Consider the following 109130-nt stretch of genomic DNA (forward strand, 5'->3'; position numbering starts at 1 on the left):
GGCCGGGTGCACGCCTCCCAGAGGTCGTCGACGTCGGTGTCGTACACGTCCTCGACGCGCACCGCGCCGCGCTCGTCGTCGAGCGCGCGCATGGTTCCGGTGGTGGTCATCTCTGCTCCTTCTTGCCTCGGGCGATCTCCGTGTGCAGGGCATCGAGCCGGTGCTCCCACAGGGCGCGGTAGCCGGCCAGCCAGGTGTCGACCTCGACCAGCGCCTCCGGGCGGAGGGTGTAGATCCGCCGCTGGGCCTCCTGCCGGGCCTCCACGAGCCCCGCCTCGCGCAGGACCCGCAGGTGCCGCGAGACGCCGGGCCGGGCGATGGGGAGGGCGTCGGCCAGCTCCCCCGCCGTGGCCGGACCTTCCCGCAGGATCTCCAGCACGGTGCGCCGGCTGAGATCGGCCAGGGCCTGCAGCACCGCGTCCATGGCTTGAACGTAGCCGGTCAGTTATGTAACCGTCAAGGTACTCAAGGCGGCCTCGTGCAGAACGGGCGCGCTGCGAGGATGGCGCCGTGACCCGTACGCCGCTGCACGCCGCCGACGCCCCCGAGCCCGTCGGCCCCTACTCCCAGGCCGTCGTCGTCGAGGGCGGGCCGGTCTACCTGTCCGGGCAGACCCCCATCGACCCGACGACGGGCCGGCTCGTCGACGGCGACCTCACGGCGCAGGTCCAGCAGGTCTTCACCAACCTCGAACGGGTGCTGGCGGCCGGCGACCTGACCTTCGCCGACGTGGTCAAGGTCAACGTGTTCCTCGTCGACATGGCCGACTTCACCGCGATGAACGCGGTCTACGCGTCGGTGTTCGACGCCCCCTACCCCGCGCGGACGACCGTCGCCGTCGCCGGGCTGCCGCTCGGCGCACGGGTGGAGATCGAGCTGGTCGCCCTCCGGGCCTGACCCGGGCCCGCACGCGTACGACCCGCCGCGAGGTCCCGCGCCGGCCCCCCGGTAGCGTCCCGGCCGTGCCCGCCGACGCCCCCACGGTCCTCGCCACCTCGGGTGGTTTCGTCGAGTCCACCCGCCTGGCCTGGGAGGTCGGTCCGCTGACCCGCCACGCGGTCGAGCTGGCCGGGGTGAGCGGCCGCGCCCCGCGCGTCTGCTTCCTCGCCACCGCCGCCGCCGAGGACCCGGCCCTGATCACGACGTTCTACGACAACGCGTGGCGCCAGGGCTGGGTCGGGAGCCACCTGGCGCTCACGTCGATGCCGAACGTGGACGACGTCCGCGCGCACCTGCTGGCCCAGGACGTCGTCTGGGTGTGGGGCGGCAGCGTCGCCGGCCTGCTCGCCATGTGGCGGCTGCACGGCCTGGACACGATCCTGCGCGAGGCCTGGCAGGGCGGCGTCGTCCTCACCGGCGTCTCGGCCGGGTCGATCTGCTGGCACGTCGGCGGGACCACGGACTCGTTCGGCCCGCCCCTCCGCCCGGTGACCAACGGTCTGGCCCTGCTCCCCTTCTCCAACGGCGTCCACTACGACAGCGAGCCGGGCCGGCGCCCCCTGTTCCAGCGGCTCGTCGGCGACGGGACCCTGCCCGCTGGCTACGCGACCGACGACGGTGCCGGCCTCCTCTACCGCGGCACGACGCTCGTCGAAGCCCTCACCGAGCGCGACGGCGTGGGCGCGTACAGGATCGAGAGCGACGGTTCCGGGGGCGCGGTCGAGACCGCCCTCGACGTTCGGCGCCTGGGCTGAGGGCGAGGAGCGCGCTCGCTCACGGCGTCAGTCCGCGCTCCGGCTCGAGAAGCGGTCCGTGCCGCAAGAAGGCCCTTCACTGCGAATGCTCTGCGGGCGGGTCTAACGAGACGTGCGCCGACCGTGGTGCACATCGCTCGATCCGATCGCTTCTGCCGCGCATCACGGACGGCTTACGGCGTGGTCGGCACATGCAGGATGCTCCCTGGTCGTGTTCCGCTCGAGACGGGTTTCCTTGCCCTGCGTCCGCCAGCTGCCCAGCACCCAACCTTGGTGTCAACCGTAGCCTCGTGTGCGTCTTCCGGTGCAGTTATTGTCTTGCTACATTGAGACAAAAGTGGTGCAAAGCAGGAGGCTGGAATGGACACTCCGATCGTCGTCATGACCTCGACCGTGGCGGCCGCCTGCGCGGTCGCGTTGTTGATCGGTCGGAGACCGAGCGCGCGGGCGTGGTACGCGCGGCGGTGGATCAGCCAGCAGGACGCACCTATCACGCCGGAAGTGGCGGACGAGGTGACCGCGGTCCAGTGGCGTACCTTCGCCGGAACGCTGGCCGGGGGGATGGTCGGCATGCTGGCCAGCATCCCGAGCAGCGTGTGGTTCGAACCGTCCGACGATGCGAGCCTGGCAGTGACTTCGGCCACCGGCATCCTGCCGTTCGCGTTGATGTGCGTCGGCGCCGGGATCGGCGGATTCCTGGCCGCGGCGCCGGACGTTCGCGGACCGGTACGGGTCGCGTCCACCCATGCGCCCCGGCTCGCCGACTCCGTCCATTGGTCCGCGCTCCTCGTGATACGTGTGCAGATGGCCCTGCTGATTGCCGCCGCTCTCGCCGCCACCCGGTACGACACCTGGACTGGGAACAGCTTCGGCCCGGTTCAACACGCCCTGCTGGTGGGCGCGATCATGGGCCTCCCCGCCGTGTGGGTCGTCGTCGAGGTCGTCGCCCGCCGCCTGGTCGCCGCCCCGCAACCGAGTCCAGACGCGATCAGCTTCTTCTGGCGTGATGCCGTCCGAGGCGACCTGCTCCGCCAGCTCTGGCGTCTGCCCGCCGCCCTCGGCTTCCTGGTGCCGCCCCTGATCTCGGAGACCCTTCCCCGCTCGTACGGCACTCCGGCCCAAGGCATCGGACCCGATGTCGTCTTTTGGATCAGCCTGACCTTCCTCGTCTTCTCCCTGCTCGCCCTGGTCCTGCTTAACGTGACCCCGAGGACGAAGCGCCGCGCCACCCTTCTGCGGGACGCCCAACTTGGGATGGCAGGCACGAAGGCGACCCTGGCCTCGATCACCCCGTCGAATGCTGGCCGGTCGGGCACGGGTCCTGCGGCGAACGAGGGCGTGCGTTCCTGATGCTGCGCGTCGACACCTCTTCCGCGGTTCCCCCGTTCGAACAACTTCGGGTCCAACTCCTCGAGCAGATCGCGTCAGGCGATCTGGCGCCCGGTACCCAGCTCCCCACCGTCCGCCGCCTGGCCGCTGACCTCGGACTCGCACCCAACACTGTCGCCCGGACCTACCGCGAACTCGAACAAGCCGGCCTCGTCCAGACCGCCCGGCGCCGCGGCACCATCGTCGCCGCCCCCCTTGGCCAGACCCGTATCGACGCCCACCACGCGGCCGAAGCCTTCGTCCGCCACATGCGAGCCCTCGGCCTCGACACCACCGACATGGTCCAACTAGTCCGACAAGCCGCGACGAGCTGAACGAACCGGCAGCGGTCAGATTCTGCTGCTGTGGATACCCGCGCATAGCCCACCAGGAGTTGATTCATCGCTCCGGTCTGGGGGCTCTCGGAACACGGTCGGCTTGCGTGCTCCGCACGACGGTCGGCTTGCGTGCTCCGCACGACGGTCGGCTTGCGTGCTCCGCACGACGGTCGCCTTGCGTGCTCCGCACGACGGTCGCCTTGCGTGCTCCAAACGACGGTCGGGCTAACGACGACTCGGGCGCCGCGAGATGACGGCGCGCCAAGCGGGCGAGCGGCGGCTCCGCGGCTCATTCAGCCGCCAGCCGCCAGCCGCCGCGTCGACGATGTCGCTCGAGGTCACTCCCACAGTTTCGTGGGCCAGCCGGAAACGAGGACTGTCCTGTGCCCGAAATCAAGAACACGCATCACCGGACCAAGCCGGGCGCGACGCCTGACGGCTAGGACAGACTGGCCTCGATCTGCGCGGCCAGGACTTCGGGTGCATTGATCCAGGCGGCTGACGGCGCATCGATCAGACGAAACCGGCCCTGCCGGGTCGGTTGCTGCTCTGCGAACCGTGCGAGCCCGGTCGACTTTCGGAACCAGACTTCTACGTCGTCGCCCCCATTGAGCCACGGCTGGTACCAGTCGAGGACCCGGCTACCGAGTCCCGAACTGTCATGCAGGTCGGAGTCGATCGGCTCTTTTCTCCGGGTGGCCTCCGCCATCGCGGTCGTCCACCGTCGCTGCTGGTCGTTCGACGCTAGGTCGCGGAACAAGCCTTCGGTTGCGTCGACTGATCGGCCTGAGGCGAACTGGGGGAGTCGCTTGGCGAAGGCGAGTGCTAGTCGCCCACTCGCTCGCGCTGCTGAGGCGACCGAGGCTGTCGAGGAGCCAGGGTTGGCGAGCAGGAACTTCTTCAGATCGGGCAGTTCCTTGACGAGGGGCCCGATATTTGGGTCGAGCATGACCAGTCCAGTTCTGGCGAACCAGCCGTGATCTGTGAAGGCGTGGACGGCTGGGCCGCAGGCACCGCCCACGGCAAGGGCAAGGTCCGTGTCGCCGGTGTCGAGTCGGCCGAGCTGCTCGTACAAGGCTGCGGCTTCGACGTCTTGGTCGTAGCTGTGAACGGGTACCGGTTCGAAGATCGTCGTGGAGATCCCGCGTTCGGCTAGTGCGGCGCGAAGGAGGTGCCACGCTGGATCGCCCAAGACGGGGTCGACTAGGAGAACTTGACTCATCAGAAGAAGCAAGTCTTAGCTGCCGCCACGGCGGACCCGCCGGCGCAGGCGATGCACGCCCAGCACTCGCTGTCGATGGCCAGCGTCGTCAAGAAGTCGAGCGGGTCGTTGACCACAATGTCGTAGCCGCAGTTGCTGCAGTGGTCCTTGCATTTGGTGGTCCGTGCCCCCACGGTGGCGACGAAGCACTTGACCCTGCTGCTTGCGCTGTCGGGGTGCACCAGGTTGGCGTGTCGTTCGAGCGTGGGAGAGGCGGCGGTGATGGCCCCGGAGCGGAAGTTGTTGGCGGCAACGACCTCGCCGTTGGGACGGGAATAGTGGAAGACGGGGTTGCGTCGGCTGAAGACCAGCGACATCGCTGCCTGGTCGGACGCGCTGTCGTCCGGCACGAGGGTAAGGGTCGCCGACCCGTCCGGTCCGCCGTGCACCAGCCCCGTCATCGACTCGTCAGCAAGCGTGATCCGGTAGGCCTTGTCGACCCTGCCGAACGAGGTAACAGCTGCGCGAGCTGAGGCAGACCGCCGGATGACAGCGTCGAGGTCTGCGCGACCAAGCACGGTCGGACGCTGACGCGGCGAAGAAGCGAGCGCGGGCTGAGAACCCACCACTGCAGCGACCGCGCCAGCAGCCAACCCCAGCAGAGCGTCCCTACGCGAGATGTGCAATCCACGGTCGCGACGTGCCGAGGTCTCGCGCTGCAGCATGGACGGCCACTCCCGCCAGCGGCGGACTCCGAGCATCTGAGCCATCTGCCACCGCAGACCCCAACCCTGCCATGTTCGGTCAGGGCCGTTGGGCTGTCGCCGTACGAGCGTCGGTGCCGATCCGTCCCAGTAGTCGGCCAGACCCCATCGGGCTGCGTCGGACCCGGAGACCACCTGAAGCTGAGGGAGGCTACTCAGGTCGGCGCCTATCTCGACGCACGCGCCGCAGCCGCCGTCGACCAGCAGGAAGAACTGCACCATCAGGACACCTCCTGACGAGGACCAGTTCGTCTGTTGCCCAGGCGATGTCTTGAATAGTCTGCCTAACAGTCAGGCGCGTCAAGAGCGCCTCAAAGGTGCTTCGCACGAGGGTCGGCATGCGTACTCCGCACGACGGTCGGGCTACGTGCGGTACGACGCCGGCTCATCTGGGGTCGAGCGGATTGGGAGCACCACCCTTCAGTCCTCCTTCGGCAGCTGCACCACGCGGTCCTCCAGCCCGTCGAGCGTCGCCAGCGTGAGAGTCACCCCGCCCTTCGCCAGACCGGCCCGCGGCCACGAAGTGATAAGCGTGACGCGCCCGTCAGAGGGCAATACATCGACCGCAACGCGGAACTCGCTGGTGTACTCGTCCTCCCCACCGCTGGCTGACTGCTCGAAGGGGTAGACGACGGCTTTTCGTCCGTCGATCTCGATGGTCAGGTCAAGCTCAGAACCACCCCTACCGAGCCACGAACCCTCACACCGACGCGTGCCCCGATCGTCCGGCTCTTCAAGAGACTGGCGCCCTGCGGCCTCAGCCTGAACGCCGACGGCGCGAAGGACCAGGTCCAGCTCCAGCCCGCCAGGGCGAGCGAAGATGCAGCGCACCGCGACCGCACTGCCGGGCGAGCGAGCGACGACTGCTGGACCGTGAACGACTGCTCCTAGAACCGTTGGGTCTCGCTCTTGCGGCCATCGCTCGAGTCCCACGGCGGGAAGGTACCCCGCGGTTACGCCGACCGGCGACAGGCCTGCTCCGACTCTCCATGCCGAAGAGCCGGGGAGCCGTCACCGCCCTGAGGTCGGTCGCGGCCGTCGCCGCCGCGCTGCACATCCCCGACCTCGTCGCCCGCAGGGCCACCGAGGACCGCGGCGGCGCCTGGCAGCTGCCGCCCGATCCCCAACGCACCGCCACGAGCACCGCGCCTCGGCGGCTCGGGGAGGGAGCGGCCTGACGACCGGTCGTCCCGGTGGACGCTCGGCACGCTCGCAGCCCCGCCGGGCAACAGGGGGTCTGCCACTCCTAGGAAGACGAGGGGCCTTCCTGCTGCGGGTGCCCGGACCGACGCTGGTCAGGTACCCATCAGCACGAGGAGAGAAGACGCATGAACATCGAAGGACGCACCGTCCTGGTCGTCGGCGGGACGTCGGGGATCGGGCTCGGGCTGGCCCGACGCTTCGCGGCCGCGGGGAGCACGGTCGTCGTGGGGGGCCGCCGGTCGGTGACTCTCGAGGGCCTCGACTCGCTCGAGGTCGACGTCACCGACGCGGGCTCCGTCCTGCGCGCCCGCGACGAGGTGCTCGCGAAGCACCCCGACCTCGACGTCGTGGTGACGATGTCGGGCGTCATGCTCCCGGAGGACCTCCGCGACCCCGTGCACTTCGCGCAGGCGCAGACCACGATCGAGGTCAACCTGCTGGGCACCATCCGGGTCGTCGACGCCTTCACGCCGCACCTCCTCGCCCGGGGCGGCGGCGACATCATCACGGTCACCTCCGGCATCGCGTTCCTGCCCTTCCCCCTGATGCCCACGTACGGCGCCTCGAAGGCCGGGGTGCACGCCTACACCGTGGCGCTCCGGGAGCACCTCCGTGGCACCGGCGTCGGCGTCACCGAGCTCGTCCCGCCCGCGGTCGCCACCGCCGGGCAGGAGCTCCTGAACCCGGCGGCGCTGCCGCTCGAGGGCTACCTCGACGAGGTCGTCGACCTCATCAGCGCCGACCCGACGCCGGACGAGGTCGTGGTCCGGGCCGCCCAGCGGCTGCGGTGGGCCGAGCGCGACGGCACGTACGCCGACCTCCTCGAGCAGCGCTCACGCTCGCTCGGCTCGCTGCGCGCGGGCTGAGCGCCAGGGCTGCCGGCGGGAGCCGGACCCTGACCGTCAGTCGAGGCGGCTGCGGAGCCGCCGTACGCGGAGGAGCGCCTCGAGGAACGCCCGCGCGTCGAGCCGGCGGTGCAGCAGAGCGTCCTTGAGGGCCGCCGCCACCGCGTCGCCCTGGGCGACGTCGCGGGAGGAGCACAGCAGGACGTCCATGCCGGCCTTCGCGGCGAGGACCGCGACCTCCGCGTCCGAGCCGAACGCGTCGAGGGACCCCGCCTCGAGCGCGTCGGTGATGGTCACCCCGCGGAACCCCAGCCGTCCGCGGAGCTCGTCCTTGATCACCCGGCGGGACAGCCCCGCGGGGCGCTTCGCGTCGAGCGCGGGGTAGATCGCCCACGACGCCATCACGAGGTCGATGCCCGCGCGGATCGACGGGACGAAGGCCGCCTCGTCGACGGTCCGCAGCTCCTTGAGACTCTGCGAGAGCGTCACCGCGGTGAGGTCGGTGTTCGCGCCGGCGGGTGCCGCTCCCAGCCCGGGGAAGTGCTTGGCCGTCGCGGCGATCCCCGCGGCCTGCTGCGCGGTGGCGAAGCGCATCCCGAGGTCGCCGGCGACCGTCGGGTCCGAGGAGAACGACCGGCCGAACTGGTCGTCGAAGTTGCCCTCCTCCCGGTAGACGTCGACCACGGGGGCGAGGTTGAGGTTCATCCCGGCGGCCTTGAGCCCGGCGGCGGCGCCGACCCCGGCCGCGGTGGCGGCGGCCTTCGCGTCCGGCTGCTGGCCGATCTCCTTCGCGGTGAGGAACGGCTCCTGGTCCTTGAGGCGGCGCACCACGCCGCCCTCCTGGTCGGTCATCAGCAGCAGGGGCGACCGCACCCGGCTCTGGGCGTGCGCGTGCCGGAGCTGGGCGACGACGCCGGCGATCTGCGTCGTGGAGGTGATGTTCTCGCCGAAGAAGATGATCCCGCCGACGCGCCCGGCACGGATCAGCCGGAGCAGCGACGCCGGGGGCGTGAGGCCGGGGTACGAGTAGACGACGAGCTGCCCGACGAGCTGGTCGAGCACCATCCCCGGGAACGCCGGTGACGCGAAGCGGGACGCGGCGGAGGCGGGAGCCGTCGCCACGCCGGCGAGCACCGCGCCGGCCGCCAGCGCTCCTCCCCCGGCGAGGGCGGCGCGTCGGGTGATGCGGTCGTCGGTCATGTTCGCCTCCAGGTCCTGGCGCTCCGTCGACGCCAGGTGACGACATTCCATTGCCCGCCTAAGCATGTCAAGCGTTCTCGCCGCCTCGCTGGTCGGCTTTCCGGCCCAGCCACGGTCGAGGACGGCGGTGGACGCGAGGGCTGGACGTCGTTCCCGCCGCCAGGGTCAGAAGCTCCCGGACCCGCCCGTCATCCCGCCGCCGCTGCCCGACGAGTCGGTGAACGTCGTCGTCGCGGCGGACCCGCCCCCGCCGAACCCACCGGCGCCGAAGGGGTCCGTGGCGGGCTGGGCGGACGGGTTCGGCGCCGCCGTCGCGGCGATCAGGTTGCCCAGCACGTACGGCGACAGGGTGGGGTCGTAGCCCGCGGACCCGCCCAGCAGCGACCGCTTCGACCGGTCGGACATGCCGCGCCCGACCGTACGGGCCGCCTCCTCGGCGAAGGTCCGGATCCGACGGTTCAACGCCCGCGCCTCGACCACGCCGTCCGTCGGACGGACCACCCCGGCGCGCACCGCCTGGTCGAGCGCGGAGGCGCTGGACTCCAGCGCGCCGGCCTCCGTCCGGACCTCGGTCAGCCGTCGTTCCGGCCGGTCCCCGGCCAGGGCGTCGACGCTGCTCACGAACGCGGCGAGCGGGGCCACGACGAGGCGGTCGAGCTCGGCGCCCCAGCGCTGCTCCCACCCGGGCTCGCGCGCCCAGAACCGCGCGTCGTCCACCCACGCCGTCAGCGTCCGCCCGGGCTCGAGCAGCGCCGCCAGCCGGGTGCGCGTCCCCGGGTCGACCCGCTGCGCCCGGGTCGGTCCGTCGGCGGCGAGCGCCTCGAGCGTGGTGACCGCCTCGGCCGGGTCGTACGTCCACGCCGCCCGGCCCGTCCGGTCCCGGGGCTGCTCGGGGTAGCCGGTCATCTGGACCTGCTCGGTGGCGTCGCGCCACTGCCGCAGCGCGTCGGCGACCGCGGCCGGCTCCGGGGTCCACGCCAGCAACGCCGCACGCCGCCGACGCCGCCGGACCACGGCAACCGCCGCGGCCGGGACGCCGATCAGGGCGCCCAGCACCGCGAGGCCGCCGAGGATCGGCCCTGCCTGCACCGACGAACCCGTGCCGGTGGAGGTCGGCTCGTCGTCGGGATAGGCGGGTTCGGGGTCCTGCTCGTCGGGGTCGCTGCTGCCCGTGCCCCCGCCGGCCGCCGTGACGGCCAGCGCCTTCTTGGCGCCGCGGACCACCACGGCGTCCCAGCGTCCGGCCCGGGCGTCCGGGCGGACGGCGTTCACGACGTCCTCGACCCCGTCGGCGTCGAGGTCGACGTCGTCGCCGGCGTACACCCCGACCTGGCGCACGTCCGGCGAGACGGCGATCAGGATCAGGCCGTCGCGCAGCCCGCCGCCGTCGGGGTCGAGGACGGCCGCGTCGTCGTGGTCCTCCAGGTAGGTCAGCACGTCGTCGTCGTAGCCGTCCTTGGACACGTCCGCGTCGTCGCCGGTGGTGAGGACCGCGACGTGGACCCCGGCCCCGTTGCGCAGCGCGTTGATGTCGTGGACGACCTGCTTGTCGTCGAGGATGCGGCCGTCGTCGAGGATCAACGACGCGCGGGTCGTCGGTGCCGCGGCGGTGGCGGTGCCGGCCGTGGCGGCCGGTACGGCGACGAGCAGGGCGACCGCGAAGAGGAGACCCACGGCACGGCGACCCAGAGACATCCGACGCTCCTCGACGGGACGGTGCGGCCCGAGGTCTCGGACGCTAGCAGTGTCGGCGTGCAGCCACGAGCCGACGCGACGTCGCACGTCGCCGGCAGCGCGGGTGCGTCGAAGACCCCGTCACGCTCGGTCGTCGGGTTCCGGGGGACCGCCCTCACCGTCCGCCGCGTTCGCCGCGTCCGACGCCTCGTCGTAGGCGGCGGACCGGTCCGCGTGGTCGGGGCCGATCATGATCCCGCTCTGCTGCCGCTGGAAGCAGTACAGGTCGATCATCAGGGGCCCCGGGTGCCACAGGCAGGCGGGTTCGGTGGCCGTCCCCCACTCCTCCAGCGGAGGCCCGAGCCGCCGGCTGACGTAGTCACGCACCGCCGCGTAGCCAGCGCGCGCCCGCTCGCCGTTCTCGACCGGCTCGTCGTACGCGAAGAGCGTCAGGCCGAGGAACTCGCCCCGGAATGTCGTCGCGGTCCCGCCCAGCCCCTCCGCCAGGTCCGAGGCGAACCAGCGCCGCTCCGCCCCGGGGACGCTGTCGTCGGACCGCGGGCTCTCGACGTCGTGCAGGCCGAGCTCGTCGAAGAAGACGAGCCGCTCCTCCTCGGTCGTGGGCCACGCGAGCTCGGTCATCCTCACGACCAGGCTCGCCAGGTCCGCGGCGGACGGCTCCAGGTCGACCGTCGGCCCGTCGTCGCGTGCGTCGCCCGACGGCTCGGCACGAGGCTCGGGAGGCACTCAGCCCTCGAGGACGGCGAGCAGGGACCGTACGCGGGGGCTCGTGAACACGTCCTCGAGCAGCACGGGGCGGCCGTCGGCGTCGGTCAGCGGAACCCGCCAGTTCGGGTACTCGTTCGTGGTCCCCGGCTGGTTCTGGGCGCGCCGGTCCCCCACCGCATCGGTGAGCGCGACGTTCAGCAGGCGGGCGGGGGTCAGCGTCAGGTAGCGGTGCAGCGCCTCGACCGTCTCCTGCACGCCGGCCCCCGGAGCCAGCACGCCGGACGCCCGGAGGCGGTCGAGCCAGGCGTCGCGCTCGGCCTCGTCGAGCGCGAGCTCCTCCTCGAAGGGCCGGGTCAGCACGCCCAGCCGCTCCCGCAGCCGGACGTGGTCGCCCACGAGGTAGGCCGTCGTCGGCGGCAGGTCATGGGTGGTGACCGAGGCCAGGCAGTACTCACGCCAGAGCTCGGGCGCGAGCGGCGCGCGGTCGGCGTCGAGGTCGTACTCGAACCACAGGATCGAGGTGCCGAGGATCCCCCGCTCGGCGAGGTCGTGGCGCACCCACGGCTCCACCGTCCCCAGGTCCTCGCCGACCACGAGCGCGCCGGCCCGGTGCGCCTCGAGCGCGAGGATGCCGACCATCGCCTCGTGGTCGTAGCGCAGGTAGGTGCCCGCCAGCGGACCCGCGCCCTTGGGGATCCACCACAGCCGGAACAGCCCGATGACGTGGTCGACCCGGATGCCGCCCGCGTGCCGCAGGATCGTCGACACCATCGCCCGGTAGGGGGCGTACGCGGTCTCGGCGAGCCGGTCCGGGCGCCACGGCGGCTGGCTCCAGTCCTGGCCGTTCTGGTTGTAGGGGTCCGGCGGCGCGCCGACCGTGATGCCCTGGGCGTACGTGTCCTGCAGGCTCCAGGCGTCGGCGCCGCGCGGGTTCACGCCCACGGCCAGGTCGTGGAGGACCCCGAGGCGCATCCCGGCGCGCAGCGCGGCCGACTGGGTGGCGTCGAGCTGCTCGTCGAGCGCCCACTGCAGCCAGCACTCGAAGGCCACCTCGTCGGGGTGCGCGTCGACCCACGCCTGCACCTCGGGCGACGTCGGGTGCCGCAGCCCCGCGGGCCAGGTCAGGTAGTCGGGGCCGAGCTCGGTGGCGACGGCCGACCAGGTGGCGAAGTTCGCAAGACCCTCGCCCTCGCGCTCGCGGTAGGCGTCGAAGGCCGCCTGCCGCCCGGCCGTCCGGGGCACGGCGAAGAGCGCCTGCAGCGCCGCCCGCTTGGCGGTCCAGGTGGTGTCGCGGTCGATGACGTCCCGCCCGGCGAGCGCCTTGCCGAGGTCCCGCCCGAGCCCGGCGATGGTCGCCCGGACGGCGTCCGGCGCGGTCGCGTGCTCGGGGATGCGCTCGACGCGCAGGTAGATCGGGTTCGCGAAGCGGCGCGACGTCGGGAGGTAGGGCGACGGCTCGAGCGGCGGCACGGGCTCCGCGGCGTGCAGCGGGTTCACCAGGACGTAGTCGGCGCCGGTCTCCGCGGCCGACCAGACGGCCAGGTCCTCGAGGTCGACGAGGTCGCCGACGCCCCACGAGTGCTCGGAGCGGACGCTGTAGAGCTGCGTCGCGACGCCCCAGCCGCGGTGGTCGCCGAGCGAGGCCGGCATCCCGAGCCACGCCGGCGTGACAATCAGTTCCATGGCGTCCTCGTGCACCACCCCGGCCCCGTCCGTGCTCCGCGCGCGCAGCGTGTGATAGCCGAGCGGCAGCGCGTCCGGGACCTCGAAGGTCGCCTCCCCCACCGGGCCGCCGCCGGGGTACGGGCCGTCCACGTCGCGCGGCGGGCTCCAGTTCTCGAGCTGGCGCAGGTGCTCCCACACGCCGCCGGTCTCGAGGTCGATCCAGACCTCCAGCCCGTCACCGTGCCGGACGTGCACGTTCAGGTAGGCGGTCCGGCCCGAGCGCAGCGCGAGGCAGGGCGGGAGCATGCGCGTCCACGGCTCCTGCTCCTTGACCCCGAGCGCCTCGTACGCGGCCTCGGGCGTGCTCGCGTCGACGTCGAGCGCCGCGAGGACCGCTCGCACCGTGCTGGCCGGGACCACCACGTGGCGGCCCTGCCAGTCCCAGTAGTCGGTGGCGATCCCGTACGCGTCCGCCAACGCCTTGAGGGCCGGGTCGAGGGTGTCGGACTCGCTCATGGGCGACCATCATGCCGTCCACCGCAGGGGTGGCTCGGTGTGCGTCCGGGGGACGCGTCAGCGCAGGCCCCGGGCCTCCCGCGAGGCCGCCCGGGCCCCGAAGATGTCGCCGCCGCGGAGGCGGGCGCCCGACAGGTCCTCCAGCGCCGTGCGGAGCCGGGCCCCGTACGCGCCCGGGTCCGTCGCGTGGCGACCGCGGAGCACGACGACGAGCGCCTCGGCCGCCGCGCGCACCTCACGACGACCACCGTTCGCGCGGGCGTCGCGCAGGGCCTGTTCCGCGCGCTCGAGGTCGTCGGGAGCGGTGGGTTGGGGCTCGGGTTCGGGTTCGGGTTCCGGGGTTGGCTGGGGTTCCGGGGTCGGCTCGGGCTCGGGCGCCGGCTCGGGCTCAGGGGTCGGCTCGGGCTCGGGTGCCGGCTCGGGCTCGGCGACCGGTGCCGGCTCGGTCGCGGCCTCGGGCCTGCCGGTGGGCTCCGGCGCCCCGGAGGATGCGGGCTCGGGGGACGTCGGCGCGTCGGCCTCGTCGAGGAGAGCGCGCTCGGCCAGGAGGCGGTCGCGTTCCGGTTCCTCGGCCGCGTCGAGCTCGTCCAGTCGGGCGTCGATCTCGGCGCGCCGCACGGCACGTTCCTCGCGCTCGCGAGCGTCGACCTCCGCCTGGTGCTCCCGGAGGCGTTCTTCGCGGCGCCGTTTGCGCTCCGCCTGCTCGGCCTCCTCGGCCTCGTGGCGCCGGGCCTCCTCGCGCTCGGCCTCCGCGGCCTCCGCCGAGGCACGGGCCGCCGCCTCCGCCAGGGCCGCCTGCTGGGCGCGAGCGTCCTCGGCCGCGCGCTCCTCCGCCTCGTGACGCGCCTGCTCGGCACGCTCGGACTCCTGCCGACGGGCCTCCGCGCGCTCCTGCTCGAGCCAGGTGGGGACGGCGGGTGCCGGTCCGCCGGCGGCGACGAGCGGGGCCCCGTACGCACGCTCCGGGTCGAGCGGTGACCAGGTCACGGCGTCGCCGCGGCCCACCACGCCGCGGGCCTGGTCCTCCGGCACCTGGCCGGTCGCGCCGGTCGCCTCGGCCTGGGCGGCGGAGGCGGCCTCCTCGAGGCCCTCGGCGCGCAGCGTCTCGGCCAGCGCGGCCTGGACGACGGCGCGCACCGCCGGTCCGGCGGCCTCGCCCTCGCCGGCCAGCAGCCCCCGCAGCGGCCCGGCCGGGACCGGTCGGCCCACGGCCAGCGACGTCCGCGCGAGCACCGCGGCCGCGAGGAGCCGGGGCCCGACCGCCACCGCGCGGTCGGCCGCCGCGGTCTGCGCCTGGCCCGCGGTGTCGTACGCCTCCTCGACCCGCTCGGCCCGCAGCAGGTCCGCCGCGAGGTCGGTCAGGGCCGCGGCGAGCGCGCCCCGGAACGTCTCCGAGCGGGCGGCGAGGGCCTGCAGCCGGCCGACGAGGAACCGGCGGTTCGTGAGCGCGAGGTCCAGCTCCCCCACCGCGCCGAGCCGGTCGGCGAGGTCGCGGTAGAGACCCGGCAGCGGTTCGCCGAGGCGCTCGGCCAGGGCCGGTGCGAGGCGCGCGGGATCGGTCAGGCGGTCGCCGACGACCCCCTCGTACGCCTCCTTGGCCGCGTGCAGGAAGCCGAGCGACTGCTCCGTGCGGTTGGCGGCCCAGCGGGTGTCGGAGGCGAGCCGGTCGAGGTCGACCAGGCCGAACCCGACCTCCGCGGGCGGCGGGCCATCGACGGCGAGGGCCGCGTCGGCGTAGGCGTTGGCCGTCGCGACGTCCCCGCCGGCCAGCGCGACCCGGGCGGCCACGGCGAGGGCGCGGCGGCCGGTCTCGCCGGACAGCGCCACCGTCGTCCCCGCCTCCGCGACCTGGCTGCGGATCCCGTCCCAGGACTCGAGCGTCGCGCCGGCGGCGTCGACGAGGCCGACGGCGGACTGCAACGTCGCGAGCTGGACGAGGGCGGTGCCGCAGCGCACGGCGTCGGGCGCGCTGCTGTAGGGACCGATCGGACCGGTCGACAGCAGCAGGTCCGCGGAACGCTTGACCGCCTCCTGCGCGTCGGCGCCGGCCGCCGCGTACGCGTGCCCGTCGAGCCGGTGCGCGACGAGGGCGTTCAGGGCGTCGACGAGCTCGGGCAGCCGGCTGGCGTCGGTGCTGAGCCAGCCGCGGAGGCGCTGCACCTGCGAGGCGAGCGCCTTCCCGGCCTGGGCGTACGCGTCCTTGGGCTGCTGGGTGGACTTCGGCTGGCGTGCGGGCATCGTCCGCCTAGTCCACCACGCGAGGGGCGCTCAGGCCCACGGCTGCCGCTCGACGCGGATGACCTCCCCGGTCGCGACGGCCTGCTCGATGGCCATCCCGACCGCGTGGTCCTGACAGGCCTCGCGCAGCGGGTAGGGCCCGTCGCCGCCGTCGCGGACCCAGGCGCCGGTGCGGTCGAGGAGCACCGCGACGCCGAGGTCGTCGTCGGTCAGCCGGCCGCCTTGGAAGGCGTTGCGCCAGACCACGCGGCCCTCGAAGGTGAGGTGCGTGAGGTCGAGGCCCTGGTAGTCCATGCCGACGCCGGTCGTCACGCGCTGCAGCGACGACGTGACCGGCGTGGTCGCGTCGGCGAGGTGCACGACGGTGGTGTCGGCGATCTCGCCGGCCGAACCGCGGACGAGCAGGTGGTCGGGTCGCAGCGGGTTCCACCACTGGTTGTCGGTGAAGTCGTAGCGCCCGAGGCGGCCGTCGCCGAAGTCGAGCCAGGCCAGCAGGTTCGCGGCCAGGTGCGGCTCCTCGTCGTAGGTCCACCCGGCCGGGGTGAGGGGGTTCACGAGGGTCCCGGGGTAGGAGCGGCCGACGACCTCGACGGGTGCGTCGGCGCCGACCCGCAGGTAGGAGCGCATCATCGCGACCGCGTGGTAGAGGTGCGTGGAGGAGACGAGGACCGAGCTCGGGGTGCCGATCACGCCCTCGTCCACGAGGGCCAGACGGGCCGCGTCGAGGGGCATCAGCGCGTACTGCTCGGCCACCTGCACCAGCCCGGACGCGCCGACGTCGGCCCACAGGGCGTGCAGGCCCGCGAGGTCCGGGGCCGGCGGGGTCTCGGTCAGGACCGGGATCCCGCGGGCCACGAGCGTGCGGACCAGGTCCGGGGTCACCGGCCACGGGACGCTCAGGACGACGAAGTCGGGCCGCTCAGCCGCCAGCGCCTCATCCAGGTCGGCGTGGACCGCAACACCCCAGTCGCGCCGGGCCCGTTCCTGCGAGGCCTCGGAGTGGGCCACGATTCCGGTGACGCCGAAGCGGTCGGGCAGCATGGCGGCGAGCCGCAGGTACGGTTCCGCGCGCCAGCCCGTCCCCACGACGAGGTAGGTCGTGCGCACCGGCGGTTCGCGCCGTTTGCTGGTGATGGCGGTGGGCAGCGGGGCGGGTGCGGGGTGCATGGTCCCGAGTCTTCCCGCTCGATCCGTGCACCGAGGGGGCGCCTGGGCTCCGGCGGCACGCTCAGGTCGGCAGCCCCGACGCGATCCCGGTGCACGGATCGAGCGCTGGGAGGATGAGCCCGTGCGCGTCGTCCTCGTCTCCGACACCCATGCGCCGCGCTTCTGGAAGGGCCTGCCGCCGGCCGTCGCCGCGCACCTCGCCGGCGCGGACCTGATCCTGCACGCGGGTGACGTGTGCGTCCCCTCCGTGCTCGATGAGCTGGCGGCGTACGCGCCGGTGGTCGTGGTGCAGGGCAACAACGACGGCGCTGAGGTCGCGGCGTGGGGCGCCGAGGAGACGTGGCAGGGCGAGCTCGACGGCCTGCGGGTCGCGATGATCCACGACGCCGGGCCGAAGCAGGGCCGGACGGGTCGGATGCACCGGCGGTTCCCGGAGGCGGAGCTCGTCGTGTTCGGGCACTCGCACATCCCGCTCGACGAGTCCGAGACCTGGTCCGAGGGGACGAGCGTCCGGATCGTCAACCCCGGCTCCCCCACCGACAAGCGGCGTCAGCCGTTCCGCACCCTCGGCCTCCTGGACGTCACCGCCGGACGCATCGAGCGCTTGGAGATCGTCCCGCTCCCCTGACCCGGACAGGCGCCGAACCCCATCCCTCCTGACGCCGCAGCCTGACGCCTGCGGCCCGACTTCTCTGACCAGTGGTCAGTCGGGCGCCGCAACACGCCGCTGCCGGCTTGCGAAGTGACCACTGGTCGCCCAGGGCCCGGGGAGCAGGGGGCGCGGAGCAGGGGGCGTGGCGGGCCTCAGTCCAGGTCGTACGCGCGACGGGCGTTGTCGCGGCCGACCAGGGTGGCGACGCGGCGGGCGTCGTCGACCGACCAGTCGCCGGCCTCGACCCAGCCGCCGAGGACCTGCGCCATCGCGTTGCGCCACAGCCGGGCGCCGAGGTGGTGCAGCTCCGCGGGCCCGGCGGCGTCGGAGGAGTAGAGCACCTGACGGAACGGTGCGAGCTCGAGCGAACGGGCGACGACGCCCGGCGCGCGGGCACCCAGGAAGTGGGTGGCCAGGCCGACGTCGAGGTGCACCTCGGGGAAGGCCTGCGCGAGGTAGCCGGCGTGGCGCTCGTACGGGTAGCAGTGCAGCAGCATCACGGGCACGCCGCGCACCTCGGGGCGGCGCAGCAGGTCGGTCAGGAGCAGCGGGTCGACCGAGGCGAGGTCGAGGTCCCGGTCGCCGAACCCGACGTGCAGCTGCAGCGGCCGCCGCGTGCGCAAGGCGGCGTACAGGCCGGAGACGACCAGCGTCGGGTCGTCGAGCCGCGGTGCGGCGCCGTCCTCGAGGCCGGCCTGCCACCGCCGAGCGGCCTCGGCGACGGCCTCCGGCGCGGGCGGGGCGAGGTCGACGGCGAAGCCGCAGCGGTAGGCGATCACCGACTTGAACCCGACGCACCGCCTGGCGGCGTCCTCGACCCGGGCCGCGAAGGCGTCGGCCCAGTCCGCCGGGTCGTCCAGCGTCGGCAGCAGCTCCTCGGCCAGCGTCTCGAGGCGGACGATCTCGCGACCCGTGCCGCCGCCCAGCGCCGCGAGCCCGGCCGGCGACGACAGGTCCCGGCTCCAGCCGGTGTCGACGAGCCAGTCGGAGACGTTCGTGCCGTCGAGCAGGCGGCGGGCGACCTCGGTCTCCCCCAGCTCCGCGCGGCGCCGCAGGTAGGTCTCGGGGGCCGGGTGCGGCTCGAGATCGAGCAGCGGGGCGCACCAGCGCCGCACCGCGAACCCGAGCTGGGTGTCCCAGGCCGAGGACGGGTCGGCGAGCGGAGCGGTGTCGGCCTCGTTGAAGGCGTTGGCGAGACGGGCCGCGTCCGCGTCCTCGGTCCACACGCCGTGCACGTGGTGGTCGACGAGCGCGAGCTGCTCGAGGTGCTCGGCGAGCCCGTGGACGCCGCCCGGCGGGGTCACGCCGACCACACCAGCCGCAGCCGGGCGGCGACCTCGACGACGTCCGCGTCCCCGAACGTCCGCAGCTCGAGGCGCCGGACGGCCACCGTGGTGTCGACCACCGGGTCGCCGAGCAGCCGACGCGCCAGGTCGGAGCGGTCGAGCGCGTCGACGACGGTCCCGGGGTCGGACGGCAGCAGGACGAGCCCGGCGCCGGCGCGGTCGGCCTCGGCCACCGTGCTCGGGTCGGTCGTGACCTCGGCCGGCAGGTCCGCGCCGCGCTCGATGCCGTCGAGCGCGAGCGCGAGCACCGCGGCGGAGGCGAGGTAGACGCAGGCCGACGGGTCGACGACCTTGACCTCGACGTTCGCGCCGTACGGGTTGCCGGGCGTCGCGGCGAGGTAGCGGACGGCGGCCTCGCGGTTCTCGGTGCCCCAGCAGCGGAACGCGCCGGACCAGCCGCCGGGGACCAGCCGGGTGCCGGAGAGGACGGAACCGCCCAGGAGGGCCTGGACGTCGCCGAGGCCGTCGACGAGCCCGCCGAGGGCGGCGCCTCCGTCCGCCGTGAGGCCGTGCGGGCCCGTGCCGCCGGAGAAGATCGGCGCGCCGTCGCGGGTCAGGGACAGGTGCTGGTGGGCGCCGCTGCCGACGGTCCCCGGGAACGGGGCCGGGGAGAAGGACGCACGGACGCCGTGGCGGCGTGCGACCTGGCCGATCACGACGCGGACGAGGGTCGCGCGGTCCGCGGCGCGGACCGGGCTCGCCGGCGGCAGGGACAGCTCTAGCTGCTGGCGGCCGTACTCGGCGTGCACCTGCTCGAGCGGCACCCCGGCCGCCGCGCAGGCGGCGACGAGGTCGTCGACGAACGCGGCGTGGTCGAGCAGCCCGCTCACCCCGTACGGGACCCACGAGCCCGCCTCCAGCGGCGACCCGTCCGGATGCACGAGGACGAGCTCGAGCTCGTGGCCGACGAGCGCCTCCAGCCCGGCGTGGGCCAGGCGCTCCTCGACCCGACGCAGGGCGGTGCGCGGGCACGTCGGCACCGGTTCGCCCTCCTGAGTCACGATGTCGACCGGGCCCCAGGCCAGGCCGTCACCGAGCACGGCGACGGCGGCGGGGTCGATCCGGAGCCGCCGGTCGCCGACCGCGCTGACCGAGCCGGTGAAGGCGATGCCGCCGTCGACGGTGAACACGTCCCAGACCGGCGCCGAGCCCAAGCCGGCCCCCGCGAACGCGTCGAGGCGTTCCACCGGGACCGACTTGGCCAGCACGAGCCCGGAGGCGTTGACCATGGTCCCGACGACCGTCCGGACGCCGGCGGCGGCGAGCGCCGCGGCCACGTCGGTGAGGGCCGGGTCAGACAACGGGGACCTCCACGAAGATCATGTCCGTCACCCTAGAGCGGCGGGTGCACCTCAGAGCCAGCGGACGTCCGTGCTCGCGAACGTCAGCTCGGAACAGCCGTCCGTCGTCGAAGTCCCCTGAGCGAGACGGACGACCACCGCACTGCCGTCCATGCGCAGGTGCTCCCCACGGAGCCAGAGCTCGAACGGGAAGACCGTGGCGTCGTCGAAGGTGAGCTCCGTCAGCACCGGCGCCTTCTCGACGATCCGGCGCGCCCGACCGCCGGCGTCCACCGTCGTCACGTCGAGCCAGCCGGGAAGGCCCGGTCAGACCAGCCGACCGCGGTCGCCCGCACGATCAGGGCCGTCACCCGTCTGCCGCGCTCAGCCCCGGCGCGCCGGGACCTGAACGGACGCGTCGATGTCGGCGCTGCCCGCCGCGAGCTGGCCGCAGGCGCCGTCGATCTCGCGGCCGCGGGTGTCGCGCACCGTGACGGGGACGCCGCGGGCCTGGAGGCGACGGACGAACTCGTCCTCGTCGCGACGGCGCGAGGCCGTCCACCGCGAGCCCGGGGTCGGGTTCAGCGGGATGAGGTTCACGTGCACCCAGCCCCACGTGCCGCGCCGCCGCAGCACCTTGGCGAGCTGCTCGGCCCGCTGCGGCTGGTCGTTCACGTCGCGGATGAGGATGTACTCGATCGAGACGCGGCGCTTGGTCGTCTTCGCGTACTCCCAGGCGGCGTCCACGACCTCGTCGACGTTCCAGCGGGTGTTCACGGGGACGAGCTCGTCGCGCAGCTCGTCGTCCGGCGCGTGCAGGGACAGCGCGAGCGTGACCGGGATGCCCTCGGTCGCGAGCTCGTGGATGCGCGGGACCAGCCCCACCGTCGAGACGGTGATGCCGCGCGCGCTCATGCCGAGCCCGTCGGGGTTGGGCGTCGTCAGCTGGCGGAGCGCACCGGAGACGGCCTTGTAGTTGGCCAGCGGCTCGCCCATGCCCATGAACACGACGTTGCTGACCCGCGGCGTACGGCCCGCCTCCGCGTCGGCGAGCGTGCCCTGCGCGAGCTTGCGCGCGCCGTCGACGACCTGCTCGACGATCTCAGCGGTGCTCATGTTGCGCTGCAGCCCGCCCTGGCCCGTGGCGCAGAAGGGGCAGGCCATGCCGCAGCCGGCCTGGCTCGAGACGCACATCGTCACGCGGTCCGGGTAGCGCATGAGCACGCTCTCCACGAGCGCGCCGTCGTGCAGCTTCCACAGCGACTTGACCGTGTCGCCGTCGTCGCAGGTCAGCTCGCGCACGGGCGTCAGCAGCGGCGGCATGAACGTCGACGCCAGCTCGCCGCGGACGGCGACGGGCAGGTCGGTCCACGTGTCGGGGTCGTCGCGCAGGCCCTCGAAGTAGTGCGCCGAGAGCTGGCGGGCGCGGTAGGCCCGGTGACCGGCGGCCTCCATCGCGCCGCGTCGCTGCGCGGGGTCGAGGTCGGCCCAGTGCACCGGCGGCTTGCCGCGGCGCGGAGCCGTGAACACCAGGGGCAGGGTCGAACGGTCCGGCGGCTGCACGTACTCCGGGATCGTGACGTCGGACGCGTCGGTGCCCGGCGCGGTGGCGTCGGGCGTACGAGCGGGCGTGCGGGCCTCGGAGCTGGACAGGTCGGGGGATCCTGTGACGCTCACGTCAGCCTCCAGGGACGAGGATGTACATGATGAGCCAGGCTACCGGGGCCGCCACAAGGAGGCTGTCGAGCCGGTCCATGACCCCGCCGTGCCCCGGCAGGAACGAGCTCATGTCCTTGATGCCGAGGTCGCGCTTGATCATCGACTCGATCAGGTCGCCGCAGGTGCCGACCGCCACGAGCGCCACCCCGATCAGGACGCCGATCCACACGTGGACGTGCAGGCCGAGCACCGCGGTGCAGATCCCGGCCACGATGCCGAAGACGAGCGAGCCCGCGAGCCCCTCCCAGGACTTCTTGGGGCTGATGTTCGGCGCCATCGGGTGCTTGCCCATCAGGACGCCGAAGACGTAGCCGCCGGTGTCGCTCATCACGACGACGAGGATGAACATGACGAGGCGGGCCCCGCCGTTCTCCCCCGCGAGCATGAGCGCCGTGAACGAGCCCAGCAGCGGCACGTAGCAGATGATGAACAGGCTGGCCGCGGCGTCCTTCACGTAGCCGTGGGCGCCTCCCGGCATGCGCCAGACCAGTGCGGCGAGCACGGTGAGCGCGAGGGCGCCGAGCAGCACGCTGGTCGTCGAGAAGACGACCGGGCGCTGGATGCCCGCGAGGTACGACCCGATCGCGATGCCGACCGTCCCGACCATGATCGGGATGATCGCCGCGTTCATGCCCTGGCGCTTCAGCGCGGCGTGCAGCTCGCGGGAGCCCAGCACGAGCGCCACGGCGACGAGCAGGACGAAGGCCGGCTTGAAGAACAGCAGGCTGAGCACGACGTACGCGCCGAGCCCGACCCCGATGCCGATGGCCTTCGGCAGGTCGCGGCCCGCACGGTTCGTCTTGATCGCGGTCGCGCCCGTGCTCACCGGGGTCGTCCTGGGGGTCGCCCCGGCAGGGTCGGTCGCCTCAGGCTGCGAGGCGGGGTCGGCGCTCATGCGCGAGGAAGGACGGTCGCTCAGACGTCGAGCAGCTCGGCTTCCTTGTGCTTGAGGACGTCGTCGACCTGGTCGACGTACTTCTTCGTCGCGGTGTCCAGCGCCTTCTCGGCGCGGGCCACCTCGTCCTCACCGGCCTCCTTGTCCTTGACCATCTTGTCGAGGGCGTCCTTGGCCGTGCGGCGCGAGCCGCGGATGGAGATCCGCGCGTCCTCGGCCTTGCTGCGGGCGAGCTTGATGTACTCCTTGCGCCGCTGCTCGGTCAGCTCGGGCAGGACCAGCCGGATCGAGTTGCCGTCGTTCGACGGGTTCACGCCGAGGTCGGACTCGCGGATGGCCTTCTCGATCGCCGGCAGCGAGCCGCGGTCGTACGGCGTCACGAGGACCATGCGGGCCTCGGGCACCTGGAAGCTGGCGAGCTGCTGGAGCGGGGTGTAGGAGCCGTAGTACTCGGCGGTGATCTTCGCGAACATCGCCGGGTGCGCCCGTCCGGTGCGGATGGCGGCGAACTCCTCCTTGGCGTACTCGACGGCCAGCTCCATGTTGGTGTCGGCGTCAGCCAGGATCTCGGCGGCGGTCACGGGTGGACTCCTTCGTACGGTCGTGCGCGTGGTGCTTGCGGATCCGGGCGCGGAGCTCCGGAGACGGTCCGGGTGCGCGTGCGGCGGGACGCCTCAGGCGTGGACGGACGTGCCGATCTTCTCACCCGACACCACGGCCACGATGCTGCCGGGGTTGTCGAGCCCGAAGAAGACCATCGGCAGCTTGTAGTCGCGGGCCATGCTGATGGCCGTCGCGTCGGCGACCTTGAGGTCCTTCGCGAGGTACTCGTCGTAGGTGAGCTCGTGGAACTTGACCGCCGTCGGGTCGCGGTGCGGGTCGGCGGAGTAGACGCCGTCGACGCCCTGCTTGCCCATCAGCAGCACGTCCGCGCCGACCTCGAGCGCGCGCTGGGCGGCGACCGTGTCAGTGGAGAAGTACGGCATCCCGGACCCGGCGCCGAAGATGACGACGCGGCCCTTCTCGAGGTGCCGCTCGGCGCGGCGCGGGATGTACGGCTCGGCGATCTGGCCCATGGTGATGGCGGTCTGCACCCGGGTCTGCACGCCCTCCTTCTCGAGGAAGTCCTGCAGCGCGAGGCAGTTCATGACGGTGCCGAGCATGCCCATGTAGTCGGCGCGGTCGCGGTCCATGCCGCTCTGCTGGAGCTCGGCGCCGCGGAAGAAGTTGCCGCCGCCGACGACGACCGCGACCTGGGTCCCGGCCTTGACGACCTCGGCGATCTGCGAAGCGAGCCCCTGCACGACGATCGGGTCGACCCCGACGCTGCCGCCGCCGAACACCTCGCCCGAGAGCTTGAGCATCACGCGTGCGTACGGTCCGGTCATCGGTGCCTCCTGGGTCGTGCTGGTGGTCGCCTGCTGGTGCTGACGTGCCCTGCGGCCCGCGAGCGCGGGCCTCGGCACGTCGACGTGCCCCTGGACGTGCCCTGAGCCTGCCGGAAGGACTCCGACAGGCTCAGGACGTGGTGCTCTCGGCTCAGGAGCCGGCGGCCTCGAAGCGGACGAACCGCTTGACCTTGACGCCGGCGGCCTCGAGCTGCTTGCCCACCGAGGTCTTGCCGTCGGTGACCGACGGCTGGTCGAGGAGGGCGACGTCCTTGAAGTAGGAGTTCACCCGGCCCTCGACGATGCGGGGGACGGCCTGCTCGGGCTTGCCCTCCTCCTTGGCCTGGGCCTCGGCGATGCGCCGCTCGTTCTCGACGAGGTCGGCGGGCACCTCGTCCCGGCTGAGGTAGGTCGGACGCATGGCGGCGATCTGCATCGCCACCGCGCGGGCGGCCGTCTCGTCGGCGCCGTCGTACTCGACGAGCACGCCGACCTGGGGCGGCAGGTCCGAGGCGCGACGGTGCAGGTAGACGACGGTCTTGCCGTCGAAGTACGCCGCGTTGCTCACCTCGAGCTTCTCGCCGATCTTGACGGCGAGGGCCTCGACGGCCTCGCCGACCGTCTGGCCGGACGGCAGCGCGGCGGCGTTGGCCGCCTCGACACCGGCGGCCTGGCTGGCGGCCACGGCCTTGACCGCGTCCGCGGCCAGGTCTTGGAACTCCTGGTTCTTGGCCACGAAGTCGGTCTCGGCCCCGAGCTGGAGCAGAGCGCCGTTCTCGTACGCCACGAGCCCGTTGTGCGCGGAACGCTCGGCGCCCCGCTTGGCCGCCTTGGCCTGGCCGTTGACCCGCAGGATCTCGACGGCGTTCTCGTAGTCGCCCTCGGCCTCGGTCAGGGCCTTCTTGCAGTCCATCATCCCGGCGCCGGTGGCGTCGCGGAGCTTCTTCACGTCAGCAGCAGAAATCGTCGCCATGCGGCGGTCCGTCCTTCGTCTTCGTCGTTCGGTCGTGCGGGGAGGTGGTGCGGGAGCGTCCGGCTCAGACGGCCGGGGCGGACTGGTCAGCCGCGTCGGGCTGCCACTCGCGCTCCTCGGTCACCTTGGCGTCGGCCTCGGCCTCGGCCTCGACGGCGGCCGGGCCGGGCTGCTCGTCACCGGGCACCGGGGCGGCGTCAGCGGCCGGCTCGGCGTCGGGGACGGACTCGGCCGGCTCCTGCGAGGCACCCAGGAGCTCGCGCTCCCAGTCGGGCATGGGCTCGACCTCGGCCTCGGCGCCGGTCTGCGAGCCGCCGGAGCGGGACACGAGGCCCTCGGCGACGGCGTCGGCCAGCACGCGGGTGAGCAGCGAGACGGAGCGGATCGCGTCGTCGTTGCCCGGGATCGCGAAGTCGACCTCGTCGGGGTCGCAGTTGGTGTCGAGGATGCCGATCACCGGGATGCGCAGCTTGCGCGCCTCGTCGACGGCGAGGTGCTCCTTCTTGGTGTCGACGATCCACACGGCCTGCGGGGTCTTGCCCATGTCCCGGATGCCGCCGAGGGTCTTCTCGAGCTTGTCCTTCTCGCGGCGCAGCCCGAGGAGCTCCTTCTTCGTCAGGCCCGAGGCCGCGACGTCGTCGAAGTCCATGACCTCGAGCTCCTTGAGGCGCTGGATGCGCTTCACGATGGTCCCGAAGTTGGTGAGCATGCCACCGAGCCAGCGGTGGTTCACGTAGGGCATCCCGACGCGCGTCGCCTGCTCGGCGATGGCCTCCTGGGCCTGCTTCTTCGTGCCGATGAAGAGGACCTGGCCGCCGCGGCCGACGGTGTCCTTGACGAACGCGTACGCGCGGTCGATGTAGGTCAGCGACTGCTGCAGGTCGATGATGTAGATGCCGTTGCGCTCGGTGAAGATGAAGCGCTTCATCTTGGGGTTCCAGCGACGGGTCTGGTGCCCGAAGTGGACGCCGCTCTCGAGGAGCTGGCGAGTGGTGACGACGGCCATGGCCGTTTCCTCTCCTTGCCGGCGCACGGGAGCGCCGACGTACGGTTGCCGAGCGTCGAGCTCTTCGACGCTCCCTGGTGCTCTCGACGGCCACCTGCCTGGCCGGAGCCAGGACCGTGGTGCCGCCCGGTCACGAGGTGACCGGAGGAGGGCACGCGAAGTCAGGCCCAGGTGGGCCTGCTGGTGCCAGAGTACCCGCCCTCCCCCACCCCTGCGAATCCGTGAACGGCCGTTCGTCCACAGGCCGTACGCCTGCGGCGAGGTTGTCCACAGGTGCCCCTCGACGGGCGGCACGGCCGCCCTGCGGACGACCATGATCCGGCCGTGACGCACAGCAGGCAGGAGGCCCGGGGGTGGTCCGGGCGACGCTCCGGGGCGCGGGTCGTGGTGGTGGTCGTCGGGGTGCTCGCGGTGCTGCTCGGCCTCCTGGGCCCGGGCGCGACGAGCCGGGCCGAGGCGGCGCCGGACGGTTCCGGGGACGCCCCGCTGCCCACGACGGGCGGGTGGCCGCTCGACGGGACGCCGACGGTCGAGCACGCCTTCGACCCGCCCGACCAGCCGTGGCTGGCCGGGCACCGCGGCGTCGACCTCGAGGCACGACCCGGCCAGCGGGTGCTGTCCCCCGCCGACGGCCGGGTGGTGTTCGTCGGGCGGGTCGGCGGCAAGCCGGTCGTGGTCGTCGACCACGGCGGGGTCCGCTCGACGTTCGAGCCCGTGGAGGCGTCGGTCCGGGTCGGCCAGCGGGTTCGTCAGGGGCAAGCGCTCGGGCGGGTCGGTCACGAGGCGCACTGCCAGGACCGCTGCCTGCACTGGGGGCTGAAGCGCGGCAAGGCCTACCTCGACCCGCTCGTGCTGGTGCAGGGACCGGCGTCGGCCGGTTCCGCGGGCACCCTGCGCCTCGTCCCGTCCTCGCGTCGGGCGGTGGTGGTCGCGGAGGCCCTCGCCCGGGAGGTGGCCCGCCGGGCGGTCGAGGCGGCGGCGACCGGCGGGACGGGGTTCGTGGGCGGCCCCTCCCTGCCCTCGTTGCCGGCCGGACCCGTCGGTGCGCTCGGTCCGCTCGGGCCGGCGGGCAGCCACGGCTTCGTCCACCCGGTCCCGGGCGCGGTGACCTCCCGCTTCGGGCGCCGCTTCCACCCCGTCCTGCACGTGTGGAAGCTGCACGACGGGACCGACTTCGGCGCCGCCTGCGGTACGCCGATCCGCGCCGCGTACGCCGGCCGCGTCTCGCGCCGGATCTCGAGCGTGGGCTACGGCAACCGGCTGTTCGTCGACCACGGGCAGGTCGACGGTCACCACGTCGTCACCGCCTACAACCACGCGGTCCGCTACGTCGTGGGCCCGGGCGCGCACGTCAGCCGCGGCCAGGTCGTCGGCTACGTGGGCCGCACCGGCTTCGCCACCGGGTGCCACCTGCACCTGATGGTCTGGCTCGACGACCGCATGGTCGACCCGATGACGTGGCTGTGACGGCGGCCGCCCGGTCGCGGGTGCGCGCCTCCGCACCTCGCCGCCGGCGTGTCTGGTGCGGGAGCGCGCAGCCGGCGCGGTCAGGCGCGGGGGTGGGCCTGGAGGTAGGCGGAGCGCAACCGCTCGTCCGTGACGTGGGTGTAGATCTGCGTGGTCGCGAGCGAGGCGTGGCCGAGGATCTCCTGGACGGAGCGCAGGTCGGCCCCGCCCTCGAGGAGATGGGTGGCCATCGCGTGCCGCAGGCCGTGCGGGCCGAGGTCGGGCGCACCGTCGACCATGCGCAGGGCGCGGTGCACGATCCGCCGCACCACCCGCGGGTCGATGCGTCCGCCCCGCTCCCCGACGAACAGCGCGTCGCCGGACGCGGGGACGGCCAGGCGCGGCCGGCCGCGGCCGAGCCAGGCATCCACGGCCACCAGCGCGGGCCGGCCGACCGGGACCGAGCGTTCCTTGGCGCCCTTGCCGAAGACGCGGAGCACGCCGCGGTCGCGGTCCACGTCGCCGGTACCGAGCCCGCACAGCTCGGCGACCCGGACCCCGGTCGCGTAGAGGACCTCGAGCATGGCGACGTCCCGCAGGCCGACGGGGCCGTCGTCCTCGCGCGCGACGGCGAGGGCGTCCCGCAGCAGCTGGTCGGCCTCGGCCTGGCTGAGGGTGGCGGGCAGGCGCCGGTGCGGCCGGGGCGAGCGGAGGGCGGCGGAGGGGTCCCGGACGAGGCGCCCGCTCTGCTCGGCCCAGCGGAAGAAGCCGTGGACGGCGGCCGAGCGGCGCTGCATCGTGGTCCGGGCGCGACCGGCCGCCTGCTGGGCGGCGAGCCAGGCCCGCAGGTCGCGCAGGTCCACGTCGGCGAGGTCGACCACGCCACGGCCGACGAGGTGGTCGAGCAGGCCGAGGAGGTCGGTGCGGTAGGCCCGCAGGGTGTGGGCCGACAGCCCGCGCCGCAGCCGGAGCTCGCGCAGGTAGTCCTCGAGCGGGTCGAGGAGCGCGGCGGGCAGCGGGTCGGGCGCGATCGGGTCGTCGCCCGGAGCGCTCAGCGCCTCCGCGCCGACCTCTGCACCCGCCTCCACGTCCACCCCGTCACTGTGGGCGCGGAGGTCGGCCTGGGCAAGGCGCCACCCCGCTCGCCGGGCCGGGCGTGGTACGGCTGGTCCGTGAGCCGGCCGACGAGAACGCGTGCGACGCCGCTGCCCGGGCGGGTGGTCGTCGGGGGCTACAGCCTCGGGCCGGACGGCGACGGGCCGGAGGCGGGCACGGGGCTGCGGGTGCTGGACCTCGTACGCGGTCCCGGGACCGGCGGGACGGACGGGCCGGCGTACGTCGCGGTCGGGCACGCGGCCCTGGCCTCCCCCACCTGGGCGGTGCCGCACCCGCACCGGCCGTGGCTGGTGAGCGTGGGCGAGACGAACCCCTCGGAGGTGGTCTGCACCCGGTTGGAGCCGGACGGCACCCTCACCGTCCTCGGGCGGGCGACGACCGGGGGCAACGGCGGCTGCCACCTGGCGCTCACGGCGGACGGGCGGCGGGCGGTCGTGGCGCACTACGGCAGCGGCACGGTGGAGAGCTTCGCGCTCGACGACGACGGCCGCGTCAGCGGTCCGCTCGACCGGTTCACCTCCCGGGCGCCGCTCGGGCCCGACCCCGAGCGGCAGGACGGGCCGCACGCCCACCAGGTCGTCCTCGACCCCGGCCGGGCCGACGAGCTCCTCGTCTGCGACCTCGGCACCGACCGGGTCCACCGGCTCCGGCTCGCGGCCGACGGCCGGCTCTCCGAGGCGGCGCCCGCGCTGGTGCTGCCCCCGGGCTTCGGACCTCGGCACCTGGTGGTGGCGGGAGACGTCCTGGTCGTGGTCGGCGAGCTGGCCGCGGAGCTCTGGGTCGGCCTGCGGGACGAGGACGGCTGGCGCCCGTCGCAGACGGTCCCCACCACCCGGCGGAGGGCGACCGGGCGGGACGGAAGCACGGTCCCGGCCGAGCCCTCCGCCCTGCGTCTCGCCGGCGACCGCGTGGTGGTCGCCACCCGCGGACCCGACACGGTGGGCGTCTTCGCCCTCGACCGCGGGCGCGGCACGGTGGAGCCGCTCGGCGAGGTGTCGTGCGGCGGGCGGCACCCGCGGGACCTCGTCGTCGCCGACGGGCTGGTCTGGGTGGCCGACCAGGAGTCCGACGAGGTGGTCGTGCTCGACCTGGAGGCGGCCGCGTCGGGCCGGGAGGTCGCGCCCGTGCTGCGGTTCGCGGCGCCCAGGCCCGCCTGCCTCGTCCTTCTCGCGGACAGCGACGGCACATGACCGACCCGGCGGAGGGGGCTAATCTGCCCGCCGTGGACGACGATCTCACGACGGGCGGCCGGGTGCTGCCGATCACCCGCTGGGGCACCCCGGTGATGCACGCGACGGTGAAGCCGGTCGAGCAGTTCGACGACGAGCTGCGCACCCTCGTGCGCGACATGTTCGCGACCATGGAGGCCGCGTCCGGCGTCGGCCTCGCGGCCAACCAGGTCGGCCGCGACCTCGCCGTCTTCGTCTACGACTGCCCCGACGACGCGGAGGTCCGCCATGTCGGCGTCGTCTGCAACCCCGTCGTCGAGCTGCCGGAGGGCAAGGAGCGCAACCTCGACGCCGCGGACGAGGGCTGCCTGTCCTACCCGGGCGCGTACGAGACGCTCGCGCGCCCCGACCATGCGATCTGCCGCGGGCAGGACGTCGACGGCTCCCCCGTCGAGATCCACGGCGACGGGCTGCTGGCGCGCTGCCTGCAGCACGAGACGGACCACCTCAACGGGATCGTGTTCGGCGACCGGCTGTCCGGGCGAGCCCGCAAGAAGCTGCGCGTCCAGCACGACGACCTCGCCCCCCGCTACCCCGCCGACTGGCCGGTCTCGCCCCGCCTCGGCCCGGCGCCCGAGGACGAGGACGACGACGAGGACGCCGAGCTCTAGCCGGCGTCGCGGCGCGAAGGCGTCGGCAGCTGCCGGCCCGTCCGAAGAGCGCGGGCACGAGGCACACCGTTGGCCTCGAGGCACACCGTGCACGGTGTGCCTCGACAGAGAAGGTGTGCTCCGACCACGACGGTGTGCGTCGGCGAAGGGTGTGCCTCCGCGAGGCGGGTCCCGGACACCCGAGGCCGGCCCACCTGCCGCAGGGCAGCTAGCTCGCGCTGCGCGGGGCCAGGGCGTAGCAGGCGATGGCGGCTGCGGCGGCCACGTTGAGCGAGTCGATGCCCGCCCGCATGGGGATCCGCGCCCGGACCGTGGCGCTCGAGGCCCAGTGGTCGGACAGGCCCGCGCCCTCGGTGCCCATCAGCACCGCGACCTTGCCGCCGACGAGCCGCGCGGCCACCCGGTCCAGGTCCTCGCTGTCGTCGGCCAGCGTCAGAGCGACGGTGGTGAACCCGGCGTCGGCCAGCAGGCCCGGCGCCTCCCGCCAGCCCGGCAGCCGGGTCCAGGGCAGGGAGAAGACGGCACCCATGCTGACCTTCACGGCCCGGCGGTAGAGCGGGTCGGCGCAGCGGGGGGACAGCAGCGCGCCCTGCCAGCCGAGCCCGGCGGCGCTGCGCAGGACCGCACCGACGTTCGTGTGGTCGACCACGTCCTCCAGCACGACCACGCGGTCGAGGGCCAGCAGGTCCGCCAGCGGCGGCAGGTCACCCCGGTGCAGCGACGCCAGCGCGCCCCGGTGCACGTGGAACCCGGTGACCTGCTCGGCCACGGCCTCGTCCACGACGTAGACCGGCACGTCGGGCCACCGCGCCAGCACGTCAGCCAGGCCCGGCAGCCACCGCGGCGCCAGCAGGAACGAGCGCGGCCGGTGGCCGGCCTCGACCGCCCGCCGGATGACCTTCTCGCCCTCCGCGATGAACAGCCCGCGCTCGGACTCGAGGCTGCGTCGCAGCGACGACTCGCGGAGCCGGACGTAGTCGCCGAGCCTCGGGTCGTCGGGCCCCACCTCCACCTGCACCCCGTCATCCTGCCCGGTCCGCGACGACCCGCCGTCCGATGGGCCGACGCCGACAAGCCTGCAGCCTTGCTCAGGATCGGAGCAAGGCTCTAGGCTTGTCGTATGCCCTACGTGCTGACGGTGGACCAGCACGGCTCGCAGCGCACGGCGGACGCCGTGGACGCGGCCGTCGCCACGCTCGCGACGACGCCGACGCTCCTGGGCTTCCGCCGCACGGTGGGCGACGAGTTCCAGGGGCTGCTCGACGACCCGGTGTCGGTGCTCGCTGCCATCCTCTCCCTCATGCGGACGCAGCGGTGGCACGTGGGCCTGGGCGTCGGTCCGGTGGACCGACCCCTCCCCTCCGACGGTGACCCGACCCGGGCCCGCGGGCCGGCGTTCGTCGCGGCCCGCGCGGCCGTCGAGCGCGCCAAGGCCGACCCCCACCACCTCGGCGTCGTCGCACCCGGGGCGGACGAGGAGGCCGCGGACGCGAAGGCGGTCCTGGACCTGCTCGACACCGTCCGGCTGGGCCGTACGGACGCCGGCTGGGAGGTCGTCGACCTGGTCGGGGCCGGGCTCACGCAGGCCGCCGCGGCCGAGCGGCTCGAGGTCAGCCGGCAGGCGGTCCAGCAGCGCCTGCGGGCCGCCGGCTGGGCCGTCGAGGAGGCGGTGCGCCCGACCCTCGTCCGGCTGCTCGCCCGCACCGAGGCGGCCGCGCGATGAGCGGTCTCACGGTGGTCGGCGTCGTCGTCTGGTTCGTGCTGGGGCTCGTGGGCGTCCTGACGGGGTGGCGCGGGCTGCCGGCCGGCGCCACGCGCGCTCGGCTCGTCGTGGCCCTGGTCGGCGCGGTCCTCGGAACCGGCGCGGTCGCCCTCTTCGGGGCGTTCGGCGACGGCGCCTCCGGTCCGCTGGCCTGGTCGGCGGTCGGGGCGGGCGTCCTGGCCGCGGGAGCGCTCGGCCTTGTGGTCGTGCGCTGCGTCCTCGCCCTGGCCGCCGGCTCGGTGTCGACGCCGTCCCGCGTCCGGGCGACGGTGCTGCGCGGTGGGGCCTGGATCGGCGTGCTGGAGCGGCTGGCCCTCCTCGGGACGCTGCTCGCCGGCTTCCCGGCGGGCCTGGTCGCGGTCGTCGCCGTCAAGGCCTTCGCCCGCTACCCCGAGCTCAAGACGGCGCAGGCCACGGGCGCGATCGAGCGCTTCATTATCGGGACGTTCGCCTCGCTCGGCTGGGCGGCCCTGTGCACGGGCGTGGTCGAGGTGCTGCTCCGCGGCGCCTCCTGAACCGCCGTCCTAGGGTGAGGCCGTGCCCGCACCCACCCTCGGAACGTTGCCCTGGCGCCCCGCCCTCGAGCAGCTCGACCTCGTCGCGGCGCCGACCGCCGACACCCTCCGCAACGCCGACCCCGGCTGGGCGGCCGACTGCTTCGTGGCCGCCATCGACGAGGACCTGGCCGACACGGCCGCCTTCTGCGCGGCGTACGAGGTGCCGCTCGAGGCCTCGGCCAACTGCGTCGTGGTGAGCGGGCGGCGCGCCGAGACCACGACGCTGGCCGCGTGCCTGGTCCTGGCCACCGACCGTGCTGACGTCAACAAGGCCGTACGCCACCAGCTGGGGGTCCGCAAGATCTCCTTCGCGCCCATGGCCGAGGCCACGGAACGCTCGCAGATGGCGTACGGCGGCATCACCCCGGTCGGGCTGCCGTCGGAGTGGCCCGTCCTCGTGGACGACGCGGTCGTGGACCAGCCGTGGGTCGTCGTCGGCAGCGGCACCCGCGGCAGCAAGCTCCTGCTGCCGGGCGCCCGGCTGGCCCAGCTGCCCGGGGTGCACGTGATGCTGCTGCGCCAGGTCGGCTGAACCTCAGCGCAGCAGGTTGACGATCGCGGCCACGCCGACCGCGACGATCACCACGCGATAGACCGTGGGCGGCAGCCGCCGCCCGACCTTGGCGCCCAGCTGGGCGCCGAGCACCGCGCCGATCCCGATGGCGATCGCGACCGGCCAGTCGACGTCGCTGACGAGGATGAAGACGATCCCGGCGACGCCGTTGACCAGCATCGCCAGCACGTTCTTGAGGGCGTTGATCCGCGGCAGCGGCTCGTCGAGCCCGATGCCCAGGAGCCCGAGCAGCAGCACGCCCTGCGCCGCCCCGAAGTAGCCGCCGTAGACGCCCGTGCCGAGCACCCCGGCCCCGAGCCACAGCGGACCGCCGGGAGGACCGGCGACCGGGACCCCCGCGCGCTCACGCCGGGCCGCGACCCGGCGGGATAGCGCCGGCTGCAGCAGGACCAGCAGGCAGCCGATCCCGATCAGCACCGGCACGATCGCGGCGAAGGCCGAGGCCGGCAGGACGAGGAGCAGGATCGCGCCGGCGACGCCCCCGACCAGCGAGAGCGGCCCGAGCCGCAGGATCCGGGCGCGCTGGCCGGCGAGCTCCGGCCGCATCGCCCAGGCCCCGGCGAACGAGCCCGGCGCGAGCCCGATCGTGTTCGACACGTTGGCGACGACGGGCGGCACGCCGAGGGCGAGCAGGACGGGGAAGGTGATGAGGGTGCCGGAGCCGACGACCGTGTTGATGAACCCCGCCCAGACCCCGGCGAGGCCGACCAGGAGGAGGTCGGGCCAGGTCACCGCTGCACGCTAGCCGACCGTCGCGCCTGCCCGGACACGTCTGCGCCGCCCGGACAGGAGCCCGGACGGCGCAGAGGGTGGAGTGTGGAGAGGGACTAGCGGGGCTGACCCTCGGCCGCCTGCTCGACGCTGTCCGGCGACGTGGAGGCACCGGTCCCGACCGCGGCCTCGTACCCGGTGGGCGCGGTCGCGTTCTCCCGCCCGTCGGTGACCGCCGGCGTGCCGCCGGTCGGGCTGCCGCTGCTGTTCGACGTGGCGTGCGCCCGGACGCCGGGGCGCTCGAGCTCCGCCGCGGCGGCGATCGCCTCGGCGACGGTCCGGCGCGACGCCTCCTCGTCCTCGCGGGACTGCTGCTCGATCTCCGCCTGGACGTCGATCTTCGCCGGAGCGGTGAAGGTGCCGCTGGCCGCGGCCGGGATGCCGTTGCCCTGCGCGCCGGCGCCGCCACCCATGGCCTGGTTGACGACCCCGCCGAGGCCCTTGAGGGCGTCGTTCAGCTCGCTGGGGACGATCCACATCTTGTTCGCGTCGCCCTTCGCCAGCTGCGGCAGCATCTGCAGGTACTGGTACGACAGCAGCGCCTGGTCCGGCTGGCCGGCGTGGATCGCGTTGAACACGGTCCCGATGGCCTGCGCCTCACCCTCGGCCCGCAGCATCTGGGCCTGCCGGTCGGCCTGGGCGCGGAGCACCGCAGCCTCGCGGTCACCCTGCGCCCGCAGGATCGCGGACTCCTTCTCACCGCCGGCGGAGAGGATGTTCGACTGGCGCTGGCCCTCGGCGATGAGGATCGCGGCGCGCTTGTCGCGCTCGGCGCGCGCACCCTTCTCCATGGCGTCGCGGATCGTGGGCGGCGGCTCGATGGCCCGCAGCTCGACGCGGTTGACCTTGATCCCCCACTTGCCGGTCGCCTCGTCGAGGACGACACGCAGCTTCTGGTTGATCTCCTCGCGGCTGGTCAGGGTCTGCTCGAGGTCGAGCCCGCCGATGATGTTGCGGAGCGTGGTCTGGGTCAGCTGCTCGATCGCCTTGACGTAGTCCTGCGCCTCGTACGCGGCGCGCTCCGGGTCGACGATCTGGAAGTAGATGACCGAGTCGATCCCGACCATAAGGTTGTCCTCGGTGATCACGCCCTGCGGCGGGAACGGGATGACGTTCTCGCGCATGTCGAGGTTGTAGCGCACCTTGTCGAGCACGGGGATGAGCAGGTGCGGGCCGGGCTCGAGGGTCCGGTTGAAGCGACCGAGCCGCTCGACCATCCCGACCCGTTGCTGGCGGATCACGCGGATGGAGCTGGCGAGGATGAAGATCACCGCCAACGCGATGACGAGGGCGACGATCAGGGAAGTGCTGTCCACGGTCTGATTCCTCCTGGGACGAAAGATGTCCTGGAGTCCAGTGTGCCCCGAGCGGTGTCACGCGCCCCCGGAGCGGGGGCCGGTCAGGCCGGTCGGACGAGTCAGGCGATCTCGCCGTACTTGGGGTAGACCACCGCGATCGGTCCGTCGATCTCGTAGACCTCGATCTCGGTGCCCTGCTCGATGATCACGTCGGACGCGTAGGTGCGCGCCGACCAGGTCTGCCCGTCCACCTTGATCTCGCCGCTGCCGCGGTCGATCTGCGTCGTGGCCATCCCGCTGCTGCCGACCATCTTGTCGGTCGACGACCGGTAGCCGGGCGTCGCGCGGACCTTGGCCAGCACGCTCGGGCGCAGGAAGATCAACATCCCGGCGCTGACGCCGGCGCCGACGAGGATCTGCAGCACCCACAGGTCGGGGGCGATCGCGGCCGTACCGGCGGCGGCGAGGGCACCGACCGCGAGCATGATCAGCACGAGGTCGAGCGACACGACCTCCGCGACGGCGAGCAGCAGCGCCAGGCTCAGCCACAGGGCCCAGCCGTGGTCGCCGAGCCAGTCCGTCAGGTTCACCGTGCGCCTCCTGCTCCTGCGTGGACCTCCATGGTGCCAGCCGGGCCGAGCGCGGGCGGGTGCGACGCGTTCAGAGGGCCCGCGCCGACCATCGGCCGCCGCGCGACGTGAGCTCGACCTCGAGGTCGAAGGTCTCCCCCAGCCGCTGCGCGGTCAGCGTCGTCCCGACGGGCCCGGCGGCGACGACACGGCCCTGCTTCAGCAGCAGCACGTGCGTGACCCCGACCGGGATCTCCTCGACGTGGTGCGTGACCAGGACGGAGGCGGGGGCGTACGGGTCCGACGCGAGCGTGCCGAGCGTGCGCAGCAGGGTCTCGCGCCCGGTCAGGTCGAGCCCGGCGGACGGCTCGTCGAGCAGCAGGAGCTCGGGGTCGGTCATCAGCGCGCGGGCGATCTGGACGCGCTTGCGCTCGCCCTCGCTGAGCGTGCCGAACGTCCGGTCGGCCAGGTTGCTGATCGACAGCGAGGCCAGCAGCTCGTCGGCCCGCTCATGGTCGAGCTCGTCGTAGTCCTCGCGCCAACGACCCACGACCGCGTACGAGGCGGAGACCACGACGTCGTGCACCCGTTCGGAGCGCGGGATCCGCTCGGCGAGGGCGGCTGAGGTCAGCCCGATGCGCGGGCGGAGCTCGAAGACGTCGACGGTGCCCAGCACCTCGTCCAGCAGGCCGACGACGCCCGTGGTCGGGTGGATCTGCGCCGCGAGCAGCTGCAGGAGCGTGGTCTTGCCCGCACCGTTCGGCCCCAGGACGACCCAGCGGTCGCTCTCGTCGACGGTCCAGTTGATGTCGTCCAGCAGGACCGCGCCTCCCCGGACGACCCCAACCCCGGCAAGATCGACGACTGCAGCCACGTCGCGACCCTACCGGTCGGCAGATGTGCACAGAGTCGAGCGCTTTCCTTACCGGTCGGAACGCCCGCCCCCGGCTCCGCCGCCCGCGTACGGTGTGGGGCGTGGACGCCCCCCTGCCACCGGGATGCCGTGTGTCGCTACGGCTCGTCGTCAACCTCAACGCCGCCCTGCACTCGCAGCTCGCGGCCGAGCGCGCGGCCGCCGAGGTCATCGGTCCCGACGTCGCGCACCACCTCGTCGACCCCGACGGTCTGCTCGGTCTGGACCCGTTCCGGGCGACCGAGCTCGACGAGGGCTTCGGCCGGCTGCTCGAGGCCGAGCCCGACCGCTGGCTGCTCGCGCTGCCCGTGCCCGGCGCGCTCGGGCCGCTGCGGGGTCCGGTCGACCTCAACACCGCGGCCCTGGCCGCCGGCGAGGCCGCCGTCGCCGCGAGCGGTGGCATCGCCCTCGTCCCGCAGCGCGTCGGCCAGGCCGTCCAGTGGCGCGTGCACGCCGCCGCGCGGCCGTTCGCGCCGCCGACGCTCTACGAGGCCGAGCGCGAGCTCAGCGAGGCGGTGCTGCGGGCCGCGACGACGCTGACCCACCTCGACGTGGCGTCCGGCGCCCGGCCGCGCCTCGACCACGGCCCGGCGCTGGCCCCCGGCTACCCGCCGCGGGCCCGGCTCGCCGCCGACCGGGCCGCCCGGCTGCTCGCCGCGATCGACGAGGCCCTGACGAATGACGGGGCCGCGATCACCCTGCACGAGGCCGAGGTGCGCTCCCGCGAGCTGCGGGTCGTCCGCACCGCGGCCGGCCAGGCCCTCTGCGCCGCCGCCGGCTGGCCCGAGGTCTAGCGCCGGCTCACGGCCGTACGGCGAGCACCGCGTAGTCGCGCGGGCCACGCAGCGCCCGGACCACGAGCGCCTCGACCGGGGTCGGCGGACCCGCTTCCGGGTCGAGCGGCGAGTCGTCCGGGTGGAGCTTGCGGACCTCGACGTCGCTGAACCCGCTGGCCCCGACGAGGAATGACGTCAGCGCGGGCGGCATCGGCGACCGGTGCGTCGGGTCGAGGTAGAAGTTGCAGGCGCCCATCGTGAGGTTCGTCGGGTCGGGCGTCTCCAGCAGCAGGCGCCCGCCCGGCCGCAGGGCGTGCCGGGCCGCCTCGAACAGCGCCAGCAGCGTCTCCGTGCCGAGGTGCTCGACCAGGTGGAAGGCCGTCACGAGGTCCAGCGAACCCTCCTCGAGCCCGGCGAGGTACGCCACCGCGTCGGCCTGGACGACGTCGAGGCCGCCCTCCCGCCCGGCGGCGACGAAGTCCGCGTTCGCGTCGACGCCGCGCGCCGCGATCCCCTCGTCGCGGAGCAGCGTCAGCCACTCCGCCCGCCCGCAGCCCACGTCGAGGACCCGGGGTCCCGGCTCCTCCGCCCGGAGCACGAGACCGACGTCGACCAGGTAGGGCCGCAGCTTGGCGGTCACCTCGGCCCGCGACCCCCGGAACCGGTCGGCGAACTGCGCGTAGACCGCGGCGAACCGGGGGCCGGTGTCGTCCTCCCGGCCGCCCTCCCGGGCCGCCGCCTCCGCGCGGAGCGTGCCGACCTCCGCCTCGAGCTCGCGGACCCGGTCGGCGAGCGCGCGCACCTGCGCCTCGATCCCGTCCACGGGGCTCACGCGCCGCTCTCCGCGGTCGTCGCGTCGCCGCCGGTGGGTGCTCCCGCCACGTCCCGCGGTCCGTCCGGCTCGTCCCCGTCGTGCGGGATCTCCCGGAGCACGCGGGCCGGGACGCCGCCCACGATCGTGTACGGCGCGACGTCGCCCAGCACCACGGCCCCGACCGCGACCACGGCGTTCGCGCCGATCCGGCACGGCCCGACGAGGGTGGCGCCGCTGGACACCCAGACGCCCTCCTCGACGACGACGTCGTTGCCGGTCTTGGGGACGGCGGTCTGGCGCGCGGCTCCGAAGACCCGCCAGTCGTGCGTGCCCGTGAGCACGGACACGCCGTGGCCGAAGAACGCCCACTCCCCGACCGTGATCTCGCCCGAGGACAGGTTGAACAGGGCGTCGTTCACCACGGCCGTCTCCGCGACGTGGAGCTTGGCCGGGTCGCCGTACACCCGGGGCGTGAAGAGCGACCGGTCCTCCGTCGGGAGGTGCCCGTCCCCGCCGGCCTGCTCGTCGTCGGTCCGACCGTCCTGCGCCTGACCGGCCTCGCCGGACCAGGCCGTCAGGCCCGACCCGACGCGGGCGGCGGCCCTCCGCAGACCCGCCAGCAGCTCCTCGGCCACGCCCATCGCCCCGCTCCTCCCGCCGTCCGGAGCACGCACTCTGCCAGCGGGCGGTCGCGGACCCGCAGGGGCGTTCAGGCGGACGCCGGCCGGACGGCGCGGAGCGCGGAGGTCAGTGGCACCCGTACGAGCGCTCGTTCAGCCGGACGACAGGTCCGCCGGCTGGGTCAGCCTGTGGGGACGCCGACCCGGCCGGCCTCCAGCGACGCGCGGAGCCGGGCGAGGAAGGCACCGGCGGCCACGAGGTCGTCCGGCGACGACGCGTCGCCGAGGAGGGCGGCGAGCTCCCGGGTGAAGGTCACGTCGGCCTCTCCTGCGAGCCGGGCACCCTCCGTGGTCAGCTCGATCAGCGAGCTGCGCCGGTCGGCCGGGTTGGGTGTGCGCCGCACCCAGCCGCTGCGCTCGAGCCGGTCGAGGCTCTTGCTCGTCGCGCCGATCCCGATCGCGAAGGTCTCCGCGATGTCCGCGACCCGCGTCCCCGGGTGGGCACGGAGGTGGCGCAGCAGCTCGAACTGCGACGTGACGATGCCGTGGGCCTGCCGCAATCGGTCGTTGAGGTGGTTGTAGAGCCGGGTCTCGGTACGCACGAGGTCGTCGAAGACCTGCGCGAGCGCCGACCCGCCCCCCGATTTACATGCCACGGCATATGCTGTCTGGGAATCCATCCACGAGGAGACCTTCTCATGACCCAGCAGCAGCGCGTCGCCCTCGACGCCCGGTTCCGTCAGCCGCAGCCCGCCGTCCCGCCCACCCTCGAGGAGCTGCGCGACGGGTTCGCGGGGCTGATGGCGTCGCTCGGGGTCCCGAGCGGCTTCCGCGCGGACCCGACCACGCTCGGCCCGCGGCCCGCCCTGCACGTGCAGCCCGAGGAGGGTGGCCGTCCGGGCACGCTCCTCTACTTCCACGGCGGCTCGTACGTCATGGGGTCGCCCACGACGGCGCTCACCCTCACCGCGAACCTCGTGGTGCGGACGGGCGTCAGCGCGTTCTCGGTCGACTACCGGTTGGCGCCCGAGCACCCCTACCCCGCCGGGCCCGACGACGCGCTCGCGGCCTACCGCGCGCTGCTGGACGACGGCGTCGACCCCGCGACCGTCGTGCTGGCCGGCGACTCGGCCGGCGGCGGTCTCTCGGTGGCCACGTGCCTGGCCGCGCGGCGGGCCGGGCTGCCGACGCCCGCGGCGGTCGTCGCCTTCTCCGCGGGCCTGGACCTGACCCGCACGGGCCGGAGCATGACGACCAAGGCCGCGCTCGACCCGTTCTTCACCCGCGAGGGCTTCGACCAGACCGCGGCGCTCTACCTCGCCGGGCAGGACCCGGCCACGGAGCTGCTCAGCCCAGCCACGCTCGCCGACCTCACGGACTTCCCGCCGCTGCTGCTGCAGGTGGGCACGAACGAGATGCTGCTCGACGACTCGACGCGGCTGGCCGCGCGGGCGGTCGAGGCCGGCGTCGACGTGACGCTCGACGTCGTCGCGGGCGTGCCGCACGTCTTCCAGGCCTTCACCGGCCTGCTCGACGAGGCCGGTCAGGCGCTGGACCGGGCGGCGCTGTTCATCACCCAGCACCTGCCCGCGCCGGGCGCCTGACCCCACCCGGCCGTGGGCGAGGTCGGACGCCGACCGTCAGGAACCGGTGGAGTGCAGCCCGCCGTCGACGTGGATCATCTCGCCGGTGGTGCTGGGGAAGAAGTCGCTCAGGAGGGCGACGACGGCCCTGGCCGTCGGCTCCGGGTCGCGCGGGTCCCAGCCGAGGGGGGCCCGCGAGCCCCACACCGTGTTGAATTCGTCTGCCCCGCCGATGGCCTTCTTGGCCAGGGTCTCCAGCGGGCCGGCCGCGACCAGGTTCACCCGGACGCCCTCCGGGCCGAGGTAGCGGGCGAGGTAGCGGCTGGTGCTCTCCAGCGCGGACTTCGAGACGCCCATCCAGTCGTAGACCGGCCAGGACACGGTCGCGTCGAAGGTCAGCCCGACCACGGAGGCCGGGTTGGCCAGGACGGGCTTGCAGGCCATGGTCAGCGAGGTGAGCGAGTAGGCCGAGACCTGCAGCGCCTTGGCCACGTCGTCCCAGGGCGTGCTGAGGAACTTGCCGCCGAGCGCGGTCTCGGGGTTCGCGTACGCGAGCGAGTGCACGAGCCCGTCGAGGGAGTCCGTGTGCTCCCGCAGCTGGTCGGCGAGACCGGCGAGGTGCTCCTCGTTGGTCACGTCGACCTCGAGCAGCACCGGCTCCGGGTCGAGCTTGCGGATCACCCGCCTGGTCAGGCTCATCGCCCGGCCGAAGTTGGAGACGATGACCGTCGCGCCCTGCTCCTGCGCCACCCGCGCCACGGAGAACGCGATGGAGGTGTCGAGGGTGACGCCGGCCACCAAGATCGTCTTGCCGTCGAGGATGCCCATGAGGGTCGATCCTGCCCTACGGTCCCCGTCCGGGCAGAACGCTCCCGGCCGCCGGGCACCTACGCGGTCCGTCGAGCCGACGCGTACGCCCTCCAGGTCGGCACACCCTGGCTTCCGAGGCACACCGTCCTCACGGGGGCACACCGTGCAGGGTGTGCCTCGGCGAGAAAGGTGTGCCTCCGTCAGGACGGTGTGCCTCCGTCAGGACGGTGTGCCTCCGTCAGGACGGTGTGCCGCGGGAGCGGACCTAGTGGCCCATCCCGAGGCCACCGTCGACGGGGATGACGGCGCCGGTGACGTACGCGCCGCCCGGCCCGGCAAGGAACGCGACGGCCGCGGCGACGTCCTCGCTCCGGCCCATCCGGCCGAGCGGGATCTGGGCCTTGTAGCCCGCCACGGTCTTCTCGTCGAGGACGGCGGTCATGTCGGTCTCGACGAAGCCCGGGGCGACCACGTTCGCGGTGATGCCGCGGCCGCCGAGCTCGCGGGCGAGCGAGCGGGCCATGCCGACCAGGCCGGCCTTGGAGGTCGCGTAGTTCACCTGGCCCGCCGAACCGAGCTGCCCGACCACGGACGAGATCAGCACGATGCGGCCGGAACGCGCCCGGACCATCGGCCGGGCGGCCCGGCGCACGACGTGGAAGGTGCCGGTCAGGTTCGTCTCGATGACCGCGTCCCAGTCGTCCTCGCTCATCCGCATGATCAGCGTGTCGCGGGTGATGCCGGCGTTCGCGACCAGCACCTCGACCGGCCCCAGCTGGGACTCCACCGCGGCGAAGGCGGCGTCCACCTGCTCGGTGTCGGTGATGTCGCACTGCACGCCGAGGATCCCCGGGGGCACGTCGCCGCTGCGGTGGGTGGCCGCGACGCGGTAGCCCTCCGCCGCCAGGCGCTGGGCGATCACGCGGCCGATGCCGCGGTTGCCGCCCGTGACCAGGGCGACCCGACCCGGCTCGGGGGCGGGAGTCTCGGGCGCGGAGCTCTGGGCGGCGGGGTCCTCCGCGGCAGGGGTCTCGGGAGCGGCGTCGTCAGGAGCAGCGTTCGTCACGGCTGCACGGTAACGGTTGGGCCTCGACCCCGGCTGCCGGGAACTCTTCGCTGCGGCCCGAAACCGCGGGGCCCCCGCGGACGTAATGTCTGGGTATGGTCATCCCCGCGGGCGCGACGAACATCACGGACGCCCGCCCCGGGACGAGCGCGGAGATGTCCCAGCGGGTCCGGCGCTACACGATCACGATGGCCTTCCGCACCGTCTGCTTCCTGGTCGCGGTGATCTTCGCCCACGGGTGGCTGCAGTGGGTCCTCTTCGCCGGGGCCCTCTTCCTGCCCTACATGGCCGTGCTGCTGGCCAACCAGGCGAACACCAAGGGCCTCAGGAAGGTCGTCCGTCGGGGCGCCCCCGACGACGCCAAGCAGCTGACGGCAGGACCGGCCACGACGTACGTCGAGGGCGAGGTCATCGTGGACGACCAGGGCCGCGTGCACGAGCCCGTTGCGGACCGTCGCAAATACTGGGCGGCGTGAGCCTCTCGAACACCGCCCTGCCGCCCGTCGACCTGGTCTGCTCCGCCCGCGGCTGCACCGCGGCCGCGACGACGGACGTGCGGTGGAACAACGTCAAGATCCACACGCCGGAACGGCGTAAGCACTGGCTGGCGTGCGACGAGCACACCCCGACGCTCAGCGACTACCTGTCGGCGCGCGGGATGCTGCGCGAGGTCGTCCCCCTCGGCGACGAGGCGCCCGGCCCCGACTAGCGGTCAGCCGCCGATCGCCGACATCGGCCGGTCCGGCTGGAGGAAGCTCGGGTCGTCGATGCCGTGGCCGGGCTGCTTGCCCGCGACCGCCGTGACCCACGCGTCGGCGATCGTCGCGTCGTCGGCCCCGCCGCGCAGCAGCACGCGCAGGTCGGACTCCTCGCGCGCGAAGAGGCAGGTCCGGATCTGACCGTCGGCCGTGAGGCGGACGCGGTCGCAGGACCCGCAGAACGGCTGCGTGACCGAGGCGATCACGCCGACGGTCTGGTCGGTCCCGACCACACGGAACAGCTCGGCGGGCGCGCTCCCCCGGGCGGCGGCGTGGGCCGGGTCGACGACGAGGGAGAACTCGGTCCGCAGCCGCGCCAGCGTCTCGGCCGCGGTGACCATCTCCGTACGCCGCCAGCCGTGCTGCGCGTCCAGGGGCATCTGCTCGATGAACCGCAGCTGCACGCCCTCCTCGAGCGCCCAGCGCAGCATCGACGGCGCCTCGTGGTCGTTGACGCCGCGCATGAGGACGGCGTTGATCTTGACCGGGTCCAGCCCGGCGGCGCGGGCGGCGCGGACGCCTGCCAGCACGTCGGCGTGCCGACGGCGGCGGGTGAGCGTGGCGAACGTCTCCGGGTCCAGCGTGTCGAGCGAGACGTTGATGCGGTCCAGCCCGGCGTCCTTGAGCCCCTGGGCCCGCGAGGCGAGCCCGATGCCGTTCGTCGTGAGGGCGAGCACCGGGGCCGGGTCGAGCGCGGCCAGGCGGGCCACCAGGCCCTCCAGGCCCTTGCGCAGCAGCGGCTCGCCGCCGGTGAGCCGCACGGTGGTGATCCCGAGCCGCTCCGCGCCGATCCGGACCAGCCGGACGATCTCGTCGTCGTCGAGCAGCTCGTCGCGCGCCATCCAGTCCAGGCCCTCGGCGGGCATGCAGTAGGTGCAGCGCAGGTTGCAGCGGTCGGTGAGGGACAGCCGCAGGTCGGCCGCGACCCGCCCGTACGCGTCCGCGAGCCGACGCTGCGCGTCCGTGCCGGGGCGGGTCGTACGCAGGCCGGGCAGGCCGAGCAGGACGGTCACGCGGCCGAGTCTAGGCCGCGGTGACCATCCTGCTCGGGCATGCTCCGAGCCTCAGGAGGGGTCGTTGGGCGACTCGGCCTCGTCGATGGTCGTCTCGCTGACGACCTCGGGCGCTGGCCGGTTGGCCAGCTCGTTGCGGCGGGCGACGATGACCGCCGCCGCGGCGCCGACGGCACCCACGTACGCGACGGCCCGCATCCACGGCTTGTCGAGCACGTGGCCGGTGACCGCGTCGAGGGAGTAACGGCCGGCACCGGTGAGGGTGAGGGCCGTGCCGACCGCGGCGTACGCCAGCGGCAGCTCGGGCCCGCCGTCGGCGGCGTAGAACTTCTCGAAGCCGTGGAACGACGACGCGACGACCATGTTGCCGGTCAGCGCGGCGCCGGCCGGGCCGGTGCCGAGGCCGAGGGCGACCGCGAGGCCGCCGCCCATCTCGGCGACGCCGGCGAGCGTCGCGTTCCGCTTGCCGGGCGTGAAGCCGACCGACTCGAAGAAGCCGCCCGTCCCCTCGATGCCGTAGCCGCCGAACCAGCCCAGCAGCTTCTGGGCGCCGTGCGAGGCCGCAGCCGCGCCGAAGCCGAGGCGCAGGGCCAGCAGGCCCAGGTCGGTGCTCTTGCTCATGGTGTGCTCCTGTTCCGTGCCGCCAGCGGCGGCGCTGAGGGTCGTCCGACGACGCAGCACAGGGTCGTCGGGCGTGGGCCGAACGCTACGGCGTGCGGCGGGCGCCCGCGGCGCGGTCCGCCGATCGGCCCCGGAGGGACCGGGACCGGCGCAGACGTCCGGAGCGCACGCCGGCCCCGGTCCGACAGGACCGGGGCCGGCGCAGGGACCGCGTGGGTCAGGACGGCAGCTGGGCCGAGCCCGAGCGCACGCCGAGCAGGTGCTCCAGCGCCAGGCGCTGGATGCGCGCGAAGCCGTAGCCCCGGGTGCGACCCGCCTCGAGGTCGTAGTCCTCGAACGTCGACCGGTCGTCCAGCAGGTCCTGGTAGGTCTCGCCCTCGTTCAGGGTGGGCTCGGCCAGGGCGTAGACGCCGGACGCCTCCAGGGCCTCCTGGACCTCCGGGTCGGCGCGGAAGGACTGCGAGCGCTCCTTCAGCGAGAGGTAGAGCTCCATGTTGGCCAGCGCCGACTCCCAGACGCCCTCGATGCTCTCGGTGCGCAGCGGCTTGTAGTCGAAGTGCCGGTCGCCGTCGTACGTCGGGCCGCCGTTGGGGCCGCCGTTCTCCAGCAGGTCGACGGTCGAGAACGCCTGCAGCAGGTCGCCGTAGCCGAAGACCATGTCCTGGTCGTAGCGCGGGCCCTTCTGGCCGTTCAGGTCGATGTGGAAGAGCTTGCCCGCCCACAGGGCCTGCGCGATGCCGTGCGTGTAGTTGAGGCTGGCCATCTGCTCGTGGCCGGTCTCGGGGTTGATGCCGATCATGTCGGCGTGCTCGCACTCGTTGATGAAGGCGAGCGCGTGCCCGATCGACGGCAGCAGGATGTCGCCGCGGGGCTCGTTCGGCTTGGGCTCGATGGCGAACCGCATGCCGTAGCCCTTGTCGATCGAGTACTGCGCGAGCATGTCGATGCCCTCGCGGTAGCGGTCGAGCGCGCTGCGGACGTCCTTGGCGAAGTCGACCTCGGACCCCTCGCGCCCGCCCCAGAAGACGTAGATCTCCGCGCCGAGCTCGGCGGCGAGGTCCATGTTCCGCATGACCTTGCGGAGCGCGTACCGGCGCACCGCGCGGTCGTTGCTGGTGAAGCCGCCGTCCTTGAAGACCGGGTCGCCGAAGAGGTTGGTCGTCACCATCGGGACGGCCAGGCCGGTCTCGGCGAGCGCGGCCTTGAACTCGCTGATGATCGTGTCGCGCTCGGCGCTGGTGCTGCCCGGCGGCACCAGGTCGTCGTCGTGGAAGGTGATGCCGTACGCGCCCAGCTCGGCGAGCTTGTGCACGGCCTCCACCCCCGCCATGACCGGGCGGGTCGCCTCGCCGAAGAGGTCACGGGCCTGCCAGCCGACGGTCCACAGACCGAAGCTGAACTTGTCCTCGCGGGTGGGAACGGGAGCCATCTGCTTTTCTCCTGGAGTGGTTGAGGGGTGGTGCTGGTCGGTGGGGGCGACGGGCGCCGGGGTGGGTGCAGGCCAGCCTGTCACCACACCTGCGTGCGCTGGGAGCCGCCCTTCAGCGTGAGGAGCGGGCCGGCGGCGTAGCGCTGGCCGGCGTCCTTGGCCTGGCCCACGAGGTCGGCGTCGATGACCGCCGGGCGGCCGTCGGGGTCGTCGAAGTCCGCGTCGACGAACCGCACGGGCGGCAGGTCGGCCCCGGAGACGGCGACGACCGTCGTGTCGCCGAAGCCCTCCGGCAGGCGGGTCTCGAGGTGGACCGCGTCGCCCTCGGTGACGACCCGCACGCTGACGTCGCCCTCGAGCACGACGGCACCCTGCTCGGCCGCGTACGGCTCCGCGCCGCCGAGGTAGACGTTGTCGTGGATGTAGACGGGCTGCGGGACCGTGAACCGCTCGTGGTCGCCCTTCGTCGGGTCCCCGATCAGCACCCGGTACTCCTCCATCGAGGAGGGGTGGCCGTCGTAGCCCGCGGTGCCGTGGTGCGCGCTGCCCGGGAACCGGAAGTCCGTCCCGTAGGCGGCCGCCGTGTCGCCGCCGAGGAAGACGTTGCCGACGAAGCGGTCGTCGCCGCCCATGATCGCGGCGTAGCCGGCGACCTGCGTGCTGTGCGGCACGTGGTACGGCGTCGGCCGCTCCAGCACCGGCGAGAGCCACACGGTCCCGACGACGAGGTTGTTGACGTACGCGCCGCCCTGGCTGAACGACTCGAGCGAGACGGGCGAGGCGAAGAGGTTGTGGTCGACGAGGTACGGGCCGTGGCTCACCTCGACGAACAGGTCGCGCTTGTTGTCGTGGTAGACGTTCCGCGACACCCGGGTGCCCTGCGTCTGCCAGTCCAGCCAGGTGCCGAGCGAGCAGTCGTGGATGTGGTTGTGCCGGATGACGACGTCGAGCGCGGCGTGCAGCTTGATGCCGCCGATCTCGTAGCCGTAGAACTCGCGCTTGATCGCGATGTTGTAGATGTGGTTGTCCTCGATGGTGGAGAACACGCACCCGAGGTGGCCGACGATGCCGTTCTGGCCGCAGTCGAAGATCGTGTTGCGCCGGATCACGTGCGAGCCGATGTGCTCGCGGTCCCACCCGGTCTGCGCGGCGGTGAAGACGGACTCCAGCTGGTACTGGTAGCCCGGCTTGTCGCCGCGGACCGTGGCGAAGTTGTGCCCGGTCGAGGCCTCCTTGCCGATGGAGATCGCCGAGCACTTGGCGTCGTGGATGACGTTGTCCTCGATGACCCAGCCCTTGGCCCAGTTCGGCCCGATCAGGCCGGGCTGGTCGGCCGTCGGCGGGGCCCACGGGGTCGCGGCCTGGCAGAGCTCGAAGCCGCGGACGGTGATGTAGTCGACGTGGTGCTCGCGCGGGTAGAAGACCGAGCGGCGCACGTTGACCTCGACCAGCTCGGCGTTCGGGTCGGCGTCGCCGAAGTTCGCCCAGACCGTCGTGCTCTCGTCGCCCACCTCGGCGAACCACACCAGCTGCGTCTGGTCGGGGTCGCGCACGTGGTCGGGCGTCTTGGTCCAGTCGTCGTGGACCTCGGTGCGCCGCGGCGGGTCGGCCAGCTCGGCGCGCGAGGTGACCTCGTAGAAGCTGAGGCCGTTCAGGTAGACGTCGCCCAGGTGCTTCTTGGGCGTGCTCGGGTCGGCGTAGACGATCCAGTCGCCGTCCACCTCCTCGGCGAACGGGTTGAAGTCGCCGAACAGGCTGTTGGGCACGTCGACGGTCCAGACCGACCCGTCCTCGCGCCGCCAGCCGGTGACCTGCTCGGAGCCCTTGATCACGACGTGCTCGCCGGGGGCGGCGGCGTAGGTGATCCGGCGGTGGTCGCTGAGCCCGGAGAAGCGGGGGCTGACCCACTCGCGGTAGACGCCGGCGTGCACGAGGACGGTGTCCCCGGGCTGCGCGACCTGGGCCGCCGCGTCGATGCTCGCGAACGGGTGCTGCTCGGACCCGTCGGGGGTCTCGTCGGACCCGTCGCTCCTGACGTGCAGCTCCACAGGCATCTCGTACGACCTTTCGCGTTGTTCCCGTGAGTGGGGGTTCCCGGGGTGGGGTTCTCGTAGTGGGGTTCTCGTGGTGACGATGGTGGTGCAGGGGGTGGACGGGCCCGTCGGGGGGCCCACCCCGGTTCCGGGTGGGGGCGCGGCGGGGCCGCGCCGCACGACCGCGGGAGCGTGGGTCTTCCCGGTCCCGGGGAGGCGTCCCCCGGGACCGGGAAGCGGGGGTTACTTGCTGAAGCCGGCGGTCAGACCGCTCATCAGCTGGCGGCGGCCGAGGACGTACAGCACGATCACCGGCAGCGACACCATGACGACCGAGGCCAGGATGGCCGGCACGTTGACGCTGTACTGGCCCTGGAACGTCCACAGACCGAGCGTGATCAGGCGCTTCTCCGGGCTCTGGGTGAGCACCAGCGGCAGCAGGAACCCGTTCCAGATGCCGAGCCCGTTGTAGATGGTCACGGTGACCAGGGCCGGCTTCGTGAGCGGGAACGCCAGGTGCCACAGGGTCTGCCAGTCGCTCGCCCCGTCGGTGCGCATCGACTCGAACAGCTCCCGCGGGACGTCGCGGATGAAGTTCGAGATGACCAGCACCGACAGCGGGATGGCGAACGCGATGGACGGCAGGATGATCGCCCAGAGGGTGTCGTAGAGACCCAGCCGGATGATGATCAGGTAGACGGGGATGATCGTCGCCTGCAGCGGGATGGCCAGCCCCATGAGCAGCAGCGAGTTGATGCCCTTGAGCACCCACCCGCTCCCGCGCACGATGGCGAACGAGGCCAGGAACGAGATCAGCACGGCCGGCACGATGGCGCCGACGGTGACGAGCACGCTGTTGAGGAAGTAGCGCGGGAAGTCCGACTCGACGACGAGGGCGTAGTTGGCCAGCGTCGGCGCGGTCGGCGGCGCCATCGGGTTGGTCGTGAAGTAGACGCTCTGGTCCTTGAAGCTGGTGATGATGATCCAGTAGATCGGGACCAGCACGATCAGCAGCCAGACGTAGCTGAGCAGCCCGCCCACGTAGTTCTTGTGGACGGTCCCCCGCATCTGGGTCCCGCGGTCCGGGGCCTTGCCGCCCGACGCCTTCCGGCCGCTCGTCACGCGGTCACCCGCGGTGGTCACGGTCGCCATGTCAGGCCCCTTCCAGCTGGCTGTCCGTGGAGCTGCCGCCGAGGCGGCGCAGCACCAGGGCGAGCACCAGGCCGACGAGCACCAGGATGCAGGCGATGGCGCTGGCCGGGCCCATGAGCCCGGAGTTGAAGCCCCGGATGTACATGTCGAGGGCGAGCACGCGGGTCGCGTCGCCCGGTCCGCCCGCCGTCAGCACGTAGATCAGGTCGAAGAAGGTCAGGGACCCCACGACCATCAGCGTGGACGAGGTGATGACGGTGTACTTCAGCTGCGGCAGCGTGATCGAGAGGAACTGCCGCACCCGGCTGGCCCCGTCGAGCAGCGCCGCCTCGTACATCGACACCGGGATCTGCCGCACCGCGCCCTGGTAGATCAGCGCGTGGAACGGGATGAACTGCCACGAGACCACGAAGATGATCACGGCGAGGGCCAGCCGGGGCCGACCCAGCCAGTCCTGCGTCAGCAGCTCCAGGTGCAGGCCCGCCCCCAGCCCGAAGTTCGGGTCGAGCAGCGCCTTGTACGTGATCGCGAGCGCCGCCGAGCTCAGCAGGAGCGGGATGAAGTACAGCACCGCGAGGACCTCGCGGTAGCGCTGGTGTCCGGCCAGGAACGTCCCGAGCAGGATGCTCATCGGCGTCTGGGCGGCCCAGCTCAGCGCCATCACCAGGAAGGTCACCCACAACGCGTGCGGCAGACCCGGGTCGGTGAGGACGGCCTTCCAGCTGGTGAAGCCGGAGGGCGTGATCGTGCCGATGCCGTCCCAGGTGGTGAAGGACAGGAGCAGCACGCCGAGCAGGGGGATCACCCCGAACGCGACGAAGAACAGCAGGGCGGGCAGGGCCATCCAGGTGAACGAACGCTCCTTGATGCCCCTGCCGCCTTCCGTCGGGCTCGTGGCCGGCGCCGACGTCACGGCCGCCGGAGCCAGCGTGGTCACGACCCGATGACCTTGTTCATGTTGTCGATCCACTGCTGCGGCGTGATCGAGAGCTGGAAGAGCTTCGCGATGTTGTCCAGCAGCGTCTCGGCGGCGGCCGCGGGGAGGGCCTGGTCCCACGACTGCGCGAAGGACTTGGCGTTGCTCGCGGTGTCGTAGATGAAGTTCAGGAACGGGGCGTCCGCGCCGGAGAACGAGGCGTTGGAGCCCTTGACGATCGCGACGCTGCCGTTGTCGGCCCACGCCTTGATCTCGGTGTCGTCGAGGACGGTGGTGGAGAAGTACTTCTTCGCCGTCGTCTTCTCCGCGTCGGTCGCCTTGGAGGAGATCGAGTAGTACTGCGCAGGGTTGCCGACGGAGTTGCTCGGGTCGCCCTTGCCGCCCTCGACCGGCGGGAAGTTCATGTAGCCCAGGCTGCCGCTGCTGACGAAGTCGCCGCCGTCCTTCTTCATGGTCCCGTAGGTCCACGCGCCGTGCACCATCATCGCGGCCTTGCCGGTGTAGAGCAGGGCGAGGTCGGCGTTCGAGTCGGCGGTGATCGAGGAGAAGCCCTTGATGAAGCCGTTGGCCTTCACCAGGTCCTGGATCTTGGTCAGCATGTCGACGACCGCCGGGTCGGACCAGGCGCCGGCCTTGCCGGAGAACGCGTTCTGGAAGACCTCGGGACCGGCGATGCGGTCGAGCAGGAACTCGAGCCACATCATGTTCGTCCAGCGGGACTGGCCGCCGAGCGAGAACGGCGCGATGCCGGCCTCGTTGAACTTCGGCACCAGGGCCATGATCTCGCCCCACGACGCCGGGGGCTGGGCGCCGATCTTGTCGAAGGCGCGCTTGTTGTAGTAGAAGACGATCGGCGTGACCGTCTCGGCCGGCATGGCGTAGATCTTGCCGTCGACCGTGGCCGCCTCGAAGGCGGACGGGAAGAGCTTGTCCTTCAGCGCCGCGTTCTCGGAGAAGAACGACGTGAGGTCCTCGACCTGGTCGTTCTTCACGTACTCGCGGAGGCCGCCGCCGCCCCAGCCCCAGATGATCGTCGGACCCTGGCCGGCGCCGATGGCGGTCTTGATCTTGGTCTTGTACGCGTCGTTCTGGAACTCCGTGTACTTGATCTCCGTGCCGGCGTTGGCGCCGTTGAAGCGCTTGACCGACTCTTCGCGGACGGCCTGCTGCGGCTGGCCGCTGAGGAACCAGTAGCTGGCGCCGGAACCGGCGGCGCCGCCACCGGCCGCCGCGCTGCCCCCGGCTCCGGGCTGGGTCGGCTGCGTGCCGCCGCCGCAGGCCGCGAGGGTGCCGACCGCCGTGGCGCTGATGCCGGCCAGGCCGGCCAGCTTGAGGAAGCCGCGGCGCGAGGTGGTGCTGGGATCCACTTTGATCTCCTGTGTGAGTGCGGCAGAGCCGCGACGGGAAACGCGAACCGAACGAAAGATCACCGAGATGTTTCGCCAGAAACTACTGGTTGTAACGTAAAGACGGCGAAAGGACCTGTCAAGGCCTTACGGCGTGCCGTACGAACTCGATCCGGTACCGATCGTGGGAACGGTGCCAAGGTCGCGCGAGACCCGACCATACGCTCCCGGGCCACGAGCTGTCGGTGATGCCCCGCGGTCGGTCCGCGTCAGCGCGCCCCCTTCCCGTTCCGGGCCCGAACCCGATACTGTTACCGAAACTTTTCGGGTTCGGAGGTGTGGGATGGCAGGTCGCGCGACCCTGGCGGACGTGGCGAGCGCCGTCGGCGTCTCCGTGGCCACCGTCTCGAAGGTCCTCAACGACCACGCCGACGTCGCCCCCGGCACCCGCCGACGGGTCCAGCAGCAGCTGCGGGACTCCTCCTACCGCGTGACCGGCAACGGCCGGCGCCGCTCACGGCTCGAGGGGACCGTCGAGGTCGAGTTCCCCAGCCTGGAGAACCCGTACGTGGTCTCCGTGCTCGACGGCATCATGGACGCGGCCCGCGCGGAGTACCTCGACGTCGCGATCGGCCCCCAGGTGCGCGACAACACCGCGGCCTTCGAGCCCCAGACCCTGCGCAGGTCCAGCCGGATCGGGGCCATCTTCATCACGGTCGACGCGGCGGCCGCGCCCGTGGCCACGCTGATCGAGGACGGCTTCCCCACCGTCGTGGTCGACCCGGTGCGCCGGGCCGGCTCGTGCGTGAGCATCGGCGCCACCAACTTCAGCGGCGGCCTCAGCGCCACCGAGCACCTCCTCGGCCTCGGCCACCGCCGGATCGCGCACGCCGCGGGGCCGCGGCAGGTCGACTGCAGCCAGGCGCGGCTGGCGGGCTACCTCTCCGCGCTGAGCGAGGCCGGGCTGCGGTCCGACGACGACCTCATCGTCTCCTCGCCCTTCACGTACGCCGGCGGCCGCGCCTCGGCCGCGCACCTGCTGGACCTGCCCGACCGGCCGACCGCGATCTTCGCCGCGGGCGACGAGATCGCGCTGGGCATCATGGAGGAGGCGCGGTTGCGCTCCATCCGGGTGCCGGAGGACCTGAGCATCGTGGGGTTCGACGACACCTACCTGGCGAGCCGGTCGGCACCGCCGCTCACCACGGTCGCCCAGCCGCTGGTGGAGATGGGCCGACTCGCGGTGCGCTCGCTCAGCCAGCTGATCAACGGGAACTTCCAGGGCACGTCGCACCTCGAGATGGCCACCCACCTCGTGCTGCGGAAGTCCACCGCCCCCGTCCCCACGGGCCGGGTCAGGCCAGGCCGGGACTGAGGTCGGGCACGGGCACGACGCCCTGCGCGACGCGGGTCTCGCGCCGCCGCTCGCCCTCGGGCGTCCGCCAGGCCATCGTGTAGCTCAGCGTGCAGGCGAGACGCTGCGGGGCCGGTTCACGGTCGCGACCCAGCCCCGCCGCGGCGGCCGCCTCGGTCAGCCAGCGCTCCAGGTCGGCGAACCGGGCGGTGAAGCACGCCCCCGTCCCGACGAAGCGCACGGCCTGGTCGACGGAGGCCTCGGCCCCGGAGCTCGCGGTAAGAGTGGCCGACAGCCGCACCTCGCGGGCCGGGACCTCGTCGCTGGTGTTCTGCACGAGCATGACGCCGGGCTCGGCCCACTGCAGGCGCCAGCCCGAGGGGTCCGGCGGCACGGGCACGGCGGACTCCGCCACTGCGAGGGCCGCGGCCGCGACGTCCAGCTCCCGGCGCTGCCGGCGCCCACGACGGACGATCAGCGTCACGAAGGCCAGCGTCTTCACGCACACCACGCCGCCCACGACCAGCAGGAGGGTGGCGGTGCTCACGCGGCGATGCTACGGAGGTTCGACCGGCCCGGGGCCGTTTAAGGCTGAACAGCTTGCTGCGGCGGACGTCGGTGCCGTTGACCAGCGACGCGCTGAGCGGTCCGTGCGCCGTGCGGCCTCAGCCGACCGGGACGCTGCCCACGCTCGCCAGGTCGATCCGCCCGGCGTGGCTGTAGACGTTCATGCTGTCGCCGCGGACGAAGGCGACCAGGGTGAGGCCGGCCTCCTCGGCCAGCTCGACGGCCAGCGAGCTCGGCGCGGAGACCGCCACCAGCAGCTCGGCACCGGCGAGGACGGCCTTCTGCGTCAGCTCGTACGAGGCCCGGCTCGACACGACGAGGGTGCACCCGGTGAGCGGGAGCCGTCCCTCGCGGAGGGCCCACCCGATGACCTTGTCGAGCGCGTTGTGCCGCCCGACGTCCTCGCGCACGCAGACGAGGTCGCCGTCGGTGTCGATCAGGCCGGCCGCGTGCAGCCCGCCGGTCTTGTCGAAGGCCCGCTGGTGCTCGCGCAGCCGGTTCGGCGCCTGGAGCACACGCTCGACCGGCAGCGGCTCGCGCCACGTGGTCGGGTGGCGGCGAGAGGTGACGACCTGGTCGATGGAGGTGCTGCCGCACAGGCCGCACGCGCTGTTCACGAGGACCTGGCGCAGCGGGCCTGTCGGCGCCGCACCCGGCACGAGGCTCACGTCGAGGACGTTGTAGGTCTGCAGGCCCTCCGCGTCGGTCCCCGCGCAGTAGCGCGCGAGCACGACGTCGGAGGCCTGCGTGATGACGCCCTCGCCGTGCAGCAGCCCGTGCACGAGGTCGATGTCGTCGCCCGGCGTCCGCATCGTCACGAGGAAGGCGGAGCCGTCCAGCCGCACCTCGAGCGGCTCCTCCACGGCGAGCGTGTCGCTGCGGCGCACGACGCGGCCGTCGGCACCGGCGCGGACCTTGACCACCGGCCGGGTCCGGGTGAGACGTCCCATGGGGCCATCCTGGCACCGGCAGCCAACGACCGACCGGGAGGACGAAGCACCCCATGGACCTTGCGCAGAGCACCACCGACTGGCTGAGGAGGCTGGCCGACGAGCTCGAGGCCGGAGACGTCGCCCTCGACGACGCCGCGGTCACCGAGCTCCTCGACCTCACCCGCGAGGCCGCGCACGGGCTCGAGCGGGTGGCCGGACCGCTCACCACCTTCCTCGTGGGCGTCGCGGTCGGCCGGGGCGCCGGGCTGCCGGAGGCGGTCGGGACGGCGACCGCGCTGCTCGACGAACCCGCCCCCCGCGGCGACGGCGGCTAGCCTGGGAGCGTGCGCCGCCTCTGGGTCCGCTGGGCCCTGCTCATCGCCTTCGTGGCGGTGCTGGGGACCGCCTTCGTCAACCTCGGCGAGTGGCAGCTCGAGCGCCTGCACTCCCGCCGGGACCGCAACGTCTCGACCGTGGCGAACGAGCAGCAGCCCGTACGCCCGTGGACCGACGTCTTCACGAAGACGATCACCGACGCCGACCAGTGGCAGCGGGTCAGCGCGACCGGGACCTTCGACTCCGGGCACCAGTACGTGCTGCGCTACCGCAGCACCGGCGACACCGACGGCTACGAGGTCGTCACGCCGCTGCGGACCGACGCCGGGACCGTGCTGGTCGACCGGGGCATCGTGTCGGTGACCAACGGCGCGCCCATCCCCTCCGTCGCCCCCGCGCCCCCGAGCGGGGTCGTCACGGTGGTCGGTCACGTCCGCCGCGACGAGGAGGGCAAGCGCTCCGCCCGGGTGCCGGTGAACGGCTCGATGCGGCTGATCGACTCGCAGGCCATCGCGGCGACGCTGCCCTACCCCGTCGCCGACGGCTACATCGGCCTGCTGACCGTCGACCCGCCGCAGGACGGGGGCTTCTCCCCCATCGACCTGCCCGAGATCTCCGACGGCCCGCACTTCTGGTACGCGGTCCAGTGGTTCATGTTCGCGGGCATCGGGCTGGCCGGGATCGTCGTCTTCATCCGCGGCGACATCCGCGAGCGGCGCACCGGCCAGCGCAAGACGCCGAAGCCGAAGAAGCCGGTCGACGACGACCGTCCCGCGCTGACGCCGAGCGGGCGCTGATGGACCTCGGGCTCCACGACCGCGTCTTCGTGGTCACCGCCGCCAGCGGTGGCCTCGGCCGGGCCACGGCCGAGCAGCTGGTCGCCGAGGGCGCCCGCGTCGTGCTCGTCGCGCGCCGGGCGGAGGTCCTGGCCGAGGTCGTCGCCGGGCTGGGCCCGGAGCACGCGGTCGCGGTGACCGCCGACCTGACCGACCCTGCGACCGCCGACCTCGCCTGCCTCGTCGCCATCCGGGCCTTCGGACGGCTGGACGGGGCGCTGGTCAGCGTGGGCGGGCCGCCGCCCGGCACCGTCCTCGGCACCTCCGACGAGCAGTGGACGACCGCGTTCGAGCGGGTCTTCCGCCCGGCGCTGCGGGTCTCGCGCGCCGTGGTCGCCCACGCGACCGTCCCCGACCTGGCCCTCGGCTGGGTGCTCTCGACCTCGGTGCTCTCGCCGCTGCCCGGGCTCGCCACGTCCAACGGCCTCCGGCCCGGGCTCGGGATGCTCGTCAAGCAGCTGGCCGACGAGCTCGGTCCCACCGGTGGCCGCGTGGTCGGGCTCATGCCCGGCCGGGTCGAGACCGACCGGGTCCGCGAGCTCGACGCCCTCGACGCCGACCCGGCCGCCGGACGGGCCGCGCGCGAGGCCGCCATCCCGCTGCGGCGCTACGGCACCCCGGAGGAGTTCGCCCGGGTCGCCACCTTCGCGCTCTCGCCCGCCGCGTCGTACCTCACCGGGTGCGTCCTGCCGGTCGAGGGCGGCGCCCTGCGCGCCCTGTGAGCCTCGCCGACGTCACGGACCTGCTGGCCTGCCCGACCTGCGCGGACCGCGAGCTCCCCGACACCCCGCTCGTCCCGGACGGCTCGACCCTGCGCTGCCCGCGCGGGCACGCGTACGACGTCGCCCGGCAGGGGCACGTGAACCTGCTCGGCCGGGCGGTCCCGCGCAACGCCGACTCCCCCGCGATGGTGGCCGCGCGCGAGCGGTTCCTCGGCAGCGGCGCGTACGACGACGTCGCCGACGCCCTCGCCACCGCGGCGGCGCGGACGGGCGCGGACGCACCGGCGGTGCTGGACGTCGGGGCGGGCCCGGGCTGGTACCTCGACCGCGTGCTGGCCCGCCTGGACGACGAGGGGCGGACCGGGCGGGGCGTCGCGCTCGACGTCTCCCCCGCCGCCGCCCGTCGGGCCGCCCGCAGCCCCTGGTCGGTGGGAGCGGTCGTCGCCGACGCCTGGGAACGCCTGCCGGTCCGCTCCGACGCCGTGGACCTGGCGCTCAGCGTGTTCGCGCCGCGTCAGCCCGCGGAGCTCGCGCGCGTCCTCGTGCCCGGCGGCACGGCGCTCGTGGTGAGCCCGCTGCCCGAGCACCTGGCGTCCCTGCGGGAGGCCTGGGGGCTGCTCGACGTGGAGCCGGGCAAGCAGGAACGGCTGGCGGCGACGTTCTCCGAGCACCTGCAGCCGGTCGACGAGATCGACGTGCGCCGGACGGTCCGGGTCGACCGCGCGACGGTCGAGGACCTCGTGGCCATGGGGCCGAACGCCTTCCACCACCACCACCAGCAGCCCGACGACGCGGGCGGCCACGCCGACGCGCCGGACGTCATCGAGGTCGCGGTGCGCCTCGGCGTCTGGCGGCGCCCGGACTAGCCCTTCTTGCCCTTCTTGCCGGACTTCTTGGGCTCGGCCTTCTTCTTCGCCTTGTCGTCCTTGCCGTCCTTGGCGTCCTTCACGGCCTTGCCCGCCTTGGCGGTCTTGTCGGCCACCTTGTCCTTCGCGGCCTTGGCCTTCGTCCGGACGGCCGACGCCGCGGGCTGGTCGGCCGCGGGTGACGACGCCTGGTCGTCGAGCTTCTCCGCCGCACCGCGACGCGGTCCACGGGTGGCACCGCCCCGCCCGCGCAGCGTCGCGCCCGACTCCTTCAGCACGCCGTGCACGAAGCCGTAGGAACGACCCGTGTCCTGGGCGATGGAGCGGATGCTCTCCCCGCCGGCGTAGCGCTCGCCGAAGGCCGCGCCCAGCGAGGAGCGTTGGTCCCCGGTGATGCGGGCACCCTTCGTCAGTCCCGAACCGCTCTCGTTCGCCCCGTCCGGCATGCCCGCTCCCGTGGTCTGGACGCCCCGGGCCGGGCCCCCGCCGTCGGGGCTGTGCTCAGACGTCGCGCTCCATGATCAAAACCGATCGCGCAACATGATGGCACCAGCCCGGGACCCCCGTCCCGCGGGGGTTCGGCGGGTGCGGGGACGGGTCTGCGGGGTCGAGCGCTAGGCGAGCGAGATCAGGTCGGCGTACTCCGGGCTCCAGAGGTCCTCAGTGCCGTCCGGCAGCAGCAGGACGCGGTCGGGGTCGAGCGCGTCGACCGCGCCCTCGTCGTGCGTGACGAGGACGACCGCGCCGGCGTACGTCTTGATCGCGGCGAGCACCTCCGCGCGCGAGGCCGGGTCCAGGTTGTTCGTCGGCTCGTCGAGGAGCAGCACGTTCGCGCTGGAGACGACCAGGGCCGCGAGCGCGAGCCGCGTCTTCTCCCCGCCCGAGAGGACGGCGGCGGGCTTGTCGACGTCGTCGCCGCTGAAGAGGAACGAGCCCAGGACCTTGCGGACGTCGGTGTCGTTGAGGTCCGGCGCGGCGGTCTTCATGTTCTCCAGCACGCTGCGCCGGGTGTCCAGCGTCTCGTGCTCCTGGGCGTAGTAGCCCAGCCGCAGGCCGTGGCCGGGCAGGACGTTGCCGGTGTCGGACTGCTCGACCCCGGCCAGGATCCGCAGCAGCGTGGTCTTGCCCGCGCCGTTGAGGCCGAGGATGACGACCTGCGAGCCCTTGTCGATCGCCAGGTCGACGCCGGTGAAGATCTCGAGCGAGCCGTACGTCTTGGAGAGGCCCTCGGCCATGAGCGGCGTCTTGCCGCACGCGGCCGGTTCCGGGAACCGGATCTTGGCCACCTTGTCCTGCACGCGCTCGCCCTCGATGCCCGCCCGCAGCTTCTCGGCGCGCTTGGCCATGTTCTGCGCGGCGGTCGCCTTGGTGGCCTTCGCGCGCATCTTGTCGGCCTGCAGCATCAGGGTGTCGGCCTTGCGCTCGGCGTTCTGCCGCTCGCGGCGCCGGCGCTTCTCGTCGGTCTCGCGCTGCTGGAGGTAGCGCTTCCAGCCCATCGCGTAGACGTCGATCTCGGAGCGGTTCGCGTCGAGGTGGAAGACCTTGTTGACGGTCGCCTCGAGCAGGCCGACGTCGTGGCTGATCACGAGCAGGCCGCCGTTGTGGCCGGCGAGGTAGGTGCGCAGCCAGGAGATCGAGTCGGCGTCGAGGTGGTTCGTGGGCTCGTCGAGCAGCATGGTCTCGGCGCCCGAGAAGAGGATCCGCGCCAGCTCGACGCGGCGGCGCTGGCCGCCGGAGAGGGTGCGCAGCGGCTGGTCGAGCACGCGCTGCGGCAGGCCCAGGTTCGCCGAGATGCGGGCCGCCTCGGCCTCGGCGGCGTAGCCCCCGCCGGCCGTGAGCTCGGCCTCGGCGCGCGCGTACGCGGCCATCGCGCGGTCGCGCTCGGCCTCGTCCTCGCTGGCCATGGCCATGCCGGCCTTCTCGAGGCGGAGCAGCGCGGTGTCGAGGCCGCGGGCCGAGAGGATGCGGTTGCGGGCGAGGACCTCGGGGTCCCCGGTGCGGGGGTCCTGCGCGAGGTAGCCGATGTCGCCGGTGCGGGTCACGGACCCGGCGGCGGGAGCCGCCTCGCCGGAGAGGATCTTGGTGAGCGTCGTCTTGCCGGCCCCGTTGCGCCCGACCAGGCCGACCTTGTCCCCGGGGGCGATCTGGAACGACGCGCCGTCGATCAGCAGCCGCGCGCCCGCGCGCACCTGGAGATCCTTCGCGACCAGCATGTCTGTCCTGCCCTGCCTTCTTCTTGCCGTGTGCCAGCCAGGTGCAGCGTCGCGGGGCGGCTCGTTGTTCCCGCGCGAGGCGCGCCGGAAGGGGCAGCCGCGCGCGGATCGTGGGCACGCCCACGGCTGCAGGGCCTCATCCTAGTGGCCAGGTCGGACGCGGACGAGCATCGAGGGACGGGCTGCACCCGGCCCTGCTCCCTCGACGGCCCGGTCCTCGTGCCGTGCCCACGGGGGCGGGCGAGGAGGCAGGCTCGCCGACGAGGGGGTTTGCTGGGGGCATGCGCATCTTCTTCACCGGCGGCAGCGGCAAGGCGGGTCATCACGTCGCCCCGTACCTCGCCTCCCAGGGCCACCAGGTCACCAACGCCGACCTCACCCCGCTGGGCCACCCCGACGTCACCGACCTCCACGTCGACCTGACCGACACCGGCCAGGTGTACTCGGCGTTGGCGGGCATGCCGACCATGGCCTCGCTGGACGGCCCGGCCCCCGAGGTGGGCAGGGCGTCGGCGTACGACGCCGTCGTCCACTTCGCCGCGATCCCCCGGATCCTGCTGGCCCCGGACGCCACGACGTTCGCGAGCAACGTCGTGGCGCAGTACAACGTCCTGGAGGCCGCGACCCGGCTCGGCATCCGCAAGGTGGTCTTCGCCTCCTCCGAGACCACCTACGGGGTCTGCTTCGCCCAGGGGAAGCGCAAGCCGCTGTACGTGCCCGTCGACGAGGACCACCCCGTGGTGCCCGAGGACTCCTACGCCATGTCGAAGGTGGCGGGAGAGGTGGTCGCGCGCTCGTTCCACGCCCGCACCGGCGCGGACGTCTACGGCCTGCGGATCAACAACGTCATCGAGCCCGACGAGTACGCCGGGATGTTCCCGCCCTTCCTGGCGGACCCGTCGCTGCGCCGGCGCAACCTCTTCGCCTACATCGACACCCGCGACCTGGGCCAGCTGACCCTCCGCGCCCTCGAGACCGACGGGCTCGGCTTCGAGATCTTCAACGTCGCCAACGCCGACATGTCGGTCGCCGCGACCACGCAGGAGATCATCGACACCTTCTACGCCGGGGTCGAGGTGCGCCGGGAGATGGGCCGGGACGAGACCTTCTACAGCATCGACAAGGCCCGGGACCTCCTCGGCTACGCGCCCCAGCACTCCTGGCGCGACGTGCTGGAGGACCCCCGCCGCGAGGCCTGAGCGTCGGAGCCCGGGGCCGGGTCGCGCCGGCCTCGCGCGCCTCGTCGGGCTCCGTCGGGGTGGCCGCCGCCCGGGCGGAGGTGTCCGTCGCCGCCAGGAGCGACACGCGACGAGGGTCCTGCTCCTAGGGTGGTCGGTGGTATTCAGCAGCGGCGGAGGCGGACACATGAGCGACATCCAGGACCCGGGCACCGGGACGGGCACCGAGCGGGTCAAGCGGGGCATGGCGGACATGCTCAAGGGCGGCGTGATCATGGACGTCGTCACCGCCGAGCAGGCGAAGATCGCCGAGGACGCCGGCGCGGTCGCCGTCATGGCGCTCGAGCGCGTGCCCGCCGACATCCGCGCCCAGGGCGGCGTGGCCCGGATGAGCGACCCGGACATGATCGAGTCGATCATCGGCTCCGTCTCCATCCCCGTCATGGCCAAGGCCCGGATCGGGCACTTCGTCGAGGCGCAGGTCCTGCAGTCCCTCGGCGTCGACTACATCGACGAGTCCGAGGTGCTGACCCCGGCCGACTACGCCCACCACATCGACAAGTGGGCCTTCACCGCCCCCTTCGTCTGCGGCGCGACGAACCTCGGCGAGGCCCTGCGCCGCATCACCGAGGGCGCGGCGATGATCCGGTCCAAGGGCGAGGCCGGCACCGGCGACGTCTCCAACGCGACCACGCACATGCGCACCATCCGCGGCGAGATCCGCCGGCTGACCAGCCTCTCCCCCGACGAGCTCTACGTCGCGGCCAAGGAGCTCGCGGCCCCGTACGACCTCGTGGTCGAGGTGGCGCGCACCGGCAAGCTCCCCGTCGTGCTCTTCACCGCCGGCGGCATCGCCACGCCCGCCGACGCGGCGATGATGATGCAGCTCGGTGCCGAGGGCGTGTTCGTCGGCTCCGGCATCTTCAAGTCGGGCAACCCGGCGCAGCGCGCGGCGGCCATCGTCGCCGCGACCACGTTCCACGACGACCCCGGCATGATCGCCAAGGTCTCGCGCGGGCTCGGCGAGGCGATGGTCGGCATCAACGTCGACGACATCCCCGAGCCGCACCGCCTCGCGACCCGCGGCTGGTGACCCCGACGGTCGGCGTCCTCGCCCTCCAGGGGGACGTGGTCGACCACCGCCGGGCGCTGGAGGCGGTCGGCGCCCGGACGCGGACCGTGCGGCGGCCCGAGGAGCTCGTCGGGCTCGACGGCATCGTCCTGCCCGGCGGGGAGTCGAGCACCATCGACCGGCTCTCGCGCCGCTTCGGCGTGCGCGAGCCGCTGGTCGCGGCGCTGCGGGCCGGGCTGCCCGCGTACGGGTCCTGCGCGGGGATGATCATGCTCGCCGACGAGATCGTCGACGGGCTGCCCGACCAGCAGACGTTCGGCGGGCTGGACGTCACGGTGCGCCGCAACGCCTTCGGCCGCCAGGTCGACTCCTTCGAGACCGACCTCGACCTGATCGGCGTCGACGGGACCCTGCACGCGGTGTTCATCCGCGCGCCCTGGGTCGAGCGGGTCGGCGCGGACGTCGAGGTGCTGGCGAGCGCGGCCGGCCACCCGGTGGCCGTGCGGCAGGGAGCCCTGCTCGCCACGTCCTTCCACCCGGAGGCCACGGCCGACACCCGCGTGCACGCGCTGTTCGCCGCCGGCCTCTGAGCCCGGCACCGCCTCGACAGCACGACGGGGATGATCCGGCACCTCAGCGGTGCCGAACCATCCCCGTTCTCCGGAGGAGGTCGGCTCAGACCAGCGTGTAGCCGCCGTCCATGAGCAGCTCGCTGCCGCAGAAGTAGCCGGCCTCGTCGGAGAGCAGGAAGGCGACCGTGGCGGCCACGTCCTCCGGCGCCCCCATGCGGCCCTGCGGGGTGTGCGCGTACCACTGCTCGAACTGGTGGGTCTTGCGCGCGAGCAGCTCGGTCCCGATGTAGCCGGGCGCCACCGCGTTGACGCGGACGCCGCGACCCGCCCACTCCGCCGCCAGCGACCGGACGAGGGCCGAGACGCCGGCCTTTGACGCGTTGTAGGCGCACTGGCGCTGCGGCGTGTTCACCGTGTGGTTGCCGCTCATCGAGCTGATGGCGACGCACGACCCGGAACCCTGCTCGAGCATCCGGCGCCCGGCGCTGGTGAGCGTGTGGAAGACGCCGACCAGGTTCACGGCGAGCACGCCGCTGAACTGCTGCGAGCTCATCGTCTCCGCCGCCACATCGTCCTCGACGATCCCCGCCCCGGCCACGACGCCGTCGACCCGGCCCTCGTCGTGCAGGATCCGGTCGAAGGCCGCCTCCACGGAACCCGCGTCCGTCACGTCGACGGCCAGCCCGTACGGCCCGGCGGGTGCGGCGAGGTCGAGCCCGTAGACGGTCGCGCCGTCGGCGCGCAGCCGGTCGCAGACCGCGCGCCCGATCCCGCCGGCCGCGCCGGTGACGGCGACGACCCGGCCCTGCTGAGCGGTGCTCACCCGTACCTCCTCAGTGCCGGGTCTGACGACGGCGGACGCGGACGGCGTCCACGACGACGGCGAGGAAGATCATCACGCCGCCGGCCATCGAGACGTAGTAGGCGTTGATGTTCGTCAGCTGCAGCCCCACCTGGACGATCGTGAGCAGCAGGACGCCACCGAGCATCCCGAGCACGCGGCCCCGGCCACCCGTCAGCGAGACGCCGCCGATGACGGGCGCGGCGACGGCGTAGAGGAGCAGGTCTGCGCCCATCGTGGAGTTGACCCCGGAGAGGTACGAGGTCGCCAGCCACCCGGCCGCGCCGGCCAGCAGGCCGCCGAGGGTGAAGCTGCCGATGACGAGTCGGTCGGTGTTGATGCCCGCGGCGTACGCGGCCGTGCGGTTGCCGCCCGTCGCGTAGAGCTTGCGGCCCCACGGCGTGCGGTAGAGCACGACGGCGATGACCACGAACAGCACCACGAGCGCGACCGGCATGATCGGCCAGCCCAGCACCGTGCCCTGGCCGATGAAGGTGTACGAGGTGTCGGAGATGGTGATCGTGCGGCCCTTCGTCACCGCGAGCACCGCGCCGCCGAGGACCAGGCCCATGGCCAGGGTCTCGATGAGCGAGGTCATCCGCAGCTTGGCGATGCAGAACCCGTTGATCAGGCCGATCAGCGCGCCGACGGCGAGCACGGCGAGGATCGCGACGAAGCCGGGGACGCCGTGCTCCATCAGCGTCGCGCCGATCGCGCCGCTGAAGCCGAGGATGCCGACGACGGACAGGTCGATCTCGCCGAGCAGCATCGCCAGGGCGATGGCCACCGCGAGGAACCCGAGGGTCGTGGTCTGGACGAGGACGTTCTGGAAGTTCGCGATGCTCAGGAAGAACGGGTTGAGCGCGGTCGCGAGGAGGATGAAGACGACGAGCAGCAGCCAGACGATGTTGTCGAGCAGGAGGTCGGCCCAGCGGACCCGGGCCCGCGGGGTCCTGCTGGGCGTCTCGGCTCCCGGTGCGGGAGCGGTCTGAAGGGTGGTCACGGTGCTCTCCTGATGGAGTCGGAGCGGGGTGCGGGGCGGCCCGCCGGGGCCGACGGGGCTGGTCGAGGCGGGCGGGTGCGGGTCACGCGTCGGCGAGCTCGCTCTGGTGGTGCAGCCGGGCGAGGATCGCGTCGGCGCTGATCTCGGCCCCGACGAGCTCGCCGGTGACCTTGCCGTCGGTGAAGGCCACGACCCGGTCGACCATGCGGACCATCTCGTCGGTGTCGTAGGCGAGCAGGATCACGGCGAGGCCGGAGTCGGTCAGCTCGTCGATCAGACGGTGCACCTCCTCCTTCGTCGACACGTCGACGCCGAGGGTGGGCTCGTCGAGGATGAGGACCACGGGCTCCCGGGCGAGGAGCCGGCCGAGGATGATCTTCTGCTGGTTGCCGCCCGACAGCTCCTCGATCGGCTGGTCGGGACCGGCCACCCGGAAGTGCATCCGGGAGTGGTACTTGTCGTAGGTCCGGGTGACCTCGGCCTCCGACAGGAGACCGCCGCGGGAGGGCCAGTTGCCCATCCGGAGGCTCTCCCGCACCGACATCGGGCCGACGATGCCCTCGCCGTGCCGGTCGTTGGTCAGGTAGGCCATGCCGCTGTCCAGGGCGCCGCGGACGTCGCCCAGCCGGAGCTCGCGCCCGTCGAGCACGACCGACCCGGACTGCACCGGGCGGAGCCCGGCCACCGCCCGCGCCGACTCCTGCGCACCCGAACCGGGCAGGCCGACGAAGCCGACGATCTCCCCGGCCCCGACGCTGAAGGACAGCGGACCGACGCCCTCCGTGACCAGGTCGGTCACGACGAGGCGCTCCTGCTCCGCCGTGCGCGGGCGGCGGACGAACTCGTCCACCGCGGTGCCGACGACGAGCTCGGAGATCTCCGCCGAGCCCATCGTCCGGGGGTCCGCCCCGTCGGCGACGACGTGACCGTCGCGCAGCACCGTGGCCCGGTTGCAGATCGCCTGGATCTCGTTGTTGAAGTGCGAGATGAAGACGAACGTCTGGCCGCCGGCATTGAGCGAGCGCACCCAGTCGAAGAGCGACGAGCGCTCCTCCTGGCTGAGCGCGGTGGTCGGCTCGTCGAGCATGACCAGCGCGCTCTCCCCCACCAGCGTGCGCACGATGCCGAGCCGGCGCTGGTCCGGCGCGCTCAACGAGCCCGCCGGCTGGTCCACCGGGAACGGCACGTCGTAGCGGTCCAGCAGCTCACGGGCCCGGGCGTTCATCGCCCGCCGGTCCACGAACGGCCCGCGACGCGGGTAGTCGGGCAGCAGGAGGTTCTCCGCCACCGACAGGTCCGCCACCACCTCGGCGTGCTGGCTGAGCAGGTGGATGCCCAGCTCGCGGCGCCGGACGAGCGGGAGGTGCGTGATGTCCTCGCCCCGGAACAGGATCTGTCCCGCGGTGGGCCGCTCGGAGCCGGCGATGAGCTTGACCAGGGTCGACTTGCCCGCCCCGTTCTTGCCCAGGAAGCCGTGGATCGAGCCCTCCTCGACCGTGATGTCGGTCGGGTGCAGAGCCGTGAACCGGCCGTAGACCTTGCTGAGCCCCCGGGTCTCCAGCAGGGGTGCGCCTGGGTCCGTCACTGCTTGAGGCCCCACTTCTGCACCACGACGTTGCCCCACTGGCGGGGGTCGTCCACGTTCGACGAGTCGATGTAGAAGGGCGGGATCACGCAGCTCGGGCCCTGCGGGGTCGACATGACCGGCGCCTTCTCCCAGTAGTAGGCCGCGTTCGCGTACTCGCCCATCGGGATGGCGCCGCCGGTGGCGGTGTACTTCGTGAGCATCTCGACGCAGATCTCCCCGTACGCGACCGGGTCCTGGCTCACCTCGGCGTCGAGCAGGCCGTCCTTGATCCACTGCAGCGACTGCGGCTCGCCGTCGATGGAGGTCAGGAAGACGTGGTTCGGGTCGTCCTTGGGGAGGGCCTTGTTCTTGCTGCGCAGCGCGGTGATGATGCCGCGCGTGATCGAGTCGCTGGGGGCGTGCGCCGCGTCGAGGTCGGGGAACTCGGCGAGCGTGGCACCCGCGACGCTGACGGCCGTGGCCTCGTCACCCTCGGTCGGGCGGGAGATGACCTTGATGCCGGGGTACTTCGCCATGACGCCCTCGAAGCCCTCCTTGCGGGCCCGCCAGGCGGACGAGGACAGGGCGCCGTAGCCGTTGAGCACGGTGCCCTTCTCGCTGCCGTACTTCTTCTTCAGCAGCTCGACGATCTTCTCCGCGGCCATCTCGCCGCCGCGCTTGTTGTCGAACGCGATGGTGAAGTCGACCTCGCCCTTGGTCAGCGGGGTGTCGATGATGCCGACCGGCACCTTCTGGTTCTTGGCCTTCTGCGCCAGCGGCGCGAGACCCTCGGAGTCGATCGGGTCAGCGATCAGGAAGGCCGGCTTGGAGATCAGCAGCGAGTTCCAGTTGTCGAACTGGGTGCTCGAGTCGAACTTCGCGTCCGTGGTCTTGAAGGTGTGGCCGAGCTCCTCGCTCTTGCGCTTCACCGCCTCGTTCTGCACGACGAAGAAGAAGTAGTTCATCCCCTTGTTGCAGTAGGCGCCGGTGCCGCCGCCGGCACCGCCGCTCGCGGCCCCGGCCGGTCCGGCCTGCGTGGTGCCGCAGCCGGCGAGGGCCGCGGTGAGGCCGAGGGCCCCGAGACCGAACGTGCGTCGGTTGAAGACGGGGTTGGGCGATGTCGTCATTGGTCATGCCTCCGAGGTGGGGATGGTGGGTGCGGTCCGAGGCGCCGGGGCGAGCCCGGCGTCGGTGGTCGTGAGGGTGGTGCGGGGGGTGACGGTGGAGCTCATCTCGCGGATGCTCGGCGGGACGGCGCCGTCGGTGGGGGTCTGCCACTTGCGCAGCAGCCGCCGCAGGTGCTCCTCGGCCGCCTTGCGGGCGCCGTAGGTGTCGCGCCGACGGAGGTTCTGGAGGATCTCCTCGTGCTCCTCGAGCGTCCGGTGCGGGTTCGAGGGGTAACCGGCCCGGTGCTGGTAGTGCGTGCGGAGAAAGCTGTTGATCGGCCGGCAGACGAGGTCGAAGAACGGGTTGCCGCTCGCCTGCGCGAGCGCCTCGTGGAAGTTCATGTCCGCGTCGAGGAAGGCCTCGGCGTCGACGGAGCCGTCGGTGGCGATCGCGGCCGCGCCGTGGGTGATCGAGCCGGCGAGCCGGTCGAGGTCCTCCGTCGTGGCGGAGGCGGCGGCGGCCGTGGTGACCTGCAGCTCGAGCGCCAGGCGGAGCTCCAGCAGGTTGCCGAACGTGCCGTCGCTGGCCAGCATCAGGATCGAGAACTGCTCGGCGATGCGCGCCCCGTCGAAGGCGGCGACGACCATGCCGCGACCGGGCGCGACGGTGACCAGCCCGCGCTGCTCCAGCAGCTTCGCCGCCTCGCGCACCACGGTGCGGCTCACGGAGTAGCGCTCCATGAGCTCCACCTCGGTCGCCAGTCGTACGTTCGGCACGAGGCCGCCGCGGAGGATCTCGGTCTGCAGCTCGTCCGCGATCCGCTCGGACAGCCGACCCGGACCGTCTCGCCATTGAGTCATGAGCCGAACGTACGATGATTAAACTCGCCTCGCAACCCTCAGTTTTCAACTACTCGTGGTTTTGAGCCTGAGAGCCGTCGTCGCCACCGACCTTGACCCCGGTTGACCGACGCGAACGTACGACGTTAGGTTCGGTGACGTGCTGCCGGACCTGCGGCGCACGACCCGTTCGACCCCACAGCTCGACACACAGGAGGCATCGGTGCCACGCCTGAGCCCCGCGGCGACAGCCGTCCCCACCCCGTACGCCGACCCGGAGCGCGCGTCATGACGCGGTTCGTCGTGACCGACCACGCCTTCGTCGACGTCACCCACGAGCGAGCGGCCGCCGAGCAGGTCGGCGCCGAGCTCGCCGTGCACCAGTGCACCGGGGCCGACGAGACCACCGAGGCCGTGCGCGGCGCCGACGTCGCCTTCGTGAACTTCGCGCCGATGGGCGCCGAGCAGCTGGCGGCGCTGGCGCCCGGGGCGACGGTGATCCGCTACGGCGTGGGCTACGACAACGTCGACGTCGAGGCGGCGACCCGGCTCGGCGTGCACGTGGCGAACGTCCCCGACTACGGCGTCGACACCGTCGCCGACCACGCGGCGGCGCTGATGCTGTCCCTGCTGCGCCGCATCCCCTTCTACGACGCCGGCATCCGGGCCCGCACGTGGGTGCTGCCCGGCGACGCCGGACCGGTCCCCTCGTTCACGAGCACCACCGTCGGGCTGCTGGGCGCCGGCCGGATCGCCTGCTCGCTGGCCGACCGCCTGCGGCCCTTCGGCTTCCGCCTGATCGCCCACGACCCGTACGCCGACGCGGACGTCGTGGCGGCCCACGGGCTGACGCTCGTCGACCTCGACACCCTGCTGGCCGAGTCGCACGGGATCTCGCTGCACGTCCCGGTCACGCCCGCCACCCACCGCCTCGTCGACGCCGGCCTGCTGGCGCGCGTCCGCCCCGGCTGCGTGCTCGTCAACACGTCGCGGGGTGCGCTCGTCGACGAGGCGGCGCTCGCCGAGGCCCTCGCCGAGGGACGGGTCGGTGGGGCCGGGCTGGACGTCTTCGACCCCGAGCCCCTGGCCGCCGACTCCCCCCTGCGGACGACCCCCAACGTCCTGTTCTCCCCCCACGCCGCGTTCTACTCGGAGTCGTCGCTGGACAACCTGCAGCGCCTGGCGGCCGAGGAGGCCGTGCGGGCGGCGCTCGGCCAGCCGCTGCGGTGCAGCGTCAACCCCGACGTCGACCCCGACCCGAAGGAGCAGAAGTGACCGCCCTGACCGTGCCGACCGACATGCCCGAGCCGCGCAACCTCGTCGCCGGACGCTGGGTGCCCGGTGGCGACCCGACCGTCGCCGTCGTGAACCCGGCCGACGGACAGGTCCTCACGACCATCCCCGACACCTCCGAGGCCGGCGTCGACGAGGCCGTCCGCGCGGCGCGGGCCGCCCTGCCCGCCTGGCGCTCGACCACGCCCTTCCAGCGCGCGGCCGTCCTGCACCGGCTGGCCGCCGCCGTCCGCGACGACCTCGAGGAGCTCGCCCGCCTGGTCACGCTGGAGATGGGCAAGCCGATCGGCGAGTCGCGCGGCGAGACCGCCAAGCTCGCCGACGCCTTCGACTACTACGCCGAGGAGGGCGTCCGCGTCTACGGCGAGACCATCCCGAACGAGCAGGCCGGGGTGACGAGCATCGTCCGGTACGAGCCGGTCGGCGTGGTCGGGGCGATCACGCCCTGGAACTACCCGCTCGAGCTCATCGGTTGGAAGCTGGCCGCCGCGCTCGCCGCCGGCTGCACGATCGTCGTCAAGCCCTCCGAGTACACGCCCTCGAGCGCCGTACGGCTGTTCGCGCTGCTGCAGGGCGCCGGCGTGCCCGACGGCGTCGCGAACCTGGTGCTCGGCGCCGGGACCGCGGGCCGCGCGCTCGCCTCGCACCCCGACCTGGACAAGCTCGCCTTCACCGGCTCCGAGGCGACGGGCGCCGCCATCACGCGGTCGCTGGCCAAGGCGATCCCGACCTCGATGGAGCTCGGCGGTTCCTGCCCCCAGATCGTCACCGCCAGCGCCGACGTCGACGACGCGGTCGCCGGGTGCCTGCGGCGCGGGTTCCGCAACGCCGGGCAGATCTGCATCGCGATCAACCGCGTCTACGTGCACCGCGACGTGCACGCGGAGTACGTGGACAAGCTCACCGCCGGCGTCGCCGCCCTGAAGGTCGGGCCCGGCCTCGACAACCCCGACGTGGGCCCCGTGACCAACGCCGAGATCCGCGACCGCTGCGCCGCCCACGTGGAGGACGCGGTGGCGCGCGGCGCCCGGGTCCGGACCGGCGGCACCAGCCAGGCCGACCGGGCCGGCACGTGGGTCACGCCGACCGTCGTCGACGACGTCCCCCACGACAGCCTGATCGTGCAGGAGGAGACCTTCGGCCCGGTGGTCGGCGTCGTCCCCTACGACACGTCGGAGGAGGCGGTCGCGCTGGCCAACGGGACCGACGCCGGGCTCGCCGCCTACCTGTACGCCCGCGACCTCGGCGAGGTGTTCTCGATCGGCCACGCGCTGGAGTTCGGCAACGTGGCGGTGAACAACCCCGACGCCGGCATCATGAACGCCCCCTACGGCGGCCGCAAGGGCTCGGGCCACGGCTCCGAGCACGGGCGTGAGGGGCTGCACGCCTACCTCCAGATCAAGCACCTGCGCATCCGGTACGGCAAGTGACCGGTCACTGGCTGGGCGTGGACCTCGGCACGTCCGGGGTCAAGGTCGTCGCCGTCGACGAGTCCGGCGCCGTCGTCGCGAGCCACACGTCCTCCTACCCCCTCCAGACCCCGCGACCGGGCTGGACCGAGCAGCGCCCCGAGGACTGGTGGGACGCCACGCTCGAGGCGGTCCGCGCCGTCGGCGAGCGCGTCGACGGTGACGTGGTGGGCATCGGGCTGTCCGGGCAGATGCACGGCATGGTCGCCCTCGACGCCCACGACGAGGTGCTGCGCCCCGCGATCCTGTGGAACGACAACCGCAACGCGGCCGAGTGCGACCTGCTGCTGGACCGGGTCGGCGGGCTCGACGGGCTCCTCGGCCTGACGAACAACGCCTCGCTGCCCGGCTACACGATCGGCAAGATCCTCTGGCTGCGCGAGCACGAGCCCGAGCTGTTCGCGCGGACCGAGGTCGTGCTGAACCCGAAGGACCACCTCCGCTGGCGCCTGACCGGCGAGCGCGCGACCGACGTCTCGGACGCCTCGGGCTTCGGCGCCCTCGACGTGCGGAACCGCCGCTGGAGCTCCGACCTCATGGCCGCCCTCGAGCTGCCCGAGTCGCTGCTGCCGCCGGTCGTCGAGTCGGACACGCCCGTCGGGCGCCTGACCGCGGAGGCCGCCGCGCTGACCGGGCTGCCGGTCGGGACCCCCGTGGTCGCCGGCGGCGGTGACTCGGTCCTGCAGACCACGTCGATGGGCATCGTGTCCCCCGGGACGCTGGGCATCACGCTGGGCACGGCCGGCATCCTCGGCGCCGCGATCGAGCACTGCCCCGACAACGCCCACGGCCGCCTGCAGATCTCCTGCGGCAACGAGGCGGGCCGCTGGCACGTCATGGGCGTCGCGCTCTCCGCGGGCGGGGCGCTGCAGTGGTGGACCGACGCGATCCGGGCGCTGGTCCCGGACGCGAGCAACGCCACCGTCACCGCGCTCGCGACCCGCTCGCCCGTCGGCGCCCGCGGCGTCCGCTTCCTGCCCTACCTGGTCGGCGAGCGCGCCCCGCACGTCGACCCCGACGCCCGCGCCACCTTCGTGGGCGTCGACCTCGGTCACGACCTGACCGACCTCTCGCGGGCCGTCCTCGAGGGCGCGCTGCTCAACCTGCGCGAGATCCGCGACATCATGGCCGACGTCGGCGTACCCACCGACGACGTCCGCGTCTCCGGCGGCGCCTCGGCCTACCCGCTGTGGCGCCAGACGCTCGCCGACGTGCTCGGCACCCCGGTGCACCAGGTGACCAACGGGGAGCAGGGGGCGGCGTACGGTGCTGCTCTGCTCGCCGGGGTCGGCGGCGGCCGGTGGGCGAACCTGTCCGAGGCGCTCGGGAGCGTCGTGGTCACCGACCGCGTGCAGCCCGACCCCGACTCCGTCGCCGTCCACGACGCCTCCTACGACGACTTCCGCCGGATCTACCCGGCCCAGACCGTGATGAGGAACCTGTGACCGGCTACCGCACCGTCGTCTTCGACCTCGACGGCACGCTCGTCGACTCCACCGTCGACATCGCCCGCGCGCTGAACCTCGCGCTCGTGCCCGCCGGCGGGCGCGCCCTGCTGCCGGCGGAGGTCGCCCCGATGCTCGGGGACGGCGTCGCCCTCCTGGTCTCGCGGGCCGCGGCGCTGTCGGGCCTGCCCGAGACCGACCTCGGTGCCCTCGCGCGGCACTACCTCGCGGAGTACCGGCAGCGTCCCGTCGTGGACTCGACGCTGTTCGCCGGCGTGGCCGACACCCTCGCCTTCCTGGCCGACGCCGGGGTCCCGATGGCCGTCTGCACCAACAAGCCCGAGACGATCGCCCGGGAGGTCCTGGTCGGCCTGGACGTGGCGCACCACTTCCCCGTCGTCGTCGGCGGCGACCGCATCGAGCGGAGCAAGCCCCACCCCGACCACCTCTGGCTGGCCGTGGACGAGCTCGGCGCCGACCGTACGACGTCGGTCCTCGTCGGCGACTCCCCCGTGGACGAGCAGTGCGCGGGGGCCGCGTCCGTCGCCTTCCTGGCCGTGCCGTGGGCACCCGCCACCGTGACCGGGAACCGCCTGAGCTCGTTCGACGCCCTCACCGGCCTCGTCGCCGCCCGACCCCTCCCCACCCCGTAGGAGCCCGCACCATGACCACCCCCACGATCGACACGCGCAACGACCAGGACCGCGCCAAGCTCGCCGCCGGCCGCTTCGCCGCCGACAAGTACTGCTTCGACGGCGCCAGGCTCGGCCTGGGCTCGGGCACGACGTCCCACTACTTCGTCCGCGCGCTCGCGGAGAAGGTCCGCGACGGCCTGCAGGTCGTCGGCGTGCCGACGTCGAACGGGACGCGCGACCTCGCCCTCGAGCTGGGCATCACCCTGGTCGACCTGGACGACATCGACCAGCTCGACGTCTGCATCGACGGGCCCGACGAGATCGACCCCGACGGCTCGATGATCAAGGGCGGCGGCGCCTGCCTGCTCTGGGAGAAGCTCGTCGCCCGGACGAGCGCCAGGATGGTCGTCGTGGCCGACCACACCAAGGCGGTGCAGACGCTGGGCCGGTTCCCCCTGCCCGTGGAGATCGTGCAGTTCTCGTGGGGCACCACGTCCAAGGCGGTGCGGGCGCTGCTGGGCGAGCACGGCTACCCGGCCGACCTGGCCATCGTGCGGCGCGAGCGCGACGGCGCCCCCGTCGTGACCGACAACGGCAACTTCATCATCGACGTGCAGCTCGACACCGCGCGCGACGTGGCCGAGCTGACGGTCCAGCTGAACGAGATCCCGGGCGTCGTCGAGAACGGCTTCTTCGTCGGCATCGCCGACGAGGTCGTCTTCGGCTGGCCGGACGGCTCGGCCCAGGCCTACGCGTTCCCGCTCGACCTCCCGCTCCAGCAGCCCGCGCGCTGACCCGACCGCCACACCTCCAGACCGCAGACCGAGGAAGGACACGAACGCGATGAGCTTCGTCCCCCTGAACGACGTGCTCGCCGACGCCCTGGCGGGCGGCTACGGCGTGCCCGCCTTCAACATCGTCAACGACCTGAGCGCCGAGGCGGTGCTCGAGGCGGCCGCGGAGGAGCGCTCGCCGGTCATCCTGCAGACCTCGGTCAAGACGGTGCGGATGTACGGCCGCAAGAAGCTCTACACGATCCTCGCCGGGCTGGCCGAGGACGCGTCGGTGCCGGTCGTGCTGCACCTCGACCACTGCCCCGAGCGCGAGGTCATCTCCGACTGCCTGCAGGGCGGGTGGACCTCGGTGCTGTTCGACGCCCACGAGCTCGACGGCGCCGAGAACCTGCGCCAGACCATCGAGGTCGTCGCCGAGGCCCGGGCCGTCGGGGCGAGCGTCGAGGGCGAGATCGAGGGCATCCAGGGCGTCGAGGACGGGATCGGCTCCGACGAGGCGTCGGCGATGCAGTCCCTCGAGGTGTCGGTCGACTTCGTCGAGCGCACCGGGGTCGACTGCTTCGCGCCCGCCATCGGCAACGCGCACGGCCAGTACAGGTCGGCGCCGGTGCTCGACCACCAGAAGGTCAGCGACCTGCTCGCGGCCACGGGCGTACCGATGGCCCTGCACGGCGGGACCGGCCTGTCGGCCGAGCAGTTCCAGGACCTCGTCGCGCGCGGCTGCGCCAAGGTCAACATCTCGACCGCGCTCAAGGAGGTCTTCCTGCGCTCGAGCCTCGCGTCGCTGCAGCGGTCCGAGGAGAGCGGCAAGTGGGACCCGATCACGTTCTTCCGCGACCAGAAGGAGGCCGTGACCACGATGGCCCGCGACCACATGCGCATCTTCGGCAGCGTCGGGCGGGTCCGATGAGCGCCCTGGTCTTCGACTGCGACGGCGTGCTGGCCGACACCGAGCGCTACGGGCACCTGCCCGCCTTCAACCTCACCTTCGAGCACTTCGGCCTCCCCGTGCGCTGGGACGTCGACGAGTACGCCCGGCGCCTGCGGATCGGCGGCGGCAAGGAGCGGATGGCGAGCCTGTTCAACGACCCCGGCTTCGCCGACGCCGCAGACATCGGCGACGACGAGGAGCTCCGCCGCGACCGGCTGGGCGAGTGGCACCGCTACAAGTCCGCCGCGTTCCAGGAGCTGGTCCGCAACGGGCAGCTCCCCGCGCGGCCCGGCATCGCGCGGCTGATCCCGGCCGCGCTGGAGGCGGGCTGGACGGTCGCCGTCGCTTCCACGTCGGCCGAGGCGTCGGTGCGCGCGGTGCTCGAGCACGCGGTCGGCCCCGAGGTCGCGGCCCGCGTCCCGGTCTTCGCCGGCGACGTCGTGCCGGCCAAGAAGCCCGACCCCGCCATCTACGACCTCGCGGTGTCCGAGCTCGGCCTCGACCGTGACGACACGCTGGTCGTGGAGGACTCCCGCAACGGCCTGCTCGCCGCGACCGGGGCCGGGCTGCCTTGCCTGGTCACGGTGAACGGCTACACCCGGGACGAGGACTTCAGCGAGGCCCTCCTCGTGGTCTCCGAGCTGGGCGACCCGGGCCGCGACCCGGTCGAGGTCCTCGCGAACCGCGGGCCGGCCGCGCCGGGGGCGTACCTGACCCTGGACGACCTGTCCGCCTGCCTGGGTGCCGGGGCGGGGGCCCACCGATGAACGAGCTCCTCACCGGCGTGATCGTCCCCTCCGTCACGCCGTTCGACGACGAGGGCGACCTCCGCCTCGACTGGCTCGAGCACAACCTGCGCCGCTGGAGCACGACCGACGTCCGCGGCGTCATGGTCCTCGGCACGAACGGCGAGTTCCGCTCGGTCGACGACGACGAGGCCCGCGCCGTCGTGGCCACCGCCGCCGCGGAGCGCGGGGACAAGACCCTGATCGTCGGCGCCGGGCGGGAGTCGACGCGGCTCACCGTGCGGTTCGTCGACAGCATCGCCGAGCACGCCGACCGCGTCGACTACGTCTCCGTGCTGCCCCCGCACTACTTCAAGGGCGCGATGACCGGCGAGGCGCTGCGGGACCACTACCTCGCGGTGGCCGACGCGAGCCCGATCCCCGTCCTGCTCTACGTGGCCCCGAGCTACGCCAACGGCGTGCTCATCCCGCCGGCCGTCGTGGCCACGCTCGCCGACCACCCGAACATCGCCGGGATCAAGGACACCTCGAACGACCAGATCACGTCCTACCTGCTGGCCGCGGGCGGTCGCGACGACTTCTCCGTCCTGGCCGGGACGATGAACACGATCATGACCGGCCTGCTGTTCGGCTCGCCGGGCGGCGTCGTGTCCGCCGCGAACTTCTTCCCCGACGAGTGCGCCGCCGTCGTGCGGCTCGCGGCCGACGGGAAGCAGGCCGAGTCGATCACCGCGTACGCGGACCTGCAGCGGTTGATCAAGCTCACCGGCGGGCGCCGCGGGGTGGCCAGCCTCAAGGCCACGATGAACCTGCTCGGCTACCGCGCGGGCATCCCCCGCGCCCCCGTCCGGCCGCTCGGCGACGACGAGATCCGCGCGGTGCGCGAGGCGCTCGTCGCCCACGGGAAGCTCGGCGACGGGGACGGGAGCGAGGAGTGAAGGCGCTGTCGATCGACTTCGGCACGTCCTCGGTCAAGGTCGCCGTCGTCGACGCGGACGCCCTGGAGATCATCGCGACGGCGAGCGCCCCGTACCCGAACCTGCTGCTGCCCGGCGAGAAGAACGAGATCGACCCCGACGAGCTGTGGGCCGGCTGCTACCGGGCCTGCCAGGCGCTCGACCCGGCGCTGCGGGCGGAGGTCGAGCTGCTCTGCTACGACACGTTCTCGCCGTCACCGGTCTTCGTGAAGAGCGACGGCACCCTCGCCTACCCGAACATCATCACGCACCTCGACCGTCGCAGCCGGGCCCAGAGCGCCTTCATCGACGAGGTCGTGGGCAATAAGCGCTTCCTCGACGTCGCGGGGATCCTGCCCTTCGCCGGGGGCGCCGGGGCGATGACGTTCATCTGGTTCCGTCAGAACGCACCCGAGTACCTCGACCAGGCGCACCGGATCGGGCACCTGCCCACGTACGTGCACCACCGGCTCACCGGCGAGTGGACGGCCGACCTCGTGAACGCCTCCATGACGGGGCTCTACGAGACCACCACGCAGGGCACCTGGTCCGACGAGCTGCTGACCGCCTTCGGCATCGACCGCGGGCTCCTGTGCGACATCGTCGACCCCGGCACGCCGGTCGGCACGCTCAAGGCGGACGAGGCCGAGCGCCTCGGCGTCCGGGCCGGCATCACGGTCGCCGTGGGCACCAACGACATGGCGGCCGCCCAGTGCGGTGCGGGCAACGTCGAGGCGGGCGGCACCATGAACACCGCCGGGTCGAGCGACATGGTCAGCGTCCTCACCGACCGCCCCGTCACGAACCCGGGCTACTACCTCCGCAACGCCGCGCTGCCGGGCCTGTGGCAGATCTACGCCACCACGGCGGGCGGGTTCGCGCTCGAGTGGTTCTGGTCGCAGTTCTGCCGGGACCTGAGCCGGGAGACGTTCTACGAGGAGCTGGTGCCCGCGGCGCTCGAGGCCTGGCCCGAGGACGGCGAGGTCACCTTCGCCCCCTACCTCACCGGCGACCGCCAGTCGCTGGAGAAGCGCACGGCCACGTGGTCGGGCCTGACGCTGGCCACCACCCGCGAGGAGATGCTGGCCGCGGTGCTGAAGAGCATGAACCGGGTCCTGGCCGGCACGCTGCGCCAGGCGTCGGAGGTGGTCGAGCTCAAGCCGGTGGTCAAGCTGACCGGCGGGATGTCGGACGAGCACTACCTCGCGCTCAAGAAGCGCGAGATGCCCGGCTTCGACTTCGAGGTCGTGGACAACTGCCCCATCCTCGGCAACGTCTGGCTCGCCCGTCGCGGGCTCGCGCTCGGCTGACCCGGGAGACGCGAACGGGGTCGCGCGGCCTGCGCCGCGCGACCCCGTGTACCAGCGTCAGTCCTTGACGGCGTCCTTGGCCTTCTCGGTCTCCATGCGCGCCTCGCCCATGACCTGGTCCTTCTGGCCCTGGGCCGTCAGCTCGGCGTCGTCGGTGTGCTTCCCGACGGCCTCCTCGGCCTTGCCGGCCACCTGCTGGACGGCGTCCTTGGCCTTGTCTCCGATCGACATCTGCACTCCTTCGTTGGATCGTCTCTGAGATCCCGACCCTAGCCAGGGGGTCCTCATCGGCGCGCGGCGCCCGCTCCGGCCCGGAGCCGGGGCGGACGCCCGGTCGTCAGCCCGCCTGCGCGGTCAGTGCGGCGACCTGCTCGTCCAGCCAGGGGTAGAGCTCCTCGCCCCGGGTGTTCAGGCGGGACTTCAGCTCCCGGGTGACGGCGTCGGCCAGGACCTCCAGCGAGCCGTCGGAGACCGCGTCGTACGCCTGCGCGACGACGCTCGCCGGGGTGACCTTGGGGACCTCCCAGCCCGCCGTCATCGGGGTGTCGATCATGCCGACGAGCAGGCCGACGACGTGCGTCCCCTGCCCGCGCAGCTGGGCCCGCAGCGCGTTCGTCGCCGACCACATGGCGGCCTTCGAGGCGGCGTAGCCGGTCGGGATGCTGACCCAGGCGGCGGACGAGAGGATGTTGATCAGGGTGCCGCCTCCGTTCGCGGCGAGCACCGGGGCGAAGGCGTTGCTGACCCGCAGCGTGCCGAAGAAGTTGGTCTCGAAGATCCGGCGCAGCTCGTCCTCCGGTCCCGAGATCGAGTCGCCGGCCGGGGCGATGGCGGCGTTGTTGATCAGCAGGTCGACGTCGGCCGCGACGGCTGCGGCCCGGGCCGGAGCCTCGGGGTCGTTCAGGTCGAGGTCGAGGGACACGACCCGCGCGTCCTCCCAGTCCCGCGTCGAGCGCGCGGCGGCGTAGACCTTCGCCGCACCCCGCTCCAGGGCCTGCGCGACGAACTGCTCGCCGAGCCCGCCGTTGGCTCCCGTGACCAGGACGTGGCGACCTTCGAGTGATGGCATCTAGACTCCTCAGTAAGTGGGGAACTCCCCCGGAAACAGTATGTGGGGATGCTCCCCGGTTATCAAGGAGGGTCGTCGATGTCCGCCGTGACCCCGACCACGCGACCGCTGCGGGCCGACGCCCGTCGCAACCGGGACGCGATCCTGCACGCGGCCCGCGAGGCGTTCGAGGCGGACGGGGTCCTGACGCCGCTCGACGCCGTCGCCACCCGCGCCGGGGTGGGCAACGCCACGCTCTACCGGAACTTCCCCACCCGCGACGACCTGCTGGCCGAGGTCATGCAGGTGAGCCTGGTGGCGGCGTTCGCCGAGGCCGACGAGCTGGCCCGCGCGCTGCCGCCGCGGGAGGCGCTGACCGAGTGGCTCGTCCGCCTCGCCTGGCAGCTCCGGATCTGGCACGACCTGCCCTACTGCCTGGCCAACGCCCACGCCGGGAACGACTCCCCCGTCAGCACGACCTGCAACCCCGTGCACCTGCGGCTCGACGCGTTCCTCGACGCGGCCCGGGCGGCCGGCGACCTGCACGCCGACGTCGACGGCGCGGCGGTCTACGAGCTCGTCCTGGCGATCTCGTGGGCCACCGACCGCTTCCACGACGACCAGGCCGCCGCCCGGCGTCGCGTCGAGCTGGCGACCGCGGGGCTGTTCGCCGTCTCCTAGGAGACGCGGCCGAGCGCGACGAGGCCGAGCAGCAGGGCGCCGAGCGTCTCGTTGTCCGTGATCTCGCCCCGGCCCACCATGGCCACGACCTCGGCCACGGGCACCGCGCGCACCGTCTCGATCCCCTCGGTCTCGAGCTCGGCGCCCCCGACGAGGGTCAGCCCGGTGGCCAGGAACACCCGCCCGGGAGCGGCCGCGACCCCGTTCAGCGACTGCACCTCACCGAGCGCACGCCACTGAGCGGCCTCGTAGCCGCTCTCCTCGCGCAGCTCGCGCCGGGCGGCGACGAGCAGGTCCTCGCCGTCGCTGCCGCCGGACGGGACCTCGATGCTCGACCGCCCCGTGGTGTAGCGGTGCAGCGTCACGAGGAGGATCTCGTCGTCGTCGGTCACGGCCACCACGAAGACGGCTGGGCTGCGGACCTCGACGACCCCGTAGATCCCGCGCGTGCCGTCGGGCCGGCGCACCTGGTCCTCACGGACCCGGATCCAGGCGTTCTCGTAGACGGCACGGCTCTCGGAGGTCGACCACACGGCTACATCCTCGGCGGTACGGCGCGTTCCGCCCGAACGCCCCCTGAGCCTGTCGAAGGGCCACGAAGTGGTCCGCCCTGCCGCAGCCGACCTCTGACGAGGCCCTTCGACAGGCTCAGGGGGCGTGGCGGGGCTCAGGGTCGTGATCCCGGAGCTCGGCCCGGCGCCAGCCGCGGACGCTGTTGAGGAACCACAGCTCGCCGCCGCGGGCCAGCGCCTCCCGCACCCCGGCGACCGTGAGGACGCGCTCGCGCAGCCTGCCGTCGCGGAGGGCGAGCTCGCGTTCGACGCCGGGCAGCAGGCCGCACGACACCGGCGGCGTCCACCACGCGTCGCCGTCGCGGAGCGCGACGCTGCCGATGGTGGTCTCGGTGAGCTCGCCGCGGCTGTTCCACAGCAGCGCGTCGTCGGCCCCGCGCGCGGCCGCGGACGCGCGGTGCGGCGCGTACGGCTTCCGCCACGTCGTCTTGTGGGCGAGGAACACGTCCTGCTCGTCCACCGGGGCGGCGGCGAGGACGAGGGTCAGCGGCCCGTCCGGGTCGAGCGGGAGGGGCTCGACCGACGCCTCGGCGACACCGCGCTCCCCGACCGTCAGCCGGACCCGCCAGCGGCCGTCGGGGTGCATGCGCAGGACCTCGTCGAGCGCGTCCCGGGCGCCGGCCAGCGGGTCCGCCCGGGCGAAGTAGGCGGCCGACGCGGCGAGCCGGTGCAGGTGCTCGTCGAGCGCCCACCACGCGCCGTCCTCGAGCCGCAGCGTCTCCAGCAGGTCGAAGTCCGGCCTCGCCGGGGCGGTGAGGACCGCCGCCTTGGCCAGCAGCTCGTCGTGCTCCCCCGCCGCCGTCGAGTCGACCGTGACCCCGCTGCCGACCGCGTACGTCGCCGTCCGCGCCGTCGTATCGGCCACGAGCGTGCGGATCGCGACGCTGAAGGTCGCGTCCCCGCCCGGTGCGACCACGCCGACGGCTCCGCAGTAGAGGCCGCGCGCGTGCGGCTCCAGCCGGCTGATCAAGCCCATGGTCGACACCTTGGGCGCCCCCGTCACCGACCCGCACGGGAAGAGCGCGCCGAAGAGGTCCGTCAGCCCGGTCGTCGGCGGGACCTCCGCGGTCACCGTCGACGTCAGCTGCCAGACCGTCGGGTAGCGCTCCGGGACGCACAGCGCCGGGACGTCGACGCTGCCCGCCCGGGCGAGCCGACCAAGATCGTTCCGCAGCAGATCGGTGATCATGACATTCTCGGCGCGGTCCTTCCCGCTGGCCAGCAGGCCCGCGAGCCGCTCGTCGTCCTCCGCACCCGACCGCCCGCGCCGGGCCGTCCCCTTCATCGGCCGCGTGGTGATCATGGTCCCGCGCCGGGCGAAGAACAGCTCCGGGGACACCGAGAGCACGTGGTGCCGCCCGAGATCGAGGTAGGCGCCGAACGCGTCCCCCTGCGCGACCAGCAGCCGCTCGTACCGACCCAGGTCGTCGGCCCCGTCGTCCCACGCGGCCGTCAGCGGCAGGGTGAGGTTCGTCTGGTAGGTCTCGCCCCGCCGGACCGCCGCCTGCACGGTGTCGAACGCGACCTCGTACGCCTCGCGCCCCACGGACGCCCGCCAGGGTCCGGGGATCGTGATGTCGCCGGACGCGGGTGCCGGCCGGTCGAGCGGAGCCGCGTGCAGCCCGAACCACACCAGGGGCAGGTCGTCCTCGCGACGCCTCCCCGGCACGGTGAACGCCGCGTCGAACGCGGGCGCCGCGTCGTACGTGACGAACCCGGTGGCCCACAGCCCGTCCGCGCAGGCGGCGTCGACCTCGCGCAGCGCCGGCAGCACCTGCTCGACCGTGGTCGCGACGACCGTGCGCACCGGTTCGCCGAACCACAGCACCCCGCCTCCCGCCCGCGCCTCGCCGGGGTGGAAGTCGCAGCGCAGCACACGCCGATGCTCCCAGGGCGGCGGCGTCGTCCGCGCCGCTCGCGCGTCGGCGGAAGACGGGCCGCGCTCAGCCCCGCGGCACCGCCCCCAGGAGCAACATCCGGATCGCCGTCCGGAGGGAGTCCTCCAGGTCGAGGTGCAGGACGGCCAGGGCGGGCTCGAGCGCGTACGCGGCGCGCACCCCGGCAGGCGGCGCGCTGAACGGCGCGAGCGCGCCCGCCAGGACCACGACGTGGAAGATCAACCGCTCGGCGTCGGCGCCCAGCTCGGGCAGGTGCCGCCGCAGCAGGTCCGCCGCGACCGTCAGCCGAGCGAGGGTGACGCGCTTGTGCCGCACCACGACCTCGACGGAGACGTTGTGCTCCAGGACGCCGCCCTGGGTCCCGGCCAGGTCGCACAGCGCCCGACGGCCGGCCAGCGTCCGGGCGAGGACGTCGGCCAGGCGCTCCGCCCGCTCGGGCACGGCCCGGCCCGCGTCGACGTCGTCCGCGAGGGCGTCCGACACCTCGACGAGCCACTCCTCCAGGAACGTGTCGAAGAGGTCGAGCAGCACCCCCTCGCGGGAGTCGAAGTAGCGCAGCACGTTCGACTTGGCGAGCCCGACCCGGCGGCTCAGCTCGTTGAGGGTCACGTCCGTGACCGGCATCTCCTCGAGCATCGCGGCGGCCGCGTCCAGGATCGTCCGGCGCCGGACCTCGCGCTGCTCCTCGCTGCGGGCCCGCTGGAACGTCACCGCGGCAGCGTAGCACCGTGCAGACCGGCGGTCTCTTGACAGCAGACCGACGGTCTCTTACTGTCGGGAACAAGAGACCGACGGTCTCTACAGACGAGGAGACACGAGATGACGCAGTGGACCGAGCAGGACGTCCCCGACCAGCAGGGCCGCATGGCGGTCGTCACCGGGGCCAACACCGGCCTCGGCTACGACACGGCCCGGGCGCTCGCCGAGCACGGCGCCTCGGTGGTGCTGGCGGTGCGGGACGTCGCCAAGGGTCGGGCCGCCGCCGAGCGGATGGGCGGCGACGTCACCGTGCAGGAGCTGGACCTGTCCTCGCTCGCGTCGGTGCGCGAGGCGGCCTCCGCCCTCGCCACCACGCACCCCCGCATCGACCTGCAGATCAACAACGCGGGCGTCATGTACACGCCGAAGGAGACGACCCGCGACGGCTTCGAGCGCCAGCTCGGCACCAACCACCTCGGCCACTTCGCGTTCACGGGGCTGCTCCTCGACCGGCTCCTCCCCGTGCCGGGGTCGCGCGTCGTCACGGTCAGCAGCGTCGGCCACCGCATCCGGGCGGCGATCCACTTCGACGACCTGGGCTGGGAGCGTTCGTACTCGCGCGTCGCCGCGTACGGGCAGTCCAAGCTGGCGAACCTGATGTTCACCTACGAGCTGCAGCGCCGGCTCGCCACGCGGGCGACGACGGTTGCGGTCGCCGCGCACCCGGGCGTCTCCGACACCGAGCTCGGCCGGAACTCCCCGGCCCCGGTCCGCACCCTGCTGGAGCGGCTCGGCCCGCTCGTCCTGCAGCCCGCGGCGATGGGCGCGCTCCCCACCCTGCGCGCGGCCACCGACCCCGCGGTCCTCGGCGGCCAGTACTACGGCCCGGACGGTCGCGGCGAGGCGCGCGGCTACCCGAAGGTCGTCACGTCCAGCCCCGCGTCGTACGACCTGGCGGTCCAGCAGCGGCTGTGGTCGGTGTCCGAGGACCTGACGGGCGTCGCGTTCCCGGTCTGACCGTCGGGCAGGCCCGCTCCGACCTCGAGCGGGACGAGCGACGTCAGCCCAGCGACCCGACGAGCAGCAGGCGGTGCGCCATCGCGTCCAGGACCCGGTGCTCGTCGGGGTCGAGGCCGAGGGCGGCGTCGCTGTTCGCGTGCCGGATCCGTTCGTGGACCTCGCCCAGCGCGACGAGGCCGGCCTCGGAGAGGTGCACCGGGTTGCGCTGGCCGCGCCCGCGCAGGGTCGGCCGCTCGATCAGGCCCAGCTCCTCGAGGCGCTGCAGCTGGTGCTGCATCGACTGCGGGCGCATGAGCACGGCCTCGGCGAGCGCGGCCTGGGTGAGGGCCGGGCGGGCGCTGAGCTGCGCCAGGATCCCGTACTGCTGGGGCGTGAGGCCGTGGGGCCGGAGGGCGTCGGTGAGCAGGTGCTCGAGGTGACGCCCGAGGCGGATGAGGGTCCAGGTCGTCATCGCCTCGATGTCGGCCTCGGTGACGACCGGACGCGCTTGATCCCCCATGGCACGATCGTACGTATAAATCAGAAATCTGATACTTTGGCTGGTCCCGTCCTCGTCACGGGAGCCACCGGCGACGTGGGCGGGGAGGTCGTCCGGCTGCTCGTCGCCGCGGGGACCGAGGTGCACGCGCTGCACCGCCGGCCGGAGCAGGCGTCGGCGCTGGCCGAGCTGGGCGCCGAGCCCGTCCTCGGCCGCCTGGACGACGCGTCCGACCTGCGACGGCTGATGAGCGGGGTCGACCGGCTGTTCCTGCTCACGCCGCCGATCGCGCAGCAGGTCGACCTCGAGCGCACCGTGATCACGGCCGCCCAGACCACGCACCTCCGGCACGTCGTCCGCATCTCCGCCGGCGACTCGAACCCGCGCAGCCCGGTGCCGTGGGCCCGGGCGCACGCCTGGGGCGACCGCCGCCTCGCCGCCACCGACCTCGACTGGACCTCGGTGCGGCCGTCGGCGTTCATGCAGAACCTCGTCGGGCAGGCCGAGGTGATCCGCCGCGGCCTGCTGCCCCACACCGCTGGCGGCGGGGGCGTCGGCTGGATCGACACCCGGGACGTGGCGGCCGTCGCCGCCCGCGTCCTGCTCGACGGGCCGGAGGCCCACCGTCGCGCGACCTACTTCCTGACCGGCCCCGAGTCGCTGACGTTCGCCGACGTCGCCGCACGTCTCACCGCGGGTCTCGGTCGCCGGGTCCGCGCCGTCGCGCTGCCGAAGCCGGCGTACGTGGCGCTGCTCCGCGCCGCCGGCCTGGACGCCTTCATGGCGCACGGCCTCGGCGCGCAGTTCGCGGACGTCGTGCGGCACAACGTCGACATCGACACCACGTGGGACGTGGAGCGGCTCACCGGGAACGCGCCGCGATCGATGGCCGGGTGGGTCGAGGAGCACCACGACCTGTTCTGACGCCCCGGGCGGGCGGTCGGCCTAGTCGGCCGGACGGCCCCGCCGGTCCGCGTTGGCCCGCCGGTCCAGCAGCGTCGCGAACCAGGGGTGCCCGCTCGTCTCGAGCCGGTGCTCGTAACCGTCGTCGGGCGCGGTCTCGACCAGGTGCAGGACCCCCCAGAGGACGCCGTAGACGGTGTCGTCGTCAGGACGTCCGAGGAGCGCGAGCAACGCGTCCCGCTCGGGGACGCTCAGCGGCGGGGCCACGGCGGCGACGTCGGCGGCGAAGCGGTCGATCACGTCCTCCTGCCAGAGCTCGTCGTCCTCCGACGGGAGCGGCGCCCAGGACGCGAGCCGGCGCACCTCGGGGCGTACGCCGTCGGCGGAGCCTCCCGCCGGCCCGCGGTCCCCGGTCATCCGCGCTCGGCCAGGGCTCGCGCCCGAGCCTCCGGGACCCCGAGGAGGAGCAGGCTCGTCGTCGTCACGGCCGGGGCGCCGAGCGGCGCGCCGGACAGGTCGCCGTCCGCCACCGCGAACACGACCGACCACGCCACCTGGCTGAGGACGGCGGCGGGCAGGTGCCGCCCGAAGGCGCCGCTCTCCTGGCCCCGCGCGACCAGCTCGGCGAGCGCCGTCTCGACCGGGCCCAGGAGGGCGTGGATGTCCTCGCCGAGCTCGCCCCGCCGGAGCACCACCAGCACCCGGTAGCGGTGCACCAGCGGCCACAGACGGGCGACGAAGTCGGCCCACGCCTCGTCGGCCGCCTTGTCGACGACGGCCTCCTCGGCGAGGACCGCGGCCATCTCGTCGACGGCGCGCCGCGTGAGGGCCAGCACCAGGTCGGACCGGGTCGGGAAGTGGCCGTAGACGGTGCGCCGGACCACGCCGGCGGCCGTGGCGACCTCGCCCATGCCGACGTCCGGCGAGCGCCCGAGCACCTCGGTCGCCACGTCGAGGATCCGCTCCCGCGTGCCCGTCACGTCGTCCCCCCGGTGAACCTCGCTCGCACCGGTCCAGGATTGCACAACGGTGTGCAACCATAGCTCTTGCACACCCGTGTGCAATCACCACCTCCCGACCCGGGACCGAGCAGGAGACGCCATGACCGCACCCCTCCACCCCCCGACCGACCTCCGCCCCTTCCGCGTGGCGGTCCCGGACGCCGAGCTGGACGACCTCCGGCAGCGGCTCGCGCGGACCCGCTGGCCGGACCCGGAGACGGTCCCCGACTGGTCGCAGGGCGTCCGCCTGGAGAACGTCCGGTCGCTCGTCGCCCACTGGGAGCAGGAGTACGACTGGCGCCGCTTCGAGGCCGCGCTGAACGCCTTCCCGCAGTTCCTGACCACGATCGACGGGCTCGACGTCCACTTCCTCCACGTCCGGTCCCCGCACTCCGGCGCCCTGCCCCTGCTCCTGACCCACGGGTGGCCGAGCTCGGTCGCGGACTTCGTGGCGCTCGTCGAACCGCTCACCGACCCCGTCGCCCACGGCGGTGACGCGGGGGACGCCTTCGACGTCGTCATCCCCTCGCTGCCCGGGTTCGGGTTCTCCGGCAAGCCGACCGGGACCGGCTGGGACGTCGACCGCATCGCCCGGGCCTGGGTGGAGCTCATGCGTCGGCTCGGCTACGCCCGGTGGACGGCCCACGGCGGCGACTGGGGTGCCGCCGTCACCACCACGATCGGCGCCGCGCTCCCGGAAGGCCTCCTCGGGATCCACCTGAGCACGCCGTACGCCTTCCCGGCCCAGATTCCCGACGCACTCACCCCCGAGGAGCGCCACGCGGTCGAGGGCCTCGCCCTCTACGCCGGGCCGCTCGGCGGGTCCAACCACCTGCAGGGCACGAAGCCGCAGACCGTCGGCTTCGCCCTCGCGGACTCCCCCGTCGGCCAGGCGGCCTGGATCTACGAGAAGTTCCAGTCCAAGACGGACAACGACGGGCTCGCCGAGGACGCCATCGGGGTCGACGCCATCCTCGACGGGATCTCGCTCGCCTGGTTCACCAACAGCGCCGCCTCGTCCGCCCGCATCTACTGGGAGAACCGGTCGGCCACCATGGCCGGGCCGCGGCTCACCCTGCCCGTGGCGGTGACGGTCTTCCCGCGCGACATCCCCCGGCTGCCACGCACCTGGATCGAGGACGCCTACAGCGACCTGATCCACTACGGCGAGGCCGAGCGCGGTGGGCACTTCGCGGCGCTCGAGCAGCCCGGGATCCTCGTCGAGGAGCTCCGGACCGGCCTGCGGAGCCTCCGCGGCTGAGCCCTCGGCCGAGCGTCCGGCTAGGTGGTCCCGGCGTCTGGCTGCGCGGCCACCCGCCGGGCGACGACGAGGGTGACGGCGAAGTGCAGGGCGAAGACGGTGCTGGAACCCACCTGGACCGCAGCGAGGACGGCGGGCTCGTCGGCGACGTAGAACACCACCCGGACCACGAGGTTCGCCGTGGCCAGCAGCACAGCGACCAGCGTGCTGATCACGTACGTCCGCCGGAGGCCGGGGTGTCGCTGCCAGTGGCGCGGCCCGCCGGACAGCGGGTTGACGATCACGCCCATCAGCGGCCGTCGAACCACCAGGGAGACCAGGTAGGCCAGGACGAAGAGCGCGGGGACGACCGTCGTGGGCAGGAAGAACCCGCGCGCCTCGCCGACGAGGGCGGCGACCGCCGCGCAGACCCCCGCCACCAGCAGGCCGGCGACCGCGGCGCCCGGCGACTCCCGGCGGGCGAGCCGCACCCCGCAGGCCAGCAGGGCCGTGACCCCGACGGCGACGAAGGCCGGGCCGAGACCGGCCGCCGCGTCCGTCGCGACGAAGGCCACGGTCGGCGCCGCTGCCGCCACCAGCCCGACCGGCCCACCGACGCGGTCGAGCGTCCGGTCGGCGGCCATCCGGACCGCCGAGTGGTCGGGCGGGTCGGGCAGGCCGAGCACGTCCCGCGCGACGGCGCTCCACCCGTCGGTCCGGTCGTCCCGCACGAGGGCTCCTCGGCCCGGTCCCGCGTCCGTCTTCGTCATCGCCCCGGCCGCTCAGGCGCCGACGAAGGCGGTGGACGTGAGCCGCTCGGAGACGTCCCAGACGCGCCGGGCCTCCTCGGTGCTGCGCAGCGGCGGGTAGAGCTTCTGCTCGGCCGGCGCTCCACCGAGGTTGCCGAGCCCGCTCGGTCCGTAGAAGGCCCCACCGCGGGCGGCGGGGTCGGTCGCGGCCATCAGGGCGGGCAGCCCGGCCGTCTCGACCGTGCCGAGCAGGATCCCGCGCCGCGATAGCGCTCGGATGACCCGACGTCCGGGGGTCTCCTGCGTGCGGCCGAGCTCGGGGCGCGCGGCGAGCAGGTTGGTCGGCGCGACGCCGGGGTGCGCGAGGTTGCTGGTGATGCCCCAGCCGTGGGCCCGGCTGCGGCGGTCCAGCTCGAGGCCGAACAGCCCGAACGCGACCTTCGACTGGCTGTACGCGCGCATGCCGTCGTACGAGCGCTCCGAGTTGAGGTCGTCCCAGTGGATGCGGCCGCTGCGCGCGGCGACGCTGAGCTGGGAGGTGACGCGCGCGCTGCCGGCGCGCAGCAGCGGCAGCAGGTGGGCGACGAGGGCGAAGTGGCCGAGGTGGTTGGAGCCGAGCTGGAGCTCGAACCCGTCGGCCGTCACCTGGCGGTCGGGCGGGGTCATGACCCCGGCGTTGTTGATCAGCAGGTGGATCGGGCGGCCCTCGCGGACCAGGGTCTCGCCGAGGGCGGCGACGGAGGCGAGGGACGCGAGGTCGAGGTCGCGGAGGGACACGTCCGCGAGGGGCGCGACCTGCCGGATCGTGGTGATCGCCGCCTCCCCCTTGCCACGGTTGCGGACGGGCATGACCACCTCGGCGCCGGCGGCGGCCAGGCGTGCGGCGATGCGCAGGCCCATCCCGTCGCTGGCTCCGGTGACCACGGCGCGGCGGCCGCTCAGGTCGGGGACGGTGAGGTCGAGGTTCTTGCGGGGCATGGCGGCACTCCTGCTCGTCGGTCGGTCACACCACCGTCGCGGCCCACGCGGACGCCGTGAAGGACCCGTCGATCCACTGATCGGCAAGGCCAGGCTGCGGGCGGCGCGAAGCAAGAGGGGGATCGGCAGGCCGTGGCTCCGCCCGGGTGCGGGAGGTACACAGGACCCGTACGACCGACGAAGGAGACGCTGTGATGATCGACCGGGTCGGGCTCGCCGCCTTCCTGCGGCGACGACGGGAGTCGCTGCAGCCCGAGGACGTCGGCCTCCCGCGTGGCCAGCGCCGCCGCACGACCGGGCTGCGGCGCGAGGAGGTGGCGACCCTGTGCCACATGTCGACCGACTACTACTCACGGATCGAGCGGGAGCGGGGTCCGCAGCCCTCGGAGCAGATGATCGCGTCCATCGCGCAGGGCCTCCACCTCTCCCTCGACGAGCGCGACCACCTGTTCCGCCTCGCCGGTCACCAGCCCCCGGCGCGTGGAGCGGCGAGCGAGCACGTCAGCCCCGGGCTGCTGCGCATCCTCGACCGGCTCGACGACACCCCCGCCGAGGTCGTCACCGAGCTCGGCGAGACCCTGCGCCAGACGCCCCTCGGCGTCGCGCTGACCGGTGACCTCACCCGCTACACCGGGCCCGCCCGCAGCCTCGGCTACCGGTGGTTCACGGACCCGGAGACCCGTGCGCGGTACGCGACCCAGGACCACGCGCTCCTCGGTCGCCTCTTCGCCTCCGGGCTCCGCAGCCTGACGGCGCTCCGCGGACCCGGCTCGCGCGCCGCCCACCTGGCCGAGCTGCTCCTCCCGCAGAGCGAGGAGTTCCGGACGCTGTGGGAGTCCCACGAGGTCGGCGTGCGGCCCCACGAGGTCAAGCACTTCGTCCATCCCGAGCTCGGCACGCTGGAGCTGAGCTGCCAGTCGCTGCTCGATCCCGACCAGTCCCACCGCCTGCTCGTCTACACCGCCGCCCCCGGGAGCGAGAGCCACGAGAAGCTCCAGCTCCTCTCCGTGATCGGGAGCCAGGCGCTGGTCTGACCCCGGCCGTCCGCCGGACCGCGTCACCGCAGCGCCAGGACGGCGACCTCCTGGTCGCCGCTCGTCTCCCCCGTCGCCCGGAACCCCAGCCGGCGGTAGAAGGGTTCCGGCGAGCCCTCGCCCCGGTGGTAGGTCACGAAGCAGGCGTCCGAGCCACGGGCGCGGAGCTCGTCGCAGACGGCGAGCACGGCGAAGCGCCCGTAGCCCCGACCCTGGTGGGCGCGGTCCACGTTGAGGCGCCACACCCCGCTGCGGAGGTCCGTCGGGTCGTCCTCCCACGCAGAGTCCACGAACGCCATCACGAACGCGACCGCCACCCCGTCGTCGACGACCAGGCGCGGCCAGGCGATGTCCGGGTGCACGAACGCCTCGGCCAGCGACGTGACGACCGCGCGGACGAGGTGCTCCTGCTCGGGCGCCACCCGGATCGCGAGCGCGTCGTCGAGGTTGGCCGGCGTGACGGGCTCGAGCGTGATCATCGGGACGACCCCGGAACCCGTCGGACCTGGTCCCGCAGCAGCGCGAGCCGGCTCGCCACGCGCCCGGCCAGCGGGGTGGGCAGGTCCCCCACCGGGAACCACGCCACCTGCTCGCTCTCGTCGCTCACCCGGGGCTGCTCGTCCGTGGTGGTCAGCGCGGCGAAGCCGACGTCCCAGTGCGTACGGCACGCCCCGAACGCCGCGCCCAGCTCGTGACGATCGAGGTCGAGGACGCCCGGGACCAGGCGGAGACCGGCCAGACCGGACTCCTCCCGCGCCTCTCGCAGGGCCGCCTCGGGGATCGAGCCGTCCGTGGCCTCGACGTGCCCGCCGGTCTGCACCCAGAAGCGTCCCTTGCGGTGGAAGCACAGCAACGTGCGCTCGAGGTCCGCCGAGAAGACGAAGCAGCTGGCCGTCAGGTGGTCGGGCCCGCCTCCCCGGCGCAGGGCCTCGACGCCCCGGCTGCTGACGAGATCCAGGTACTCCCGGCGCAGCTGCGCCAGCCCCGGCGTCGGTGCGGGCCAGCCCTCCAGCTCGCGGACCAGGTCGGCGGCGACGGCTTCCGAGGACACGCCTCAGGCTAAGGGAGGTGGGGGCCCGGCCTCCTCGACGCCGGCTGCTCGCACCCGCCGTGCAGGAGGACCATGAGGCGCACCGCGTACGCAGCGGACGAGACCACGGCACCGTCCGCGACCGGGACGAGAGGACGACGTTGAGGCTGCACCACGTCCAGGTCGCCTGCGCGCGGGGCGGCGAGGACGACGCGCGCCGCTTCTACGCCGACGGGCTCGGGATGACCGAGGTCGAGAAGCCCAACGACCTGAAGGCGAGAGGCGGTGCCTGGTTCCGCTCGCTCGGCGACGACGGGACGGTGCTCGCCGAGGTCCACGTCGGGGTGGAGGAGCCGTTCTCGCCCGCGCTCAAGGCGCACCCGGCGTTGCAGCTCGACAGCGTCGCCGAGCTGGAAGAGGTGGCCGAGCGGCTCGCGCGCCTCGGCTTCCCGACCGACTGGTCCCAGCGGCACACCTTCCCCGGCAACGAGCGGTGCCACACCGCCGACGGGCAGGGGAACCGGGTCGAGCTGCTCGCGCCGGTGAGGCCCGGCGGACCCACGCCCTAGCGGCGCAGGCCGTCGAGCACGAGGGTGACCGCGCCGTCGGCGTCGGCGCGCGAGCCGGGCTGACCGCAGGCCGTGCTGACGCCCTGCAGGACCATGAGCACGGCGCCGGCGCTCACGTCGTCGCGGACGGTGCCCTCGTCGACGCCGGCGGCCAGCAGCTCGGTGATGACCTGCTCGAGCTCACGTCCGCCGTCGGCGAGCGTGTCGGGCTGGGCGCTCATGAGGTTCGCGAGCGTGCGGGCGAGGCCCTGGTGGCCGTGCAGGTGGGCGACGAAGCCGCGGAGGAAGGTGGCCAGCGCCTCCGCCGCCGGGAGCGTCGTCCGGAGCGTGCGGCCGCGCTCGCACAGGCCCGCGAGCTCCTCGCGGTAGACCGCCTCGGCGAGCGCCGCTCGGTTGGGGAAGTGCCGGTAGAGCGTGCCCGTGCCCACGCCGGCGAGCCGGGCGAAGTCGTCGAACCGCAGGTCGAAGCACCCCTCGGCGAACAGCTCGCGCGCCTTCGCGAGCAGCGCGTCACGGTTGCGCCGGGCGTCCGCGCGCAACGGCTTCGTGGTCGTCACCGGCGTCCTCCTTTGACAAGCGGAACTCGTCTCCATATCGTCGAAGTGGAGACGGTTTCCGATTCTAGGGGAGCTGCGGCGGACGACGCGAGGTGGGCGGATGAAGGTCCTGATGTTCGGCAGGGGCGTCATCGCCGTGGCGTACGGGTGGGCGCTGGAGCAGGCCGGGCACCAGGTCGAGTTCTACGTGCGTCCCGGCCGGGCGGCGGAGTACGGGCCGACGATCGACCTCGAGCTGCTCGACGCGCGGCGCCGGGTGCTCGGGCGGCGGGTCACCGCCACGTGGCCGGTGCGCTACCGCGAGACCCTGGAGCCGGACCACGACGTCGACCTGATCGTGGTCAGCGTCCAGCACTACAGCCTCGCCGAGGCGATGGCCTTCCTCGGGCCCCGGGTCGGGCGCGCGACCGTGCTCGTGTTCAACAACCTGTGGGTCGAACCGGCGGCCGCCGTCGAGGCCCTCCCCGCCGACCAGGTGGCGTGGGGCTTCCCGGGGGCCGGTGGAGGGTTCGACGACGACGGCGTCCTGCACGCCACCCTACTCCCCCTCGTCTTCTTCGGCACCCTCGGCGGACCGCCCTCCGACCGCGTACGAGCCGTGCGTGCCGTGTTCCGTGGGGCGGGGTTCCGGATCCGGGAGACCACCGACTTCCGCGGCTGGCTCTTCCTCCACTTCCTGCAGAACGCCGGCCTGCACACGCAGAGCCTGCGCCTCGGTTCGCTGACCGCGCTGGCCGGGAACCGGCGCGCCGTGCGCGAGTCGATCCTGGCCACCCGCGAGCTCCTGCCCCTCGCCGAGGCCCGTGGCGTCGACCTGTGGCGGCACCGGGGCGACCTCCTGCCGTTCACGGCGCCGTCGTGGCTGACCGCTCCGGCGATGAGCTGGCTCTTCGGTCACTTCCCGCCGATGCGGACGGTGATGGAGGCGCACGCCAACCCCGAGGAGCTGCGCGCGGTCTGCCGCGACACCCTGGCCGAGGCCCGTCGCCTGGGCGTGGCGGTGCCGCGGCTGGAAGCGGCCGAGCCGTTCTTCGCCGCCGAGCAGGTCGGCTGACCGCACGCTCCACCCGGTCGGCCGGCGCATCAGCCTGAGCTCGCGGCCCGGAGGCGGTCGGCCAGCGCAGCCACGGCGTCGCGGAGCGGGGGCGGGCCTTCGACCCTGACGTCGACGACGAACGCGGCGACGACGCCGGCGAGGCCGGTCCACGACCACGAGCCGAGGGTGATCCGGACCCGACCGGGCTCTGACGCCTCGACGACCGCGTCGGGCGGCAGGTAGGGCGCCAGGGTCGTCGCACCCTCGTCGGACACGGTCACCGACCCGACGCAGGGCCAGGCGTCGTCGGCCTCCGACCCCTTGAACCTCGCGGCGACGAACGCCGCCGGGTCTCCGCCCGGGACCGCCCGCGGCACGAACCGCACCCCCGTACGCGACCTCGGAGCTATCCGGTCGGCGCGGTAGGTGCGCCAGTCGTCCCGCTCCGGGTCCCAGGCCAGCAGGTACCACCGGCCGTGGTGGGCCACCACCGCGTACGGCTCGACCCGCCGGGGCGGACGGTCGTCGCCGTCGGGCCGGTAGTCGAACCGCAGCAGCTCGCGGCGCTGCACGCTCTCGCTCAGCGCCACCAGGACGTCCGGGTCGACCCTCACCTCACCCGCCGTCGTGACCGCGCCGACGGCGTCCACCCGGTGCCTCAGGCGTGCCGGCAGGACGTGACGGACGGTCGCCAGGGCCCGCGCCGCCGAGTCCGCGATGTCGGCCCCGGACGCCGGCGCGACCGCGAGGGCGAGAGCGATCGCGACGGCCTGGTCGTCGTCGAAGAGCAGCGGCGGCAGGTCGGAGCCGGCCGCCAGCCGGTAGCCGCCGGCGGGGCCCCGGAGCGCGTCGACGCGGTAGCCGAGCTCACGGAGGCGGTCGACGTCCCGCCGGATCGTCCGCGGGCTGACCTCGAGACGTTCGGCGAGCTGGTCGCCGGGCCAGTCGCGGTGCACCTGCAGCAGGGAGAGCAGCGTGAGCATGCGGGAGGAGGGGCCGGGCACGTCCTCCATCTTCATCGCAGTAGCGGTCACGATCTGACCGGAACCACCGCAACACTCGAGCCGAGGCCGCCGCAGGAGCGGCCCGACCGAGGAGAGACCATGACCATCGAGACCACCACCCACCTGAACTTCGACGGCGACGCCCGGGCGGCGCTCGACTTCTACGCGGCCGTCTTCGGCGGTACGGCGACGGCCGTGACGTACGGCCAGATGGGCGCCTCCGACGACCCGGCCTGGGCCGACAAGATCGTCTTCGGCCAGGTGGCGACCGAGGCGGGCCTGCGGGTCATGGCCTTCGACGTGTGGCCCGGCCAGCCGTACGACCAGGGGACGAACGCGTTCTACGTCTACGTGCACGGCACCGACGCCGACGAGGTCACCCGCTACTGGGACGGCCTGTCCGAGCGCGCCGAGGTCCGTCAGCCCCTCGGGCCGTCCGCCTGGGCCCCGCTCGCCGGGCAGCTCCGGGACCGGTTCGGCGTCGTCTGGGCGCTCGACGTCGCCGCGCCGACCAGCTGAGGCTCGCGCCCGGGACCGGCTGCTAGTCGCTTCGCCACTCCAGGGGCTGACCGTCCCGTCCGGCCCGCTCGACCGACCGACGCAGGTCGGCCCGGTCCTTCCGCGCAGCATCTGCCATCGCGTGGAAGGCCGCGGCTGCCGCGTGGTTGCGCGGGCGGGCCGGACCCGCGGACGCGGCGGCGGGACTCCCCGAGGTCGTGCTCGACCTCGACGTCGTCGGCTATCCCCTGCCGGCCGGTCTGCTGGCTGGAGGCGTACGGGCTGAGCCCGAGCCGGGGCTCGGCCGGAGGTGGCGAGGGTGGGTTAACGTGCCCCTCGACGTCCCTCTCGCCCGCTGGAGAACCGTGCGCGCACGACGCTTCCACCTGCCGGCCGTGCTCGCGCCGGCGGCTGCCGATCATCCTCCGGCGCACGGGGCGAGCGAGGAGCGGCCAGGAGAACGAACCCGCCACGTCGTCCGCCGACCACGTCGTCGTCCGGCCGAAGTCGAAGGCCTGCAGGAGCTGCGCGGCCCCGGTCGAGGTCGACGAGCACGGTGGCGGCAAGGGGCGCGCGCGACGAGGACGGCGACGTCATCACCTTCACGCGCGAAGCGGAGACGTCCGCGAAGAACACGCAGCTCGACCGCGAGAAGGACGGCATCTCCTGCAAGAAGGGGTAGGCCGGAACGACCCGTCGGGCGGTCGCGGATGAGGGTGCCGATGTTCCAGGTGGACGCGTTCGCGGCACGACGGTTCACCGGGAACCCGGCCGCCGTCGTGGTGCTGGACCACTTCCTCGACGACGCCGTGATGCAGGCCGTGGCCGCGGAGAACAACCTCGCCGAGACCGCCTTCGTGGTGGCCGACGGCCACCGGTACCGGCTGCGGTGGTTCACCCCGGTGGTCGAGGTGGCGTTGTGCGGGCACGCGACGCTGGCCGCGGGCGCGGTCGTGGCCGAGCGGCTCGAGCCCGGGCGGGAGAGCGTCGTCTTCGACACGACCAGCGGTGCGCTGGTGGTCCACCGGCGTGGCAGCGGCTACGAGATCGACCTGCCGGTCCGGACGGTCTCGGCGGTCCCGACCCCGGCCGCGCTGTCGGCCGCGCTCGGCCTCGCGCCGCTGGAGACCGCGACCGACGGCGGGAACTACATCGCCCGGCTGCCGACGGCCCGGGACGTCCGGGAGCTCGAGCCCGACCTCGCGGCCGTCGCTCGCCTGGATCGGACCGGCGTGGTCGTCACCGCCGTCGGCGACGGCCCGTACGACTTCGTCAGCCGCTACTTCGCGCCCCGCAAGGGCATCCCCGAGGACCCGGTGACGGGGGGCGCACACTGCGCGCTGGTGCCCTTCTGGTCGGCACGCACCGGCCGGGAGACGTTCGTGGCGCACCAGGCGTCGCACCGCGGAGGCGACCTGACCTGCCGGCTCGTCGGCGACCGCGTGGTGCTGGGCGGCTCGTGCGTGTTCTACCTCGAGGGCCACATCGACCTCTAGGTTCCTAGGCGGTCTGTCGCGGCCTCACGAGGATCGGGTCAGCGACGACCTCGAAGAGGTGGTCGGTGCAGTCCGCGAGCGCCGACTGGTCGCTCAGCCACGCGAGCGCACCGGCCAGGGCGAAGAGGTCAGCCCCGTCGACGTCCGTCCGTGCCGATCCGGCCTCCTGTGCCCGCACGAGGAGACGTGCACCCGACGCCCGCATGGCGACGCAGGAGGAGCGGTGGTCAGCTCCGCGACCTCGCCCGCCTGCTCGACGACGGGACGCTCAAGATCGCGATCGACAGCACGTTCCCGCTGGAGCACGCGGCGGACGCGCATGTGCGAGCCGCGCGCGGTCACATCCAGGGCAAGATCGTGCTCACGGTCGCGTGAGCGCTCGGCGAAGCTGCGCCGCCATTCAGAGCCAGGTGACTCCGCCGGACGGGTAGTTCGCGGTAAGACTTCCCACGTGGATGTTGAGACGACGACGCTGACCGGCGAGCTCACCCTTGGACACGTCCTGACCGCCGCAGGGCTTGCCGCATCCGATGTCGTAGCGCTGCGACACACCTACACCGATACCGGTCTCAGCAGTCCGGAGGCCCTCACGGCGGCCACCGTGCTGGAGTACACGCGATGGCAGCCCGCGAAGAACAAGCTCGGGGCACACCCTCCGCGACTGTGGCTGGTATTCATGGCCGACGGCAAGCGACGCTCGCGCCTCTTCACGACGTATGCCAACCACGGCGAGGTACCCGCTGAACGGGCAGACGAGACGCGCTTGTTCGACCTTCGGCCGACCCCGACGCTCTCGGCGCTTGCAGGTCGACTTGTCGTGGAGTGGTCTAGAGATGCCGTGAACTGGGCCAAGCCCGGATCAAGCGCTGCGACATTCCCGGTCGTCGAGATCGCAGATCCAGGACGCGTTCCTTTTCCTGGCTTCGACCGCGTCCGCCTCTCGTACGCGGAGATTCAGCTGCTGATCACGGACTCCCGCTACTCAGACTGGCGCACAGCGCTCGAGTCAGTGCAGGGCATCTACCTGATTGCAGACAAGACCAACGGAAAGCTTTACGTCGGCAAGGCTGACGGCCAGGAGCGAATGCTCGGACGGTGGTCCTCCTACGCGCGCGACGGTCATGGCGGCAACGTTGCTCTGCGGGCCCTCGCCGACCTGGATCCCTCCCACGCCAGGCACTTCCAGTTCAGCATCTTGCGGGTCTTCGGACCCAGCGTCCCTGGCGCAGAGGTAGACGAAGCCGAGTCGCACTTCAAGGAGGCACTGCTGACTCGCCAGTACGGATTGAACCGGAACTAGTGAAGCCTGTTCGACCTCCAGCGGGTGGACTCGCGGTCCGACCATTGCCGGAGTGCCTAAGCACGACACACGGTCCACTTACGAGGACGTTGACACGAGCATGACGGCCAAGATCGCCGCCACCACGCCATCAACAGCGAGGGGCACCATGCCGACCCGGTACGCAGGAATCGGATCGAGCCGGTAGAACACGAGGTAGCAGGCCAGCCCGACCAGCGTCGCGAGCGCTACGGCGACGATCCAGCCCACGGCCGCAGGGGCCGTCAGCACCTCAGCCGTACGCAGCGTGACGCCGGCGGCGAGCTGCATGGTCGCCCAGACGACGATCAGCGGGAGCTCCGTCGTGACGGGCCGGTGGGCGACCGTCGAGGTGAGGTACAGCAGCAGCGCGCCGACCAGCGCTCCCCCGACGACCGTCGCCCCCAGCGCCAGCCAGGAGGCTCTCGGAAGAAGGAGCGCGATGCCGACGGCCAGCAGAGCCAGACCGCCGACGCCGCCGAGCACCGCTCCCCCGAGGAAGTACCCGCCGCCCGGTGACGTACGCCCCGACGGCCTGTACGTGGTCGTCCACCAGACGAGGTAGCTGACGCTGCAGACGACGAGAAGGATCTCGCCGATCACCATCAGCAGTGGACCACCCCCTGCTGCTCTCCAGCTGCCCACCCGTTCACCCTAGAACTCCGGCCGCGGCGTCGGGAGCTCGGAGCGCTGCGCCAGGGCGAACGCTGGTCGTTGCGAGCGAGTGCGAGAGTCGGCGTGTGGTGATCGCGCCGGAGGTGCTGTGCCCGCCGCTGGCGGCCACGTGACCCGTGACCCTGGCGACGAGCGGCCGGCGGAGGTCCTGGACGACGTGGCGCGGGCGGTCGGGGCCGAGGCCACGCTCGGCGGTCGGCTGGCCGGGGGCATCAACGACGGTGCCCTGCGCGTACGGCTGGCGGGACGAGGAGACGCCGTGCTCAAGGCGGTCGCCCGGGACCGCCCCGACCAGCTGGACGAGACCCTGCGCGCCCAGCGCATCGTCGAACGCATGCGCAGCCGGGGGTACCCGACGCCGGCATGGCTCGGGGTCGGGGCCACGTCCACGCACGTGTGGCACCTGATGGACCTCGTCGACGCGGCTCCCGTACGCGAGCTGACCCCCGCCGTCGTCGAGCAGCTGATGGAGATCGTCGAGCTCCAGTCCGGCCGGGCCTCCGAGCCCTACGACCACTCGGCGTACGCCTGGAAGGTCGCCACCGGTCGGGAGCCGTCCGTGGCCGGGCTCTCGAGCCATCCGACCGCGGTGTCGACGCTGGTCCAGCGCCTGCCGCTCGTGCCCGCGGGTGCGCCGTCGCCGCTGCCGAGGGCGTCGGACATGGTCCACGCCGACCTCAACCCCAGCAACGTCCTGGTTCGCGGCGGAGCGGTGGTGGCGGTGGTGGACATCGAGAACGCGGGCAGCGGGACGCGCGCGACCGACCTGACCACCCTGCAGTGGCACACCTTCCAGGACTCGCTGGCTGGAGTTCGCCAACGTCTCTGGACGAGGATCCTCGAGCTGGTCGGTTGGGAAGGTGCGGCGGTCCTGGCCACGACCCAGATCCTGCTCCAGCTCGAGTGGCCGATCCGTCTCGGGCGCCGCAAAGAGCTCGACGACGCGCTCGAGCGGAGCCATCGCACCGTCGACGAGCTGGAGGAGCTTCGCTAGGTCAGCGCCATGATCAGCTGTTCGTGACGGCGCACGAGTCGGGTGCTACCCGTTCCCCTGATCGGTGATCGTCCACGGGTCCGAGGCCGTGCTCCGCTCGAGCCAGTAGGTCCAGCCGTTCGGCCCGTCGTCGAAGGAGAAGTCGGAGCCGGTGAGCCCGGTGTAGTCGAGCGTGACCTCCACCCGGTAGTAGCTGTGGCCGGCCTTCGGGAACGTCCCGCTCAGGTCGGACTCGGAGGCGACGCGGCTCTGGGTGATCTGCAGGTCTCGCATCGTGCCCATCGCCCGGAACCGGGAGAACGCCGACCGGTCGGAGGGGTAGATCGCGGCCATGGTGGCGAAGTCTCGGTGGTCGTACGCCTCGGTGTAGGTGCGCACGACCTCCTCGGGCGATGCCGCCGCGGTGGGAAGAGGGACGGACCTGGTCTGCAGGTTCAGCCGGAAGCCGAGGCCGTAGCCAGCGGCGAGCGTCACGGACAGGACGACGGCCACCACGAGACCGACGACGAGCCGGCGACGTGACGCGGAGCGCTGCGTCGAGCCGGCAGCTGCGAGGACCATCTCCCGATCCTCGTCCATCCGAGGATCCGCGCCGCGGAGGACAGCGCGTGCCCGGGACGACGGGATGTCGCAGCAGACGTCCGAACGCGTCGGAGGCCCACCGCGGCCGGACCCCGACGGACCGACACTTAGCGTCACCGGTGGAGCGACTCAGGGGCCCGCCGCGACCACCTGGCGAACCTCGTCGAGCTCCATCCGGTACGGGCCCACGCCGGTCAGGACCCAGGTCGCCCCGGCGTCGGCCCAGGCGGCGGGGTCGCCGTCGGCGGGGACCTGGACCACCAGCTCGATCGGCTCCTCGGAACCCGCCGCCTCCCGGGCCGCGTCGATCGCCGTACGCGCCTCGGCGACGTCGGCGGGCGAGTCGAGGCCGATGACGAAGTAGCCGTCGAAGCGGGCCGCGCGGCGCTGCGGGGCCTTGTTCGGCCAGCGCCCGCCGATCCAGATCGGGATCCCGCCGGGCCGGGTGGCCGTCGGCAGGTACGTCACGCCGGCCGCGCGGTGGTGCGGGCCGTCGTGGTCGACCAGCTCGCCGGACAGCAGCGAGGTCAGGACCTCGAGGCCCTCGTCGAGCATCGCGGCGCGGACCTTGGGCTCGACCACCTCGCCGAACGCCGACAGCTCACCGCCCCGGCCGTTGCGGCCACCGCCGTCGTCACCCAGGCCGAAGCCGAGGATCAGGCGGCCGCCGGAGAGTCGGTCGAGCGTGGCCGCCTGGCGCGCCAGCACCTGCGGCCGGCGGCGGGACAGCGGCGTGACCGCGGTCCCGAGCTGGATCCGCGAGGTCGTCATCGCCGCGGCGGCGAGGCAGATCCAGGGGTCGGCGATCTCGACCACGGGGTCGGCGTAGAGCAGGTGGTCCCAGATGAAGATCCCGTCCCAGCCCGCCTCCTCGGCCTGCGCGGCCAGCTCCGCGAACACCCGCGGGTCGGCCAGCGGGTCGAACGCCGGGACGAACAGCCCCCGCCTGCTCATCGCGACACCCCCACGACGCCGGCCGGCCCCGGGCCGGAGCCCGACGAGCTGTCGAGCGGCAGCCCGGCGGCCTCACGCGCCAGCCCGAGGGCGGACGCGACGGCGAGCGCGGAGGCCGACGCCAGGTGGATCGGCTCGGCCTCCTCGCGCAGGACGGCCCCGACGTGCCGCAGGGCGGCGGTGAAGGAGTGCGCGTCGACCGTCGGGCTCTCGACGACCGGTGCGGAACCCGAGGCCCGCACCTCGATCTGCGCCCCCGGCTGCGGGTGCCACGGGTTGTCGACCCGGACGAGGCCCTCGGTGCCGAGCAGCAGCGCGGTGGTCTCGGGCTGCCTGCGGAAGCCGCACGTCAGCATCAGGCGGCGACCGTCGGCGTACGTGAGGACGCCGGCGGCCTCGACCTCGACCTCGGCACCCAGCTCGGCGGCGACCTGGGCCTCCGCGACGGGCTGGCCGAAGAGCTCGTGGGCGAGCCGCATCGGGTAGCAGCCGACGTCGGCGAGCGCGCCGCCGAACATCGGTGCGGAGAGCCGGATGTTCTCGGGGCGGGTGACCGGGAAGTGGAACGACGCGACGATCTCGCGCAGCTCGCCGATCGCGCCGGAGCCGATCAGCTCGACGAGACGGAGGTGCTGGGCCTGGAACGGGAAGACGAACGACTCCCACAGCAGCCCGCCGGTGGTCCGGGCGACGTCGAGCAGCGCGCGCGTGGCGGTCGGGTTGGTCGTCAGCGGCTTCTCGCAGAGCACGGCCTTGCCGGCCTCGAGCGCCGCGGCCGCCCACTCGGCGTGCAACGGGTTGGGCAGGGGGACGTACACGGCGTCGACGTCGGGGTCCTCGAGCACGGCCTGGTAGCCGTCGGCGGCGCGCGCGACCCCGTGGTCACGGGCGAAGGCCTCCGTACGGTCCCGGTCGCGTCCGCCGACGACCACGGCCACGTCACCGGACTCGGCGAGGGCGGGCAGCAGCTGGGCGCGGGCGATGTTCGCGGTGCCGAGGATCCCCCAGCGGACGGGCTCGCGCGCGCTCACGCCTGCACGCCGTCGGCGTCGGCGAGCACATGGCCCGGGACCTTGTCGCGGTCGGTGACGTAGTGGGCGTAGATGGCCTTCTCGATCTGTCGGGCCGTGCCGGAGCGCAGGGCTTCGCGGACGGGTTCGTGGCGGGCGCGGACGCCCTTGAGGGCCAGGTGCTGGCGGTCGATGGAGGCGCGCATCAGCGCGCCGATCTGGCCGTTCACGGTGGACCAGAGCTCGACCGCACGGCGGCGGCCGGAGGCGTTGACGATCAGGCCGTGGAAGTGCACGTCGGCCTCGACGATCGCCTGCAGGTCGCCCTCCTGCGCGGCGACGTCCATCCGCTCGAGGGCCTCGGCCAGCGCTTCGTCGAGACCGGTCTTCTCCTCCTTGGTCAGCGCCTTGGCGATGCCCGCCTCGAGCACGTAGCGCGCGAAGCAGACGTCGTCGGCGTCCTCCGTGCTCATCCGGGTCACGACGGTCTGGCGCCGCGGGGAGATCTCGATGAGCCCCTCGGCCGAGAGACCGCGCATGGCCTCGCGGACGGTCGCCCGGCTGACGCCCAGGTCGGCGGCGATCGTCGCCTCCACCAGGCGCGCGCCGGCGGGGAGCTCGTTGTTGAGGATCTGGCGACGCAGCGCGTTGCGCACCGCCTCCGGCAGCGACTCGTGCTCGAGCACGGCGCGCACCCCCTGCCTCAGTGACGCCTCGGCGAGCGTCTGCGGGCTCATCCTGCCCTGCCCGCGGGGGTCGGCACCGGTGCGGCGAGCGCCTCCTCCGTCAGGCCGACGTGACCCTGCGCGTCGGGCACCGCGCGCAGCAGGTGCGCGGGCCCGCAGAGCAGCGGCACGAGGCCCGGGCCGTGACCCGGCATCGGGCTGTCGCCGTGCACGACGACCCCGACCGTCACGTGCCCGCGGCGGTAGCCCATGTTGTGCCGGACGTCGAGGTTGCTGACGGCCAGCAGGTCACCGAGGCGGAGCACCGCGAGCAGCGGGTCGTCCTTCGCGAAGGCCAGGTCGACGTCCCACTGCTGCGCCGGACGGCCGATGCCGTTGCCGGCCAGCCGGCTGGGGACGACCCCGCGGACCCCGACGTCGACGCCGTCGGCACCCACCCGGATGCCGAGCGCGGGGGCGAGCCACGGGTCGAGGTTCATCAGCGCCACCTCGTCGGGCAGGCCCTCGAGCCGGGCGCCCTGACCGTGCGCCCGGACGGCGATCCCGTCGCCGGGCCGCAGCCGGGCGAGGTCGTCGGCCGGGAGCCAGACGAGCACGCGCCCGTCCTCGCCCCGGATCCCGAACACCCGCCCCCGGGCCCCCGCCGCCGCACCGGACCGCACGACGACGGGGTTGCCGACGCAGGCGTACGCCGTGAGGCCGTGGCGGGCGGCCTGGTCGGGGTGGCCGACGCTGACGCCGGGGGCGACGTGGTCGCCGACGGCGGCGGTGACGAGGTCGCCGAGCGCGACGTCGAGGACGATGCCGCCGTCACCGACGGGGACGTACGGGTGGCCGTCGACGTCGATCCGGTAGGGCGTGCTGCCCATCGCGGGCGCCTCGGCGACGCCGGACAGGTTGACCGCGACGCTCCTCATGCCGCCACCTCCTCTTGCGTAGGGCCGCCCACGTAGGCGGCGAGGTTGGCGTCCGGGTCGAGGACGACGTGGAAGGCCTCGGCCGGTCCGCTGAACAGCGAGGTCGGGCCGGGGCCGTGCCCGAAGAGGGCGCACTGACCGGTGGAGATCGTGCCGATGGTGACCCAGCCGGGGCGGTGACCGCGGCCCCAGCTGTGGTCGGTGTCCCGCATGACGACGAGGTCGCCGATCCGCAGGCCCTCGAGCCCGAGCGAGAGCGTCTCGTCGAGCCCGGCGTAGGCGCCCATCAGGTCGGTGTTGGCGTACTCCGACGACATGCCGCCGCCGGCGCCCGCCGCGTCCGCCGGCACGTCCACCGCGACGTGGACCTCGAGCCGGCCGTCGGCGGTGGTGCCGCCCGGCAGCGCTTCGAGGACGCGGGGGTCGAGGTTCTTGACCCGGATCTGCGGGTGCGCCGCGAGGGCGAGGCCCTGGCCGCGCGCCCGCACGGTGACCTGGTCGCCGACCGTCGCCCCCTCGAGCACCGCGTCCGCGGCGTCGACGAGCACGTACGCGTGCTGGCCGATCGCCACGCCGCTGCCGCCCGCCGACGCCCCGGAGACGAGGGTGACCTCGTTGCCGACGCAGGTCAGGTACTGCAGGGCGAAGTTCGCGGCCGGGTCGGCGTGCCGTACGGACAGCCCGGGCTCGAGGTGGTCGCTCGCCCAGCCCGTGGCCGGTTCGCCCAGGTGCCCGGCGAGGGTGACGCCACCCATGCCGGGCAGCAGGAACGGCGAACCGTCCCCGTCGACCCGGTAGGCGTGGCGGTCGGCGGTCGCCGGCCACACCTCGCCGGCCAGCAGCTGGGTGACCAGCCGGGCGGCGTTGCTCTCGACCTTCACGCGGTCTCCTCCTCGAGGTCCTGGGTGGTGGCGGCAGCGGCGGAGCCGAAGCGGAAGCCCCGGACCCGGACGGCCGGCGCGCTCACCGACCCGTTCCACACGTTGGCCAGCGGCTGCGCGAGCACGTCGGCCCCGATCGCGTCGACGCGCGAGAGCACGCCGAAGACCGACTCCGTGAACCGTGCGGGCCGCACCGGTGTGCTGAGGCGCCCGTCCTCGATGAGGAAGCAGGCGTCCCGGCTGCCGCCGGTCAGCGTCGTGGCAGCCGGGTCGACGACCCGGAGGTACCAGAGGCGCTCCACGTAGACGCCGCGCTCGACGCCGGCGACCAGCTCCTCGACGCTCGCGGTGCCCGGCGCCATGGTCAGGCTGGCCGGTGCCGGGTGCGGCGTCTCCTCGCGGGCGATGTGCGCGTGCCCGGTCATGGGCAGGCCCGCGCGGGAGGCGCTGGCCCGGTCCGTGACCGCGTCCGCGACGACCCCGTGGTCGAGCAGCGGCACGCGGCTCGCGTCGGTGCCCTCGGGATCGAACGGGAACGGCAGCCCCCGGACGGCCTGCGGGTCGTCGGCCACGTCGACCGTCGCGGGCGCGACGCGTTCCCCACGACGGCGGGCCACGGCCCCGACCCCGTCGGCGACGGCGTCGCCGGTGAAGCCGTACGCGTGGAAGCCCTCCAGCAGCTCGCCGGTCGCGAGCGGTCCGAGGACGACGTCGTACGTGCCGTCGGTCAGGTCGATGCGGCCGCGCGCCCGGCCGGCCTGCTCGACCGTGCGCGCCACCACGGCGTCGAGGTCGAGCACGTCGAGCCGGCGGTCGAGGTCGACCCAGTGCGAGGTGCCGTCGTCGATGCGGACCGTGAACGACCCGTACGCCTCGGTCGCCGCCGCGTAGCGCTCGACGCCGTCGGCGTCGACCACGGCGAGCTCGGTGACCGCACGGCCGAGCATCCCGAAGGCCTCGCCGCCGGCCGTCCGGGACGCACCCATCAGGGCACGGACGGCGTCGACGCGCTCGGGCGTGCCCCAGGCCGCGGTGCGCGCGTCCCAGAGGACCTCGGGCGCCAGGCTGGGCACGGACCGCGCGGCCAGGGGAGCCGGCAGCGCGGGCAGCGGTCCGGCGGCGCGGGCCAGCGCGGCCGCCCGTCCGGCGGCACGTCGACCGGCGTCGGCGGCGCCGGCCAGGTCGGTGGTCGCGACGCGGGCCGACCGGCCCTCGACCACGGCCCGGACCATCAGCTGGCGCTCGTGCACGTCCTGCGGCTGGTGGACCCGGTCGACGGCGAAGCGGGTGTAGCCGCCCGCCCGGCCCGACAGGAAGGCCTCGGCCTCGTCGGCGCCGGCGGCCCTGGCCGCGCGCACCGCCTCGGCGCAGGCCGCGACGGCGCGGTCGGCCCCGACCGCGGGCTCGGCCTGGTCGGTGCTGGTGATCAGGGAAGAGGTCGTCGTCATCGGGCCACCCCCGTCGAGATCCCACGGAACAGCGACGGCGAGGCGCCGTGCCCGAGGAACCCCCACTGCTTGGGCTCCCCCTTGCCGCACGGCATGCCGTACGCCCTGAACTCCTCCGGCCCGGCGACCGCCTCGAGCGAGCCCCAGAACTGCGGGGTGAGGCCGCCGTACGAGAAGCCGCGCAGCAGCCGGCCACGCTTGCCGTTCTTGACCTCCCAGGCCGCCTCGGTGCCGAACTGGAACGCCATCCGCCGGTCGTCGATCGACCAGGTGCGGTTGTCGTCGGCGTAGTAGCCGTCGCCCATCCGGTCGAGGAGCTCGTCCAGCGAGCCCTCCCCCGGCTCCAGGTAGACGTTGGTGGCGAAGCAGACCGGCAGCCAGGCCCAGCCGTCCGCCCGGGCGGCGCCCGTGGTCTCTCCGCCGTGGCGCGCGACCGCGTCGCGGCTGGACAGCACGTCGCGCAGGACGCCGTTCTCGATCAGGGCGTGCCGCGTGGCGGGTGTGCCCTCGTCGTCGAAGGCGAAGCTGCCGCGGGTGCCGGGCACGGTCGGGTCGGCCACGACGTTCATGGCCGGCGAGCCGTAGCGCAGGGTCCCGATGTCGTCGGGCTGGACCCAGGAGCGGCCCGCGAAGTTCGTCTCGTCGCCGAGGATCCGGTCCAGCTCGAGCGCGTGCCCGACCGACTCGTGGATCTGCAGCGCGAGCTGGGCCGGGCCGATGACCACGTCGGCGGTCCCGCCGGGGGCCTGCGGCGCGCCGAGCAGCGCGACCGCCTCCTCCCCCACCCGGGTGGCCTCGTCCTCGAGCCCGAGGCCGAGGACGTACTCCCAGCCGGCGGCGGCGGTGTTGCCGTGGAACGAGTTCGGGAAGCTGCGCCGCTGCGCGCCGCGCTCGTCGGCCGCGACGGCGAGCAGCATCGCGCCGGTCTCCACGAGGTGCTGCGCCTGCCGCGACCCCTCGGAGTCGGCGTAGTGCTTGTGCTGGCGCTTGGCGTTGAGCCCGGCCGTCACCGAGCGCACGAGGCCCGGCGCCGACGCGGCGCGGACGATCCGCTGGAGCAGGTCGTGGCGCTCGCCGGCCGACACCTCGAACGGGTCGACGTCGACCGGGACCGACCAGGTGCCGCTCGTCGGCTCGCGCGGGGCGAGCGCGACCGGAGCGGTCCCGGCCGCGGCGGCCGCGGCGGCCACCGCCCGACGGGCCACGGCCTGCGCGGTGCCGGGGCCGTCGAGCGAGGCGGAGGCGAAGCCCCACACCCCGTCGCGCAGCACCCGGACCCCGAGCCCGGCGTTGTGCTCCCGGCGCTCGTCGAGCTCGCCGCGGAGGTCGGTGTAGAGCCGCTCCTCCTCGGCCTCGACGAGCCGGACGTCGGCGAAGGTCACGCCCTCGCCGGTCGCCGCCGCGAGCGCCTCCTCGAGCACCGCCCGGGCCGTGGTGCCGTCCAGCCCGCCCCAGGCGTGCGCGTCGGCGGACGTCACGCGCTCCGTCGTGGTGCTCACGCGGTCTTCAGCGGGAAGTCGACCCACGCGCGCTGACGGTGCGACGCCTCGAAGGCGTTGATCGTGTGCTGCACGAGGGCGCCCTGGCGGAAGTCGCCCTGGTTCTCCGGGCCGCCGGACAGGATCTCGGTGGCGAAGTCGGAGACGAGGTTGGAGTAGAAGAGGAACGGCCACGCCTCGAGCGAGGTGCCGCCGGTCGGGAAGAAGCGTTCGGGGATCTCCCGCTCGACGAACTCGACGGCGTCCTTGCTGGCCGTCTTGATCGTCTGGCAGATGCCGTTCTCCTCGACGAGCCGGACGATGATCGCGCCCTCGGAGCCGTAGATGCGGACCTCGATGCCCGGGAAGTTGCCGACGGTGACGAAGGAGGACTGCACCGACGCCAGGCCGCCGCCCTCGAACTCGGCGAGGAACATGTCGCCGTCGTCGATGTTCATGCGCTCCATGCGGCCCGTGTCGCGGACCATGCGGTGCGGGACGAAGTTGCGCATCGTGCCCACGACCGAGGTCAGGGGCGTGCCCATCCACCAGTGCATGATGTCGATGACCGGCGCGCCGTACCCCTCGATCGAGGCGACCTGGATGTGGTCGGGGTCGCTGGCGTCGTTCTGCTGGCGCAGCGGGTTCTGCGGGTCGAGCCACTGGCTGTTCTGCTCGTACGCATTGAGCATGTACGGCGTGCCGACGAAGCCCTCGCGGATCAGCTCGGCGGCGTACATGGTGGCCGGCGCGTAGCGGAACGTGAAGCCCAGCTTGGTCTTCAGCCCCTTGCTCGCGGCGAGGTCGGCGGCCCGCACGACCTCGTGGTAGTCGTGGTTGACCGGCTTCTCGCACAGCACGTGCTTGCCGGCCTCGAGCGCCGCCATGGTCACCTCGAAGTGCATCGCGTCGCCGGTGACGACGTCGATCACGTCGATGTCGGGGTCCTCGACGAGCTCGCGGTAGTCGTCGGTCACCCGCGCGACGCCGAACTGGTCGCCGGCGGCCTTGACCAGGTCGCCGTCCACGTCGGCGAGGCCGATCACGCGGCAGCGCGGGTCGCGCTGCCAGCCGGGGATGTGCGAGCGGACGGCCCAGCGGCCGGTCCCGACGACGCCGACGTTGAGGGTCTGCTTGCCCTGGTCAGCGCTGGGTGAGGTCATCGTTGTTCTCCTTGGTGCTCGGGGTGCTCGGGGTGGTCGTGGTGGCTGCGACGAGCTCGTCGGCCCGTCGACAGCGGCTCTGGTGGGATGCGGTTCCTGGCGCGGGGCCGCCGGCCGGGCCGATCGCGAGCAGCTCGGTGTCCCACTCGTCGCAGGCCGGCTCGTGCAGCTCGCACCGGGCGGCGAAGCGGCAGGTCGGGCCGAGCCCGACCAGCGGGGGCGGCGCGCCGGGGATGACGCGGAGCGGCTCGTCGCGGGCGACCGCGCCGGGCAGCGCGCCGATGAGGGCACGCGTGTACGGGTGGCGCGGGCTGGAGAGCAGCGTCGCGGTGTCGGCGAGCTCGACGACCTGGCCCGCGTACATGACGGCGACGCGGTCGCAGACCTGCGACACCACCGACAGGTCGTGGCTGACCAGGACGAGGCTGGTGCCGAGGTCGCGCTGGAGCGACAGCAGCAGCCCGAGGATCTGGTCCTGGATCAGGACGTCGAGCGCGGTGGTCGGCTCGTCGGCGACGAGCAGGGCGGGGTTCTGCGCGATGGCGATCGCGATGAGCGTGCGCTGCAGCATCCCCCCGCTGAACTGGTGCGGGAAGGCGTCCAGCCGCCGTTCGGGGGCCGGCAGGCCGACCTGGCGGAGCAGCTCGATGACGCGCTCGCGGCGGGCCGCCTTCCCGTGCACCGTGTCCCCCAGCGCCTCCGCGACCTGGTCGCCGATGCGGCGGACCGGGTCGAGGGAGGTCATCGGGTTCTGCGGGATCATCGCGACGTGCCGGCCCCAGAGGCGCCGCAGCCGCTTCGGCGGCAGGACGGTGATGTCCTCCACGCCGATGCTGGGGTAGGCGACCGTGCCCGACACCTCCGTGCGCGGCGTGGGCCGGAGCCCCAGCAGCGCCCGGCACGTCACGCTCTTGCCGGAGCCGGTCTCCCCGACCACGCCGAGCACCTCGCCCTGCCGCAGGGTCAGCGTGACCCCGTCGGCGGCGTGCACCTGGCCGGCGGCCGTGGGGATGCTGATCCGCAGGTCGCTGACCTGCAGCAGCACGTCTCCGCGCTCGCGGGGGTCGGCCGGGGCGGGCACGACCTCCTCGGCGTCGGGCACGCCGACCCGCTCGCCCAGGAGCGGCGCGGACTCCATCGGGGTCCCCGCGCTCACTGCTCGGCCCTCAGGACGTCGGCGAGCCCGTCGCCGAGGAGGCTGAAGGCCACCCCGAGGACGACCAGCGCGATGCCGGGCACCAGCGACAGCTGCCAGTTGGACAAGATGTAGGCCTGTCCCTCCGA

At 73.4% G+C, this 109130-nt stretch carries 120 protein-coding genes and 1 pseudogene (2 of these 121 only partly in view); 47 read left to right on the forward strand and 74 right to left on the reverse strand.

Going from position 1 to position 109130, the window contains the following annotated elements; all coding sequences use genetic code 11:
* On the reverse strand, positions 1 to 110 hold the 5' portion of the coding sequence (locus ABD665_RS06885) for an SRPBCC domain-containing protein (RefSeq protein WP_204911637.1). Its footprint begins 400 nt before the window's first position; 110 of the gene's 510 nt are visible here — the first part of the coding sequence; its start codon is at positions 108 to 110; its stop codon lies beyond the left edge, outside the window.
* On the reverse strand, positions 107 to 424 hold the full coding sequence (locus ABD665_RS06890; RefSeq protein ID WP_204911636.1) for a metalloregulator ArsR/SmtB family transcription factor: 318 nt from the start codon (positions 422 to 424) through the stop codon (positions 107 to 109). Before ABD665_RS06890 ends, ABD665_RS06885 begins: the two co-directional genes overlap by 4 nt.
* A gap of 86 nt (positions 425 to 510) precedes the next feature.
* On the opposite strand from ABD665_RS06890, the gene ABD665_RS06895 reads away from it, so the two are divergent.
* From ABD665_RS06895 to ABD665_RS06910, 4 genes are all read left to right on the forward strand, one after another.
* Positions 511 to 897 (forward strand): Rid family detoxifying hydrolase, encoded by a 387-nt coding sequence (locus ABD665_RS06895; protein WP_204911635.1) that lies wholly within the window; start codon positions 511 to 513, stop codon positions 895 to 897.
* Between the two features lie 65 nt (positions 898 to 962).
* The gene (locus ABD665_RS06900; protein ID WP_204911634.1) at positions 963 to 1694 is read left to right on the forward strand and encodes a Type 1 glutamine amidotransferase-like domain-containing protein; all 732 of its coding nucleotides are present in this window, start codon (positions 963 to 965) and stop codon (positions 1692 to 1694) included.
* A gap of 360 nt (positions 1695 to 2054) precedes the next feature.
* Entirely contained in the window at positions 2055 to 3044 is a 990-nt protein-coding gene (locus ABD665_RS06905; RefSeq protein WP_204911633.1) for a hypothetical protein, read from the forward strand.
* Positions 3044 to 3397: a GntR family transcriptional regulator gene (locus ABD665_RS06910; RefSeq protein WP_204911632.1), complete on the forward strand. Its 354-nt coding sequence runs from the start codon at positions 3044 to 3046 to the stop codon at positions 3395 to 3397. Before ABD665_RS06905 ends, ABD665_RS06910 begins: the two co-directional genes overlap by 1 nt.
* 442 nt (positions 3398 to 3839) lie before the next feature.
* On the opposite strand, the gene ABD665_RS06915 is transcribed toward ABD665_RS06910, so the two are convergent.
* The 3 genes from ABD665_RS06915 to ABD665_RS06925 all read right to left on the reverse strand — a co-directional run bounded on the left by ABD665_RS06915 (position 3840) and on the right by ABD665_RS06925 (position 6298).
* The gene (locus ABD665_RS06915) at positions 3840 to 4622 is read right to left on the reverse strand and encodes a hypothetical protein (RefSeq protein ID WP_204911631.1); all 783 of its coding nucleotides are present in this window, start codon (positions 4620 to 4622) and stop codon (positions 3840 to 3842) included.
* Entirely contained in the window at positions 4622 to 5587 is a 966-nt protein-coding gene (locus ABD665_RS06920) for a twin-arginine translocation signal domain-containing protein (RefSeq protein WP_204911630.1), read from the reverse strand. The genes ABD665_RS06915 and ABD665_RS06920 overlap by 1 nt, the downstream gene beginning before the upstream one ends.
* Positions 5588 to 5785: 198 nt before the next feature.
* A complete protein-coding gene (locus tag ABD665_RS06925) occupies positions 5786 to 6298 on the reverse strand; it encodes a hypothetical protein (protein ID WP_204911629.1) in 513 nt (170 codons plus the stop codon).
* Positions 6299 to 6354: 56 nt separating this feature from the next.
* Between ABD665_RS06925 and ABD665_RS06930 the strand changes: the two genes are divergently transcribed.
* Together ABD665_RS06930 and ABD665_RS06935 are read left to right on the forward strand one after the other, a co-directional pair.
* Positions 6355 to 6543: a hypothetical protein gene (locus tag ABD665_RS06930; RefSeq protein ID WP_204911628.1), complete on the forward strand. Its 189-nt coding sequence runs from the start codon at positions 6355 to 6357 to the stop codon at positions 6541 to 6543.
* A gap of 150 nt (positions 6544 to 6693) precedes the next feature.
* Positions 6694 to 7434: an SDR family NAD(P)-dependent oxidoreductase gene (locus ABD665_RS06935; protein ID WP_204911627.1), complete on the forward strand. Its 741-nt coding sequence runs from the start codon at positions 6694 to 6696 to the stop codon at positions 7432 to 7434.
* 36 nt (positions 7435 to 7470) lie between these two features.
* Here the strand turns inward: ABD665_RS06935 and ABD665_RS06940 are convergent, their stop codons facing one another.
* The 6 genes from ABD665_RS06940 to ABD665_RS06965 form a co-directional block, all read right to left on the reverse strand.
* On the reverse strand, positions 7471 to 8664 hold the full coding sequence (locus ABD665_RS06940; RefSeq protein ID WP_204911626.1) for a glycoside hydrolase family 3 N-terminal domain-containing protein: 1194 nt from the start codon (positions 8662 to 8664) through the stop codon (positions 7471 to 7473).
* Positions 8665 to 8778: 114 nt separating this feature from the next.
* The gene (locus ABD665_RS06945; protein WP_204911625.1) at positions 8779 to 10308 is read right to left on the reverse strand and encodes a DUF5129 domain-containing protein; all 1530 of its coding nucleotides are present in this window, start codon (positions 10306 to 10308) and stop codon (positions 8779 to 8781) included.
* A gap of 120 nt (positions 10309 to 10428) precedes the next feature.
* Positions 10429 to 10929 carry a hypothetical protein gene (locus tag ABD665_RS06950; RefSeq protein WP_204911623.1) on the reverse strand — a complete coding sequence of 167 codons (501 nt, stop codon included), beginning with the start codon at positions 10927 to 10929 and terminating at the stop codon, positions 10429 to 10431.
* A gap of 105 nt (positions 10930 to 11034) precedes the next feature.
* Complete coding sequence (gene malQ, locus ABD665_RS06955; RefSeq protein WP_204911621.1) at positions 11035 to 13197, reverse strand: 4-alpha-glucanotransferase; 2163 nt, start codon at positions 13195 to 13197, stop codon at positions 11035 to 11037.
* A gap of 57 nt (positions 13198 to 13254) precedes the next feature.
* Positions 13255 to 15435: a hypothetical protein gene (locus ABD665_RS06960; protein ID WP_204911620.1), complete on the reverse strand. Its 2181-nt coding sequence runs from the start codon at positions 15433 to 15435 to the stop codon at positions 13255 to 13257.
* Positions 15436 to 15465: 30 nt separating this feature from the next.
* The gene (locus ABD665_RS06965; protein ID WP_204911619.1) at positions 15466 to 16602 is read right to left on the reverse strand and encodes a Gfo/Idh/MocA family oxidoreductase; all 1137 of its coding nucleotides are present in this window, start codon (positions 16600 to 16602) and stop codon (positions 15466 to 15468) included.
* A gap of 121 nt (positions 16603 to 16723) precedes the next feature.
* Between ABD665_RS06965 and ABD665_RS06970 the strand changes: the two genes are divergently transcribed.
* Positions 16724 to 17230 carry a YfcE family phosphodiesterase gene (locus ABD665_RS06970; RefSeq protein WP_204911618.1) on the forward strand — a complete coding sequence of 169 codons (507 nt, stop codon included), beginning with the start codon at positions 16724 to 16726 and terminating at the stop codon, positions 17228 to 17230.
* A 176-nt stretch (positions 17231 to 17406) separates the two neighbouring features.
* Here ABD665_RS06970 and ABD665_RS06975 read toward each other — a convergent pair whose 3' ends face one another.
* The 9 genes from ABD665_RS06975 to rpsB all read right to left on the reverse strand — a co-directional run bounded on the left by ABD665_RS06975 (position 17407) and on the right by rpsB (position 25861).
* A complete protein-coding gene (locus ABD665_RS06975) occupies positions 17407 to 18558 on the reverse strand; it encodes an amidohydrolase family protein (RefSeq protein WP_204911617.1) in 1152 nt (383 codons plus the stop codon).
* The gene (locus ABD665_RS06980; protein WP_204911616.1) at positions 18555 to 19901 is read right to left on the reverse strand and encodes a type I glutamate--ammonia ligase; all 1347 of its coding nucleotides are present in this window, start codon (positions 19899 to 19901) and stop codon (positions 18555 to 18557) included. Before ABD665_RS06980 ends, ABD665_RS06975 begins: the two co-directional genes overlap by 4 nt.
* A 51-nt stretch (positions 19902 to 19952) precedes the next feature.
* Positions 19953 to 20183 carry a hypothetical protein gene (locus tag ABD665_RS06985; RefSeq protein WP_204911615.1) on the reverse strand — a complete coding sequence of 77 codons (231 nt, stop codon included), beginning with the start codon at positions 20181 to 20183 and terminating at the stop codon, positions 19953 to 19955.
* An 81-nt stretch (positions 20184 to 20264) separates the two neighbouring features.
* On the reverse strand, positions 20265 to 21443 hold the full coding sequence (gene rlmN / locus ABD665_RS06990; protein WP_204914061.1) for a dual-specificity RNA methyltransferase RlmN: 1179 nt from the start codon (positions 21441 to 21443) through the stop codon (positions 20265 to 20267).
* Between the two features lie 115 nt (positions 21444 to 21558).
* Positions 21559 to 22425 (reverse strand): phosphatidate cytidylyltransferase, encoded by an 867-nt coding sequence (locus tag ABD665_RS06995; protein WP_344741586.1) that lies wholly within the window; start codon positions 22423 to 22425, stop codon positions 21559 to 21561.
* Positions 22426 to 22514: 89 nt separating this feature from the next.
* Positions 22515 to 23036: a ribosome recycling factor gene (gene frr, locus ABD665_RS07000; RefSeq protein ID WP_204914059.1), complete on the reverse strand. Its 522-nt coding sequence runs from the start codon at positions 23034 to 23036 to the stop codon at positions 22515 to 22517.
* 132 nt (positions 23037 to 23168) lie between these two features.
* Positions 23169 to 23882: a UMP kinase gene (gene pyrH / locus ABD665_RS07005; protein WP_204911613.1), complete on the reverse strand. Its 714-nt coding sequence runs from the start codon at positions 23880 to 23882 to the stop codon at positions 23169 to 23171.
* Positions 23883 to 24033: 151 nt separating this feature from the next.
* Positions 24034 to 24855, reverse strand: coding sequence for a translation elongation factor Ts (gene tsf, locus ABD665_RS07010; RefSeq protein WP_204911612.1), 822 nt, complete (start codon positions 24853 to 24855; stop codon positions 24034 to 24036).
* Positions 24856 to 24919: 64 nt separating this feature from the next.
* On the reverse strand, positions 24920 to 25861 hold the full coding sequence (gene rpsB, locus ABD665_RS07015; protein ID WP_204911611.1) for a 30S ribosomal protein S2: 942 nt from the start codon (positions 25859 to 25861) through the stop codon (positions 24920 to 24922).
* A 324-nt stretch (positions 25862 to 26185) separates the two neighbouring features.
* On the opposite strand from rpsB, the gene ABD665_RS07020 reads away from it, so the two are divergent.
* Positions 26186 to 27328, forward strand: coding sequence for a peptidoglycan DD-metalloendopeptidase family protein (locus ABD665_RS07020; RefSeq protein ID WP_204911610.1), 1143 nt, complete (start codon positions 26186 to 26188; stop codon positions 27326 to 27328).
* 80 nt (positions 27329 to 27408) lie between these two features.
* Here ABD665_RS07020 and ABD665_RS07025 read toward each other — a convergent pair whose 3' ends face one another.
* Positions 27409 to 28362, reverse strand: a complete 954-nt coding sequence (locus ABD665_RS07025; RefSeq protein ID WP_204914057.1) for a tyrosine recombinase XerC — start codon at positions 28360 to 28362, stop codon at positions 27409 to 27411.
* 117 nt (positions 28363 to 28479) lie between these two features.
* On the opposite strand from ABD665_RS07025, the gene ABD665_RS07030 reads away from it, so the two are divergent.
* Both ABD665_RS07030 and def read left to right on the forward strand, forming a co-directional pair.
* Positions 28480 to 29613, forward strand: coding sequence for a beta-propeller fold lactonase family protein (locus ABD665_RS07030; protein WP_204911609.1), 1134 nt, complete (start codon positions 28480 to 28482; stop codon positions 29611 to 29613).
* On the forward strand, positions 29610 to 30263 hold the full coding sequence (gene def / locus ABD665_RS07035; protein WP_204911608.1) for a peptide deformylase: 654 nt from the start codon (positions 29610 to 29612) through the stop codon (positions 30261 to 30263). Before ABD665_RS07030 ends, def begins: the two co-directional genes overlap by 4 nt.
* 208 nt (positions 30264 to 30471) lie before the next feature.
* On the opposite strand, the gene ABD665_RS07040 is transcribed toward def, so the two are convergent.
* On the reverse strand, positions 30472 to 31281 hold the full coding sequence (locus tag ABD665_RS07040) for a TrmH family RNA methyltransferase (RefSeq protein ID WP_204911607.1): 810 nt from the start codon (positions 31279 to 31281) through the stop codon (positions 30472 to 30474).
* A 102-nt stretch (positions 31282 to 31383) separates the two neighbouring features.
* Here ABD665_RS07040 and ABD665_RS07045 point away from each other — a divergent pair, with 102 nt between their 5' ends.
* From ABD665_RS07045 to ABD665_RS07055, 3 genes are read left to right on the forward strand one after another with little or no spacing between them, the layout of a single operon-like run.
* Positions 31384 to 31986: a hypothetical protein gene (locus ABD665_RS07045; RefSeq protein WP_204911606.1), complete on the forward strand. Its 603-nt coding sequence runs from the start codon at positions 31384 to 31386 to the stop codon at positions 31984 to 31986.
* Positions 31983 to 32540 carry a hypothetical protein gene (locus ABD665_RS07050; protein ID WP_204911605.1) on the forward strand — a complete coding sequence of 186 codons (558 nt, stop codon included), beginning with the start codon at positions 31983 to 31985 and terminating at the stop codon, positions 32538 to 32540. The genes ABD665_RS07045 and ABD665_RS07050 overlap by 4 nt, the downstream gene beginning before the upstream one ends.
* 22 nt (positions 32541 to 32562) lie before the next feature.
* Positions 32563 to 33114 carry a YbaK/EbsC family protein gene (locus ABD665_RS07055; protein WP_204911604.1) on the forward strand — a complete coding sequence of 184 codons (552 nt, stop codon included), beginning with the start codon at positions 32563 to 32565 and terminating at the stop codon, positions 33112 to 33114.
* A 3-nt stretch (positions 33115 to 33117) separates the two neighbouring features.
* On the opposite strand, the gene ABD665_RS07060 is transcribed toward ABD665_RS07055, so the two are convergent.
* From ABD665_RS07060 to ABD665_RS07075, 4 genes and pseudogenes are all read right to left on the reverse strand, one after another.
* Positions 33118 to 33888 (reverse strand): TSUP family transporter, encoded by a 771-nt coding sequence (locus tag ABD665_RS07060; RefSeq protein ID WP_204911603.1) that lies wholly within the window; start codon positions 33886 to 33888, stop codon positions 33118 to 33120.
* A 269-nt stretch (positions 33889 to 34157) separates the two neighbouring features.
* Positions 34158 to 35144, reverse strand: a pseudogene (locus ABD665_RS07065) (SPFH domain-containing protein); the annotation flags it as partial.
* A 200-nt stretch (positions 35145 to 35344) separates the two neighbouring features.
* Positions 35345 to 35815, reverse strand: coding sequence for an NfeD family protein (locus ABD665_RS07070; RefSeq protein WP_344741597.1), 471 nt, complete (start codon positions 35813 to 35815; stop codon positions 35345 to 35347).
* Positions 35816 to 35885: 70 nt separating this feature from the next.
* Positions 35886 to 36668, reverse strand: coding sequence for an ATP-binding cassette domain-containing protein (locus tag ABD665_RS07075; protein WP_204911602.1), 783 nt, complete (start codon positions 36666 to 36668; stop codon positions 35886 to 35888).
* Between the two features lie 131 nt (positions 36669 to 36799).
* Here ABD665_RS07075 and ABD665_RS07080 point away from each other — a divergent pair, with 131 nt between their 5' ends.
* Complete coding sequence (locus tag ABD665_RS07080; RefSeq protein ID WP_204911601.1) at positions 36800 to 37501, forward strand: hypothetical protein; 702 nt, start codon at positions 36800 to 36802, stop codon at positions 37499 to 37501.
* 7 nt (positions 37502 to 37508) lie between these two features.
* Here ABD665_RS07080 and ABD665_RS07085 read toward each other — a convergent pair whose 3' ends face one another.
* From ABD665_RS07085 to ABD665_RS07095, 3 genes are all read right to left on the reverse strand, one after another.
* Positions 37509 to 38315, reverse strand: a complete 807-nt coding sequence (locus ABD665_RS07085; protein WP_204911600.1) for a methyltransferase domain-containing protein — start codon at positions 38313 to 38315, stop codon at positions 37509 to 37511.
* Complete coding sequence (locus tag ABD665_RS07090) at positions 38312 to 38938, reverse strand: hypothetical protein (RefSeq protein WP_204911599.1); 627 nt, start codon at positions 38936 to 38938, stop codon at positions 38312 to 38314. Before ABD665_RS07090 ends, ABD665_RS07085 begins: the two co-directional genes overlap by 4 nt.
* A 161-nt stretch (positions 38939 to 39099) precedes the next feature.
* A complete protein-coding gene (locus ABD665_RS07095) occupies positions 39100 to 39573 on the reverse strand; it encodes a MarR family transcriptional regulator (RefSeq protein WP_204911598.1) in 474 nt (157 codons plus the stop codon).
* A 42-nt stretch (positions 39574 to 39615) separates the two neighbouring features.
* Here ABD665_RS07095 and ABD665_RS07100 point away from each other — a divergent pair, with 42 nt between their 5' ends.
* Positions 39616 to 40521 (forward strand): alpha/beta hydrolase fold domain-containing protein, encoded by a 906-nt coding sequence (locus ABD665_RS07100; RefSeq protein ID WP_204911597.1) that lies wholly within the window; start codon positions 39616 to 39618, stop codon positions 40519 to 40521.
* Positions 40522 to 40557: 36 nt separating this feature from the next.
* Here the strand turns inward: ABD665_RS07100 and fabI are convergent, their stop codons facing one another.
* Both fabI and ABD665_RS07110 read right to left on the reverse strand, forming a co-directional pair.
* Complete coding sequence (fabI, locus tag ABD665_RS07105; protein WP_204911596.1) at positions 40558 to 41328, reverse strand: enoyl-ACP reductase FabI; 771 nt, start codon at positions 41326 to 41328, stop codon at positions 40558 to 40560.
* A 247-nt stretch (positions 41329 to 41575) separates the two neighbouring features.
* Complete coding sequence (locus ABD665_RS07110; RefSeq protein WP_204914050.1) at positions 41576 to 42265, reverse strand: 3-oxoacyl-ACP reductase FabG; 690 nt, start codon at positions 42263 to 42265, stop codon at positions 41576 to 41578.
* 206 nt (positions 42266 to 42471) lie between these two features.
* On the opposite strand from ABD665_RS07110, the gene ABD665_RS07115 reads away from it, so the two are divergent.
* Positions 42472 to 42852, forward strand: a complete 381-nt coding sequence (locus ABD665_RS07115; protein ID WP_204911595.1) for a DUF3099 domain-containing protein — start codon at positions 42472 to 42474, stop codon at positions 42850 to 42852.
* Positions 42849 to 43085: a hypothetical protein gene (locus tag ABD665_RS07120; protein ID WP_344741604.1), complete on the forward strand. Its 237-nt coding sequence runs from the start codon at positions 42849 to 42851 to the stop codon at positions 43083 to 43085. The genes ABD665_RS07115 and ABD665_RS07120 overlap by 4 nt, the downstream gene beginning before the upstream one ends.
* A gap of 3 nt (positions 43086 to 43088) precedes the next feature.
* Here ABD665_RS07120 and moaA read toward each other — a convergent pair whose 3' ends face one another.
* The 7 genes from moaA to ABD665_RS07155 all read right to left on the reverse strand — a co-directional run bounded on the left by moaA (position 43089) and on the right by ABD665_RS07155 (position 51686).
* On the reverse strand, positions 43089 to 44138 hold the full coding sequence (gene moaA, locus ABD665_RS07125) for a GTP 3',8-cyclase MoaA (RefSeq protein WP_344741946.1): 1050 nt from the start codon (positions 44136 to 44138) through the stop codon (positions 43089 to 43091).
* A 60-nt stretch (positions 44139 to 44198) separates the two neighbouring features.
* The gene (locus tag ABD665_RS07130) at positions 44199 to 44768 is read right to left on the reverse strand and encodes a DoxX family membrane protein (protein ID WP_204911594.1); all 570 of its coding nucleotides are present in this window, start codon (positions 44766 to 44768) and stop codon (positions 44199 to 44201) included.
* A gap of 217 nt (positions 44769 to 44985) precedes the next feature.
* Positions 44986 to 46197 (reverse strand): xylose isomerase, encoded by a 1212-nt coding sequence (gene xylA, locus ABD665_RS07135; protein WP_204911593.1) that lies wholly within the window; start codon positions 46195 to 46197, stop codon positions 44986 to 44988.
* Between the two features lie 80 nt (positions 46198 to 46277).
* Positions 46278 to 48251 carry a right-handed parallel beta-helix repeat-containing protein gene (locus tag ABD665_RS07140; RefSeq protein ID WP_204911592.1) on the reverse strand — a complete coding sequence of 658 codons (1974 nt, stop codon included), beginning with the start codon at positions 48249 to 48251 and terminating at the stop codon, positions 46278 to 46280.
* A 222-nt stretch (positions 48252 to 48473) separates the two neighbouring features.
* Positions 48474 to 49382 carry a carbohydrate ABC transporter permease gene (locus ABD665_RS07145; RefSeq protein WP_344741607.1) on the reverse strand — a complete coding sequence of 303 codons (909 nt, stop codon included), beginning with the start codon at positions 49380 to 49382 and terminating at the stop codon, positions 48474 to 48476.
* A 1-nt stretch (position 49383) separates the two neighbouring features.
* Positions 49384 to 50319, reverse strand: a complete 936-nt coding sequence (locus ABD665_RS07150; protein ID WP_344741609.1) for a carbohydrate ABC transporter permease — start codon at positions 50317 to 50319, stop codon at positions 49384 to 49386.
* Positions 50316 to 51686, reverse strand: coding sequence for an extracellular solute-binding protein (locus ABD665_RS07155; RefSeq protein WP_204911591.1), 1371 nt, complete (start codon positions 51684 to 51686; stop codon positions 50316 to 50318). Before ABD665_RS07155 ends, ABD665_RS07150 begins: the two co-directional genes overlap by 4 nt.
* 349 nt (positions 51687 to 52035) lie before the next feature.
* Here ABD665_RS07155 and ABD665_RS07160 point away from each other — a divergent pair, with 349 nt between their 5' ends.
* On the forward strand, positions 52036 to 53040 hold the full coding sequence (locus ABD665_RS07160; RefSeq protein WP_204914041.1) for a substrate-binding domain-containing protein: 1005 nt from the start codon (positions 52036 to 52038) through the stop codon (positions 53038 to 53040).
* Here the strand turns inward: ABD665_RS07160 and ABD665_RS07165 are convergent.
* Together ABD665_RS07165 and fdhD are read right to left on the reverse strand one after the other, a co-directional pair.
* On the reverse strand, positions 53021 to 53566 hold the full coding sequence (locus ABD665_RS07165; RefSeq protein ID WP_204911590.1) for a hypothetical protein: 546 nt from the start codon (positions 53564 to 53566) through the stop codon (positions 53021 to 53023). The genes ABD665_RS07160 and ABD665_RS07165 overlap by 20 nt on opposite strands.
* Before the next feature lie 118 nt (positions 53567 to 53684).
* The gene (gene fdhD, locus ABD665_RS07170; RefSeq protein ID WP_204911589.1) at positions 53685 to 54536 is read right to left on the reverse strand and encodes a formate dehydrogenase accessory sulfurtransferase FdhD; all 852 of its coding nucleotides are present in this window, start codon (positions 54534 to 54536) and stop codon (positions 53685 to 53687) included.
* Positions 54537 to 54589: 53 nt separating this feature from the next.
* On the opposite strand from fdhD, the gene ABD665_RS07175 reads away from it, so the two are divergent.
* From ABD665_RS07175 to ABD665_RS07190, 4 genes are read left to right on the forward strand one after another with little or no spacing between them, the layout of a single operon-like run.
* The gene (locus tag ABD665_RS07175; RefSeq protein WP_204911588.1) at positions 54590 to 54853 is read left to right on the forward strand and encodes a DUF6457 domain-containing protein; all 264 of its coding nucleotides are present in this window, start codon (positions 54590 to 54592) and stop codon (positions 54851 to 54853) included.
* A gap of 9 nt (positions 54854 to 54862) precedes the next feature.
* Positions 54863 to 55651 carry an SURF1 family cytochrome oxidase biogenesis protein gene (locus ABD665_RS07180; RefSeq protein ID WP_204911587.1) on the forward strand — a complete coding sequence of 263 codons (789 nt, stop codon included), beginning with the start codon at positions 54863 to 54865 and terminating at the stop codon, positions 55649 to 55651.
* Entirely contained in the window at positions 55651 to 56412 is a 762-nt protein-coding gene (locus ABD665_RS07185; protein WP_204911586.1) for an SDR family oxidoreductase, read from the forward strand. The genes ABD665_RS07180 and ABD665_RS07185 overlap by 1 nt, the downstream gene beginning before the upstream one ends.
* Positions 56409 to 57278 (forward strand): methyltransferase domain-containing protein, encoded by an 870-nt coding sequence (locus ABD665_RS07190; RefSeq protein WP_204911585.1) that lies wholly within the window; start codon positions 56409 to 56411, stop codon positions 57276 to 57278. Before ABD665_RS07185 ends, ABD665_RS07190 begins: the two co-directional genes overlap by 4 nt.
* On the opposite strand, the gene ABD665_RS07195 is transcribed toward ABD665_RS07190, so the two are convergent.
* Together ABD665_RS07195 and ABD665_RS07200 are read right to left on the reverse strand one after the other, a co-directional pair.
* Positions 57275 to 57724: a helix-turn-helix domain-containing protein gene (locus tag ABD665_RS07195; RefSeq protein ID WP_344741616.1), complete on the reverse strand. Its 450-nt coding sequence runs from the start codon at positions 57722 to 57724 to the stop codon at positions 57275 to 57277. The two genes, ABD665_RS07190 and ABD665_RS07195, sit on opposite strands and share 4 nt — an antisense overlap.
* Before the next feature lie 168 nt (positions 57725 to 57892).
* Positions 57893 to 59491 (reverse strand): ATP-binding cassette domain-containing protein, encoded by a 1599-nt coding sequence (locus tag ABD665_RS07200; protein ID WP_204911584.1) that lies wholly within the window; start codon positions 59489 to 59491, stop codon positions 57893 to 57895.
* Between the two features lie 281 nt (positions 59492 to 59772).
* Here ABD665_RS07200 and ABD665_RS07205 point away from each other — a divergent pair, with 281 nt between their 5' ends.
* The 3 genes from ABD665_RS07205 (at position 59773) to pdxT (ending at position 62331) form a co-directional block, all read left to right on the forward strand.
* A complete protein-coding gene (locus ABD665_RS07205) occupies positions 59773 to 60690 on the forward strand; it encodes an NAD-dependent epimerase/dehydratase family protein (RefSeq protein ID WP_204911583.1) in 918 nt (305 codons plus the stop codon).
* Between the two features lie 166 nt (positions 60691 to 60856).
* A complete protein-coding gene (gene pdxS, locus ABD665_RS07210) occupies positions 60857 to 61762 on the forward strand; it encodes a pyridoxal 5'-phosphate synthase lyase subunit PdxS (RefSeq protein ID WP_204911582.1) in 906 nt (301 codons plus the stop codon).
* Complete coding sequence (pdxT, locus tag ABD665_RS07215; RefSeq protein ID WP_204914038.1) at positions 61756 to 62331, forward strand: pyridoxal 5'-phosphate synthase glutaminase subunit PdxT; 576 nt, start codon at positions 61756 to 61758, stop codon at positions 62329 to 62331. Before pdxS ends, pdxT begins: the two co-directional genes overlap by 7 nt.
* Positions 62332 to 62416: 85 nt before the next feature.
* Here the strand turns inward: pdxT and ABD665_RS07220 are convergent, their stop codons facing one another.
* The 5 genes from ABD665_RS07220 to ABD665_RS07240 all read right to left on the reverse strand — a co-directional run bounded on the left by ABD665_RS07220 (position 62417) and on the right by ABD665_RS07240 (position 67691).
* Positions 62417 to 63136, reverse strand: a complete 720-nt coding sequence (locus ABD665_RS07220; protein ID WP_204911581.1) for an SDR family oxidoreductase — start codon at positions 63134 to 63136, stop codon at positions 62417 to 62419.
* A gap of 10 nt (positions 63137 to 63146) precedes the next feature.
* Complete coding sequence (locus tag ABD665_RS07225; RefSeq protein WP_204911580.1) at positions 63147 to 64157, reverse strand: ABC transporter permease subunit; 1011 nt, start codon at positions 64155 to 64157, stop codon at positions 63147 to 63149.
* Positions 64158 to 64239: 82 nt separating this feature from the next.
* Positions 64240 to 65742 carry an ATP-binding cassette domain-containing protein gene (locus ABD665_RS07230; RefSeq protein WP_204911579.1) on the reverse strand — a complete coding sequence of 501 codons (1503 nt, stop codon included), beginning with the start codon at positions 65740 to 65742 and terminating at the stop codon, positions 64240 to 64242.
* Positions 65739 to 66851, reverse strand: a complete 1113-nt coding sequence (locus tag ABD665_RS07235; protein WP_204911578.1) for a substrate-binding domain-containing protein — start codon at positions 66849 to 66851, stop codon at positions 65739 to 65741. The genes ABD665_RS07230 and ABD665_RS07235 overlap by 4 nt, the downstream gene beginning before the upstream one ends.
* Positions 66852 to 66854: 3 nt before the next feature.
* The gene (locus ABD665_RS07240; protein WP_204911577.1) at positions 66855 to 67691 is read right to left on the reverse strand and encodes an FCD domain-containing protein; all 837 of its coding nucleotides are present in this window, start codon (positions 67689 to 67691) and stop codon (positions 66855 to 66857) included.
* A gap of 267 nt (positions 67692 to 67958) precedes the next feature.
* Between ABD665_RS07240 and ABD665_RS07245 the strand changes: the two genes are divergently transcribed.
* The 9 genes from ABD665_RS07245 to ABD665_RS07285 are packed head-to-tail and all read left to right on the forward strand — an operon-like array spanning position 67959 to position 77249.
* A complete protein-coding gene (locus ABD665_RS07245; protein WP_204911576.1) occupies positions 67959 to 68945 on the forward strand; it encodes an NAD(P)-dependent oxidoreductase in 987 nt (328 codons plus the stop codon).
* A complete protein-coding gene (locus ABD665_RS07250) occupies positions 68942 to 70393 on the forward strand; it encodes an aldehyde dehydrogenase family protein (protein WP_204911575.1) in 1452 nt (483 codons plus the stop codon). The genes ABD665_RS07245 and ABD665_RS07250 overlap by 4 nt, the downstream gene beginning before the upstream one ends.
* Positions 70390 to 71877, forward strand: a complete 1488-nt coding sequence (gene xylB, locus ABD665_RS07255) for a xylulokinase (protein ID WP_204911574.1) — start codon at positions 70390 to 70392, stop codon at positions 71875 to 71877. Before ABD665_RS07250 ends, xylB begins: the two co-directional genes overlap by 4 nt.
* Positions 71874 to 72530 (forward strand): HAD hydrolase-like protein, encoded by a 657-nt coding sequence (locus ABD665_RS07260; protein WP_204911573.1) that lies wholly within the window; start codon positions 71874 to 71876, stop codon positions 72528 to 72530. Before xylB ends, ABD665_RS07260 begins: the two co-directional genes overlap by 4 nt.
* A gap of 11 nt (positions 72531 to 72541) precedes the next feature.
* Positions 72542 to 73306 (forward strand): ribose 5-phosphate isomerase A, encoded by a 765-nt coding sequence (gene rpiA, locus ABD665_RS07265; RefSeq protein ID WP_204911572.1) that lies wholly within the window; start codon positions 72542 to 72544, stop codon positions 73304 to 73306.
* 49 nt (positions 73307 to 73355) lie between these two features.
* Positions 73356 to 74216: a class II fructose-bisphosphate aldolase gene (locus ABD665_RS07270; protein ID WP_204911571.1), complete on the forward strand. Its 861-nt coding sequence runs from the start codon at positions 73356 to 73358 to the stop codon at positions 74214 to 74216.
* Positions 74213 to 75004 carry an HAD-IA family hydrolase gene (locus ABD665_RS07275; protein ID WP_204911570.1) on the forward strand — a complete coding sequence of 264 codons (792 nt, stop codon included), beginning with the start codon at positions 74213 to 74215 and terminating at the stop codon, positions 75002 to 75004. The genes ABD665_RS07270 and ABD665_RS07275 overlap by 4 nt, the downstream gene beginning before the upstream one ends.
* On the forward strand, positions 75001 to 75921 hold the full coding sequence (locus ABD665_RS07280) for a dihydrodipicolinate synthase family protein (RefSeq protein WP_204911569.1): 921 nt from the start codon (positions 75001 to 75003) through the stop codon (positions 75919 to 75921). The genes ABD665_RS07275 and ABD665_RS07280 overlap by 4 nt, the downstream gene beginning before the upstream one ends.
* The gene (locus tag ABD665_RS07285) at positions 75918 to 77249 is read left to right on the forward strand and encodes an FGGY family carbohydrate kinase (protein WP_204911568.1); all 1332 of its coding nucleotides are present in this window, start codon (positions 75918 to 75920) and stop codon (positions 77247 to 77249) included. The genes ABD665_RS07280 and ABD665_RS07285 overlap by 4 nt, the downstream gene beginning before the upstream one ends.
* Positions 77250 to 77306: 57 nt before the next feature.
* On the opposite strand, the gene ABD665_RS07290 is transcribed toward ABD665_RS07285, so the two are convergent.
* Together ABD665_RS07290 and ABD665_RS07295 are read right to left on the reverse strand one after the other, a co-directional pair.
* Positions 77307 to 77480 carry a CsbD family protein gene (locus ABD665_RS07290; RefSeq protein ID WP_204911567.1) on the reverse strand — a complete coding sequence of 58 codons (174 nt, stop codon included), beginning with the start codon at positions 77478 to 77480 and terminating at the stop codon, positions 77307 to 77309.
* A 106-nt stretch (positions 77481 to 77586) separates the two neighbouring features.
* Positions 77587 to 78318, reverse strand: a complete 732-nt coding sequence (locus ABD665_RS07295) for an SDR family oxidoreductase (protein WP_204911566.1) — start codon at positions 78316 to 78318, stop codon at positions 77587 to 77589.
* Positions 78319 to 78396: 78 nt separating this feature from the next.
* Between ABD665_RS07295 and ABD665_RS07300 the strand changes: the two genes are divergently transcribed.
* On the forward strand, positions 78397 to 78978 hold the full coding sequence (locus ABD665_RS07300) for a TetR/AcrR family transcriptional regulator (RefSeq protein WP_344741628.1): 582 nt from the start codon (positions 78397 to 78399) through the stop codon (positions 78976 to 78978).
* On the opposite strand, the gene ABD665_RS07305 is transcribed toward ABD665_RS07300, so the two are convergent.
* From ABD665_RS07305 to ABD665_RS07315, 3 genes are all read right to left on the reverse strand, one after another.
* The gene (locus ABD665_RS07305) at positions 78975 to 79511 is read right to left on the reverse strand and encodes an NUDIX domain-containing protein (protein WP_204911565.1); all 537 of its coding nucleotides are present in this window, start codon (positions 79509 to 79511) and stop codon (positions 78975 to 78977) included. The two genes, ABD665_RS07300 and ABD665_RS07305, sit on opposite strands and share 4 nt — an antisense overlap.
* Positions 79512 to 79626: 115 nt before the next feature.
* Positions 79627 to 81426: a chorismate-binding protein gene (locus ABD665_RS07310; RefSeq protein ID WP_204911564.1), complete on the reverse strand. Its 1800-nt coding sequence runs from the start codon at positions 81424 to 81426 to the stop codon at positions 79627 to 79629.
* Between the two features lie 67 nt (positions 81427 to 81493).
* On the reverse strand, positions 81494 to 82159 hold the full coding sequence (locus ABD665_RS07315; RefSeq protein ID WP_204911563.1) for a TetR family transcriptional regulator: 666 nt from the start codon (positions 82157 to 82159) through the stop codon (positions 81494 to 81496).
* A 108-nt stretch (positions 82160 to 82267) separates the two neighbouring features.
* Between ABD665_RS07315 and ABD665_RS07320 the strand changes: the two genes are divergently transcribed.
* Complete coding sequence (locus ABD665_RS07320) at positions 82268 to 83164, forward strand: oxidoreductase (protein ID WP_204911562.1); 897 nt, start codon at positions 82268 to 82270, stop codon at positions 83162 to 83164.
* Between the two features lie 43 nt (positions 83165 to 83207).
* Here ABD665_RS07320 and ABD665_RS07325 read toward each other — a convergent pair whose 3' ends face one another.
* Entirely contained in the window at positions 83208 to 83666 is a 459-nt protein-coding gene (locus tag ABD665_RS07325; RefSeq protein WP_204911561.1) for a MarR family transcriptional regulator, read from the reverse strand.
* A 36-nt stretch (positions 83667 to 83702) separates the two neighbouring features.
* Here ABD665_RS07325 and ABD665_RS07330 point away from each other — a divergent pair, with 36 nt between their 5' ends.
* Complete coding sequence (locus ABD665_RS07330; protein ID WP_204911560.1) at positions 83703 to 84569, forward strand: NAD(P)H-binding protein; 867 nt, start codon at positions 83703 to 83705, stop codon at positions 84567 to 84569.
* Positions 84570 to 84590: 21 nt separating this feature from the next.
* On the opposite strand, the gene ABD665_RS07335 is transcribed toward ABD665_RS07330, so the two are convergent.
* The gene (locus ABD665_RS07335; RefSeq protein WP_204911559.1) at positions 84591 to 84965 is read right to left on the reverse strand and encodes a hypothetical protein; all 375 of its coding nucleotides are present in this window, start codon (positions 84963 to 84965) and stop codon (positions 84591 to 84593) included.
* The gene (locus ABD665_RS07340; protein WP_204911558.1) at positions 84962 to 85528 is read right to left on the reverse strand and encodes a TetR family transcriptional regulator; all 567 of its coding nucleotides are present in this window, start codon (positions 85526 to 85528) and stop codon (positions 84962 to 84964) included. The genes ABD665_RS07335 and ABD665_RS07340 overlap by 4 nt, the downstream gene beginning before the upstream one ends.
* Positions 85529 to 85649: 121 nt before the next feature.
* Between ABD665_RS07340 and ABD665_RS07345 the strand changes: the two genes are divergently transcribed.
* The gene (locus ABD665_RS07345; RefSeq protein ID WP_204911557.1) at positions 85650 to 86810 is read left to right on the forward strand and encodes an alpha/beta fold hydrolase; all 1161 of its coding nucleotides are present in this window, start codon (positions 85650 to 85652) and stop codon (positions 86808 to 86810) included.
* A 20-nt stretch (positions 86811 to 86830) separates the two neighbouring features.
* Here ABD665_RS07345 and ABD665_RS07350 read toward each other — a convergent pair whose 3' ends face one another.
* Complete coding sequence (locus ABD665_RS07350; protein WP_204911556.1) at positions 86831 to 87520, reverse strand: DUF3159 domain-containing protein; 690 nt, start codon at positions 87518 to 87520, stop codon at positions 86831 to 86833.
* A 51-nt stretch (positions 87521 to 87571) separates the two neighbouring features.
* Entirely contained in the window at positions 87572 to 88516 is a 945-nt protein-coding gene (locus ABD665_RS07355) for an SDR family oxidoreductase (protein WP_204911555.1), read from the reverse strand.
* A gap of 194 nt (positions 88517 to 88710) precedes the next feature.
* On the opposite strand from ABD665_RS07355, the gene ABD665_RS07360 reads away from it, so the two are divergent.
* Positions 88711 to 89550 carry a helix-turn-helix transcriptional regulator gene (locus ABD665_RS07360; protein ID WP_344741631.1) on the forward strand — a complete coding sequence of 280 codons (840 nt, stop codon included), beginning with the start codon at positions 88711 to 88713 and terminating at the stop codon, positions 89548 to 89550.
* Positions 89551 to 89573: 23 nt separating this feature from the next.
* On the opposite strand, the gene ABD665_RS07365 is transcribed toward ABD665_RS07360, so the two are convergent.
* Together ABD665_RS07365 and ABD665_RS07370 are read right to left on the reverse strand one after the other, a co-directional pair.
* Positions 89574 to 90029 carry a GNAT family N-acetyltransferase gene (locus ABD665_RS07365; RefSeq protein WP_204911554.1) on the reverse strand — a complete coding sequence of 152 codons (456 nt, stop codon included), beginning with the start codon at positions 90027 to 90029 and terminating at the stop codon, positions 89574 to 89576.
* Positions 90026 to 90601, reverse strand: a complete 576-nt coding sequence (locus ABD665_RS07370; RefSeq protein ID WP_204911553.1) for an NUDIX domain-containing protein — start codon at positions 90599 to 90601, stop codon at positions 90026 to 90028. Before ABD665_RS07370 ends, ABD665_RS07365 begins: the two co-directional genes overlap by 4 nt.
* A gap of 140 nt (positions 90602 to 90741) precedes the next feature.
* Between ABD665_RS07370 and ABD665_RS07375 the strand changes: the two genes are divergently transcribed.
* Positions 90742 to 91149, forward strand: coding sequence for a VOC family protein (locus tag ABD665_RS07375; RefSeq protein WP_204911552.1), 408 nt, complete (start codon positions 90742 to 90744; stop codon positions 91147 to 91149).
* Here ABD665_RS07375 and ABD665_RS07380 read toward each other — a convergent pair.
* The gene (locus tag ABD665_RS07380; protein ID WP_344741633.1) at positions 91146 to 91706 is read right to left on the reverse strand and encodes a TetR/AcrR family transcriptional regulator; all 561 of its coding nucleotides are present in this window, start codon (positions 91704 to 91706) and stop codon (positions 91146 to 91148) included. The genes ABD665_RS07375 and ABD665_RS07380 overlap by 4 nt on opposite strands.
* A gap of 100 nt (positions 91707 to 91806) precedes the next feature.
* Here ABD665_RS07380 and ABD665_RS07385 point away from each other — a divergent pair, with 100 nt between their 5' ends.
* Positions 91807 to 92760, forward strand: a complete 954-nt coding sequence (locus tag ABD665_RS07385; protein ID WP_204911550.1) for a 2-dehydropantoate 2-reductase N-terminal domain-containing protein — start codon at positions 91807 to 91809, stop codon at positions 92758 to 92760.
* A gap of 29 nt (positions 92761 to 92789) precedes the next feature.
* On the opposite strand, the gene ABD665_RS07390 is transcribed toward ABD665_RS07385, so the two are convergent.
* On the reverse strand, positions 92790 to 93776 hold the full coding sequence (locus tag ABD665_RS07390) for a helix-turn-helix transcriptional regulator (protein ID WP_344741635.1): 987 nt from the start codon (positions 93774 to 93776) through the stop codon (positions 92790 to 92792).
* A 69-nt stretch (positions 93777 to 93845) separates the two neighbouring features.
* On the opposite strand from ABD665_RS07390, the gene ABD665_RS07395 reads away from it, so the two are divergent.
* The 3 genes from ABD665_RS07395 to ABD665_RS07405 all read left to right on the forward strand — a co-directional run bounded on the left by ABD665_RS07395 (position 93846) and on the right by ABD665_RS07405 (position 95740).
* On the forward strand, positions 93846 to 94265 hold the full coding sequence (locus tag ABD665_RS07395; RefSeq protein WP_204911549.1) for a VOC family protein: 420 nt from the start codon (positions 93846 to 93848) through the stop codon (positions 94263 to 94265).
* Between the two features lie 535 nt (positions 94266 to 94800).
* Entirely contained in the window at positions 94801 to 94926 is a 126-nt protein-coding gene (locus ABD665_RS07400) for a hypothetical protein (RefSeq protein WP_344741637.1), read from the forward strand.
* A gap of 40 nt (positions 94927 to 94966) precedes the next feature.
* Entirely contained in the window at positions 94967 to 95740 is a 774-nt protein-coding gene (locus ABD665_RS07405; protein ID WP_204911548.1) for a PhzF family phenazine biosynthesis isomerase, read from the forward strand.
* Positions 95741 to 95744: 4 nt separating this feature from the next.
* Here ABD665_RS07405 and ABD665_RS07410 read toward each other — a convergent pair whose 3' ends face one another.
* Positions 95745 to 95918, reverse strand: a complete 174-nt coding sequence (locus ABD665_RS07410; protein ID WP_204911547.1) for an SbtR family transcriptional regulator — start codon at positions 95916 to 95918, stop codon at positions 95745 to 95747.
* An 8-nt stretch (positions 95919 to 95926) separates the two neighbouring features.
* Between ABD665_RS07410 and ABD665_RS07415 the strand changes: the two genes are divergently transcribed.
* Positions 95927 to 96115 carry a zinc-binding dehydrogenase gene (locus tag ABD665_RS07415; protein ID WP_204911546.1) on the forward strand — a complete coding sequence of 63 codons (189 nt, stop codon included), beginning with the start codon at positions 95927 to 95929 and terminating at the stop codon, positions 96113 to 96115.
* A gap of 76 nt (positions 96116 to 96191) precedes the next feature.
* Entirely contained in the window at positions 96192 to 97040 is an 849-nt protein-coding gene (locus ABD665_RS07420; RefSeq protein WP_344741639.1) for a GIY-YIG nuclease family protein, read from the forward strand.
* Positions 97041 to 97118: 78 nt separating this feature from the next.
* Here the strand turns inward: ABD665_RS07420 and ABD665_RS07425 are convergent, their stop codons facing one another.
* Entirely contained in the window at positions 97119 to 97703 is a 585-nt protein-coding gene (locus ABD665_RS07425; RefSeq protein ID WP_204911544.1) for a hypothetical protein, read from the reverse strand.
* Between the two features lie 139 nt (positions 97704 to 97842).
* Here ABD665_RS07425 and ABD665_RS07430 point away from each other — a divergent pair, with 139 nt between their 5' ends.
* The gene (locus ABD665_RS07430) at positions 97843 to 98727 is read left to right on the forward strand and encodes a phosphotransferase (RefSeq protein ID WP_204911543.1); all 885 of its coding nucleotides are present in this window, start codon (positions 97843 to 97845) and stop codon (positions 98725 to 98727) included.
* A 45-nt stretch (positions 98728 to 98772) separates the two neighbouring features.
* Here ABD665_RS07430 and ABD665_RS07435 read toward each other — a convergent pair whose 3' ends face one another.
* The 11 genes from ABD665_RS07435 to ABD665_RS07485 all read right to left on the reverse strand — a co-directional run.
* Positions 98773 to 99288 (reverse strand): hypothetical protein, encoded by a 516-nt coding sequence (locus ABD665_RS07435; RefSeq protein ID WP_204911542.1) that lies wholly within the window; start codon positions 99286 to 99288, stop codon positions 98773 to 98775.
* Between the two features lie 150 nt (positions 99289 to 99438).
* Complete coding sequence (locus ABD665_RS07440) at positions 99439 to 100263, reverse strand: LLM class flavin-dependent oxidoreductase (protein WP_204911541.1); 825 nt, start codon at positions 100261 to 100263, stop codon at positions 99439 to 99441.
* Positions 100260 to 101294: a Gfo/Idh/MocA family oxidoreductase gene (locus ABD665_RS07445; RefSeq protein WP_204911540.1), complete on the reverse strand. Its 1035-nt coding sequence runs from the start codon at positions 101292 to 101294 to the stop codon at positions 100260 to 100262. Before ABD665_RS07445 ends, ABD665_RS07440 begins: the two co-directional genes overlap by 4 nt.
* Positions 101291 to 102010 carry an FCD domain-containing protein gene (locus ABD665_RS07450; protein WP_204911539.1) on the reverse strand — a complete coding sequence of 240 codons (720 nt, stop codon included), beginning with the start codon at positions 102008 to 102010 and terminating at the stop codon, positions 101291 to 101293. The genes ABD665_RS07445 and ABD665_RS07450 overlap by 4 nt, the downstream gene beginning before the upstream one ends.
* Positions 102007 to 102876: a DUF4438 family protein gene (locus ABD665_RS07455; RefSeq protein ID WP_204911538.1), complete on the reverse strand. Its 870-nt coding sequence runs from the start codon at positions 102874 to 102876 to the stop codon at positions 102007 to 102009. Before ABD665_RS07455 ends, ABD665_RS07450 begins: the two co-directional genes overlap by 4 nt.
* Positions 102873 to 103757 (reverse strand): DUF4438 family protein, encoded by an 885-nt coding sequence (locus ABD665_RS07460; protein ID WP_204911537.1) that lies wholly within the window; start codon positions 103755 to 103757, stop codon positions 102873 to 102875. The genes ABD665_RS07455 and ABD665_RS07460 overlap by 4 nt, the downstream gene beginning before the upstream one ends.
* A complete protein-coding gene (locus ABD665_RS07465) occupies positions 103754 to 105205 on the reverse strand; it encodes a metallopeptidase TldD-related protein (RefSeq protein WP_204911536.1) in 1452 nt (483 codons plus the stop codon). Before ABD665_RS07465 ends, ABD665_RS07460 begins: the two co-directional genes overlap by 4 nt.
* On the reverse strand, positions 105202 to 106704 hold the full coding sequence (locus tag ABD665_RS07470; RefSeq protein WP_204911535.1) for a metallopeptidase TldD-related protein: 1503 nt from the start codon (positions 106702 to 106704) through the stop codon (positions 105202 to 105204). Before ABD665_RS07470 ends, ABD665_RS07465 begins: the two co-directional genes overlap by 4 nt.
* A complete protein-coding gene (locus ABD665_RS07475) occupies positions 106701 to 107846 on the reverse strand; it encodes a Gfo/Idh/MocA family oxidoreductase (protein WP_204911534.1) in 1146 nt (381 codons plus the stop codon). Before ABD665_RS07475 ends, ABD665_RS07470 begins: the two co-directional genes overlap by 4 nt.
* The gene (locus ABD665_RS07480) at positions 107827 to 109002 is read right to left on the reverse strand and encodes an oligopeptide/dipeptide ABC transporter ATP-binding protein (RefSeq protein ID WP_204911533.1); all 1176 of its coding nucleotides are present in this window, start codon (positions 109000 to 109002) and stop codon (positions 107827 to 107829) included. Before ABD665_RS07480 ends, ABD665_RS07475 begins: the two co-directional genes overlap by 20 nt.
* A protein-coding gene (locus ABD665_RS07485; protein ID WP_204911532.1) for an ABC transporter permease subunit crosses the window boundary here: on the reverse strand, positions 108999 to 109130 show its end. The gene runs 759 nt beyond the window's last position; 132 of the gene's 891 nt are visible here — the last part of the coding sequence; the start codon falls outside the window, past its right edge; it ends in the stop codon at positions 108999 to 109001. The genes ABD665_RS07480 and ABD665_RS07485 overlap by 4 nt, the downstream gene beginning before the upstream one ends.

This window comes from Microlunatus spumicola (genome assembly GCF_039536445.1).
Classification (GTDB): Bacteria; Actinomycetota; Actinomycetes; order Propionibacteriales; family Propionibacteriaceae; genus Microlunatus; species Microlunatus spumicola.

What these genes read in the sequence shown, in the direction of transcription:
- ABD665_RS06890 (WP_204911636.1), bottom strand. Translation starts at nt 424, where the DNA reads ATGGACGCGGTGCTGCAGGCCCTGGCCGATCTCAGCCGGCGCACCGTG.
- ABD665_RS06905 (WP_204911633.1), top strand. Translation starts at nt 2,055, where the DNA reads ATGGACACTCCGATCGTCGTCATGACCTCGACCGTGGCGGCCGCCTGC.
- ABD665_RS06910 (WP_204911632.1), top strand. Translation starts at nt 3,044, where the DNA reads ATGCTGCGCGTCGACACCTCTTCCGCGGTTCCCCCGTTCGAACAACTT.
- ABD665_RS06915 (WP_204911631.1), bottom strand. Translation starts at nt 4,622, where the DNA reads ATGAGTCAAGTTCTCCTAGTCGACCCCGTCTTGGGCGATCCAGCGTGG.
- ABD665_RS06920 (WP_204911630.1), bottom strand. Translation starts at nt 5,587, where the DNA reads ATGGTGCAGTTCTTCCTGCTGGTCGACGGCGGCTGCGGCGCGTGCGTC.
- ABD665_RS06930 (WP_204911628.1), top strand. Translation starts at nt 6,355, where the DNA reads ATGCCGAAGAGCCGGGGAGCCGTCACCGCCCTGAGGTCGGTCGCGGCC.
- ABD665_RS06935 (WP_204911627.1), top strand. Translation starts at nt 6,694, where the DNA reads ATGAACATCGAAGGACGCACCGTCCTGGTCGTCGGCGGGACGTCGGGG.
- ABD665_RS06940 (WP_204911626.1), bottom strand. Translation starts at nt 8,664, where the DNA reads ATGGAATGTCGTCACCTGGCGTCGACGGAGCGCCAGGACCTGGAGGCG.
- ABD665_RS06945 (WP_204911625.1), bottom strand. Translation starts at nt 10,308, where the DNA reads ATGTCTCTGGGTCGCCGTGCCGTGGGTCTCCTCTTCGCGGTCGCCCTG.
- ABD665_RS06950 (WP_204911623.1), bottom strand. Translation starts at nt 10,929, where the DNA reads ATGACCGAGCTCGCGTGGCCCACGACCGAGGAGGAGCGGCTCGTCTTC.
- malQ (WP_204911621.1), bottom strand. Translation starts at nt 13,197, where the DNA reads ATGAGCGAGTCCGACACCCTCGACCCGGCCCTCAAGGCGTTGGCGGAC.
- ABD665_RS06960 (WP_204911620.1), bottom strand. Translation starts at nt 15,435, where the DNA reads ATGCCCGCACGCCAGCCGAAGTCCACCCAGCAGCCCAAGGACGCGTAC.
- ABD665_RS06965 (WP_204911619.1), bottom strand. Translation starts at nt 16,602, where the DNA reads ATGCACCCCGCACCCGCCCCGCTGCCCACCGCCATCACCAGCAAACGG.
- frr (WP_204914059.1), bottom strand. Translation starts at nt 23,036, where the DNA reads ATGGAGCTGGCCGTCGAGTACGCCAAGGAGGAGTTCGCCGCCATCCGC.
- pyrH (WP_204911613.1), bottom strand. Translation starts at nt 23,882, where the DNA reads ATGACCGGACCGTACGCACGCGTGATGCTCAAGCTCTCGGGCGAGGTG.
- tsf (WP_204911612.1), bottom strand. Translation starts at nt 24,855, where the DNA reads ATGGCGACGATTTCTGCTGCTGACGTGAAGAAGCTCCGCGACGCCACC.
- rpsB (WP_204911611.1), bottom strand. Translation starts at nt 25,861, where the DNA reads ATGGCCGTCGTCACCACTCGCCAGCTCCTCGAGAGCGGCGTCCACTTC.
- def (WP_204911608.1), top strand. Translation starts at nt 29,610, where the DNA reads ATGACCGACCCGGCGGAGGGGGCTAATCTGCCCGCCGTGGACGACGAT.
- ABD665_RS07045 (WP_204911606.1), top strand. Translation starts at nt 31,384, where the DNA reads ATGCCCTACGTGCTGACGGTGGACCAGCACGGCTCGCAGCGCACGGCG.
- ABD665_RS07050 (WP_204911605.1), top strand. Translation starts at nt 31,983, where the DNA reads ATGAGCGGTCTCACGGTGGTCGGCGTCGTCGTCTGGTTCGTGCTGGGG.
- ABD665_RS07090 (WP_204911599.1), bottom strand. Translation starts at nt 38,938, where the DNA reads ATGGGCGTGGCCGAGGAGCTGCTGGCGGGTCTGCGGAGGGCCGCCGCC.
- ABD665_RS07100 (WP_204911597.1), top strand. Translation starts at nt 39,616, where the DNA reads ATGACCCAGCAGCAGCGCGTCGCCCTCGACGCCCGGTTCCGTCAGCCG.
- fabI (WP_204911596.1), bottom strand. Translation starts at nt 41,328, where the DNA reads ATGGGCATCCTCGACGGCAAGACGATCTTGGTGGCCGGCGTCACCCTC.
- ABD665_RS07115 (WP_204911595.1), top strand. Translation starts at nt 42,472, where the DNA reads ATGGTCATCCCCGCGGGCGCGACGAACATCACGGACGCCCGCCCCGGG.
- ABD665_RS07130 (WP_204911594.1), bottom strand. Translation starts at nt 44,768, where the DNA reads ATGAGCAAGAGCACCGACCTGGGCCTGCTGGCCCTGCGCCTCGGCTTC.
- xylA (WP_204911593.1), bottom strand. Translation starts at nt 46,197, where the DNA reads ATGGCTCCCGTTCCCACCCGCGAGGACAAGTTCAGCTTCGGTCTGTGG.
- ABD665_RS07140 (WP_204911592.1), bottom strand. Translation starts at nt 48,251, where the DNA reads ATGCCTGTGGAGCTGCACGTCAGGAGCGACGGGTCCGACGAGACCCCC.
- ABD665_RS07145 (WP_344741607.1), bottom strand. Translation starts at nt 49,382, where the DNA reads ATGGCGACCGTGACCACCGCGGGTGACCGCGTGACGAGCGGCCGGAAG.
- fdhD (WP_204911589.1), bottom strand. Translation starts at nt 54,536, where the DNA reads ATGGGACGTCTCACCCGGACCCGGCCGGTGGTCAAGGTCCGCGCCGGT.
- ABD665_RS07175 (WP_204911588.1), top strand. Translation starts at nt 54,590, where the DNA reads ATGGACCTTGCGCAGAGCACCACCGACTGGCTGAGGAGGCTGGCCGAC.
- ABD665_RS07185 (WP_204911586.1), top strand. Translation starts at nt 55,651, where the DNA reads ATGGACCTCGGGCTCCACGACCGCGTCTTCGTGGTCACCGCCGCCAGC.
- ABD665_RS07195 (WP_344741616.1), bottom strand. Translation starts at nt 57,724, where the DNA reads ATGCCGGACGGGGCGAACGAGAGCGGTTCGGGACTGACGAAGGGTGCC.
- ABD665_RS07200 (WP_204911584.1), bottom strand. Translation starts at nt 59,491, where the DNA reads ATGCTGGTCGCGAAGGATCTCCAGGTGCGCGCGGGCGCGCGGCTGCTG.
- ABD665_RS07205 (WP_204911583.1), top strand. Translation starts at nt 59,773, where the DNA reads ATGCGCATCTTCTTCACCGGCGGCAGCGGCAAGGCGGGTCATCACGTC.
- pdxS (WP_204911582.1), top strand. Translation starts at nt 60,857, where the DNA reads ATGAGCGACATCCAGGACCCGGGCACCGGGACGGGCACCGAGCGGGTC.
- ABD665_RS07235 (WP_204911578.1), bottom strand. Translation starts at nt 66,851, where the DNA reads ATGACGACATCGCCCAACCCCGTCTTCAACCGACGCACGTTCGGTCTC.
- ABD665_RS07240 (WP_204911577.1), bottom strand. Translation starts at nt 67,691, where the DNA reads ATGACTCAATGGCGAGACGGTCCGGGTCGGCTGTCCGAGCGGATCGCG.
- ABD665_RS07245 (WP_204911576.1), top strand. Translation starts at nt 67,959, where the DNA reads ATGACGCGGTTCGTCGTGACCGACCACGCCTTCGTCGACGTCACCCAC.
- rpiA (WP_204911572.1), top strand. Translation starts at nt 72,542, where the DNA reads ATGACCACCCCCACGATCGACACGCGCAACGACCAGGACCGCGCCAAG.
- ABD665_RS07270 (WP_204911571.1), top strand. Translation starts at nt 73,356, where the DNA reads ATGAGCTTCGTCCCCCTGAACGACGTGCTCGCCGACGCCCTGGCGGGC.
- ABD665_RS07275 (WP_204911570.1), top strand. Translation starts at nt 74,213, where the DNA reads ATGAGCGCCCTGGTCTTCGACTGCGACGGCGTGCTGGCCGACACCGAG.
- ABD665_RS07280 (WP_204911569.1), top strand. Translation starts at nt 75,001, where the DNA reads ATGAACGAGCTCCTCACCGGCGTGATCGTCCCCTCCGTCACGCCGTTC.
- ABD665_RS07290 (WP_204911567.1), bottom strand. Translation starts at nt 77,480, where the DNA reads ATGTCGATCGGAGACAAGGCCAAGGACGCCGTCCAGCAGGTGGCCGGC.
- ABD665_RS07295 (WP_204911566.1), bottom strand. Translation starts at nt 78,318, where the DNA reads ATGCCATCACTCGAAGGTCGCCACGTCCTGGTCACGGGAGCCAACGGC.
- ABD665_RS07300 (WP_344741628.1), top strand. Translation starts at nt 78,397, where the DNA reads ATGTCCGCCGTGACCCCGACCACGCGACCGCTGCGGGCCGACGCCCGT.
- ABD665_RS07320 (WP_204911562.1), top strand. Translation starts at nt 82,268, where the DNA reads ATGACGCAGTGGACCGAGCAGGACGTCCCCGACCAGCAGGGCCGCATG.
- ABD665_RS07325 (WP_204911561.1), bottom strand. Translation starts at nt 83,666, where the DNA reads ATGGGGGATCAAGCGCGTCCGGTCGTCACCGAGGCCGACATCGAGGCG.
- ABD665_RS07335 (WP_204911559.1), bottom strand. Translation starts at nt 84,965, where the DNA reads ATGACCGGGGACCGCGGGCCGGCGGGAGGCTCCGCCGACGGCGTACGC.
- ABD665_RS07345 (WP_204911557.1), top strand. Translation starts at nt 85,650, where the DNA reads ATGACCGCACCCCTCCACCCCCCGACCGACCTCCGCCCCTTCCGCGTG.
- ABD665_RS07355 (WP_204911555.1), bottom strand. Translation starts at nt 88,516, where the DNA reads ATGCCCCGCAAGAACCTCGACCTCACCGTCCCCGACCTGAGCGGCCGC.
- ABD665_RS07360 (WP_344741631.1), top strand. Translation starts at nt 88,711, where the DNA reads ATGATCGACCGGGTCGGGCTCGCCGCCTTCCTGCGGCGACGACGGGAG.
- ABD665_RS07365 (WP_204911554.1), bottom strand. Translation starts at nt 90,029, where the DNA reads ATGATCACGCTCGAGCCCGTCACGCCGGCCAACCTCGACGACGCGCTC.
- ABD665_RS07385 (WP_204911550.1), top strand. Translation starts at nt 91,807, where the DNA reads ATGAAGGTCCTGATGTTCGGCAGGGGCGTCATCGCCGTGGCGTACGGG.
- ABD665_RS07395 (WP_204911549.1), top strand. Translation starts at nt 93,846, where the DNA reads ATGACCATCGAGACCACCACCCACCTGAACTTCGACGGCGACGCCCGG.
- ABD665_RS07405 (WP_204911548.1), top strand. Translation starts at nt 94,967, where the DNA reads ATGTTCCAGGTGGACGCGTTCGCGGCACGACGGTTCACCGGGAACCCG.
- ABD665_RS07435 (WP_204911542.1), bottom strand. Translation starts at nt 99,288, where the DNA reads ATGGTCCTCGCAGCTGCCGGCTCGACGCAGCGCTCCGCGTCACGTCGC.
- ABD665_RS07440 (WP_204911541.1), bottom strand. Translation starts at nt 100,263, where the DNA reads ATGAGCAGGCGGGGGCTGTTCGTCCCGGCGTTCGACCCGCTGGCCGAC.
- ABD665_RS07450 (WP_204911539.1), bottom strand. Translation starts at nt 102,010, where the DNA reads ATGAGCCCGCAGACGCTCGCCGAGGCGTCACTGAGGCAGGGGGTGCGC.
- ABD665_RS07455 (WP_204911538.1), bottom strand. Translation starts at nt 102,876, where the DNA reads ATGAGGAGCGTCGCGGTCAACCTGTCCGGCGTCGCCGAGGCGCCCGCG.
- ABD665_RS07465 (WP_204911536.1), bottom strand. Translation starts at nt 105,205, where the DNA reads ATGACGACGACCTCTTCCCTGATCACCAGCACCGACCAGGCCGAGCCC.
- ABD665_RS07475 (WP_204911534.1), bottom strand. Translation starts at nt 107,846, where the DNA reads ATGACCTCACCCAGCGCTGACCAGGGCAAGCAGACCCTCAACGTCGGC.